This is a genomic window from Microbacter margulisiae (assembly GCF_014192515.1).
Lineage (GTDB): Bacteria > Bacteroidota > Bacteroidia > Bacteroidales > Paludibacteraceae > Microbacter > Microbacter margulisiae.
This window is the reverse complement of the sequence record NZ_JACHYB010000001.1, coordinates 692,058-807,400: the sequence shown is the minus strand read 5'-3', so window position 1 is coordinate 807,400 and position 115,343 is coordinate 692,058. Positions and strand designations below refer to the sequence as shown.

The following is a 115,343-nucleotide window of genomic DNA, read 5'->3' as shown; positions in this document are numbered from 1 at the left end:
CCTATTGGGCTTATTGGTTCTTATTGGAGTGGATCCTGCATACAGTCTTGGATTCCGCAGTATGTGTTTAAAGATACTGTTTTGCAACGTTTAGGAGATGATATTCTACCGATGATTTGGTCCCCAGTAGCTTTATCAGTTCTTTACAACGCTATGATAAATCCTATTGTAAATTACAAAATTGCTGGAAATATTTGGTATCAAGGAGAATCAAACACTGATCACCCACAATATTATGGATCACTTTTTAAAGCTTTGATTTTAAGTTGGCGCAAAAGCTTTCACAATGAATTCCCTTTTTATTTTATACAAATTGCTCCTTGGAGTGGCTATCAAGGTATTAATGGGGCATTACTTCGAGAACAGCAAGCTACGGCTTTATCCTTGCCGAAAACAGGTATGATTACCATTGGGGATTTAGTGGAGGATACAACCAATATCCATCCCAAGCTCAAACGTGCGGTTGCTGAACGATTATCAAATTTAGTGTTATCAGAGATGTACAATGCAGATTCATTACAAGCGTATCAACCTCATTTTAGCTTCATGAAAATTAAAAAAAACAAAGCTATACTTACTATTGCTTCTATTAGAAAGCTTACATTCAGAGGGCAAACCATTCACTGTTTTCAAATTGCCGGACAAGATAAGGTGTATTATTCTGCAGAAGCAGAAATACAGAAGGACGGCACAATTGTAGTAAGCGCCAGGCAAGTGAAGTGCCCAGTGGCAGTACGTTACTGTTTTACCAACGCTGCCATGCCTAATTTATTTGATATAAATGGATTACCGCTTGTTCCATTCAGGACAGATCATTGGTAAATATTTTTTATAGGGTTATTTATGTGTAACCATATATCTCTATTGTCTTTTCTACTGTTGCGTTATAGATGTGAATGATTTTCACTTCATTTGTACGGAACCTATACTTGAGGAATAATGTATATATACTCAACAACAATTTGTTATGTATGAGAGTGAGGTGTGTTTAAATGGTAATCTTGATGTTTGATGGTTAAGAATGAGAATTATAGCAAATAGTGATGCAGCAATACTGCATAGATTAATTGGACTACTCAAGATGGATGAAATGTATATGAGAAATACATACAAAAGAGAAAGAAGCCATATGTTAATTATAGGGTTTTGTCGGAGGATTTTCACCTTCAGTTTTAGCTTCATAACTATCTTATTATTGGTGGTTTTTCCTATTAATTGCATGTCACAACTACAATATAAGATTGATGCATCAAATGTTATGAGGGTACCTGAAATAGGACGTTTAAAAATGGGTAATTCAGGAACTAGAAAAGAAAGGATTCAGGTTAATAGCTTATATATGACTTGTGGAGGTAAACCTGTAATACCGGTAATGGGAGAAATCCATTTTTCGCGGCTTAAGCCGAATCAATGGGAAGATTGTATTCTTAAAATGAAAGCATGTGGGATCAATATAATCTCTACTTATCTTTTCTGGAATTATCACGAAGAAATAGAAGGTCAGTTTGACTGGAGACATGAAAAAAATATAAGAAAGTTTGTACAATTATGCCAGAAAGATAGTGTGAATGTTTTTTTACGTATAGGCCCGTGGTCACATGGAGAAGTTAGAAACGGTGGCACTCCAGATTGGATTCTCAGCAAAACATACTTAATAAACCGTTCCAATGATGTAGTATATCAACATTATGTGAAACAGTATTTTAGAGAAATTGCAAAACAGTTAAAGGGACTATATTATAAAGATGGTGGAAATATTATAGGGATTCAACTTGAGAATGAATATTGGTTTGAAAAAAGGGGAGAAGCTCATATTTTATGGTTGAAGAAAATTGTAAAAGAATTAGGCATGGATGTCCCTTTATATACAGTTACAGGGTGGGGTGGCGGGTCAGTGCCTCCCTTTGAAGTTATCCCAATGTGGGGAGGATATGCAGATGAACCGTGGTTAGAAAGTGTACATAAAGATGTATTGCCTTGGAACTTTAAGTTTGATTTTTTTCGTGACAATAAACATATTGGGAATAATCCGCTTAACCAAAAACAGTATATGAATTATGATAATTACCCTTATTTTACATGTGAAATGGGTGTTGGCGTCCAGAATACATATCATCGGCGACTAACTATTAATCCAATAGATGGATTAGGGATGGTTTTGGCTAAATTGGGGTCTGGTAGTAATTTAGTTGGTTACTATATGTTTGCAGGAGGAACAAATCCTCACGGTCTACTCCATTCAACTGAGGAAGAGCGACAAGAAACTGGAGGTTGGAGTCGTCTTCCTGTTAAGTCATATGATTTTCAAGCTGCTATTAAGGAGTCTGGAGAACTCTCTGATTCATACTTTCAAGTTAAAAAGATTAACTATTTTCTCAATGATTTTGGTGATAGATTAGCCCCAATGTTACCGGTAGTTTATCACAATACCCATGATAGTTTACAATTAGCTGTGCGTTCGAATAATACATCCGGGTTTCTTTTTGGAATTAATTATTGTCGATATGTACCTAAAAAGATTTTATTACATAGACAATTCTGTGTGAAGTTCTCAAACGAAACTCTTGTCTTTCCCTCAAAAGGGATTGATATTCCAGATAGTACTTTGTTCGTTTGGCCAATGAATTTCAGCATGGGTTCTATTATACTTAAATATGCTACCGCGCAGCTGCTTTGTGAAGATGGTAACTCTTATATATTCTTTCAGAATAATAAAATTCAACCTGAGTTTGCTTTTGATCATAGAACTATTCGAACTGTAACAACTTCTACCGGCGTTACGAGAAAAAAGGGAAATTTAATTGTGATTTCCAACCTTGTTCCGAGCAAGGATTGCGTCATTACGTTAAAAGCTAAGAATGGAGATGTGGAGCATATTATTGTGCTTAACGAGCGTGATGCAGAGCATGCTTGGTTATTCAAACGAGATGGTAGAACAGAATTCTATATTTCAAACGCAAGCCTTTATTTAAACGGAAATAATATATGGGCTCTTTCTACCCAAAGAGATGTTTCGTTATATCATTTACAGAAAGAGGTGTTTATCCACTCCAATATTTCATCTCAGAAACAAAATACGCATATTCAATTAACTACTCATTCATTGTTTGCTGATTCAAAGTGGTTACAATCAGGTGATTTTAAAAAAATACCTGATTATATGGAGCGTTATCATCGTTTTTTTTTCAAAGAGTTTAGCTTAAGTAATCCATCTTCTTTTCGTAAGGTGACATTATATATTTATCCTGAAACTTGTTGTCAATTAAATATTAATCGTAAATGGGTACAACAAAAAATAAGATCTAATCAAGTAAATGCTATTGACATAACAGGATACGTCACTAAAGGGGATAACATGCTTTTCCTTGCTTTCCCTTTTGTTGTAGGGAAGAAGGAGTTTGCAGCAAGGGTTATTGTAGAATATAGTAATGCGGATCGAGTAGATTTTTCGACAGATTTGTCATGGCTGACAACTGATATGTATACAATGCCGACCTCTTTTTCCGCATATAATCGTCCTGAACGTCCAACTATTGCTCCTTCTCCTATTTATGCCTCAAACTTAACTTGTCCGAATTTTAGAGAGTGGACATTAGCGATACCGCATGGCATTTTAGATAGTTTAAATGCATTTTATGTTCATATTAGATATATTGGCGATCGTGCTGAACTTTATAATGGTTACAGATTGGTCGCGGATGACTTTAATAACAACAAATCATGGCACATAGGGTTGCAGCGACTTAATCCTCCTCCGGAAGGCGACAATTTACGTTTGATAATCTATCCATTACGTCCATCTCAAAGAATATTTTTTGATATACCACCAAAGGTTAGTGATTATGGGAAGATGGAGATAAAAAATATTGAAATACAACGAGAACGTATTATACACATAACAGAATGAACAACATGAGATTTCTTATAGGATTGATTTTTGTGTTTTTTATACAGCAAGCATATCCTCATAATCTAAAGATTGAAGCCTTATTTAGCGATAACATGGTTTTACAGCAGCAAACTAAAGCTCCTATTTGGGGCTGGTGCCGAAATGGGCATAAAGTATTTATTACTACCTCTTGGGATCATCATACTTATGTTTCAATAAGTCAAAAAGATGGAAGATGGAGTGCTTTGATAAATACTCCTCATGCAGGAGGTCCCTTTCTCGTTCATGTGAGAAGTGGGGATGAAAATGTTGTTATTAAGAATGTATACATTGGAGAGGTTTGGCTGGTCAGTGGTCAGTCAAATATGAGTATGCCTTTAAAAGGATATTATTGTCAACCTGTTTTGGGTTCTAATGATGCTATCCTGAATTCCAATAATAAAAAGATTCACTTTGTTAATATTCCAACAATGGCGGCCTTTAAACCACAATCTAATGTCCGCAATGTTCAATGGCAAGTTGCTTCATCTGAGAATGCCGGTGATTGTAGTGCTGTTGGTTGGTTTTTTAGCGATAGATTACATAAATCATTAAATGTTCCTATTGGAATTATTAATGCTAGCTTTAGTGGTTCAAATGTAGAAGCGTGGATGACTCCAACAGCTTGCAGTGAATTTAGAGATATTAAAATCCCGATTTTTAGTGATAGTACTTCTTATGTCATTAATAATATTGCTACTGTATTATTTAATGGCATGATTTCTCCTATTGTGGGCTATGGTATTAAGGGATTAATTTGGTATCAGGGCGAATCTAATGTGTTCAATGTGCCTCGATATGCGCCTTCTGTAGTTGCTATGGTCAATGACTGGCGTAAATTATGGAAGGAAGGTAATTTCCCTTTTTATTTTGCACAAATAGCTCCGTATGATTATAAACAATGGAATTTTTTTACACCTCAATGGCCAGATATTTCTGCGTATTTACGCGAATCACAGGTAAAGATTCAGAAGCTAATTCCTAATAGTGGCATGGCTGTGCTTTTAGATATTGGAGATAGCTTATGTATTCATCCTTCTCATAAAAAAGAAGTAGGAAATCGTTTGGCGTTGTTAGCATTGGCAAAAACATATGGGAGACAAGGGTTTGAATTTCAGAGTCCAGAATATGATCATATGAATGTGATAGGGAATAAGGCTATTATATATTTTTCGAAAACATTTAATGGGCTTACTAGTTACGGAAAGAAGTTAACCCTATTTGAAATCGCAGGGGACAATAAAGTGTTTTATAAGGCTCATGCCTATATCAATACTGACAGCGGAACTGTTGTAGTTAGTTGTCCGTTAGTACCACATCCTATTGCAGTACGATATGCATTTAAAGATTATGTAAAAGCTGAATTATTTGGTACTGGAGGACTACCGGTTTCATCTTTTAGGACAGATGATTGGTAACTATGATTTTTAATTGACAAAATTAATATCAAATACAGTCTTTCCCAGTGTAACTATAAGCTTAAGGTATTGTAGCCGGAATTCTTTCATGCATTTATATGGAAATAATTTTAGCAAAGAGATAGTGAGGATAATTTCATTGAATTTATTGAAGCACGATATTAAACTATTATGAACTAAAATTTTGAATTATGATGAGAAATAAACTGCACAGCAAGATCATATTATTACTGTTGTTTTCTTTATTATGGATACAATATAGTACAAGTACAAATTATTATTTTGACTCACGGTGGGGGAAAAATGATAACTCTGGCATATCATCCACAAGTCCTTTGAGAAGCTTGTATATGATTAAAAGAATAGTTATTAAACCAGGTGATAGTATTTTATTAAAATCGGGTGATGTTTTTTTGGAACCTTTATGTATTTCAGCCAAAGGAGCTAACAATCAACCAATTGTGATAGGAAAATATGGAGGAGATAAAAAACCTTATTTAAAAGGAGATGGATCATATTTAGAAATGGTACATGTTTATAATTCTGAGAATATAGTAATCAGAGATTTAGAAATTTCAAACAAAGGGCTTAAACCTCGTCCTTATCTTTCTGGTTTATTAGTTGATCTTCATAATTATGGAAAAGCTAAAAATATTTTAATTACGAATTTGTATATTCACGATATCTATGGTTCTCTTTATAAAGGAGATGGATATAACAATAAAGAAGTAGGAGCCGGACAGGCTATAATGTTACAATCCGTAAGTGGAAATGGACCTGATTCTATTCCTTCGTGTTTTGATGGGTTAACAGTGAAAAATTGTTATATCAAAGATTCTCAACGTAATGGAATTATGATGTGGGGAAACTGGATTCGCAAGTATTGGTTTCCAAGCACCCATATAATAATAGAACACAATATTATAGATGGAGTACCCGGAGATGGCATTGTTCCTGTTGGATGTGAGGCGCCTTTGATTCAATATAATATTATAAAGAATTGTCCTAAAACATTACCTCCTACCGAGGCTTGTGATGGCATCTGGCCATGGTCTTGCGATAATGCAGTAATTCAGTATAATATTGTAAGTGATCAAAATTCCCAAGTAGATGGATATGGTTTTGATTCTGATTATAATTGCACTAATTCATTATTTCAATATAATCTAAGCTTTAACAATGCAGGAGGCTTTTTGTTATTGTGCAACTCAGGGGGATGGCCTCAAGAGTTTAGCATTGGGAATAGAGGTACTATTGTCAGCTATAACATTAGTATTAATGACGGCATTCGACAATATATAGTAAAAGGAATGTCTAAGTTTTTTTCTCCGATTATCCATATTACAGGGCCAACCGAAAATAGTAAAATTGAACATAATATCATTTATACAAAAAAGAAAAGACTTAATGATATGGATAAGAGAATTATATGTTCTGATAATTGGAGTGGTTATTCGGATAGTACATATTTTGAGAATAATTATATTTATGTAGAAGAGCCTACCAAGGCCTTTGATAAGAGCAAGGCTACAAATAATTTTTTTAAAGGAAATTTATTTGTTGGTCCTTTGTTAACCCCTAACATTGGATTTCAAGCTTATCACGGTAAGTTTGATAAAAAGATGTGGTACTCGCCTAAAGATCCTCATTGGAGAAATATGATAGAATTTGTTAAGAACATTTCTATTCCGATTAATGGAAAAATGAGGAAAGTTTTGGATATCATTGGGTACAATTAATTTTTTAACAGTTCACCGTTATAATGCGATTGTGATAGCATATAAAGTTGGAGGCTTGGTGTTTACAAGTAAGCATATCCGATTTGTTGATTTGTTAATGTAGAAGTTAAATTGAATTAAGAAGGAAAGGAGAAGTATGAATCAGTTATATATAATGATCATTGCTGTATTTTGTACGGTGGATGTAGTTGGGCAGCAGGCAGTTGCATTGATACCCCGTCCGGTTCAGGTGCAGGAGCTACAGGGCAGTTTTGAGTTAACGGGGTCGACAGCTATAGTAGCCGGGCGATCGGAGAAAGAGCTAGGGGAGTATTTAAGAGATAAGCTGCATTCCTCTACGGGTTATAACCTGAAGGTTCGGGCGGCAGAAGGAGAGACCAACCACATTGTTTTACAGATAGATCCGGGGCTTACCCTGCCTTCGGAAGGCTACCGGTTGACGGTAGGCAAGCAAGGAGCCACCATTACGGGCAAAGACCGCGGGGGAGTGTTTAATGGCATCCAGACGCTGTTGCAACTGTTGCCACCCCAGGTATATGCCGACACGCTGGCGCGGGGTATTGCCTGGAAGATGCCCAGTGTTACCATAACCGACTATCCCCGTTTCCGTTACCGCGGTATGATGCTGGATGTCTCCCGCCAGTTTTTTGATGTACCGGAGGTAGAGCAATATATCGACTGGCTGTCGATGCATAAGATCAACCGTTTCCACTGGCACCTGACAGATGACCAGGGCTGGCGCATCCAGATCAAACATTATCCGCGTCTGACCAGTGTAGGGGCATGGCGCGGGCCTAAGGAGCAGTTGCCTCCGGCATACGGTTCCGGAGATAAGCGCTATGGAGGATATTATACACAAAAACAGATCCGGGCAGTGGTCCGTTATGCCGCACAGCGCAATGTGGAAATCATTCCTGAGATTGATATTCCGGGGCACAGCCGTGCAGTAGCAGTGTCCTATCCCCAAATCCTGTGCAAGCCCGATACGGCCTTCCTAGAGAAAGGTTCACGCGCTACAGCTAACTGGGACTGGCGCGATCCCAACGTATGGTGTGTGGGAAACGAGCAAAACTATAAAATGCTAAAAGTGATCCTTAAGGAAGTCGCTTCCTTTTTCCCCTCCAAATACATCCATATCGGGGGAGACGAAGTCAATCCGTATTACTGGGATCACTGTACGCGGTGCCGGGCCTTGATGAAGAAGGAACACATGACCAACGCGATGGAACTGCAACACTATTTTATGCAACGGGTGGAAGGCATCCTGCACTCTCTGGGCAAAAGGATGGCCGGCTGGGATGAGATCATGGACGGAGGGAAGCTGGATAGCACTACGGCAGTGTATGCCTGGCGTTCGACGGCCAAGGCCTCGGAGGCAGCCATGAGCCATTACCCCACGGTATTGATGATGGGAAGCTATTTCTATTTTGATATGGCCCAATCGGTAAATGACCGGGGCCATGACTGGGCCGGCATTGTATCTCTAAAGAAGGTATACTCGTTTAATCCGTTGGAAAATAACCTGTTTCCCGATGCTTCGTTTCATTATGTAAAAGGCGTACAGGGGGCACTGTGGTCGGAACTATTGAACAAGCCACCCCGCTTTATGGAATACCAGTCCTATCCCCGTATCGCAGCGCTCGCAGAAATCGGGTGGACGCCCCAGGGCGAGAGGAATTGGGGAGATTTCTATACCCGCCTGACCCACACCCATTTTGAGCGGATGAAATACATGAATATCGCTTTCCGAGTACCCCCACCGGAAGTATGGTACCGCTCGGGTTATGTCACCGTTGTGCCACCCTATCCGGGGGCAGAGGTCCGCTATACAACCGATGGGAGTATCCCCACCGTAGCATCACCCATATACCGGGATTCCATTGCCACCCGTTTCCCGGATTCAGTACAATGCCGGACATTTTACAGCGCCTCGCTGGCCAGCATCCCACTCAAGCCCGTACGGGTGGCTGCCGGGGAATGGACGATGGAGCCAGCCACCGGTATGACCCAGCAAGCCTGGAATATCAATCCCGTCTTCGACCAGGCAGGCAGTTGGGATATTGCCTTTACCCCGGATACCCTGGACAACACCTTTTCGGTGAAACAGGTAGAATTGCTGGAGAATGGCATTACCATATCCTCAGCCCGTTTGGGAAATATTACGAAGGGGAGCTGGCGCTATCGCCTGGTTGTCCCGGCCTATGACGCCACGAAACAATATACGCTTCGGGCAGAGATGCAAAGCAGCAAAGCCTCAACAGGAAAGGTCAGCATGCAACGCCTGCCTTACCTGACCCCGGAAACAGGTATTATCGTCAATATGCCGCTGATGCAACACAATGCCCTGCCATTGACGGATTATGACTTCAGCACAACCGTTTCGTGCATGCCCAATGCCAGGGCAGGCGATAACCTGACCTTTGTATTTGCCTCGCCGCTGGTATGCAAAACCATCACCTCGGTCACAGGCATGCCGATGCTGGGCCTGTTCCCGATTCAGCACGGACACCTGGAACTGTCGTATGACGGGACACATTTTGAGTATGCTGTTCCTTATACGGATGGTACAGCATCCGTATCCCCGGCCCATGCGGTAAAAGCCGTGCGCATTGTCATAGACGCCCCGACGGACGCCCCGATGATGGTGATCCAGGATCTGCGGATTGAATAATGGGATGTATGCAGGAGTTGATTCTGCATATACCCCTATGCAAAAGCCGTCTCAAAAACAGATCTCACCCATTAGAAGAAACAGAAAAATATGATCGATGTACCCTTTATATATATAACCTAATCATAAAACAACAGCAATCATGAAACGCTATTTGAATATAACCGGGCTGCTTCTGGCATTATCCGCAGCACTCCCGGCAAACGCAACCAAAGCCGGAGAGTGGAACGTTCAAAAAGAAGAGATACGAAGCAACTGGCAGATACAATCCTCAGCAAAAGCCGGATCCGACGGGACAATGCTCTCGGGAGCGAATGCCACCACGAAAGGCTGGTATGCAGCTACCGTTCCCGGCAGTATCTTAGGCTCCCTGGTCAACGACGGCATCTACAAGGACATCTTCTATGGCCGTAACCTGGAGAAGATACCCGAGAGCCTCTTTAATGTTCCCTGGTGGTACAGGACAACCTTTACAGTTGGAACACCTTCCGCCGGCCAGGTCTACCGCCTTCGTTTCAATGGGATCAGCTACCGTGCCGATATATGGTTAAACGGGAAGAAGATTGCCTCTTCAGATACACTACAGGGAAGCTTCAGGCAATTTGTGCTGGAGGTCACCCCCTACATAAGGAAAGGCACCAATGTACTGGCACTGGAAGTCACCAGGGCAGGAGCAGGAGAATTAAGTGTCGGCTTTGTAGACTGGAACCCCGAACCGGCCGATCACAACATGGGCATATGGCGTGATGTGGAGTTACTGGGCAGCGGGCCTGTGAGCATAGCAGAACCCTTTGTGGAAACCCAGGTAGATACTGCGACCCTCGACCATGCAGCAATTACCATCAGCGCCCGGTTGCATAACCATAGCGGCCAGCGTATGTCAGGGGAACTCAGGGGCATGATCGGGAACACGGTCGCCTTTTCACAACAAGTCACCATTCCCCCTTACACAAGCAAGGAAATACGCTTTACGCCATCCCGGTTTCCACAACTGAAGATGGACCATCCGCGGCTATGGTGGGTACATACGCTGGGCAAGCCCAACCTGTACGACCTCCATTTGCAGTTCTATGCCGGCAAGGCACTCTCGGACAATAACTATCTCCGGTTTGGGATCCGGGAGGTATCCGATTATATCACGAAAGAAGGACACAGGGGATTCCGGCTGAACGGGAAGAAGATACTGGTCAAGGGAGGAGGCTGGACCGACCCGATGTTCCTGAATGCCACGCCAGCCTATGAATCAGCCGGCATCGACTATGCCGTCCACATGAACCTGAATGCCATCCGGATGGAAGGGTTCTGGGGTCATGACCAGCACATCTATGACCTGTGTGACGAAAAAGGTATCCTGATCATGGCAGGCTTCAGTTGCCAGTGGGAGTGGTCGAACCTCATGAAGACGAAAGACGATCAATACAGTGCCATCATCACCCCTGAACAAAACGACATCGCCGCCGGTTCGTGGCAGGATCAGGTCATCTGGCTGCGCAACCACCCGAGCATCTTCCTGTGGCTTTACGGGAGTGACAAATGGCCGCGTCCCACCCTGGAGAAGCGTTACTTAGATATTTTGAAGAAGTATGATCCGACACGGCCCTCGGTATCCTCGGCAGCCGAGCACACCAGTGTGTTGACAGGACCGTCAGCGGTGAAGATGCGCGGGCCGTATGACTACGTTCCCCCGATGTACTGGTATGCCGATACCACTCATGGAGGCGCTTTCGGGTTTAATACGGAGACAGGCCCCGGTCCGGAGATACCGGTGCTGGAGAGCCTGAAGAAGATGATCCCCAACGATTCGATCTGGCCTATCGGCAGCGCGTGGATGTACCATGCAGCACGCGGGGCTTTCCATAACCTGACAGCCTATAACCGCGCCATGGATAACCGGTTGGGTGCCCCCAAAGATTTGGAGGATTACCTGCGCAAAGCCCAATACCTCAATTATGAAGGCATGCGGGCGATGTATGAAGCCTTTGAAGCCAACCGTTTCAGGGCTACCGGCATTATCCAGTGGATGTACAATGCCTCATGGCCAAAACTATGGTGGCAACTCTACGATTACTACCTGATGCCCACCGGAGCCTTTTACGGAGCCCAAAGCGCCAACGAGCCACTGCACATATCCTATAATTACGGGAACAACAGTATTGATGCGATGAATAACACATCCGCCGTGGCCAATGGCCTTTCCGCAGAAGTCAGGGTATTTGATTTCGACATGAAACCAGTATTCCATCAAACCATATCCCTGCATTCCCTTCCTGCACAAGCAACGAAGCAAGTGGTTACTTTACCATCTGATCTCAATGTGAGCACCACCTGGTTCCTGGATTTGCGCCTCTATAACACAACACATCAATTGATCAGCACCAATTTTTATGTACTCTCCACCAGGCACGACGAGCTGGATGAAGCCAAAAGCAACTGGTATATCACACCCCAGTCGCAATATGCCGACCTTACGATGTTACAGCAATTACCCATGGTGACATTGGACAAACGTGTGAGTGTGACACAACAGGGAGGCAACACCCGGGTAACGGTAAAGCTGAAGAACCCCACGAAGCAGCTGGCCTTTATGGTCTATCTCGACCTGAAGGATAAAACCAGGGATGCCTCTGTGACGCCCGTCTTCTGGGGAGAGAACTACTTCACCCTGTTGCCTGGGGAAGAACGAACCATATCAGGGTATTGCCATAGTGCCGACCTGCACGGCGATGCGGCAGAAGTGACGGTAGGCGGGTGGAATGTAAAATGACCACCCATCCCTGCTGCTGTTTGTAAGATATAACATTAAAAAAACGATATCCGGAAATACAATATCCCATCATAGAACAAGACAATGAAAAACCAATCCCATCCCAGGAGGAACTATTATATCGTGTCGCTGATCCTGCTGACCTTTTTTGTGATCTCTTTCCTGACCAACATCATCGGGCCGCTGGTTCCCGACATTATCAAAGGCTTCCATCTGAACCTCACGCTGGTGGCCGTTCTGCCATTTGCTTTCTTTATTGCCTATGGCATTATCTCCATTCCGGCAGGCATCCTGGTTGAGAAATACAAGGAAAAGAAGATGATGGCAGCCGCGTTTACCATCTCATTTGTCGGGGCGCTGATGCTGGCGCTGTTTCCCAACTACCTAACGGCAGTAGTATCCCTGTTCCTTATCGGCTGCGGGATGGCGATGCTGCAGGTGGTCATTAACCCGCTGCTGCGCACCTCAGGCGGGGAAGAACACTACGCCTTCAATTCCGTTCTGGCACAACTCATCTTCGGGCTGGCCTCCTTTCTCAGCCCGTTGGTCTATTCCTGCCTGGTGACCGATCTTGACACCACGGGAGGCACTCATTCCCTTTTGGCCTCGCTGGTACCGCACAACCTGCCCTGGGTTTCGCTCTATTGGTTGTTTGTTGTTGTCAGCCTGGCAATGATTGCCATCATCCTGGTATCCCGGTTCCCGAAGGTCATCCTGAGCGATGAAGAAAAAGCTCCTGCGTTGCAGGTACACATCGCCCTTCTCAGGAAGCCCGTTGTCGTCCTGTTCTTTATCGGCATCTTCTGTTATGTTGGCACAGAACAGGGCGTGGCCAACTGGATTTCGCAGTTCCTCTATGCCTACCACCACTATGACCCACAGATTACAGGCGCCAGGGCGGTAGCCTATTTCTGGGGTTTTATGACAGCGGGAGGATTGCTGGGGCTTGGATTACTGAAGCTCATGGACAGCCGCAAGGTACTGGTAGGATTCACGGTGATGGCCATTGTATCGCTGAGCCTTGGATTGTTTGCAAAGGGAGGCATTGTGTTGGTAGCCTTTCCGCTGGTAGGTTTTTTTGCCTCGGTGATGTACCCGGTGATCTTCTCCCTGGCGCTGAACTCCCTGCAAGAGCATCATGGTGCCTTTTCCGGCATCCTGTTAACCGGAGTGATCGGAGGAGCCATCGTCCCGCTGGTCATTGGATGGCTTGGCGACCATGTAGGTTTGCGCACCGGTATGTATTTCCTGTACCTGACACTTGGTTATATCCTCAGTGTAGGCTTTTGGGCCAGGCCGATCATTGTGAACAAGACTATCCGGCATGGCCACAGGAGGGATCAAATCACTGAATGACAGAATAACAGATGAAACAGCACGAAGTTTGGAAGTTAAATGAAGTCCAGAAGATAAGGAAGAACCGGGAAAATCGGTAATCCGGTTAATCCAACGTTCCCATAACAGATTGACTTTAGACTTTAGACCTGTTGTTGCTCTTGGTTCTTGATTTCTGACTTTGGATGAGTACCAAAAACTAACATATAAACACATGAATACCCAACAAATCATCGGGATTGATCTGGGCGGCACCCAGGTACGGGCTGGCCTGGTGGAAGGACAAAGGATTACACATCTTGTCTCGGGACTTATCCCTGCCGGCGGTAATGAACAAGAAGTACTGGAGGCATTATACCTGCAGGTTGATGCCCTCATGCAGCCCACAACACGAGCCATTGGTATCGGGGTTCCCAGTGTGGTGGATGTGGAAGAAGGAATTGTGTATGACGTGCAGAACATCCCTTCCTGGAAAGAGGTGCATTTAAGGAGCATGATGGAAGAAAGATACCATATTCCGGTCTATGTGAATAACGACGCGAACTGTTTTGCCCTGGGAGAGAAGTACTTCGGGCAGGGTCGCGGTGTTCATTCGATGGTAGGTTTGACCATCGGTACCGGTCTTGGATCGGGGATCATAATCCATGATAAGCTCTATGAAGGCATTAATTGCGGGGCAGGAGAATTTGGCGAGGTGGCCTATCTGGATCACAATTATGAATATTTTGCCAGCGGACAGTTTTTCCGTAATTGTTACGACACGACGGGAGAGAAGGTATTCGGGCAGGCAGTAGCAGGAGATAAGGAAGCACTGGCCATTTTTGAATCCTTTGGGATACATCTGGGGAATGCGGTGAAGATGATCCTGTATGCCTATGATCCGGAATTGATTATCCTGGGAGGTTCAATCAGCCAATCCTACGAATTGTTTCAGGAATCCATGTGGAGAAGCATCCGGAGGTTTACCTATCAGAAGTCGTTGGAGAAGTTCAGGCTGGTGGTCTCGGAACTGGAATCATGCGGAGTCCTGGGAGCAGCCGCCCTCTATTATGACAAGCAACACTGATATGCCTGTCGGTTGATGATGAATGCTAGTGTTACGATGAATAAATGAAAAGATAGACTGAAGTATAAGCTTATATATCTTATTTGAAATTGTTATTATTAAATTACTAGTTATGTGTCAAAAAATAAAATTATACCGTATATCACTGATTCTGTTCTTACAGATGATATTGAACTCTGTTTGTGTTCAAGGACAGTATTCAGCTTCAATAGTGTTAAATGGGACCAATGTTAAAAGAGAAAAGATTCTTTTTGATAATAACTGGCTTTTTCATAAAGGGGGAGCACAGGGAGCGGAAGCAATGAAATTTGATGATACGCGATGGTGTAAGGTGGATTTACCTCATGATTGGAGTATAGAAAATTTACCTGGAACCAGTTCCCCCTTTAATCAAGATGCAATAAGCCAAGTAGGTGGTGGCTTTACAATAGGGGGTACTGGTTGGTATCGAAAAATATTTATAATGCCATTGTATCAAACGAAAAAAACAGTATTAATTGAATTTGATGGGGTTTACATGAATGCTGATGTTTGGCTAAATGGACAGCATTTAGGATTTCACCCTTATGGCTATACTAGTTTTTGGTATGATATTACTGATAAAATTAGATTTGGGAAGGAAAACGTATTGGCAGTTCAGGTAAAAAATGAAGGACAAAATAGTCGTTGGTATTCTGGGTCAGGTATATATCGTCATGTGTGGTTAACTATATTGAATCCAATACATGTTGCTCATTGGGGAGTGTCTGTTACAACACCACAGGTTAGTAAAAAAACTGCTGATATAAATGTTAAAACTATAGTGCAAAATAAAACTGATTCAGTCGCTAATATAAAATTAGTTACATGTTTATTGGATAACCATGGCAACAATGTAACAAAGATTATATCTGAACAAAAAATAGCATCAGATTCGAATTATCAGTTTAAGCAGTATGCAAATATTTCTTCTCCAAATTTGTGGTCAATTGATACCCCAAATTTATATGCAGCTATTACAAAGGTTTATTTGAATACGCAATTACAGGACAGTCTTAAAACCGTATTTGGAATTAGAACACTTTCCTACGATGCTGTAAAAGGATTCAGGCTGAATGGAGAAACAATAAAACTAAAAGGAGGAGCTGTCCATCAAGATAATGGTCCGTTAGGGGCTAAAGCATATGATAGGGCAGAGATCCGAAGGATAGAACTTTTAAAAGCCAGTGGGTTTAATGCTGTCAGATGTGCTCATAATCCTCCATCTCCAGCATTTTTGTCCGCGTGTGATAGTATTGGTTTAATGGTAATTGATGAAGCATTTGATATGTGGGAAAATGGTAAAAATCCATTTGATTATCATTTGTATTTTGATAAATGGTGGCATAGAGACATTAAAAGCATGATTCAACGGGATCGTAATCATCCATCAATTATTATGTGGAGTATTGGTAATGAAATTCCAGATATGGATAGTGCTAAAGTTGTAAATGTAGCTAGTAAATTATCCAAATACGTTCGTATGATGGATCAAAGCAGGGGTGTTACTGCTGCTGTTAATAGCGTAAATAAAAATAAAGATCCGTTTTTCTCAAATTTGGACGTTTGTGGTTATAATTATGCAAGGGATCAATATGAACCAGATCATTTACGGCATCCTAATCGGATTATTTTTGCCACAGAGTCATATTCTTTAGAAGCTTATGAGTATTGGATGGCGGTATTAGACCATCCTTGGGTAATTGGTGATTTTGTGTGGACTGCTTTTGATTATATAGGTGAAGCTAGTATTGGTTGGCGGGGATATCCTCAATCATGTGATTTTTATCCCTGGAACTTAGCATATTGTGGAGATATAGATATTTGTGGATGGAAACGGTCACAGTCATTCTATCGGGATGCTCTTTGGAAAAAGAATCAGTTATCGATATTTGTCAAGAATCCAGTGCCTTCATTTAAAGTAAATCCGAATCGGGCATTGTGGAGTAAATGGAATTGGCAAGATGTAATTGCAGATTGGAACTGGCAAGGATATAAGAATAAACCATTAAAAGTATATGTTTATTCTTCTTGTGACCAAGTGGAGCTATTTTTAAATGGCAAATCGTTGGGAAGGAAAAAAACCAATAGTTCTACAAAATATATGGCTATCTGGCAAGTCCCATATCAGCCAGGCACACTCAAAGCTATTGGATATTCAGAAACGAAGCCTGTCAATGTATCCATACTTAAAACGGCTAAGGCCCCCGCCTTAATAAAACTTTCTGCTGATAGGACGCAAATACATGCCGATAATCAAGATTTAAGTTATGTAACTGTTGAAATAACAGATGTTGACGGCGTTCGAGATCCTAAAGCTGAGAATTTGATAAAATTTCAAATTCAAGGACAAGGAACTATTGTGGGTGTAGGGAATGCGAATCCTGTGAGTACGGAAAGCTATCAACTTCCTCAAAGAAAAGCATGGAAGGGTCGTTGCCTGGTAATTGTTAAATCAACCAAACAGGCAGGAATTATCAAATTACAAGCTTTTTCTCGAGGACTGAAACCTGCTTCCATTATAATTCATTCTGTGAGATAGCGCTTCATGCTTGATTTCAATCTTTTATTGATGTTCTATTTTTGACGTATGGTTGTGGGTTAATTGATTTTTCTCAGGTATTAATTTGTAGGCAAAAAGGTGAATAAGCTACTGATCATAACAGGTTGGTAGCTTATTTTACGTTTCAGAATTTTTTCGAGATAAATCATATCATTTCTTCTGTATAGTTTACAGTGCAATTATTCAAAATGTTCTTATGAACTAATATCAGCAAGGGAAGGATGAGTATGGTTATTTGAAATTTTGTCAATCAAAAGAAGAGTCGAGAATGTTATATAACGCAAGAATTTAATTTATAACAGTATATATTTCGTTGTTTATCAATAAACTAAATTTAATGCGAACGGTAAATCTAGAATTTGAGTAAAATGTAATATTTAAGCAGATATTAATCATATAATTTATATATCTTTGCCTTCAAACATAAAATCCCAATGCTTTTTCATTCAGTATGAATGTACATATTTCTCTCTAAAGAGAAAGAGATTCTTTATTAATCTTCTAACGTTTGTAACCTTCAAAATCGTAATACAATGACAGAAAAGGAGGAATTGCAGTTACTTGCTAAAGGAAGTTCTTCAGCATTTGAGAGCTTGTATAATCGTTACAGTAGTAAATTATATAATTTTATGCTGAAAATGACACATGGTAATCGTTATATTACCGAAGAGTTAGTTCAGCGTACATTTGTTAAAATATGGGAACAACGGAACAAAATAGATCCGGACAAATCATTTCTTTCATTTTTATGTACAATAGCCAAAAACCTGCTTTTGAATGAATATGAACATGAAACTGTAAAGTATGTTTATACTGAATATATAAAAAAGAGTATTACAGAACAGCAATATGATAATACAACGGAAAAAGAGGTTGACCGGAAGATACTGGAGAGTCTTATTGACAAACTTATTGGAGAATTGCCTCCAAAACGAAAGGAAATTTTCATTTTGAGCCGTAAATATGGCATGTCAAATAAACGGATAGCCGAGAAAATGCATATTTCAGAAAGTACAATCGAAACACAACTAGCTAAAGCATTGATTTATATGAAAAACAACTTAAAACACTATATAAACTGTATTTTGATAATTTGATTTTTGATCCCCTGAAATGTCCTAATTACTTTTCTCTGAATAGCACAAAACTATATCTCAACTGTATAATAATGACAGATAAAATATATATGAATCAGGAAGAATATATTAAAATCTTTGAACGATATGTATCCGGCAATGCATCTGACGAGGAGATTGCTAGGCTAATCGAATGGATGAAAAATGATCCGTCACTTTCGAATTGGTTTGAAATGCAAATTGGAAATGCCTCCTCCGGAATTGACCCTGCAATACAATCTTGTATGCTCAGTGCTATCCAAAAAGAAATTGGGAAAAAGGATGTAAAATCTAAACACCCGTATGGAACAAAAATCAATTGGTTGTATAAAGTGGCCATCATACTATTACCTTTACTTTCTGCATTGGGCATGTATCTTTACATGTCAGGGAGAAGCGTCATAGATACAGATACTTCTCCATATATTGTTTCTGTTGATAAAGGACAAAAGGCAAGTGTAGTTTTGGCTGATGGAACGAAGGTCTGGCTAAATTCACAGTCTCAATTGGTGTGTGATCCTGGTTTTAATGTACAAAAGAGGGAGCTTCATCTAACCGGAGAGGCTTATTTTGAAGTTGCACATAATGCTGCTAAGCCTTTTATTGTAGAGTGCAACAATATTTCTGTAGAAGCGCTTGGAACAGAGTTTGTTGTCAAAGCCTATGATGATGATAAAACCGTATCGTCCGTGTTGATTAAAGGCAAAGTAAGTGTTGGAACACCGGAGGGAAAAGATGTGCTTATCCCGAATGAACGAATAGAATACAACAGGGTTACCCATAAAAGGACATTGGAAAATGTAACGAATGCGATTGACTTTGCAGATTGGCGTTATAATGAATTGAGAATTGAAAACGAATCGTTAGAAGAGATAGCCCAAACCCTTGAACGAAAATACAATATCGATCTGGTATTTGCGTCCGAAGCATTAAAACATCAGCATTATACTGGAACCCTTAATAATACCAGTTTAGAAAGCGTACTCAACTTGTTGGCATTAACTTCTCCATTAGAGTTCATGATGGAAAATCACGAAGTAGTGTTGTTTGAAAAAAACAAATAATTATCTACTCGTCTCTTTTTGTCAAGCAACAATCTGAAAATAAATCGGATTGTTGCTTTCTTTTTGACTCATGTGTTAAAATTCGAAGTAAGATAGTGGAATTTCATTTCTTGTCTGTATATATAATTGAGATGATACTTTTGAATGTTAATTTTAAATTTAACGCGTATGAGAACAAAAGAAAACAACACAAAAAAAAGGAGATGGAAAAGCAATGTCATGTGGTGCTTTTTTGTACTATTGACATTTTTCCCTCTTTTCCTGAATGCACAAATCAGCATCAATGTCAAACAGCAACCCTTGAAAGACATCATTAAGCTGATAGAAACGCAAAGTAAATATCGTTTTTTTTACAATGTAGACTTGAAAGGGTTGGATCAGTTATGTACAATAAACATAGATAACGGCTCGATTGAGCAAACCCTATCCTTGTTGTTGCCAAAATTAGGAATAGGTTATAAAATGGAGTCCAGTAATCTTATTGCCCTATTTCTAAAACAAAATGTAAAGGAATACACTGTACCGTCATCTCAAAAAGGTACGGAAAAAATTACAGGTAGAGTAGTTGACAATAAAGGCGAACCTCTTCCAGGGGTAACCGTTATTATTCAAGGGACATCGAAAGGAACGATTACAGATGCAGATGGAAATTACACACTGCAAAATGTTTCTCCCGGGCAAACGTTAGAATTTTCGTTTATTGGAATGCAAAACCAAGAAATGAAGATTGTAGAGAAAAAGTCTATTAATATAACATTAAGTGAATCAGCAACTTCTCTAAATGAAGTGTTGGTGATTGGATATGGAACGCTTAATAAAAAAGAAATTTCTAGTTCTATTACGCATCTAAGCGCAAAAAACTTGCCTACTATAGGTGGAAACAGTGCCCTTATGTCTTTACAAGGACAGGTTGCTGGTTTGTCAGTAACTAACACTGCAACTGCAGACCCTAATGCGACCCCCAGCTTGCAGTTAATGGGCGTATCTTCTCGTAATGCAGGATTAGGCCCACTATATGTAATAGATGGCGTTGTTGGAGGTGATATTAACAACTTGAATGAAGATGATATTCAATCCATTGATATATTAAAAAGTGGAGCTGCATCAGCGATATATGGTTCACAAGGAAGTAATGGGGTGATTCTTATTACTACAAAACATGGAGAAGGAGCTCCTCATCTTACGTATAACTCTTATTATACTTTAAATTATGTCAATGATAATATTTCTGTCCTCTCCAAAGATGATTTTTTGGCTAATAAAAGGGGTGTCGATTTTGGAGGTAGTACCAATTGGATGAAAGCTGTTACGAACTCTCCTGCCTTTTCAGAGAAGCAAACTTTACAGTTTTCTGGCGGGGGTAATAAAACTAATTATTGAAGTCATCTTGACTTTTTCTGTTTAGTAATTTTCTTAAGTAGTATCACGATAAAAGCGATAAGGTTAAAGCTTTGCCAACTGGAGCAAGTAACATCAAATCTGTTCAATAGAGATCTGAAACTATCCATCCATGCATTGGTTCTTTCTATGCAATAGCGTTGCTGATAGAGCAATTCATCGAAGAATATATCATCCGTATGTGCTGCGTTACGCCAGTTAATAGCGATGTTGGGTATTATTTCATGGGAAGAACAGAATTCTCTGAACTCCGCAGAGTCAAAACCTGCATCGGCATTAAGAAAAAGACCATCAACTCTTATATCGGAGTTATTCAGCGAATCAATAATGTCGGTAAAACGTTCTTTAATTTGATGTAAATCATTGTGATTCCCTTCTATCGGGTCTGATATGGCCAATGGGATACCTTGTCTGTCTGTAAGATAAAGAGCATTGGTAGTCTTCCTTTTCTTCCGACCCTGATAAGCAACCTGTTCTCCTCCACGTAATGCGGGGGTATGGCTGCCATCCAAATCAACACTGGACATGTCCAATGAGGCTCTGTATTTATTCAATAAACCAAACCAGATTTGTTGTAACACTCCTGATTTACACCATGTACGAAAATAACCGAAAACAGTCTTATAATGCAATACGACATTAGAAAATAAACTTTTAACGGGCAACATATGCCATTGACAACCTGTTTTTAATTTGTACAATATGCAGTTAACAATCTCGGCGATATCACACTTTGTCCTGAACCCTCTCTTGGGTACAGGGATGAATGGCACTATTTCTTTATTTATTGTATCTTTGTCGAGTACTAAGTACATGGGGAAGAGTGGTGTTTTATAGTTTTGCTTTTCATAAAACGGCTCTTCCCTTTTTTTAGTATTTAAAGCTTGTAAAAGTCAAGACGAATTCATTTTGCATCAGTTGATTACAAAACAGCTCACGGTATTGACTTAAGGTCATTTAAAAGAGAATACGGTGCCCGAGTCAATGTTAACCATACTTCATCTGATAATTTGTATACTGTAACATTCAATGTAGCACCTCGTCACGCATGGACAAATTTGGCAGATTATTCTAATTTCAATTATGCGTTGACAATGAATCCTACTCAACCAATTTATGATAAAACATCAGGTGGTTTTAATTATATTCAATCTAATTGGGGGGGAAATGGCAATAATCCGGTTGAAGCAGCAAAAACAATACTTGCTCAGCAAGGGATCAATTATCTTGATATAGATGGATCGTTAAAATTGAATATTTGCAAAAATCTATATACCAAGATCATTTTGAGTGATGTGTCTTCTGAATATCGTGGCTACAATTTTGTTCCTTCAACCAATACAACTGTTATTCATGGGAGTGGACGTAGTACTGCGTCTCAATCATTGGATCAGTATGATCAAGACAATTTAGAATGGTTTGGTAATTATACCCAAAGTATTGGTAAACATTCTTTCATATTGATGGGGGGCTATTCTTATGAACAAAATGTTGCTTCTGGATTTAATGCTGCTAATGAAGGATTTCCCTCGGATGTGTTAACATATAACAATTTGGGTTCTGGGAGCTATAACCTTGTTCAAGGCATCAATAATGTTGGGTCTTATAAAAATAGTTCTAAACTTATTTCTTTTTTTGGACGATTAAACTATGATTATGATCAGAAGTATTATGTTACGGCTAGCTTAAGGCGTGAGGGGTCAACAAAATTTGGTCTTAGCCATAAATGGGGAAGCTTCCCCGCGGCATCAATAGCTTGGCGCATAACTCAAGAAAAATTTATGCAAAGCTTTTCTTGGTTAAATGAATTGAAGTTAAGAGCAGATTATGGTATAACAGGGAATCAGGATTTTGGAGATTATCTTTCCCAAAATACTTATGGTGGTTTTGGTTATTATCCATATGATGGTGTAACTTACCAAGATTGGGGACCTACTCAAAATGCTAATTATGATCTTCATTGGGAAACAGCAATCAATTTTAATGCAGGGATTGACTTTGAAGTATTAAACAGCAAAATAACAGGTAGCGTTGATTATTTTAGGCGGACCAATAAAGATTTGTTAGGTTGGTATTCGGTTCCAAATCCTCCCAATCTAGTACAACAAACTTATGCTAATGTAGGTAGTATGAGAAATTCAGGGATTGAAGTACAATTGAATGCCAAAGCGATACAAAATACACAATTTAGATATAACATTTCATTTAATTGTGCTACGGACAATAATGTATTCTTATCTTTTTCCAATAATCTTTTCCAGGGACAAAATTATGTTGATGTTGTGAGTATGGCTGCACCGGGTAGTCCAGGGACAATACAGCGTTTACAGGCAGGGAAAAGAATCGGGAGTTTTTATATGCTAAAGTCTGCTGGCGTTGATAAAAATGGAGAATTATTAGTTTATAATAAAAATAACGAAGTTGTACCTGCAAGTAGCGCTACTTTTGATGATAGACGATTTGTGGGGAATGGATTACCAAAATTTACAGCAAATCTTGATAACCATTTTGATTATAAGCAATGGGGTTTGGATATTTTTTTACGCGGTGTTTTTGGATATAAAATATTTAATACTAATGCATTTTACATGGGGACGCCAGCTACACAATTAGGGGCGAACGTTCTAACTTGTGCGTATAATTCAAATAGTAAATATTCGAAACTTACCAATAATGCGTCTTATGGAATATTGTCAGATTATTTTCTTGAGCCAGGTGATTTTATAAAAATTGATCATGTGACTTTGGGATATACTGTCCCCATTAAGAATAAAGATGTTCATTCTATGAAAATATATGTTACCGCAAATAATCTGAAGACCTTTACAAAATTCACTGGTGGAGATCCTGAAAGTACAAATATTAATGGATTGTATCCTGGAGTGAATTCTTCCTTGTCATACTATCCATCCACGATGCAGTTGATGTTTGGATTAATAGTTAATTTTGAATAAATACAAAACATATTATTACAATGAAACCGTATAAATATAACATGAGATACTTTATTAGAAGTATATTATTCATTTTTCTGATGTTAATGTGGGGTTGCACAAATCTTAACGAACAAGTATATAGCACTATTACTGGTAGTAATTTCTTGCAAACACATCAAAATGTAATCCAGGATTTTATACGTTCGTTTGAACACTGTTACTGGTCTATCGCTGGAAATGAAACATATGAAATGGAAGAAGATTGCGCTGACCAGCTCATGACCCCCACCAGAGGAGGAGATTGGTATAATGGTGGTGAATTTGCCAGACTTCACTACCATACATGGACAGCTAACGATAATTTTACTAGTGATGCTTGGAATGCTTTTTATGAGGGGATTTGCCTTGCGACTAATTCTATGCAAGATTTACAGGGTATTCGAAATAATACACAGAAATTAGCGCAAGTTGATTTTACTCAAGCCCAAATAGATGAAATGATTGCGGAACTCAGAGTGATGAGAGCTTGGATGTATATTCGTGCATTAGATTTTTATAGAAACATAGTCCTTGTCCCATCTGTCCAAGGTGTGTCACAGGGTGAACCTCAAGTTTCTCCTCAAGTGGCGTTTGCTTATATTGAGTCAGAATTAAAAGAGGCGATACCTAATCTTTATACAAACGATCAATTAGGGGACAATGCTATTGGTCGTTGGACAAAAGGAGGTGCCGCTGCATTACTCGTCCGTCTGTACCTAAATTCAAAAGTTTGGACAGGGGTAGATAGGTTTGACTCTTGTGCGCAAGTATGCCAGGATATCATAGATGGCAAATATGGGACGTATGCTTTAGATTCTACATGGTATGGCCCATTTGATTACACAAATTCTACCTCGAAAGAAGTTATTTTTGGATTCCCTGGGTCTTATGGCCTTTCACATTGGCAATATGGAAGTGACATGTATTGGTGGATGTTGCCTTATCAAGCTCCGCGTTATTTTGGCTTTACAGATTGGGGAGATGCAAATCCAAAATATTCCCTACAGCCAGGAAGAGATGTAGATAGCGTAGAATATAGTTTTGCATTGGGAAAGCCTTTTATGAAATTTCAAAAATACCCAGATGATTATCGTTTACAGTTATATAAGAACTTAGGTGGAAGTAAAAGACAAGGGATGTTTCTATATGGATATCTTACTTACACTGATAGCAATGGACAATTGGATACAATTAAAGGCGATGGGGGCCCATATCCTCTTTATATTCGAGATCAATCAGGGTGGTTTTTAGGAGCAAAGCCTGGGACTAAAATTGCAGATAAAGAATCGGATATGCTTCATGCTGACGATAACTCTGGGATTTACCCCGTAAAGTATCCCTTTTATCCCAGTAGCGATCCCAATAAAATTTCTTCTGCCTATGCTGAAATAAGGCTGGCTGAAATTTATTATTCGCTTGCAGAATGTAAATATAGAGCTGGAGATAAGGCAGGGGCAGCTGTTTTGCTGAATGATGTTCGTAAAAGAGATTACCCTTCAGGATCACCTAGCTTATATAAGCCTGATGGGAGTCAATTAACTGATCAAGAAATGATAGATGAATGGGGACGTGAGTTTTTAGTAGAAGGTCGTAGACGTACAGATCTGATTCGTTGGGGTGTGTTTAATTCTGGTACATGGTGGGATAAACAACCGGATCCTGACAATCATACAGACATTTATCCTATAGGGGAGTCAGTGCTTAATGCATCTCGTCAGCTAAAACAGAATCCTGGATATTAATATTTATACCCATAGCTTGTTAGGTCATACAACCTAACAAGCTATTCTGTATAACTTCAGTATGAATAAAATTTGAAGAATTTTTTTGTACCTGAGAGATTGCAAGGTGATAATATAATTACAATAATAGTGGTGTATAAAAATAGAATCACAACGTAAGTATACAATGAATTCGTCTTGACTTTTACAAGCTTTAAATACTAAAAAAAGGGAAGAGCCGTTTTATGAAAAGCAAAACTATAAAACACCACTCTTCCCCATGTACTTAGTACTCGACAAAGATACAATAAATAAAGAAATAGTGCCATTCATCCCTGTACCCAAGAGAGGGTTCAGGACAAAGTGTGATATCGCCGAGATTGTTAACTGCATATTGTACAAATTAAAAACAGGTTGTCAATGGCATATGTTGCCCGTTAAAAGTTTATTTTCTAATGTCGTATTGCATTATAAGACTGTTTTCGGTTATTTTCGTACATGGTGTAAATCAGGAGTGTTACAACAAATCTGGTTTGGTTTATTGAATAAATACAGAGCCTCATTGGACATGTCCAGTGTTGATTTGGATGGCAGCCATACCCCCGCATTACGTGGAGGAGAACAGGTTGCTTATCAGGGTCGGAAGAAAAGGAAGACTACCAATGCTCTTTATCTTACAGACAGACAAGGTATCCCATTGGCCATATCAGACCCGATAGAAGGGAATCACAATGATTTACATCAAATTAAAGAACGTTTTACCGACATTATTGATTCGCTGAATAACTCCGATATAAGAGTTGATGGTCTTTTTCTTAATGCCGATGCAGGTTTTGACTCTGCGGAGTTCAGAGAATTCTGTTCTTCCCATGAAATAATACCCAACATCGCTATTAACTGGCGTAACGCAGCACATACGGATGATATATTCTTCGATGAATTGCTCTATCAGCAACGCTATTGCATAGAAAGAACCAATGCATGGATGGATAGTTTCAGATCTCTATTGAACAGATTTGATGTTACTTGCTCCAGTTGGCAAAGCTTTAACCTTATCGCTTTTATCGTGATACTACTTAAGAAAATTACTAAACAGAAAAAGTCAAGATGACTTCACTAAAATATACATAATTGAGATATTGAATTGACTCTTTATGTGGGAAACTTAATATGCTCAAAAATGGCAACAGCAATATCTGGAATAAAAGTACTCATCTTTTTCTACCCGATTGTTTTACTTGCGAGAATAATGTTGATAAATAGATATAAATGAGAAAGATACATTTTTTAATAATACTACTGGCACTCTGCTTTTCTGTTTCAGAAAATATTTTTGCGCAGTTAAAAGGAACTCCACAAACTCCATTTAAGAGACTTAATAATATTGTTATTGCGGGGAATGCAAGATTTGAAGTACTCAGCCCTACTCTTGTCCGAATGGAATATTCGGAAGGGGCCTATTTTATTAATCAACCGTCAGTGGTTGTCGTCAATAGACCTTCCAATACGACCAAAATGACCGTGAAGGAGGCAAATGGTCATTTGATCATATCTACTGATAATATTAAACTAAAGTATCTTTTAGGATCAGGAAAGTTTACAAAATATAATCTTAATGTTAAATGGATATATGGTAATAAACAAGGTGAGTGGATGCCAGGGGACTCAGATACATTAAACCTTGGTGGTCTTGGTTCTGCATTGGATCAGGCTAGTGTGAAATTGTTGCCAAGTTTTACTAAAGGTGTTTTAAGTAAAAGTGGTTATTTTTTATTGGATGATAGTCATAGTGCAATTTGGGATAAAAAAAAGCAGTGGATTGAACCCCGCTCTAAAAAGAATTTACAAGATTGGTATTTTTTTTCTTATGGAGATAATTATTCATATGCTCTTTTAGAATTTTCGAGGGTATGTGGTAAGATTCCTATGATTCCAAGGTATGTATTGGGCACTTGGATTACAGATTTGAATTATGAATATTTACCCTCATCAAAGTTAGTAACAGATTATCACTATACAGACGAAAATTTGCAACAAGAAATCGAAAAGTTTAGGCATGAAGGCTTACCTTTGGATGTTCTTGTTCTTGATTTTGGTTGGCATAAGTTTGGTTGGGAGGGTGGTTATGACTGGAGTCCTATATTTCCACATCCTAAATCATTTTTAAATTGGGCTCATAAGTATGGGTTACATATTGCTGTTAACGACCATCCTGGATATGGTAGCGATCAAAGCATTCTTTCATCGAAAGATAGTCAAGCCCCAAAAATAAGGCAGCTTTTACACATAAAAACTCCAGCTATTGGGTTTAATTTGACTAATAAGCTTCAAGCAAACATATTTATGAAAGTTTTGCATGCTCCTATTATGAAAGATGGAGTAGACTTTTGGTGGATAGATGGTGGAGGTAATTATAATTGGTGGCAAAATAAAAATAGATTCGCCTCGATGTCTGGAATTAATAGTCAATTGTGGACTAATAGGCTTTATTATGAATATACTCAAAAGTTTACAGGTAAAAGGAGCTTTATTATCAGTAGATACGGAGGATGGGGTAGTGAAAGATATCCTGCTTTTTTTACTGGCGATACACATTCTGAGTGGCCTGTTTTGGCTTATGAAGTTTCGTTTACCGCACGAGCGGGGAATGTGCTTATGCCTTATGTAACCCATGATATAGGTGGTTTTCTTGGTGGATTGATAGGTGCAAAAATGTATTGTAGGTGGTTACAATTTGGAGTTTTTAGTCCCATTATGCGTCTCCACTGTAGTACTGAAAATCCAGCCGATGGAAATTTGAGAATGCCTTGGGTGTATGGTAAGGTAGCAATTAAAGTTGCAAAAAAATTTCTTAACTTGAGAGAACAACTTATTCCTTATTTATATACTTATACAAGAATTGCATATGAAAAGGCCCTCCCAATTGTTAGGCCTCTGTATCTTACGTATCCAAATCTACCTGAAGCATACAAGCATTCCAATGAATATTTATTTGGAAATGATTTTTTAGTTGCTCCAATAACCGATTCCCTTAATGTTTCATCCATTTATTTTCCTCCTGGTAAATGGATTGATTATTTTACTGGAAAGACGTATATAGGAGGACAATCAATTTCTGATACATGTTCACTAACAACAATGCCTCTATTCGTCAAGGAAGGGGCGATAATACCTATGCAGCGGGCTATGTCGTATTCTGCTCAAAGAAAACTTGATACGCTGATGTTGGATATTTATGGCCCTCGAAATGGAAGGTTTAATTTATATGAAGACGATGGGATGTCTTTATCATATAAACACAATGCTTTTGCCTGGACTACAATTCGTTTTACAGGGAATGCTAAAAAAGGTTATAATATAATTATTGATCCTGCTAAAGGTGTATTCGAGGGACAGCTCCCCAAACGAGCCTATATAATCTCTGTACATGGCTTATCGAAACCTGTTCATGTTTCTTTGAATGGCAAGCTGCTCCCCAGTGTTCAATCTCCACAAGGAAATTGGACATGGAACAGCCAAGAGGCTATACTCTCAATTTCTGTTCCTATTGAAAATATCAGGAAATATGTAAATGTAAGCATTAAATAGCAGTAGATTTAATCTGATGCTTTCCATATAGTTAGTGAGATAACGTAATTTTCTAAATCTGACGTGTATGTTATTCTATGATAATGATTCGCAGGTATAAATTTTATATAATACTATCATAATATGAGCTATGAATCTTATTCAAGCTATGATAATCTGTTTTTTATATTTTCAAAAACAAAATAATTATATTGTATGAGTACTATTGTAAAAACAATATTTATATCACTAAGCTTGTTTTGTGATATCATTCTAATGAATGCTAAGGAGAATGTCCCGCTAGAAGATAATGATCGACCCACCATGATTGTTTCAGGGGCAGCCCGTTTTACACTTCTTACTTCCCATATTATTCGGATGGAATATGATTCCACACGGCGGTTTGTGAATGCTCCTTCTTTTGTTGTTATCCATCGAGATTTACCTGCGATCCCATATACCCAAATCAATCAGGGGCAATGGTTGATTATTAAGACGTCAACTATGGAGTTGAAATATAAGATTGGATCTGGGAAATTTAATCAAGAGAATCTTCAGATAACATATAAACAGGCTAACGGTTCTCCTATCCTTTGGCATCCAGGAATGGCAAACAATGAAAACCTTAAAGGGACTTTCCGAACTCTTGATGGTATGAATGGAGACACACACGAGGGCGACACTATTCCAACTCCATTTCAAAATGGACTTCTTTCACGCAATGGATGGTATCTATTGGATGATTCCAACAATTTTTTATTTGATAATAGCTCCTGGAAATGGGTAAAGAAGAGGAATAATCCTGAATTAGATTTGTATTTCATGGGTTATGGGACAAACTATAAAGCTATTTTGTATGATTTTACCAAAATAGCTGGGAAAATTCCCCTGCCTCCACGCTATGCTTTTGGATATTGGTGGTCTCGTTATTGGAACTACTCTGACGATGAGCTACGCACCTTAGTGGAAAAATTTAAGCAATATAATATACCGTTGGACGTGTTGATTATCGATATGGACTGGCACACGGCAGGATGGACAGGATATACATGGAACAAATCGCTTTTCCCTGATCCGGAGAAGTTTTTACAATGGTTAAAAGGGCAGCATCTAAAAACGGCATTAAATTTACACCCAGCGTCGGGTATTGCACCGACAGAAGCAAAGTATACTGAGTTTGCTAAAGCCATGAGCTTTGATACCACAGGGCATAAAAATATTCCTTTTGAGTGTGCCGATAAAAAATATATGTCCAATCTTTTTAATATCGTTCTCAATCCACTACGTAAAGAAGGCGTTGATTTTTGGTGGCTTGATTGGCAGCAATGGCCATATTCAAAAGAAATTGCAGGATTAAGTAATACATGGTGGCTGAATTATTGTTTTTTCACTGAAATGGAACAACAGACAAACTTACGGCCATTGTTGTACCATCGCTGGGGCGGATTAGGTAATCATCGCTATCAAATTGGATTTTCAGGAGATGTGGTTATTTCGTGGAAATCACTTGCCTTCCAACCTTATTTTACTGCCACGGCATCGAATGTCCTGTATGGTTATTGGAGTCATGATTTAGGAGGGCATTGGTTTGGAAATGTGCCTGATTCTTTGAAAAAAATAGATCCTGAAATGTATACCCGATGGATGCAATACGGTGTATTTAGTCCTATTTTCCGTACTCATTCGACCAAAGATCCTCGTTTAAACAGAGTAATCTGGAATTTTACCGGAGACTATTTTAATGCTTTGTACAATGCTATTCATTTACGATATGCTTTGGCACCTTATATATACACTATGTCACGCAAAGCATATGACACTGGGATTTCATTATGCCGTCCCATGTATTATGACTATCCTCAAAATAAAGAAGCTTATGCCCTCAAAGACGAATATATGTTTGGAGATAATATGCTCATTAAACCTGTTGTTACTCCGGCTATTAATGGCTTATCGACTGTAAAAGTTTGGCTTCCGGCAGGGAATGATTGGTATGAATGGAGTACAGGGACACTCTTTAAGGGAGGTCAGATCATTACCCGTAAATTTATGATAGATCAATATCCAGTGTATGTAAAAGCTGGTGCTATTATTCCGATGTATGATGACAAAGTTAAGAATTTGCAGGAAAACAGTAAAGACCTGATCGTGAAAGTATTTCCAGGAAGCAGTTTTAGTACCAGGCTCTATGAAGATGCAGGCAACAACAACGATTATCAGAAAGGAGCTTATACATTTACTAAAATTCAAACAGAGAAAGAGGGTAACAAGGTTTTACGAGTAACGATTTATCCACGAACCGGAGCTTTTTCTGGGATGATACACAATCGCAATATTGAGGTACAACTCTATGGCTCAGTAATTCCAGACTCTGTGGTATTGAATGGGAGACTACTCTCTTACAACACAGATAAGAAAAACGACACATGGAATTATTCCGGTCATGATTTGACGGTTCATATAAGGAGTAATGATGTGAGCTGTAATTCAAAAACTGAGTTTGAGATTTATTATCCTTCGAAACAAGTTGATATTAACGGAATGATTGGGGAGATGCATAGGTTGAAAAAAGCAGTTGCTTTTTTAAAAAATAGCGGTAGTCCCATTCCAGACATGTTGTCGGGTGTTAATCAAACAGATATCCGGATTGAGTATCATCCAACTCATTTTAATCGATTAATTCACGAGTTTGCCATGTATTATCCTCAAGTAGGAGACTTGATTAATCAAACAATTGTCAATCCTTCTATTGCAAAGCAATGTTCTTATTATTTGGTATATTGATAGATTAATGATAGTTGTTTTGTATTTTTATCTATGAAACGTTATTATTTACTTTGGATTTTGTTAGGGATTCTGTATCCGAATATGAAAGGGCAGGTACCGGCTAACAGTCCGCTGGGGAATGTGAAGAAGATCGAAGTATCGCATTCCACCTACACCTTTCTGACCACAAACGGCAGGGCACAAGTGACGGTTTATGCTCCGGGTGTCATCCGTATCCGGGTTGCACACCAGGCTTTTGCCCCGGACTTCAGTTATGCCGTTGAAGTGAAGCCCGAAGCCTGCCACGTTCAGGTGACAGACGCCAAAGGGCTCTACACCATTTCAACCGACTCGGTTACATTGCGTATTACCAAAGATCCGCTACGATTCACCTTCCTGACAAAAACAGGAGAAGTGATCAATGCCGATGATCCGGCTTTCGGCACTTCATGGCTCGGAGAAGAAGTCACCACATACAAGACCCTGCAACCGGGAGAACGTTTCATCGGGATGGGAGAACACGGAGGAAACCTCGATCGTGCAGGGACAGCCTGCGTGAATTACAACACGGATAATCCCGAATACGATGATGCCAGCGACAGGATGTACTCCACCATTCCTTTTTATATGGGATTGCACGATCACCTGGCCTATGGCATCTTTATGGACAATTCATCCCGCAGCCTCTTCAGTTTTGGCGCCGGTAGCAACCGTTTTGACTACTTCAGGGCCAGTTGCGGGGAGATGAATTACTATTTTATTTATCATTCTACCGTAAAAGGGATCATCGGTTCCTACACCTGGCTTACGGGACGCACTCCTATTCCCCCCATCTGGTCCTTAGGGTACCAGCAATGCCGCTGGTGTTATTTCCCTGAAGCCGACCTGCTCTCAACGGCTGCCAAGTTCAGGGAACGGCATATCCCCATCGACATGATCTATCTGGACATCAATTATATGGATCATTATAAGATTTTCACCTGGGATCCACACCGTTTCCCCGATCCGAAAGCCATGACGGGAAAATTGCAGAAGATGGGGATGCATCTGGCCGTGATCATCGATCCGGGGGTCAAGATTGCCAAGAACTATCCTGTTTACCAGCAGGGAGTGGATTCGTCCCTGTTTATCAAATACCCCGATGGAACCAATTATGCAGGACAGGTATGGCCGGGATGGTGTAACTTCCCTGATTTCACCATGCCAAAGACGCGTGCATGGTGGGGCAGATGGGTGAAGACCTATGCCGACGAAGGAGTAACCGGATTCTGGAACGACATGAACGAAATAGCGGTCTGGGGAAAGGAAGTGCCCGACTTGCTTAACCTGAACTGGGATGGATTACACACTACTTACCGGCAGGCAAAGAATGTATATGGATTCCAGATGGCACGAAGCACCTATGAAGGAGCAAAGAAATACATGGATGGCAAGCGTCCCTTTGTACTGAGCCGTTCAGGTTATTCGGGATTACAACGTTATACAGCGATCTGGACAGGAGACAACCAGGCCAAGGAAGACCATATGTTGTTGGGTGTCCGCCTCATCAACAGCCTGGGTTTATCAGGTGTTACTTTTGCAGGAATGGATGTGGGCGGATTCAGCGGCAATCCTACCCAGAGCCTCTACACCCGCTGGATGGAGATCGGGGCTTTCCTTCCGATGTACAGGGCTCATACCACGATCAACTCCAACCGGGAAGAACCCTGGGATTTCGGGGAGACATGTGAAGATATTGCCCGCCGTTATATCGGGTTCCGTTATCAGTTGCTCCCTTATATTTATGCTGGCTTTTATGAATCGTCACAGGACGGGATGCCGCTTAACCGGTCACTGGCCATTAACTATACGAACGATTCTACCATTTATGATCCCGAATTCCAGCAGGAATATCTTTTCGGGCCTTCCATCCTGGTGGCTCCCGTAAAAGGGACGGAATCCCTTTGCAGGGTCTATCTGCCGGAAGGGAACTGGTATGACCTTTTCAATGATAAACCTTATGCCGGCAAGCAAGTGATTGTGGCAAACTCGGAACTGAACCGTTTGCCGTTGTACGTGAAGGCAGGGAGCATCATTCCGATGCAGAAGCTGGTAGAATCGACAGCCGACAACAGTGGCGATACCCTGTTTATCAACCTCTATGAGGGACAACAACCGAATCAATACCGTTATTACGAGGATGACGGGACAACGTACAAATATGAATCGGGACATTATTACAAACGGTTGATCAGCTACGACCCACAACAGGCAATGCTTACCTTTGGCAAGAAGGAAGGGAGTTTTACCTCAAGGTTTCATGTCATCACATTGGTGCTGCATGGCTTCACACCGGAAGAGGTACAACATCTGACGGTCAACGGCGCTGCAAAAACAGTCACGCCGGAAGAGATACGCTTCTTTACAAGTCATTTTGCTTTTGCCGACTATGGGCCATTTGACACAAAGCATGTATTGAGCGTCTCCTTCCCTGACAATGATGATCAGATTCAAGTGAGTTGGTAAGTACAAAGACTCCTTAGGAATATTTTAATTTTTTGTTGAAGATAATTTGTAATATTTAGTAGAGATACATGCATATTGGTTGTTGTGTCTATTACGTTTTATAGAATCAAACAAATCATAAATACACTAGGATGAGAAGAATAGTATCAGGTTTACTGTTATTAACTACGCTTCATAGTTTTGCTCAAGATTTTTCTTGTGATAATCCGCTAGTAAAAGCAGCATATAAATTAGCGATAGAAACTGTTGATATTAATATTCGCAGAGGTATACTTGCTGCCGGGGCAGATTATGGAGGAGAATGGACTCGTGATATTGCGATTAACTCATGGAATGGAGTTAGTTTGTTGAGACCGGAAGTTGCAGAGCAATCGTTATGGCATGTGACAATCAAAAAAGATACTATTGGACATCAGTATTGGGACAAGATTATTTGGGTCATTGCTGCCTACAACCACTATTTAATTACTGGAGACAAGTCATTTTTGGCACAAGCGTATATTTGCTCAGCCAACACAATGAAATCTTTGGAGCAAAAAACTTTTGATCCTCATTATGGTTTATTTATGGGGCCATCCGTATTTAACGATGGCATTGCCGCTTACCCTAAGCCTATTTTTGACACATTGAACTTTTCCAGTGGAGTCCTTGATTATAAAAATTCAATGTATATGAAATGCTTAAGTACCAATTGTGTGTACTATGAAGCATATATAGACTTAAGCAAGATGAGCATTGTTTTACATAAAGATAAGGGAATCACTATCAACTATCAGCAAAAAGCTGATAGGATCAAAAGAAGTATACTGAAGTATTTATATAACAAAGACAGTGATTCTTTTTATTACCTGATTGATCAGAATGGGAACGCTCACAAGTATCAGGAAGCACTTGGAATTTCATTTGCTGTTATTTTTGGTGTCATTAATGGTAATGCCGCAAATCAGTTAATTCACCATGCGGTAGTATCCAAATACGGTATAACGTCTATTTATCCAGATTTTCCAAGGTATTCATCGGAGCATCCAGGGAGGCATAATAATTTGATTTGGCCAATGGTAAACGGTTTTTTTGCACAAGCATCTCTAGCTGTAGGAGACGGAACTTCGTTTACCAAGGAACTGTTTGGTCTGACCCATTTGGCACTGGACAAAGACAAAGGGGACTATGATTTCAGAGAAATTTATAATCCTTCCAATGGGCAACCCGACGGTGGATGGCAACCGAATGGATCATTACATCCTCATTATCATTGGGAATCATGTAAACTACAAACGTGGTCAGCAACGGCATATATATCGATGATTCTAAAAGGGCTGTTTGGATTAAGATTTGAAGAACATTCACTCGCCTTTGCTCCTTATTTACCATCTGAAATTCATTTTGTCGAAATGAAAAATCTCAAATATCGTCGTTCTGTCTTGAATATTTTGATTAAAGGTCAAGGGAATTCGATTAGACAATTTACAGTGGATGGTAAAAGACAGCGTAATTATTCTATTAGTTCAATAATACGGGGAACGCATGATATCGTTATTGAGATGGAATAAGAATAAAACCATAATGAGTTATTTAGTAAGTTTCGAAAACGAAGAACAGTAAACGAAGAACAAATCACTTTGTGTGAATCCGTTTTACGTGATAAGGGACCCCTAAAGCTCACACTGAAAGGAATTAATATTTCGTATAACAACTTAAGAAAAAGAGATATGAAACGAGCACGACACATAAAGCATGACACACAAAGAAATGTTTATGTGCGAGTTCCATCTGACCAATAAAAGAAAAATTATAAACAGATGAAATATGTCTTGCCTTACAAGCCTATGATGCGATGCTAAGATGCCTTGGGATATTCTGGACATATGAGAACACATTAAGGATGAAAAATTTCCAATAAAATATTTTTTTATCTAGCAAAAACAAGGAATTAACATGAAACAAAAAGACTTCAAAGCCATACAGATTTTGTTGGCACTTTTTTCGTGCATTATAATGCCTCCCTCACTTTCAGGACAACCAGTGTCGTTTCGTCCGCCGGCAGTCCCATTAGTGACGTTTGATCCTTATTTAAGCATTTGGTCTGAAGCAGACCATCTGACAGATAAAAATAAATGATTATCCGCAAAGCGACCTGTAGAAAAAGAGGCCAGAATTACGGTTGAGTTTGTAATAAAAAGTTCTCAATATATTTGTATAATTCATTGAAATACATTATATTTACAGCGTATTCAACAGTAAAAATACACGCTATGAATCTCTTGAATTTCATTCTAAATTTTCCCGATGAGGAATCCTGTATTGCGCATTTTAAGGCGCAACGGGATCAAATCGGTATTGTTTGTCCAAAATGCGGCAGCACAAAACATATTTGGCTTAAAAACAAGCTACGTTACGAGTGTACGCATTGTCATCATCGCCAGTCCATACGAAGGGGTACAGTATTAGAATTTTCTAAACTCCCTTTTCGTTACTGGTATGTTGCCATGCACCTTTTGACCAGTACCAAAAAATCTTTTTCGGCTTCCGAGTTGCAACGGCAACTGGGACATAAACGCTATCAACCCATTTGGGAAATGCACAAGAAATTGAGCGACATAATGGGTAAACGCGACAATGAATATCAGCTTTCGGGACAAATAGAACTTGACAATGCTTTTATTACCACTCTGATAAGTGATGACTGTAAGCAACAGAACTTAAAACGTGGTGCAGGCAGTCAGAATAAGTCTAAAGTCCTTGTAATGACAGAAAGCATTGTGGTTGAAAATCCAAAACCGGGTAAAAAGCCCAAAAAGATAAACCACATTAAAATGCAGGTAGTGCCTGATTTAAGAGCTGACACTGCCGTTGAAATTGTCAAAGAACAAATTGATTCAAAGGCGGAATTAACCACCGATGATTCAAAAACATTTTTTAAGCTACATCAAGCTGTGGAGTCTCAAAAGGCTCAGGTTATTGAACCAGAAGACCTTCAGAAGATACTTCCATGGGTTCATATCAGTATTGCAAACGTGAAACGTTTACTACTTGATATGCACCACCAGCTTAAAAAAGAGTATTTACAATATTATCTCAATGAGTTCTGCTATAAGTTCAACCGAAGATATTTCGGGGAAAAGATGTTCGATAGATTAGTGTTTGCCGCTGCAAATTACAATACCGATTTCAAATCCAGAATTTATAACAGGTCGCTTTGCGGATAATCATATAAAAATACTGTGCATTGGACCCATCACGAACAAGCGTTAGCGAGTTTGATTCGTATTGATGGTAGAACCTATCGACTGATGGGGGCTGAACCTAAAGACGTGCCAGCATTTCCTCAACGTTCATTGCAGGTGTTACCCACACGCAGTATTTATGAATTTGAAGATGCCGGGGTGCATGTTACCCTAACGTTTATGACGCCGGCCTTGCCGCATGATTTAAATGCATTCTCTCTTCCATTGAGCTATATAACATGGGATGTCCGATCTGTTGACGGTAAATCACATAAAGTATCTATTTATAGCAGTACCAGTTCCGAATTAGCAGTTAATACGCCTGCCGAGACAGTGAAGTGGGGGAAATTAAAAATGGGGACATTAACGGCTTTACGGGTTGGCACACAAGCGCAGCCTATTTTAGGTTCCTCCGGGGATGATCACCGCATTGATTGGGGATATGCTTATGCTGCTGCTTTGAGTTCAGAGTCAAAACCGGCGATTGGAGCAAATCAGACGTTACTTGAAGATTTTTCTCAAAAGGGGGATATTCCTTCTATCGTTGATGCCCGCATGCCAAGAGCGGTTGACGATAATACCCCTGTTCTTGCATTTGTTTTCCATCTTGGAGAAGTTGGGGCAAAAACAGTAGAGCGTCAGGTTATCGTTGCCTACGATGAGATTTATGCAATCAAATATTTTGGGACACCATTACGTCCTTATTGGCGTCGCAAAGGAGCCACTCCTTCTGTCTTGCTACAGACGGCATCAAAAGAATATCCTTCATTACGTAATCGTTGCGAAAAGTTTGATCATGAGTTAATGGCAGACATGACTAAAGAGGGAGGAGACCAATATGCCCAAATTTGTGCAGCAGCCTATCGGGAGTGTATTGCAGCTTGTGGATTAGCCGCTGATGCCAACGGACAACCTTTGTTTTTTACCAAAGAGAATACGAGCAACGGGGATATTGCTACTGTTGATGTGATATATCCTATGGATCCAATTTGGATATTTCTTAATCCTACTTTAGCAAAAGCAACCTTAGTCTCAGTGCTTGATTATGCGGCTTCCCCCCATTGGAAATTTCCTAACGCCCCTCACGATTTAGGGACATATCCAATCATTACTGGGCGGGATGACGGCGGAGAGGGTATGCCAGTTGAAGAGAGCGGGAATATGCTTCTGCTTTGTGATGCCATTGCCCATGCCGATGGTAATGCAAATTTTGTTACTCCCTGGTGGTCACAATTAACACAATGGGCAGATTACTTGAAAAACTACGGTTTGGATCCTGAAAATCAATTATGTACTGATGATTTTATGGGACATTTGGCGCACAATGCGAATCTATCTGTAAAAGCTATTCTTGCGCTTGCTGCTTATGGAGATCTTTGCAAAATGAGAGGCGATAATACTACGGCACAGGAATTTATGGCTTTAGCTAAAAATGATGCTGAGCACTGGATGAAAGTTGCTGCTGATGGGTATCATTACAAATTAGCTTTTGACAAACCCAATACCTGGAGTCAGAAATATAATCTTGTTTGGGATCAAATCCTTCATTTAAATATATTCCCCAGTTCCGTTGCACAAAAAGAAATAGCCTTTTATAAAACGGTCATGCAGCCTTATGGTCTCCCATTGGATTCCAGAACGCATTTAACAAAGGCAGACTGGTCCATATGGACAGCTACAATGGCGGATGATAAAGACTTCCGGTTTTTCATATCTCCAATTTACGATTATTTAGATCATACTACTGTCCGAGATCCGATAGCCGATTCTTATATGACGGATGACATCCATAGCGGGGGGATGCATGCTCGTCCTGTTGTTGGTGGCTTTTTTATTAAGATGTTAACAAATAGTGCTATGTGGCATAAATGGGCATCAGGCGATAAAATGAAAAATCTTAAATGGGCATTTACCTAAATTTCCATTCCCGCCTAAAGTAGTGTCGGTGGTTCCTACGCATTGTGATTGGAGCTATACCATTCATCAACCCTCTAAGAATTGGATGTCGCCATCTTTTCCTGTCACCACATGGCAGGGAGGTCAAGCTGGCTTTGGAACGTTAGAGGGAAGCCATACACAATGGGACACCAGCGACATATGGATTCGCCGTACTTTTACGATGCCCAATGGGAATTACAAAAACCTTCAGTTCTATGTGTTTCATGACGAAGATGTAGAGATTTATGTTAATGGTGTTTTTGCTGCGAAAGCAACCAGCTATAACACGACTTATGAGCCTTTAAAAATTAGTGCGGTTGCTCGGAAGTTATTAAAGTCAGGGGCAAAGATTACGTTAGCTGCTCATTGTCATCAAACAGGAGGGGGACAATTTCTTGATGTTGGGTTAGTGAATGTTGTTAATGAATAATCTTCTGTAATTCATAAAGGAAGACTGGCTGTTTATCTGTAAAAGAGTTAGGCTGTCTTTGTGGATTTAATGACAGGTATTTTTTTAGTTTGTGCTATTCTTTAGGATGTACCTTATAAAACGTTTTCTATGTATTTATCTTTGAGACAATTTATTGACCCTATGCCTAAAATCATTTTCTTAACGGGATTTGTGTTAGCTGCCAGTTTCGATATTAGTTCAAAATGTTGATGGGCAAATTGTTTCAAATATCGAGACATCTTGGGATCCCTTAACAAAAACGTGCTGGATGAGTTTTGATAATAATCCACAAGGCATACATGTTACTCTAAAGTGGTAATAAAATATTACGATTAATGAGCCCCTTTAAGGTTAAACCGTAAATGAATAAAATATAACAGACTAATGAAAAAGAGTTTGATTTTTGTAGTTGTTTTACTGGCATGGTTCAGTGGGGGCAAGGCGTCCTCCCAAGATTTAACCCAGTATGTCGATCCCTTTATCGGGACAGGAGCTCATGGGCATACGTTTCCCGGGCCATGCCTGCCACATGGGATGGTACAGGTGAGTCCCGATACAGGAGAAGACGGGTGGGACTGGTGTTCGGGATACCATGACAGCGACACGTCTCTGATGGGTTTTTCGCTCACCCATTTAAGCGGGACAGGTGCTGCCGATCTGGGCGACATTCTCTTTATGGCCTATACCGGAGGGTGGAAAACCGAACCCGGGAGTAAGGAACATCCCGGAGAAGGCTACCGCTCCATCTTCAGCCATCAGGACGAACAGGCCAGCGCAGGTTACTATTCAGTAATGCTAAAAAGCTATGGCATCAAAGCCGAACTGACGGCCACCGCACGCTGCGCGTTGCAACGCTACACCTATCCCAAGACGGGAGACCGGGATATGATTATTGACCTGGGACGGGGCATACAGAACAAAACGGTATCCTCTTCGATCCGTTTTGTAGGCGATGACGCAGTAGAAGGCTACCGGCAATCCACAGGCTGGGCCCACGACCGGTATGTCTATTTCTATGCCAAGTTCAACCAGCCGATAGAAAAGAAAGCCATAGACAATGACGGACAGATAGAAGAAGACAAGGCAGCAGGGACAGGGAAAATAGAAAAAGCCCTGATACGCTTTTCCGGTACCACAGGCCAACCCGTACTCGTGAAGGTATCCATCTCAGCCGTCAGCATCGCCAATGCCAAAGCCAACCTGGAATCGGGACTCCCCGGATGGGACTTTTCGGCCGTGAGAGCCTCGGCAGAAAAGAGCTGGAATAAGCTATTATCGAAGATAGAAGTAGAAGGAGGCAGCACAGCAGAGAAGCGCACGTTCTATACGGCCGTGTACCATTCGCTGCTGGCCCCGTACCTCTATAGCGATGTCAATGGGCAATATGTGGGCATGGACAGGAAAGTACACCAAGCCCAAGGCTTTAACTACTACACCGTTTTCTCCCTGTGGGACACCTTCCGGGCAGCCCACCCCCTCTATTCGCTGATAGAACCCAAGACCAACGACGATTTTGTCAAATCCATGCTGGCCATGTACAAGGAAGGCGGACGACTCCCGGTGTGGGAACTGGATTCCAACGAGACCTGGTGCATGATCGGGAACCACAGTATCCCGGTTATAGCAGAAGCCTGCCTGCACGGCCATCCCGATTTCAACATAGCAGAAGCCTACCAGGCGATGAAAGCCACTGTAGAGGATACCATCCGGGGCATGAAAGCCTACCATCAATACGGTTATGTCCCCGATAACGTAGAAAACAATTCCGTATCGATCACCGTAGAATACGCCTATGACGACTGGTGTGTGGCACAGGTAGCCAGGAAGCTGGGGAAGATGGCCGATTACAGGAAATACATGCAACGTGCAGAAAACTATAAGAATCTCTATAACCCAGCCACCCGTTTTTTGCAGGGGAAAGACACCCAAGGCCAATGGAGGGAACCCTTTAACCCGATCGACGTATCACGGTTAGGCAGTGATGACTTTACGGAAGGCAATTCATGGCAATACACCTTTTTTGCCCCGCAGGATGTAGACGGGTTAGTCCATCTGATCGGAGGGAAGAAAGCCTTTGCCCATAAATTAGATTCCCTTTTTGACCAACCCTCTATCAATAATAACCCGGGAGAACCCGATGTAAGCGGGATGATCGGCCAATATGCACAGGGGAATGAACCCAGCCATGAGATAGCCTATCTGTACGATTACGTTGGCGAACCCTACAAAACAGCAGACAGGGTCCGGGAGATCATGGATTCGCTGTACACCGACACACGGTCGGGGCTATGCGGGAATGACGACTGCGGGCAGATGTCAGCATGGTATGTCTTTGGAGCGATGGGCTTCTATCCGGTGAATCCGTCCAGTGGAGAATATGCGATTGGGAGTCCGGTGTTTTCGAAAATCACACTGCATACAGGAAGCGGACATCCCTTTGAGGTAGAGGCGAAGGATGTGAGCAAGGCCAATAAATACATTCAATCGGCGACGCTGAATGGGAAGGACTATCCCTACTCCTACATCACAAGGAAAACGATAGAGCAAGGCGGCAGGCTGATCTTCCGGATGGGCGACAAACCATCTTCATGGGCAACACAGCTGAAAGATTGTCCGGTGTCGAGAATAACATATTAAGAGAGTCTTACTATTATATTATCTATTGATGTTTTAATGTGTCAATTATGAAAAGAATAATATTATTAGTTGGTTTAATGTGCACAGCAGTTTTTTTGTACTGCCAGCAAAAAGCGCACCAAATGCATTCAAATGAGAAAGAGGTCTCGGACCTAAGTCAGTATGTGAATCCTTTTGTAGGGACTGAAGGAGACGGCAATACTTATCCGGGTGCGGTTGCTCCGTTTGGACTGGTACAGCTCAGTCCGGATACGAATATTAAAGACTGGGAGGCTGATGCTGGTTACAGATATAAAGACAGTACCCTATATGGATTCAGTATGACCCATTTTAGTGGTACCGGATGTCCAGATTTGGGAGACTTCCTTTTTGTTCCTTCAGTTGGGCATTTAAAATTTCGACCTGTAGTAACAAGTAAGCCTGATTCAGGCTATATAACTCCTTTTTCACACAGTCAGGAACAAGCATCTCCCGGATACTATTCTGTCTACTTGCCGCAATATAAAATCCAGGTGGAATTAACCGCAACAGAAAGAGCAGGAATGCTGAAATTTACGTTTCCAAAATCGGACAGCGCTAACGTTATGCTTGATTTGGCCCACGTTTTACAATGGAAAGTCATTTGGTCACATCTGCGAATAGAAAATAAACAATTGGTAACCGGATTCCATATGGTTCATGGATGGGCAAAAGAACGTTATCTTTACTTCGCTGCGAGATTCTCAGCACCTTTTGAACAATGTGGAATTATGAATGGCGGAAAACCTGTTTTCTATAACACGTATCGTTTTACAAGTAAATATGAAAGTTCAGGGACGGATATTCAGTTTTATGCTCGTTACCACACAGGTAACCAGCAGGTAATTATGGTGAAGGTAGGCATTTCAGCCGTCAGTGCCGCTAATGCTCTACAGAATCTGGATGCTGAGATACCCGGATGGGATTTCGATAAAGTAGTTGCTCAGACAAGAACTACATGGAATCAAGAGCTGCATAAAATGAGCATTGAAGGGAATAATGAGCAAAAGGAGACTTTTTATACCTCCCTATACCATGCATTTCTGTTACCCAGTGTTTATTCTGATGTGAACGGAGAATATCGGGGACTGGATCAAAATATACATACAGCAAAGGACTTTACGGATTATACTACCTTTTCACTTTGGGATACCTACCGTGCTTTAGACCCGTTGTTCAACCTGATACAGGCAAAGCGCACAGCTGATATGGTAAAGTCTATGCTGGCCCATTATGACCAGAGTGTCGACCATCTGTTACCAATTTGGTCTTTTTATAAAATGATTATCCGCAAAGCGACCTGTAGAAAAAGAGGCCAGAATTACGGTTGAGTTTGTAATAAAAAGTTCTCAATATATTTGTATAATTCATTGAAATACATTATATTTACAGCGTATTCAACAGTAAAAATACACGCTATGAATCTCTTGAATTTCATTCTAAATTTTCCCGATGAGGAATCCTGTATTGCGCATTTTAAGGCGCAACGGGATCAAATCGGTATTGTTTGTCCAAAATGCGGCAGCACAAAACATATTTGGCTTAAAAACAAGCTACGTTACGAGTGTACGCATTGTCATCATCGCCAGTCCATACGAAGGGGTACAGTATTAGAATTTTCTAAACTCCCTTTTCGTTACTGGTATGTTGCCATGCACCTTTTGACCAGTACCAAAAAATCTTTTTCGGCTTCCGAGTTGCAACGGCAACTGGGACATAAACGCTATCAACCCATTTGGGAAATGCACAAGAAATTGAGCGACATAATGGGTAAACGCGACAATGAATATCAGCTTTCGGGACAAATAGAACTTGACAATGCTTTTATTACCACTCTGATAAGTGATGACTGTAAGCAACAGAACTTAAAACGTGGTGCAGGCAGTCAGAATAAGTCTAAAGTCCTTGTAATGACAGAAAGCATTGTGGTTGAAAATCCAAAACCGGGTAAAAAGCCCAAAAAGATAAACCACATTAAAATGCAGGTAGTGCCTGATTTAAGAGCTGACACTGCCGTTGAAATTGTCAAAGAACAAATTGATTCAAAGGCGGAATTAACCACCGATGATTCAAAAACATTTTTTAAGCTACATCAAGCTGTGGAGTCTCAAAAGGCTCAGGTTATTGAACCAGAAGACCTTCAGAAGATACTTCCATGGGTTCATATCAGTATTGCAAACGTGAAACGTTTACTACTTGATATGCACCACCAGCTTAAAAAAGAGTATTTACAATATTATCTCAATGAGTTCTGCTATAAGTTCAACCGAAGATATTTCGGGGAAAAGATGTTCGATAGATTAGTGTTTGCCGCTGCAAATTACAATACCGATTTCAAATCCAGAATTTATAACAGGTCGCTTTGCGGATAATCATATTTTATAATAATGAAACCTGGTGTATGATTGGCTATCATGCAGTATCTGTTATTGCCGATGCTTACCTTAAAGGGATCCATAATTTCGATGTGGAAAAAGCTTATGAAGCGATGAAGGCAACCGCAATGAATCTGGATTACGATCATGTAGCTACATTTAACAGACTGGGTTATGTCCCAGATAATCTGGAAAATGAATCGGTATCCAAAACATTGGAATATGCCTATGATGACTATAGCATTGCACAGTTGGCCAAAGCTTTGGGGAAGGAAGCTGATTATAATTATTTTATTAATCGATCTATGTCATATAAGAATGTGTTTGATCCTTCAACAGGGTTTATGCGTGGGAAAGACGTTAACGGGACTTGGCGAGTCCCGTTTAGCCCCAATACCTATTCATATGATTTTACGGAAGCAAACAGTTGGCAATATACGTGGTATGTACCCCAAGATGTTCAGGAGTTAATTAATCTCGAAGGGGGTAGGAAGTGGTTTATCGCAAAACTGGATTCAGTGTTTATAACGCCAACCTCGTCGAAACAGAATGAGGATGAAGGAATAGTTGGTGCCATTGGGCAATACTGGCATGGAAATGAACCCGGTCAACAAATAGCCTATTTATTTGATTATGCTGGTGCACCATGGAAAACCCAGTATTGGGTCCATCAAATCATGCAAACGCAATATGGAAATAAGCCCAATTCTTTATGCGGGAATGATGATTGCGGGCAGATGTCAGCCTGGTATCTTTTCAATATATTAGGATTTTATCCTGTATGCCCTGTGAATGATCAATATGTGATCGGGAGCCCCTGTGCCGAAGAAGCTACTGTCAATCTTTCAAACGGTAACAAAATTGAAATGAGGGCAATCCATTATTCTGAAAAAAATATCTATATCCAGTCCATGACGCTGAATGGGGAAAAATGGGATAAAACCTATATTCCTTTCGATGCAATAAAGAATGGGGGTAAACTTGTTTATGTTATGGGACCGAAACCCAATATGAAATGGGGTATTGCTCCTCATAGTCAACCTTTTTCTATTTCTGTTAAAATACGCAATAGAGGTGATATAAATACATTATGAAGGATGGAGTTCCTATCCCTGATCCGTATAAATAATGTACTATTTAGATTGGTGTAGTTTATTTATTAACTGCCATTCTGTTTTTAGAGTGGCAGTTTTTTGCGTTACAAATCTCATTGCTTGTGTTTTGAATTTTTCTGTATAGTTTACACTGCAATTCTTTAAAAGATTTTTATGAACTAATTATCAGCAAAGGATGAGTATGGTTATTGGAGTTGGAGGTTTGTTGTCCTGAACAATACCTTCTTCCGAAATCATACTTTCAAAATTAGGTGGAAATAAATACGCCTGATTTTAATTATATGGATAAATGGAACTTTTATTGTAAATATATATCAATTAGTATTATGATTGCATTTAAAATAGTTCAAAATCATAGCATTACACCTATAAGAAAAGGGTATCTGAAAAATTTCAGATACCCTTTTCTTATAGGACAAAATTTAGTTTTACGTTAATTATTGTCGTGAATCTTATATATACCAACATTATCCATATCAAAGCTATCGATATATGAAACATGCTTATTGATTTCGGCTTCTGCAAAGTTTATGTAAATTTCGGCGGAACGCGCAAACATATCATCGCGTGATGAATCAATGATTAACAAATGGCTCATGATGAGATGTCCTGCCATTTCGACCAAACGGCGTGCCATAAAATCAATGAATTCATTGTTTTTGGAATCGACTACCGTATTAACCGATTTTTCATACTGTGCGGCCAATGATTTCAACCGGTTGCGTAGACCTTCGTACGAAGGAGCAATAGGCTGTGTTTCATATTGATGGATTTTTGCCAGATAAGCTCCGTTGGTAACAAAGCGGATGGCGGCAACTACCTGTAATTGTGACGTTCCTTCATAGATAGTCAGAATACGGGCATCACGGTAGATGCGTTCGCAGGCATAATCTTTCATAAACCCGGAACCACCATGAATCTGGATTGCATCATATGCGTTCTGGTTGGCAAATTCACTGGCGAACATTTTCACCATCGGTGTCATCATGTCTGCCATACGTTGATATTCTTTTGCGTCGGCACGTTCTTCTTTTGTCAGGGTGCGACCTTCGGCAATCATATTATACGCTTTATAAACATCAACGAAGCGGGTTGTTTCATAAAGTAAAGCCCGTGAAGCGTCGAGTTTGGCTTTCATCATAGAAAGCATTTCAAACACAGCTGGGAACTCGATGATAGCTTTCCCGAATTGCTGGCGTTCTTTGGCATAATCGAGCGCTACGTCGTAAGCAGACTGGGATACCCCGACTGATTGTGCTCCAACGCCCAGGCGGGCGCCATTCATCAGCGACATAACGTATTTGATCAGACCCATCTTCAACTCACCTACCAGTTTTGCCGGAGTGTTGCTGAAAACAAGTTCACAGGTGGGAGAGCCTTTGATGCCAAGTTTATTTTCGATGCGGCGAACCTTCACCGTGTTGTCAAACTGGTTATCAACTACGAAATAGGAGAGTCCGCGTGCATCGGTTGTTCCTTCTTCCGAGCGTGCCAGCACCAGCTTGATATGAGCGTCGCCATTGGTGATAAAGCGTTTAACACCGTTGAGCACCCAGATTTTCTTTTTGTCATCGTAGGTAGCCTTGAGCATTACGGCCTGCAGGTCGGAACCGGCATCGGGTTCTGTCAGGTCCATCGAGCAGGTAGCTCCCTGATTAATGCGGGGTAGGAACTCCTCGCGAACTTCCTCGGAGCCGAACTCGTGAATAGTTTCGGCACAGTCCTGCAATCCCCAGATATTGGCAAAACCTGCATCGGCACGTGATACGATCTCTCCGGTCATCACATAAGGAACCATGGGGAAGTTCAATCCGCCATATTGACGAGGCAATGAGATGCCATACACGCCAGCTTTGGTTAGGGCTTCATGGTTTTCCTGTGTCCCGCGGGCATACACCACGCGGTTATCGACTACCTGAGGGCCTTCGTGATCGACGCTTTCGGCATTTGGGGCAATGATATCACCACAAATCTCGCCGATAATTTCCATCACGTGGTTATAACTGTCGATAGCATCCTCGTAATCCTGAGGAGCATAATCAAATTGATCTTTTTCGCAGAAATTGCGTTCTTTCAAAGCCACAATTTTTTCCATCAACGGATGCGTTAGATGGAATTTCAATTCAGGTCTATCTAAATAATAATTTGCCATTGTTGGAAAGTTTGTAGATAGTAGACAGTAGATAGTAGTAAGTAGGACTACCAGTATTTTGACTGTTTACTGTTACTATGCTTGGTTATTTGTATTATTAATAATTCCGTTACAGTATGCATTTAATAATTTTGAAACAGAAGAAGCCGCCTGATAAAGTTCATCATGTTTTTGTTGGTCAATGTAGTGTAAGTCGTTCGAAAGAATAATATAATAAAGGTATTCATTTATAGAAACTTCAGAGGTATTATAAAATCGCAGTTTATCTTTTATCCCTGATCTTTTGTATCCTTCAGCAATATTTGCGGCAATAGATACAGAGGCTCTCTTAAATTGTGAGGTTAACCCAAATAACTCTTCTTTCGGAAATAGCAATGTTGTTGTATATATTTTAAGAACAAATTCATATGCTTGTTGCCAAACAACCAAATCTTCAAAATTATTTGTTTTCATTGTTGTAGCATTTGTGATTGATATCCTTCAGGGGAAGAAAATAGATGCCATAATTACTCATCCTATACAGTTTAATGCTGTTTTTACTATCTACTATCTACCACCTACTATCTACCTATCTACTTGCTATTCTGTTTATAATACCGTATCATTTTAGGGATGACATCTTCCACGTTGGCATTGATGGCATAGTCGGCAATGTGGTTGATTGGAGCATTCTTATCATTATTGATAGCAATGATAATGGAGCTTTCCTGCATGCCGGCAATATGTTGAATCTGTCCGGAGATGCCACAGGCAATATAAAGTTTCGGGCGAACGGTTACGCCTGTCTGTCCAACCTGCTGGTCGTGGTCTGCAAAACCAGCATCGACAGCTGCACGCGATGCTCCCACTTCGCCTCCCAGTACATCAGCCAGTTCGTAGAGCATTTTGAAGTTATCTTTTGACCCCATGCCATATCCCCCGCCAACGATGATATGGGCATTTTTGAGGTTACTTTTTGATTTCTCAATATGGCGGTTGATCACATCTATCAGAAAATCGCTTTCCTGAACATAAGCGGAAACGTCCAGTTTTTTGACTTTTCCTTTGTGATTGACATCGTAAATTTCTTTTTTCATCACGCCTTCCCGGACGGTAGCCATTTGCGGACGGCAATCGGGATTCACGATGGTAGCCACAATGTTACCACCGAAAGCCGGGCGGATTTGATATAACAGGTTGTGATACGATTTTCCTTCTTTCTTATCTTCGTGGTCACCAATTTCCAAGGCAGTACAATCAGCTGTCAAACCGCTGAAAAGTGCGGATGAGACACGCGGACCCAAATCACGGCCTATACTTGTTGCACCCATAAGAGCAATCTGAGGCTGTTCTTCTTTGAAGAGTTTTACTAAAACGGAAGTATGGGGCAGGGTGGTGTAGGGAGCCAGACGCGGATCGTCAGCTACAAACAAGGTGTCGACTCCGTAAGGGAAAACCTGCGTGCCGATTGTATCCAGCTTATGGCCAATGGCTACAGCATCCAGTTTGCATTGCAATGTATTTGCCAGCGAGCGTGCCTTGGTAAGTAATTCAAGGCTGACATCCGCTACGGTAGCTTCTTCGATTTCAAGATAGACTATTATATTGTTCATTTGTTTTTGTTTTAATAAATGAGTAAAAGCGGAAGATGAGAAAACAGAATTCAAGGTTTGATATTTCTTTGCTTTCTGATCTTCTTACATTCCTAACTCTATTTGGGTTATCCGATGGTGTGGTTAGCTATCAACTCCTTCATTAATTCGTCTATCTCGTTGTCGGTACCAACCAGTTGTTTGCTTTCTTTTGCCTGGAAAACAACATTTTCGATGGCCTTTACTTTTGTAGGCGAGCCTTTCAGTCCCAACCAGTTCATATCGGTTTTGATATCATTGACGCTCCATTCGGTAATGTTGAGATAAGGGCGTGCATTGAACATGAACATATAATCATCATCTCTTTCCTGTTTTTCTGTGATGGTTTTTGCATGATGATATTTCATGACCAGTTTGGCATGACGGGGACGACAGGGGGCAGCGCTACCATTAACCGTTACTAACAACGGTAATTTTCCTTTGACGGTTTCAACACCGTGATCCAGTCTGCGTTTTACGGTAATAACGCCATCCGTAACATCCGTAATTTCTTCGGCATAGGTGATTTGGGGCAATCCCAGTTTTTCGGCAACCTGAGGGCCAACCTGAGCGGTATCGCCATCAATAGCCTGACGGCCACACACAATGACATCAACCTGTGGGAGATTTCGTACGGCACAAGCCAAAGCGTAGGAAGTAGCCAACGTATCCGAACCAGCAAATGCGCGGTCGGTTAACAGAAAGCCTTCGTCGGCTCCACGATATAAACTTAATGATTATCCGCAAAGCGACCTGTAGAAAAAGAGGCCAGAATTACGGTTGAGTTTGTAATAAAAAGTTCTCAATATATTTGTATAATTCATTGAAATACATTATATTTACAGCGTATTCAACAGTAAAAATACACGCTATGAATCTCTTGAATTTCATTCTAAATTTTCCCGATGAGGAATCCTGTATTGCGCATTTTAAGGCGCAACGGGATCAAATCGGTATTGTTTGTCCAAAATGCGGCAGCACAAAACATATTTGGCTTAAAAACAAGCTACGTTACGAGTGTACGCATTGTCATCATCGCCAGTCCATACGAAGGGGTACAGTATTAGAATTTTCTAAACTCCCTTTTCGTTACTGGTATGTTGCCATGCACCTTTTGACCAGTACCAAAAAATCTTTTTCGGCTTCCGAGTTGCAACGGCAACTGGGACATAAACGCTATCAACCCATTTGGGAAATGCACAAGAAATTGAGCGACATAATGGGTAAACGCGACAATGAATATCAGCTTTCGGGACAAATAGAACTTGACAATGCTTTTATTACCACTCTGATAAGTGATGACTGTAAGCAACAGAACTTAAAACGTGGTGCAGGCAGTCAGAATAAGTCTAAAGTCCTTGTAATGACAGAAAGCATTGTGGTTGAAAATCCAAAACCGGGTAAAAAGCCCAAAAAGATAAACCACATTAAAATGCAGGTAGTGCCTGATTTAAGAGCTGACACTGCCGTTGAAATTGTCAAAGAACAAATTGATTCAAAGGCGGAATTAACCACCGATGATTCAAAAACATTTTTTAAGCTACATCAAGCTGTGGAGTCTCAAAAGGCTCAGGTTATTGAACCAGAAGACCTTCAGAAGATACTTCCATGGGTTCATATCAGTATTGCAAACGTGAAACGTTTACTACTTGATATGCACCACCAGCTTAAAAAAGAGTATTTACAATATTATCTCAATGAGTTCTGCTATAAGTTCAACCGAAGATATTTCGGGGAAAAGATGTTCGATAGATTAGTGTTTGCCGCTGCAAATTACAATACCGATTTCAAATCCAGAATTTATAACAGGTCGCTTTGCGGATAATCATATAAACTTTCACGGATAATTTCCGCTGCGCGACCCGGCCCCATGGTGATAATCGTCACGGTTGAACCCGGGAAACGATCTTTTAGCCGTAATGCTTGTTCCAAAGCATTTAAATCTTCAGGATTGTAAATGGCAGGCAAAGCCGCACGATTCACCGTCCCATCTGCTTTCATGGCATCTTTCCCTACATTGCGCGTGTCAGGTACTTGCTTTGCTAAGACTACAATTTTAAGACTCATTCGATTTGGTTTTGGTGTTTATTTTAATGATTTTCAACGTTCCATATAAGCAAATTGACCCTATGTTCCAATCTGCCGAATCATTGCTTTTGGGTTGCAAAAATAGCAAAACCCTTGCAAAACGAAAAGTATTTGTCCCGTTTTCTTGTTTGAAAGTGAAGAAAGTACGCTATTTTAGTTGGTGTCGCAGTTTAGATGCATTCGAAACAAAAAAATATGGACAGCGCGAATGCTTACAATAACGGTTGATATGATCACTATATTTGATTTATTATAAGAGTGTTAATGATGCTAAGCAATTATGTCTCTGTTTGATGTTTGCAGAGGGCTTCTTCTTGTATCTAATTCAAAATTTACGTTCTTTTATCAATTAGGAGAATAATGTAACGATTGACTTGACGTTGTTTTCAGCCTGCCTGGAAAATTGTATCTTTGCATCTTCAAAAATTATATTACGTATTTCCACCAACAGGATTATTGTGTTGGTTATAAACAGTGTTTTATACCTCTATATTAAGAATAAATTATGGCAGAATTAAAAGAGCTGACACCGCGTAGTGTGGACTATTCCCAGTGGTATCAGGATTTGGTTATTAAAGCTGATATGGCAGAGAATTCAGCTGTACGCGGTTGTATGGTTATCAAACCTTATGGGTATGCCATTTGGGAAAAGATGCAAGCCGAGCTCGACCGGATGTTTAAGGAGACAGGGCATCAGAACGCTTATTTCCCTCTTTTTATTCCAAAATCGTTTTTGAGCAAGGAAGCTGCGCATGTGGAAGGTTTTGCCAAAGAATGTGCAGTAGTGACCCACTACCGCCTGAAAGCCGATAGCGAAGGGAAAGGGGTAGTGGTAGACCCGGCTGCAAAACTGGAGGAAGAATTGATTGTGCGTCCCACTTCCGAAACTATCATTTGGAGCACATATAAAAACTGGATTCAGTCCTACCGCGACCTGCCTCTGCTGATCAACCAGTGGGCTAATGTAGTTCGCTGGGAAATGCGTACGCGATTATTTTTACGCACTGCTGAATTTTTATGGCAGGAAGGTCATACGGCACATGCAACGGAATCTGAAGCTTTAGCTGAAACTAAACAAATGCTTGAAGTATATGCTTCCTTTGCCGAAAATTTTATGGCAATGCCTGTCGTGAAAGGAGTGAAGTCACCAAACGAACGTTTCGCCGGTGCTGTCGAGACATTTTGCATTGAAGGTTTAATGCAGGATGGAAAAGCGTTGCAGGCAGGAACATCCCACTTCCTGGGACAGAATTTTGCCAAAGCATTTGATGTTACTTTTGCTACAAAAGAGGGAAACAGGGATTATGTCTGGGCTACTTCGTGGGGCGTTTCCACCCGTTTGATTGGTGCACTCATCATGTGCCACTCGGATGATAACGGTTTGGTATTGCCTCCGAAACTGGCGCCTTATCAAGTTGTCATCGTGCCGATTTATCGGAGTGAAGAACAGTTGGCTCAGATTGATGGCAAAGTAGCCGAAATTGTCAGAAAATTGCGTGCGTTGGGTGTAAGCGTCAAATATGACAACAACGATAATAAAAAACCAGGTTGGAAATTTGCCGAATATGAACTGAAAGGTGTGCCGGTTCGCCTGGCCTTGGGTGCACGTGATCTTGACAATGGTACCATTGAAATAGCACGGCGTGATACCTTAACCAAAGAAACCCGCTCCATTGAAAATATTGAAGCTTATGTTAAAGCATTATTGGATGAGATACAAGACAATATTTACCAAAAAGCATTCAATTTCAGAACATCTGTCACCCGTACCGTTGACAGCTACGAAGAATTCAAAGTGGAAATTGAAAAGGGAGGATTTTTATTGGCTCACTGGGATGGCACTCCTGAAACGGAGGAACTGATCAAAGCCGAGACCAAGGCCACCATTCGTTGCATTCCGCTTGAGGGAGATAAAACTCCGGGGAAATGTATGGTAACAGGAAAACCTTCAGCACAAAGAGTTTATTTTGCCAGAGCTTATTAAATCACTTTGGATTATTATCTAAAAAAGAACAGCAAGATTTCAATTTTTTGCTGTTCTTTTTTGTTATCCAATCAGAAGAGATTTCTCTCAAACTATCGTTTTTGATTACTGCTTTGCCTGTCAATCATCCATTGAGGATATTCTGGCATTAACTTACTGACTTCGTTCAGATCGTCGAGATCCTTTTCCGTGAGTTTAATTGATGCCGCTTTGAGATTGTCTGTTAGTTGGGTTTGGTTTTTTGCTCCAATAATCACCGAAGTAACTACCGGTTGATGTAACAACCAGGCTAAAGCAATTTGAGCTACGCTACTATTTTTTTCGTTTGCAATGCGTTGCATCACGTCAATAATGTCATATGCTTTCTCTTTATTGATTGGTGGAAAATCAAAATTAACGCGTCGTCCTTCTCCGGAGGAATTATTCCGGGTGTATTTGCCGCTTAAAAACCCTCCGGCCAAAGGACTCCATACCATCAGTCCCATATTTTGATCTTTCAATAATGGTACAATTTCGCGCTCAATATCCCGGCCAGCAATGGTATAATATGCCTGAAGCGAAATAAATTTGGATAGCTGTTCCTTTGCTGAAATTCCCAGCGCTTTCATAATTTGCCAGGCTGCCAGGTTGCTACAGCCGATGTATCGCGTTTTTCCGCTTTGTACCAGACTGTCTAATGCAGACAAGGTTTCTTCCATTGGTGTCTCGGGATCGAATCCATGGATCTGATATAAATCGATATAGTCAGTCTGAAGTCGTTCGAGACTTGTTTCCACCTGATGCAGAATGTGTTTTCGGCTTAACCCGCTCTGATTGGGAGCCTCGCTCATAGCCCCTCTTACTTTTGTAGCTATGACCAGTTCTTCGCGTCTTAAACCCAAATGGCGGATAGCCAGTCCAGTCATTTGTTCACTTAAGCCATAACTGTAAACGTTTGCTGTATCAATGAAGTTAATGCCAGCATCAATAGATTCTTTTACAAGTGCTTCCACTTCTTTTTGTGATAATGTGCCGATAGCTGTCCACATGCCCTGGCCACCGAAAGTCATGGTTCCAAGGCAAAGTTCGGATACTTTTAACCCTGTATTTCCTAATGATTTGTATTGCATAGATTTGAATTATTTGTAATGATTAGAACCCAAAGATACATTATCTTATGACTTTTTATTGCATGGAATTTCAAAAAACATAATAAAGAAAGATGATGGATTTACTGTAAAATGCTAATAATATGATATTTAATTGCTTTTTTCAAGAAGGTGATTTAAAACAAAACAAGCAGCCTTACGAAAGATTATACGTAACACTGCCTGATACAATTGATGTTTTGAAACTACGCTTCAAACATCATTTGGTATGGCCGTTCAATTAATGCTGCCAATTCGTTTATGCCAATATTACGGCTCCTTCTGAAAAATTCCCTTCCACCCAAAAAAACCACAATAGTGGGAACCGCAAAAATTCTGTTTTGGCCAGCAATTTCCGGACTTTTTTCCGTATCTGCATATACCATTTTCATTTTCGGAAACTGATCGTGGAGTAGCTGTGCTACTTTAGGTTTTAATACCTTGCAAACATTGCATTGCTCATGCGAAAAATATACCAGTAAGGCATCTTCCTTTTCAACCAATGATTCAAACTCTCCTAGCGTGTAGATTGTTTCGTACGAATGAGTCATTTTTTTCGATTTTTATTTAGACTGCAAAATTAGTTGAAAAATGAGAGTTTAAATTCTGATTTTTGCTTGTTGAAACAGGCAACAGGCAAAGAATTAGCTATCAATTTTTTATAGTTTCATCGTTTATACATACATATATGTAACAGTTCATCCAAATAAGATAACGTCAAGTAGTAAGAAAATAACAAACAATAAATTGGAAAGACCTGTAAAGATCAACATTTTATTGTATTGCTTTCCTGTCGTTTTACGTAATTTGAGAAAAAGAAAAAATCCTACCAGAACAATCAGATAGCTAAGTACGAACGATGATTCAGCCATCCATAGGAATGGAATTGCCAGAAGGTACAATAAAAGGTATTCGTATTCTCCAAATCGTTTTCCAAAACGTACAATCAGACTCTTCTTTCCGGCTTTGCGATCGTTATCAATATCCCGTAAGTTGTTTACTGTTAATATTGCCATTGAGATAGTGCCGTTAATCAATCCAAGCCAGATAGATGTTTCTGAAAATGTATCAGTTAACAAATAGGTTGTTCCGGCAGATGCAATTGGTCCAAAAAACAAGAGAACAAATAAATCAGCAATGCCTAAATAACTGAGTGAATAGGGAGTTGCCGTATATAACCATGCAAAAAAGAGTGCCAGAAGACCAATAATAATAATGGGTAATCCGCCAAGAGCAGCAAGATAGAAGCCAGCAAGAAGTGCAATAATAACATCCACACCAATGGCCAGTTTCATGGCTTTAGGAGTTACCGTACCTTCACTAATGGCACGTCTCGGCCCAAGACGATTTTCCTTGTCAGAACCTTTTTTATAATCGTAGTAATCGTTGATCAGATTTGATGCTATTTGAATGGCAATAGCAGCTATGAATACCACAACGACTGTTGATAATTCAAATGCATGTTCCTGCGCAGCTACTATACTTCCGACAAATACAGGTGCAGCTGCTGCCGAAAGGGTTCCAGGCCGTATAATATGGAACCATTTAATGAATTGCTTGATCATGTTGAAATACTAATCTATTCGTAGTGAGAAACCTAATGCTCGCTATTAAGTTGGCTTTGATTATAGTTTTGTCCCTTTGTAAATGGTTACGATTCCCAGTGTCAAAGGGCGAAACAACGTTTTAGAGAACCCTGCCTGTTGCATCATTTTTTCAAAATTTTTGCCGTATGGGAACTGCTTGACGCTTTCGGGTAGATAAGTATACGCCGTTTTATGTTTGGAAAATATTTTACCAATATGAGGTAACACATAGCAAAAATAGAGATCGAATATATGGCTCAAAACAGGATTGTTAGGACGTGAGAATTCAAGAATAACCAATTCTCCGTCAGGCTTCAGTACCCTGAACATCTCAGCAAGTCCTTTATCTGGATGTTCAAAATTGCGAATGCCAAATCCAATGGTCACTGCATCAAATGAATTGTCCGGGAAAGACAATGCTTCTCCGTTTTCTTGCTGCAGGATAATTTGTTCTGTGAGTTCTAATTCCTGGATTTTTTGTTTTCCAAATTCCAACATTCCTTCGGAAACATCGACTCCAATGACCTGAAATGGATTCCTGTATTTTACAAGAGCAATAGCCAAATCGGCTGTTCCAGTGGCAATATCGAGCATAACAGCTCCTTTTTTCTTGCTGATCAGTTGAATGGCTTTGCGTCGCCACCATATATCGATACCAAATGTGAGAAAATGATTCAAAAAATCGTATCTCCAAGCAATGTCGTCAAACATTTGACGAACTCCCTTTTTATTGACTGTTGTTGAGTCACTATTCATCGCGTACATGATTTGTTGTTATTCCGGCTTTGTTTATCCAGAACGTTTGGGTTGATTCTTCTGCAAAGATACCTATTTTCCTTTTGTTTTAGAAGTTTTGAAAAATGATTTGAAAGCGGTTACGCCTGCTCTCCAAAATAATTTGTACCTTTGTCGTCTATTTTAAGTTTTATTTATCTGAATTATTATGGCTCTTCAATGCGGCATTGTCGGCTTGCCAAATGTGGGAAAATCGACTTTATTTAACTGTTTGTCAAATGCAAAAGCACAATCGGCTAATTTCCCGTTTTGCACGATTGATCCCAATGTAGGCGTAATTTCTGTGCCTGATGAACGATTGATTAAATTGTCTGAAATAGATCATCCACAACGTGTCATTCCGGCTACGGTTGAGATTGTTGACATTGCAGGTTTGGTAAAAGGAGCCAGCAAAGGAGAAGGCCTTGGTAACAAATTTCTGGCCAATATACGTGAAACGGATGCAATTATTCATGTGCTACGCTGCTTTGATGATGATAATGTAGTCCATGTTGATGGTAGTGTCAATCCGGTACGGGATAAAGAGATTATTGATGCTGAATTGCAGCTAAAAGATCTTGAAACAGTCGAGAATCGGCTTAACAAGGTACAAAAACAAGCGCAAACCGGTGGTGATAAAATGGCTAAGAAGCTTGTAGATATACTATTGCAATATAAAGAAGTGCTTGAACAAGGCAAGCCAGCAAGAATTGTTAAACTGAACAACAAAGAGGAAGAGCAATTAGCGGCTGATTTGTTTCTGCTGACTAATAAGCCGGTATTGTATGTTTGTAATGTGGATGAAAATTCGGCTTTGAGTGGCAATCCGTATGTTGGACAAGTGAAAGAGGCAATTAAAGATGAAGGCGCCGATTTACTTTTATTGGCGGCAAAGACAGAGTCCGAGATTGCTGAACTGGAAGAGTATGAAGAACGCCAGCTGTTCTTGCAGGAAATCGGATTGGAGGAATCAGGCGTGGTGCGTTTGATTAAGGCAGCGTATCACTTATTAGATCTTCAAACTTATTTTACTACAGGAGCAGACGAATCCCGAGCGTGGACGTTTCACCGGGGACAAAAAGCGCCACAATGCGCAGGCATTATTCATACTGATTTTGAAAAAGGATTCATTCGTGCAGAAGTCATTAAATATGAAGATTATGTGCGTTTTGGATCTGAAACGGCTTGTCGGGAAGCCGGTAAAATTGCTATTGAAGGAAAGGAATATATTGTACAGGACGGTGATATACTACATTTTCGTTTTAATGTTTAATTCTATTCTTCCTTTCTGATGCTGTAATCAAGCTGTTTTCTTTTATTAGCCAATACATTAAGGTTGCTCAAAGGGCAACCTTTTTTGTTGCGTTTTATTTGTGTATGACCTAGTGTTTCTGTTTTGTTGCAGTGAATAAAGCAGAAATATGATTAAACAGATTTTATTATGAACAATAGTTCATTATATTTGCATCGTCAAATATCACCGAAAATAATTTCATTCTACAACTATATGCACTTATTTCATAACAATGAAAATCAACATGGTAGCATTCAGCACAAAGCAAAAATTGCAGATGCTATCATGGAAAAAATGAATCTCACTCCGGCAGATTCATTGATAGATGTGGGCTCCGGGGATGGTTATTATAGCTCGAAATTTGCGGAACATTGTGAAAAAGTTCTGGCAATAGAACTGTTTTCAGCCAGTTTTGACAGTGCTTTTTATAAAAATCCGAACATTACCACTTTGGATGTTGATGCCTGTAAATGGATTTTGAATGCTGATTTAAGAGCCTTTACGCATATTTTCTTTTCCAATTCATTTCATGATATTCAATGTCAGAATAAAATGCTTTTACTTTTTGCTCAACAGTTGCCTAATGGTGCTCATTTGAATCTCATAGAATTCAAACCCGATACTCCTTTTGGCCCTCCCAGACATATCCGATTTTCGAAGGAAGAGCTGAAATCAACGATTGAGGCATATGGCTTTAAGGAAGATGCTTATATAGACTTGAATACGCACTATTTTGTCTCATTAAAGCTTGTGAAATGAAGGTTGCCATAGCAAGCGGAAAAGGTGGAACAGGAAAAACGTTGTTATCAACCAATCTTGCCAGTTATTGGAGCAAACGTCAACCCGTTGTTCTGGCAGACGTGGATGTGGAAGAACCGAATGATGCATTGTTTCTGCCATTTTCCAGGTTGAACCAAGAAGATAAGTTCAAGTTTATTCCATCCTGGCATGCTGATGCATGTATATTATGCGGTCAATGCCAGGAGATTTGTAACTTTAATGCCATTGTGCAATTAGAGAATGAAATCATGGTGTTTGACGAACTGTGTCATAGTTGTTATGCGTGTTCCGAACTTTGCCCTACTCAGGCATTACCAATGATCCCACATAAAATAGGCGAATTAAAGCATTCACAAGAGGGGAATTTCTCCTTTGTCGAAAGTCGCCTTAGAGTTGGTGAAGAGCAAGCGGTTCCTCTTATTGCCCAAACACACCAGTATGTTGATGCTCATTTCTCACCACAGACAATTATGCTGTACGATTGTCCTCCGGGAACTTCGTGTCCAATGATCGAAGCAACCAAAGAAGCTGATTTTGTAATTTTAATTACCGAACCGACTCCTTTTGGTGAGCATGATGTAAAATTGGCTATGAAGGCCATGCAAAAAACGAGTAAGACTTACGGAGTTGTCATTAACCGTTCGGATGCGGGCGATGATCATTTACGACAATATTGCAAAAGAAATCATATTCCTGTTTTGGCAACTATTCCATTCGACCGGCAGATTGCAATTTTGTATGCGCAAGGGAAGCTTGTTTATGAAGAAATTCCTTCTGTCAGAGCTGCATTAGACCAAATCATTGAATTCATACAACGTTTATGACATATGGCTGAATGCCTGTCATTGATCAATATTATTTGCAAATGAAAGAAATCGTTGTTATTTCGGGGAAAGGAGGAACCGGCAAAACGTCAATTACGGCTTCTTTTGCCATGCTTGCCGGGAATGACGCTATCGTTGCCGATTGTGATGTAGATGCGGCTGATATGCATATGTTGCTGTCTCCTGAGATCAAACATAAAGAACCGTTTTATAGTGGACAATTGGCTGTCATTGATGCAGACTCCTGTATTCAGTGCGGGAAGTGTGCGGATATTTGCCGTTTCAATGCTATTCCCTATCAGGAGGGAATCTATAAGATTAATGCCATTGCATGCGAAGGATGTGGTTATTGCGCGAGAATCTGTCCAACAAGTGCGATTCATATGGAAGAACGAAAAGCTGGGCGATGGTTTATATCAAATACCAAAGCAAACAATACGATGATTCATGCCGATCTGGATATTGGAGCTGAAAACTCAGGAAAATTAGTGGCAAAAGTTAAGAATGAAGCCAAAAAGATAGCATTTAAGCAGAATGCACCCTATGTTATTGTAGATGGTTCTCCCGGGATTGGATGTCCTGTGCAATCTTCACTAACTGGAGCCAGTTATGTTGTTCTGGTTACCGAGCCTACTGTTTCAGGATTACACGATCTGGAACGCGTAGTGGAAGTTGTAAAGCGATTTAAGCTGAAATCAGGATGCATTATTAATAAGTCTGACTTAAATCATGCTATATATCAACAAATTATTGACTTTTTAGTACACAAAGATATACAACTTCTGACAAGTATTCCTTTTGATCCCATTTTTACAAATATGATGATTAAAGGAAAAACTGTGGTTGAAAATGGAGATTATGCTGTTGCAGAAAAAATTGAAGAAGCGTGGAATAAAATAAAGATATTCAATCAGATATAAACACTAAAATAAGCATAATGGGGCGGTATTTTTCAAGAATAACATAGCCCAATACCTTCTGAAAACAAATAAATATATCATATGAAAATTGCTTTTACAACTAAAGGAACAACATGGGAAGCGGTAATGGATGCCCGCTTTGGTCGGACAGAATTTATTGTGCTTTACGATGAACAGACAAACCAGCTAACGTATTTTGACAACAAAGTAGCCGAAAGTGAGGCTCACGGAGCTGGGGCAGCTACTGCAAAACAGCTTTTTGAACTCAGACCTGACGTTTTAATTACAGGAAACGGACCGGGCGGAAACGCTTCAGTCATTTTACAAAAATTACCTATGCAGATTTTTACAGGGGCTGGTGAAATGACTATGAAACAAGCTTTTGAAGCTTACAAGAATGGAGAACTAGCTTTGTTCAATTAAATCTTTATACATATGAAAGATTTTAATTATTGTAGCGAAGATATGCATGGTAACCGTCATAATCATCATGGAGAAGCAGATATCTATTGTGTTTGCCCGGTTTGTGGATATAGCGAACCTCATGTTCATGGCGTTCCTTGTATAACATTGAAGTGTCCCACCTGTCATGTAGCTTTAATGCGTGAAGATAAAGATGTGTCATTTAATCACGATGCACCAAATTATGCATTAATTCATTCTGAGCCATCAACGCCGAATATTTCACCGAAACCGTTTCCAAAAATACAACCTGAAAAGTGTACCGGATGTGGTACGTGTGTGAGTATTTGTCCTACGGATGCTATCAGGCTAATGCAAGGAAAAGCTTTTATCGAAGAAGCCTTGTGCCGTAATTGCAGAAAATGCGTACGAATGTGTCCTGAGAATGCCATTGTCTAATCTGAATCCAAGTAAAGAGAAAGGACGGATTGTTTGAAAAAAATCCGTCCTTTTTTTGTTTTCTACCCTTTTTGCTCTATTTTAGTAGTTCAAATAAATAACGGCCAGTTTCATTATTATTCGTTTCTTCCATGTAAAAGATATATTATGGATCAACCAATTACCATTTATTGCAAAAATACAAATTCCTATCATCAGGTTACTCCGGGCATTTCGCTGATGGAAATATTCCATTTACTGAAAGTAAACATGCCGTTTCAAGTAGTAGCTGCAAAAGTTAACAATAAAGTTCAAAGCCTTGATTTTGTTGTATATAAGCCTAAAGATATAGAATTTATAGATGTCAGTACTCCATCCGGAATGCGTGTTTATGTGCGGACTTTATCAATGGTGATGGCAAAGGCAGTCAATGATGTTTATGGTAATGCTACTCTTCATATAGAGCATCCCTTGGCTAAAGGCTACTTTGGTTGCATTTCCGTCAATGGTAAGTGTGTTGCAGTTGATTTGAATGTCATTAAAGACAGAATGAAAGAGATTATCTCACAAAATCTGCCGGTTATTTGCGAAGAGAAGCAGACAACAGAAGTCATTGAATTATTTCGTCAACGAGGGCAAATGGATAAGGTTGTGTTGTTGGAAACACTTGGATTTTTATATTCGCGATATTTCCGGATAGGTGATTTTGTAGATTATTATAGCAGTGTTTTATTACCAACTACAGGCGAGTTGACACTTTTTGACCTTGAAAAATATGAAGAAGGATTTTTATTACGTATTCCTAACCGTACGAACCCGTTAGTTTTGGAGGAATATGTGGATCAACCTGCTATGTTTCATGTATTCAAAGAATTTATATCGTGGAATAATTTAATGGGAATGCGTAATGTTGGTGATTTTAATCTGGCGTGTAAACAAAATAAGAGCTACACTTTAATTAATATCGCTGAAGCATTACATGAAAAGAAAGTGGCTAATATTGCTGATATGATTGTACACCGGAAGGAATCAGCCAAATTTGTGCTTATTTCCGGGCCTTCCTCGTCAGGTAAAACTACCTTTAGCAAACGATTATCAGTGCAACTGTTGGTAGCAGGTATAAAGCCTTTGGTCATTTCCCTTGATAATTATTTTGTTACGCGTGATAAGACACCTCGGGATGAAAATGGAGAACTCGATTATGAATCCATTGATGCTTTAGATGTTGACCTCCTTAATCAACATTTAACCAGTTTGTTGCAAGGAGAAGAAATTGAATTACCCACGTATAATTTTGAAGATGGGAAACGGTATTTCAAAGGTGAAAAAATGAAATTAAAATCTGATAATGTGCTTGTTATGGAAGGAATTCATGCTTTAAATCCGGCTTTAACTCCTGCCATACCTGATGCCAATAAATTTAAAATCTACGTTTCGGCCTTGACAACCATTTCGTTGGATAATCATAACTGGATATCTACGACCGATACCCGCCTGATTCGTCGTATAGTAAGAGATTTTCGTTATAGAAATTATAGTGCCCGCGAAACAATTGCGCGGTGGGATAGTGTAAGAAATGGAGAAGATAAATGGATATTTCCATTTCAGGAAAATGCCGATGTCATGTTTAATTCTGCCTTAATTTTTGAATTGGCTGTATTAAAAAAATATGTTGAACCTCTTTTGGCTGAAGTACCACAAAATTGCAGCGAATTCACAGAGGCGCACCGACTGGCAAAGTTTTTACGTTTTTTCTTGCCAATTCGCGATCGTGAAATACCACCAACGTCATTGTTAAGGGAGTTTGTTGGCGGAAGTAGTTTTCGATACTAATGATCATAGGCAAATTTGTTTTTAAATAGAATCATCTATAATTGCTATGCTTAAACAACAATTGAGTCAGAAACAGCAGCTTAAAATGTTGCCTCAACAATTGATGTTAGTAAAGTTGCTTGAGGTGACTACGGCTGAATTAGATGAACGGATTACACAGGAATTAGAAAGCAATCCGGCTTTGGAAGAAGTGCCTCCTGAAGAAGGCGGGCAAGATGATCAGGGAACGGATATGCCAGACAATTCACAAGACGAAGCGTTTGATTTGGAAGATTATGCAGCAGATGACGATATTCCAGATTATAAATTAAAAATTAACAACTACTCTAAGGATGATCGTCGGGAAGATATCCCGTTTTCGGCAGATATGACATTTTTTGAGTATTTGCAAAATCAGGTTGGATTGCGCTCATTATCGCAAAAAATGACTGACCTGGTACTATATGTCATTGGAAATATTGATGAAGATGGCTATTTGCGACGGACTACTGAAGAAATGTGTGATGATTTGCTTTTTCAAAATGGACAGCAGGTTTCAACAAAAGAATTAGAAGAGGCTATTGATATTATCCACACTTTAGATCCAGCTGGTGTTGGTGCGCGCTCATTACAGGAAAATTTATTAATTCAACTGGAGCGAAAAGAAGAATCACAGTCCGTGCAACTAGCTCAAAACATTGTTGGAAATCATTTTGATGATTTAACCCACAAAAATTATGATCATATTTTGTCCGATTTAAATGTTGATCAGCATATATTAAGAGAAGCTTTTCAGGAAATTCTCAGACTCAATCCCAAGCCAGGCGGGGCATGGAGCACATTGCTTGACAAGAATAAAGAGGTTGTGATTCCGGATTTCATTGTTGAAAATGATAATGGACATTTAATCGTCTCATTAAATGATAGAAATCATCATGCGTTGCGGGTAAGTCCTGATTTTGAATATATGCATAAACAATTGGCATCTAAAAAAGATCATTCCAGAAAAAGCAAAGACGCTATTTTTTATGTGAAACAACAAATAGATTCAGCAGAATCGTTTATTGATTCGTTGCATCGCCGTAATGATACTTTACTGTCAACGATGAAAGCAATAGTTGAACTGCAAAAGCCGTTTTTTATGGAGGGTGATGAATCGCTGTTACGCCCATTAATTTTGAAAGATATTGCAGAAGTAACCGGACTTGATGTGTCTACCATTTCTCGAGTCAGCAATAGCAAGTATGTGCAGACGGAGTTTGGCATTTATCCGTTGAAGTTTTTCTTTTTTCAAATGGTGCAAACTGATTCTGGAGAAGAATTATCGACACACGCCATTAAGATGGCTCTACAGAATGCTATTGATAATGAAGATAAAAAAAATCCGTTGACTGACGACCAATTAGCTGTTTTATTAGCGGAACAGGGATTTGATATTGCACGCCGTACTGTTGCAAAGTATCGGGCCCAAATGAACATACCTGTTTCACAAATGCGAAGAGAGTTGTAATTGAAATTATATTCGAGCAAAAGGCATATCTAAAATTATTTTTCAGTAGCATATTAGGCTAATATCAAATCAACATTCTGTTATATAGTATTTTATTTAAGCGTTAATCATAAAAGTCAGAGTGATTATTTTGAAAAATATGATGGTATATTTGTGTTTATTATTGTTGACTCCGAAAAAGGAAGTGCATTTATTTTGAAATAGGGAAGGCTGAACCCTATGGTAGAACATTGAGGAAAATGGAAAAATACGTATCTTTGGCGCCTAAATTTATTACCTGCTATGTTGTACAAATTTCTTATTTTATCAGACGAAGTGGACAATTTTGTTCGTGAAATTACGATTGACTCCAGTGCCACCTTTTTAGCTCTGCATGAGGCCATTCTGGATTCCGTGCATTTTGAAAAAGACCAGATTACTTCGTTTTTTTTATGTAATGACGACTGGGAGAAACAACAGGAAATCACTCTTATTGAAATGGAAACGGATTCGGAAACTGATAATTTGGTTATGGAAAACACCGTTTTGGAAGATTACGTGACAGAAGAGAAACAAAAAATGATCTATGTATTCGATATGCTTTCAGAGCGTTGTTTCTATATGACTTTGAAGGAGATGATTCCACGCCAATATAGTGATGAAGTTGTATGTTCGCTTTCAGAAGGCAACCCTCCAAAACAAATTGAAACAGTAGAAATAGAATCTCCAAAGAAATCAAGTCCAGAAATAGATGAACAATTTTACGGCGACGAAGATTACGACATGGATGAGCTCGATGAAGAGGGATTTGGTGATATAGATTTTCAGGAAGACTCGTCAATTTAACTCCTATTTTATGTCTTCTGCCATCAGATAATTATTAAAGATAAAGGCTGTTTCATTACGACGCAGCCTTTTAAAATTTAAAACGATAGATGGCCGGTTTATTGTTTGGGAGTGCTGTCTCAGGTTGATTAATGAATGGAATGCGTTTGTCGTATAAATCGTTATCAAATAGATATTTGAGGGTTAAAATTCTCCAAAAATGAATTTAGACGTAATTAACCGGTATAGTGGCGCTTGTAAAAAACATAGATATTGGATATTATTTCATAAAAGAATTTCATTGTATCCGTTTTTTTCTTTTATCTTTGCACCCATATCATTAAGTTTAGAGAGTTTTACTTTCATTTAAACGAGCATGTTCGCTAAATAGTAACCGAAATAACGATTTACATGCAAACGTTGTTTCACACTAAATCAAAACCTTTTCGCATGAAAAAAATCATGATTTTTATGGGTATTGCTATGGGGCTTTTGGCAGGCTGTAAGCCAGCTCCCAAAGCAGTTTTGACGTCGGGGATTGACTTGGCTAATCTGGATACTACAGCCAGTCCCGTGAACGATTTTTATCAATATGCATGCGGCGGCTGGATTAAAAGACATCCGCTTTCTCCAGAGTATGCTCGTTTTGGTACTTTTGACCAGTTAGCTGAAGATAATCAGGCACGATTAAAAGATCTGGTGACTGAATTGGCAAATAAACAAAACGCGCCGGGTTCTATACCTGATAAAATTGCAACACTCTACAAATTGGGTATGGATAGTGTGAAATTACAACAACAAGGTACAGCTCCATTAAAACCTTGGCTGGAAGAGATTGCCCAATTGAACACCAAGCCAGAATTACAAAAAGAACTGGTTACTTTGCAGAAATATGGCATAATGCCTTTCTTCTCATTGGATGCCGAGGCTGATAATTCCAATAGCAAAATGACTATTGCTTTTTTAAATCAGGATGGACTGGGCATTGGCGACCGTGATTATTATCTGCAGAATGATCCCCATATGAAGGACATTCGTACAAAATATGTTGATTTGATGACCCGTTTGTTTGCTCTTTCGGGATATGCTGACATGGTACATCAACCTGCTGCGAAACTGGCTTCAGAAGTCATGAATCTTGAAACCCAACTGGCCAAGATATCATGGGATCGTGTTACCCTGCGTGATCCGCATAAGAATTTCAATAAAATGGATATCAAACAATTGGTGGCTTTAGCTCCTGATTTTGGTTTTCAAAATTATTTTCAAGAAGTTGGCGTACCTCAGGTTAAAGAGCTCAACGTTGGGCAACCGACTTTCTTCAAAGCCGCTGATGGAATTTTCAAAAATTCATCCCCTGATGTTGTGAAAGCATACTTTGCATGGAATCTTATCAACAGTGCATCTCCTTATTTAAGCGATGCTTTTGCAAATGCAAGCTTTGATTTTTACGGCAAAGCACTTTCTGGTCGTCAGGAAATGCGTCCAAGATGGAAGCGTGTTATCTCTTCCGTTGATGGAGCAATGGGTGAAGCTTTAGGAGAAATGTATGTAGCAAAATATTTTCCACCTGCTGCAAAAGAACGAATGGTTCAGTTGGTTAAAAATTTACAAAATGCATTTGCAGAACGTATCCGCGAAGCAGCATGGATGTCTCAGGCTACCAAAGATACGGCTATTGCAAAATTATATGCTATTCATATCAAAATCGGATATCCTGACAAATGGCGGGATTATTCTGGATTACAAATCTTGAACGACAGTTATTTTGCTGATGTCATGCGGTCTCGTCAATTCGAAATGAATTACATTATCAACAAAATTGACAAACCAACTGACGTAAACGAATGGCAAATGACTCCGCAAACTGTCAATGCATATTACAATCCGACAACAAACGAGATTTGTTTCCCTGCTGCAATTCTGCAACCTCCATTTTTTCAACAAAATGCTGATGATGCTGCGAATTATGGAGCTATCGGTGTTGTAATCGGACATGAAATGACTCACGGGTTTGATGATCAAGGTCGTCAATATGATAAATTTGGTAATTTGAAAAACTGGTGGACGCCTCAGGATGCTAAGAATTTTGTCTCCAGAGCTGATGTACTTTCAAAATGGTTCAGTAGCATTCAGGTTGCTCCGAATACCTATGGAAACGGAGCATTTACTTTGGGCGAAAATCTTGCTGATAATGGTGGTTTACACATTTCATTCCTGGCAATGGAAAATGCACTGAAAGCAGGAAAAATCAACCCAAATAAAATGGATGGCTTTACTCCACAACAACGTTTCTTCCTGGCTTATGCCACCGTATGGGCCGGCAATATTCGTCCGGAAGAGATTATCCGCAGAACAAAAGAAGATCCTCATTCTTTGGGTAAATGGCGTGTAGACGGAGCCCTGCCAAATATTGAAGCATTCATTAAAGCATTCAATATAAAAGCGGGAGATAGAATGTATTTGCCTGAAGATAAGCAAGCTCACATCTGGTAAAAACCAGTTGAACAAATAAGTATAAATTACAACCCCTCTGATTTATTTTGGAGGGGTTTGCTTTTTAGGTTGACAGAAAAAACGGTATATTTGTAAGAGTTCACACAAAGTTTGATCAATACATGGAACAAATTGATACTGCCAGAGAAAGGATGAACCACTTCGGAAGATCCGGGACTCCTTTCTTTTTTATGATCGACTTTTTGCAGCAACATCCAGTGGTATTATCATTCGAAGAAATATACACAGAGGAAATTTTATTTCAAACTCCTATTGCTAATTTTTTGTCTGATAATGATCAAAACGATGAACTACCAATACAACATATCGATATCTTTCCACGGCCTTTGGATGAATATCGGCAACAGTTTGACAGAGTGATCAGTGAAATAAAAAAAGGGAATAGCTTCCTGATGAACCTGACTGATCAAACTCCCATAAAGTTGAATACTGACCTGCGAACTGTTTTCCACCATGCAAAGGCAAAATACAAACTCTGGTATCGTGATCAGTTTGTTTGCTTTTCTCCAGAAACGTTTGTGACCATTTCTGAAGGAACGATACGCACATACCCCATGAAAGGCACTATTAACGCTTCGACACCTGCTGCCAAAGAGCAATTGCTGAATAGCATTAAAGAAAAGGCTGAACATTACACAATTGTTGATTTGTTGCGGAACGATCTTAGTATGGTGGCCGAAAGGGTAGCAGTAACAAAGCTGCGATATATAGAGGAGATAGCGATGAACTGGGGGACCTTGTTACAAGCCAGCACTGAAATTGAAGGAACCTTACCTTTTGATTATCAATCCAGATTAGGGAATATTATTTTTACGATGTTACCTGCAGGGTCAGTGACAGGCGCTCCCAAAAAGAAAACGGTTCAAATTCTTTGTGATACAGAACAATATGCACGAGGGTATTATACGGGCGTTTTTGGCGTTTTTGACGGGTATTCACTCGATAGCGCTGTCATGATACGATTTATTGAAAAAACGGCGACCGGATACGTCTATAAAAGCGGAGGAGGCATTACAGCCTTAAGTAACTGTCTTGACGAATATAATGAATTAGTAGAAAAAATATATGTACCGATTTATTGAAACCCTCAGAATTGAACACCGTCAGCTAATTAGACCGGAATGGCACGAAAGACGTCTGAATGACACTCGGTATCACTTTTTTGATAAGGTGCAAGATATTGATTTGTCCCGAGCAATTCAGATACCGCAAACATTGACAGAAGCAACTTATAAATGCCGTGTTGTATATTCATCCGATATTGAAGCTGTAACTTTCGAACCTTATCATGCAAGAGATATCCGTTCATTGCAAGTAGTGTATGATGATAAAATTGATTACGCATTTAAGTATTACGACCGTTCGGCCTTCAACGACTATTTGAACCATTCATCCTCTGATGACATCTTGATTGTAAAACAAGGATGTGTGACAGATACTTCTTTTTCAAATATTGTTTTTTATGACGGAAAAGATTGGATTACACCATCCTATTATTTATTAAACGGGATACAGCGGCAATATTTGTTACAGCAAGGAATTATCATCGAAAGAAAAATAAAGCTTGGAGATCTGAGTTCTTTTTATTGTGCGAAACTGATTAATGCCATGCTCCCTTTTGAATCTTCGCGAGCTATTGATGTGGCTTTGATTTATTCGTAACCACTTAATGTCCGAAAATATGTTTTGCACGGCATTTCCGTATTGGCATAAAAAGAATAAGTTGTTTTGTAATGATTGTCGATAAAAAGCGCTAGACTAGTGTTTTTTTTTATGAATCGAATTAATCGTATGGTTTCTATAATCGAAAACAAATTGATTAATTCGGTTTTCTATTATTCTTATTATCAATATAATATATAATGGAATAAATAATTCAGAAAAAAAATATTTCGATTGTGTTCTATTTTTCGGAAAACTATTGTAACATTGTAGCCTAAAAAATAAAATAATTCAAGCGACATAAGATAGCCTATAACATCAACTTTCTAGAATATGGACACAAAAATTTACACCTTTGACGAAGCCTTTCAAGCATCATTGGCTTATTTTCAGGGAGACGAACTTGCGGCCCGAGTTTGGATCAATAAGTATGCATTGAAAGATTCATTTGGAAATATCTTCGAGAGCACCCCCGAGGATATGCATCATCGGATTGCATCTGAAATTGCACGCATTGAACAAAACTATCCAAATGCTCTTACCGAAAATCAGATCTTCGAGTTATTACGCAATTTTCGTTACATTATTCCCCAGGGAAGCCCAATGACTGGTATTGGTAACACATATCAGGTTGCTTCGTTGTCAAACTGTTTTGTTATTGGTATTGATGGACAATCTGATTCATACGGCGCTATTATAAAACTGGATGAAGAACAGGTGCAATTAATGAAACGTCGTGGTGGAGTAGGGCATGATCTGTCGCAGATTAGACCGAAAGGCTCACCTGTCAAAAATTCGGCATTAACATCCACAGGAATTGTTCCTTTTATGGAACGTTATTCCAATTCGACCCGTGAAGTGGCACAAGATGGTAGGCGAGGTGCATTAATGTTAAGTGTTTCGATTAAGCATCCTGATTCTCAAGATTTCATTGATGCTAAATTAGAACAGGGTAAAGTTACAGGTGCCAATGTCTCGGTTAAGATAGACGATGAATTTATGCAGGCAGCTATTGAACACAAGAGCTACAAACAACAGTTTCCAATTCAATCAGATCAGCCTCAATACGTAAAAGAAATCGATGCAGAATTCTTATGGAAAAAAATCATCCACAATGCATGGCAATCGGCTGAACCGGGGGTATTGTTTTGGGATACCATTATCCGTGAATCTATTCCAGATTGTTATGCTGATTTAGGTTTCAAAACCGTCTCAACAAATCCATGTGGGGAAATTCCACTTTGCCCATATGATAGTTGCAGATTGTTAGCTGTTAATCTCTATTCATACGTTGTGAATCCTTTTACTAAAGATGCTTATTTTGATTTTGATCTTTTTGCCCAGCATGTAATGTATGCTCAACGAATTATGGATGACATTATTGATTTGGAGATGGAAAAAATCAATCAGATTCTACATAAGATTGATTCCGATCCTGAAAATGAAGCTATTAAGCTGGCAGAACGTCATTTATGGGAAAAGATCAGAGATAAAACCTTGTTAGGTCGCAGAACAGGGGTAGGAACTACAGCAGAAGGTGATATGCTGGCCGCATTGGGATTGATTTATGGCACAGATGCTGCAAATGAATTTTCCGAAAAAGTACATAAAGTAACCGCTTTGTCTGCTTATCGTTCTTCTGTAAAGCTTGCACAAGAACGAGGTGCTTTTGAAATATATAATGCCAAACGAGAAAAAGATAATCCGTTTATCATCCGAATTAAAGATGCTGATCCTGACCTATATGCTCAGATGGTAAAATTTGGGCGTCGAAATATTGCTTGCTTAACGATTGCTCCAACAGGTACAACTAGCATGATGTCGCAAACTACGTCGGGTATTGAACCTGCATTTTCATGTGTTTACAGTCGTCGTAGAAAAGTAAATCCGAATGATGCCGATGTACATGTTGATTTTATTGATGAAGTTGGAGACGCATGGGAAGAATACATTGTGTTTCACCATAAATTCGTCACTTGGATGGAAGCCAATGGCTATAATCCTGCCAAGCACTATTCTAAAGCAGAGTTGGATGAAATGATTAGTAAATCACCATATTATAAGGCAACTTCAGCGGATGTTGATTGGTTGAAGAAAGTTCAAATGCAGGGACGAATTCAGAAATGGGTTGACCATTCCATTAGCGTTACCATTAATTTGCCAGCGGATGTGTCGGAAGAACTAGTTGGGCAACTATATGTAGAAGCTTGGAAATCAGGATGTAAAGGATGCACGGTTTATCGCGAAGGTTCTCGGTCAGGCGTCTTGGTCACAGCAAGTCAGGAAAAAATTGAAGAAGCACAAAGTGAGAAAGACGAAAAAGATCAATCCTGCTTCTGTTATAATAACGTCATTGAGCGACCGAAAGAATTACCATGCGATGTGGTTCGTTTTCAAAATAACAAAGAAAAATGGATTGCTTTTGTAGGATTGGTTAACGGACGACCTTATGAAATCTTTACCGGATTAGCCGATGATGACGACGGAATTGTATTGCCGAAACAAATAGTGGAAGGTAAAATTATCAAAAACAAAAATGAGGACGGACGCAGCCGGTATGATTTTCAGTTTACTAACAAACGCGGATACAAAACTACCATTGAAGGGCTTTCATATAAATTTGATCCTGAATATTGGAATTATGCTAAACTTATTTCTGGAGTATTGCGTTATGGAATGCCTATAGATCAAGTACTTAAACTCGTTTCTGGATTACAGTTGAATAGCGAATCTATTAATACATGGAAAAATGGGGTAGAGCGTGCTTTGAAAAAATATATTCCAGACGGTATGACTGCTGAAGGAAAAAAATGCCCAAGTTGTGGCCAGGAAACCTTAATATATCAGGAAGGTTGTTTAACTTGCCAATCTTGTGGGTATTCACGCTGCGGATAAACCTTTCAAATCTGTTTTCTTTATGATAAAGGTTGTTTCATGATAGGTGGAACGACCTTTTTTATATTGAATATTAGACTATTAAATTATATTCCATCGAACGAAAGAAAAAATTGCAGAAATATTTCTTTATTTCTTTGCCATACAAAGGGATTTTCCTAATTTTGCCACGTGTTTATTTCTAATCAAAAAAACGTCAACACGCAAAATATCAGCGTTTTAAATATACACGTTGTCATTCAGTTGTTCTTTTAATTTTAATTCCTCATATCAATAAACATCAATTTAAATCTGTTATGAAGTTATTTGTCATTAACTCATCCATCGGAAGAAAGCTCATAATGAGTATATCCGGGTTGTTTTTGTTTCTTTTCCTAACGCTTCACTGCTTCCTGAACATGTTTTTATTAGGAGGTCCGTCTGCTTATACAGCTGTGAACGATATTATGGAACTTCCTATTGTTACCGTCATGGTACCTATTTTAGCAGCTGGATTCGTTATCCACATTTTGTATGCCTTATGGTTATCATGGCAGAACTATCGCGCAAGAGGCGAAGTTAGATATGCATCAGGAAAAAAGAGTGAAACAACTTCATGGGCAGCTCGCAATATGCTTATTTTGGGAGTTATCGTATTATTGTTTATTTTGCTGCATTTAACCCAGTTTTGGGCAAAGATGCAGTTACAGGCATTTCTGGGTGGGGCTAATCAGGTGCATGCTGATGAATCGTATGCCTTGGTAGCTACATTATTCCGTCAACCGATTTTTAGTATTCTCTATATAATATGGTATTGGGTTCTGTGGTTTCATTTGACTCATGGCTTCTGGAGTTCATTCCAAACCTTGGGTATTGACAACAAAAAATGGCAACCTCGCTTGCAAGTTATTGGGATTATTTATGCTACTATCCTGACTCTTTGCTTTACATCAATAAATCTTTATTTCTTATTTGGATTTGGAGCGTAATTTACTGTTTTATAAAATAATAAACTAATTAAATATGACACAGATCAATTCCAAAATTCCACAAGGACCTTTAGCTCAAAAGTGGAGTAATTATAAAGCCTCACAAAAATTAGTGAATCCTGCCAACAAACGTCGTTTAGATATTATTGTTGTTGGAACAGGTTTGGCCGGAGCTTCGGCAGCAGCTTCATTAGGTGAACTTGGTTTCAATGTTTTAAATTTTTGTATTCAGGATTCTCCACGCCGTGCACATTCCATTGCAGCTCAAGGTGGTATAAATGCCGCAAAGAATTATCCCAATGATGGAGATTCTGTATATCGGCTGTTTTACGATACCATCAAAGGAGGTGATTACAGAGCCCGTGAAGCCAACGTATATCGATTAGCAGAAGTATCAAACAGCATTATTGACCAATGCGTTGCCCAAGGTGTTCCTTTTGCCCGTGAATATGGTGGATATCTGGATAATCGGTCTTTTGGTGGAGCGCAGGTGTCAAGAACCTTTTATGCTAAAGGTCAAACTGGACAGCAGTTATTATTAGGGGCTTACTCTGCATTAAGTCGGCAAGTCAGCAAAGGATCTGTAAAGCTTTATACCCGTTACGAAATGATGGATGTTGTAATTATTAACGGCAAAGCCCGTGGCATTATTGCACGTAATTTACGGACCGGCAAGCTGGAAAGATTTTTTGGACATGCTGTAGTCATTGCAACCGGTGGTTATGGAAATACCTTCTTTCTATCAACCAATGCGATGGGTTCCAATGGCTCTGCAGCTATGCAGTGCTATCGAAAGGGAGCTTATTTTGCTAATCCCTGTTATGCACAAATTCACCCTACCTGCATTCCGGTTCACGGTGAGTTTCAATCGAAATTGACCCTGATGTCAGAATCATTACGCAACGACGGCCGCATCTGGGTTCCGAAGAAAAAAGAAGACGTTGATGCTATTCGTGCTGGTAAATTAAAGCCAACTCAAATACCTGAAGATAATAGAGATTATTATTTGGAACGTCGTTATCCTGCTTTCGGGAATCTTGTTCCACGTGATGTTGCTTCCCGTGCAGCTAAAGAACGCTGCGATGCCGGTTTTGGTGTGGGTGCTACCGGACTAGCCGTTTATCTTGATTTTTCCGAGGCTATTAATCGTTTAGGTCGTGATGTTGTTGAAGCACGTTATGGCAACTTATTCCAAATGTATTATAAGATCGTAGATGAAGATCCATATGAAACGCCAATGATGATTTATCCGGCAATTCACTATACAATGGGTGGCATCTGGGTTGATTACGAATGCATGACGAGCATTGAAGGGTTGTTTTCCATTGGCGAAGCTAATTTTTCTGATCACGGGGCAAACCGCTTGGGAGCTTCTGCATTAATGCAAGGTTTGGCCGATGGTTATTTTGTTTTGCCTTATACAATACAAAATTATTTAGCGGATGAAATACGTACTCCACGTATGAGTACTGAATTGCCAGAGTTTGCTGAAGCTGAAGGTTCAGTACAAGCTAAAATTCAAAAAATCATGGCAATCAAGGGAAATCGTTCGGTTGATTCCATTCATAAACAGTTGGGATTGATTATGTGGGATTTCGTTGGAATGAGCCGCACCAAAGAAAGTTTACAAGAAGCATTAGATGATATTCAAAAAGTAAAACATGAGTTTTGGACGAATGTTTACATTCCAGGCGAGAGCGAAGATCTAAATGTAGAGTTAGAAAAAGCGTTAAGAGTTGCTGATTTTATTGAAATTGGAGAACTGATGGCACGTGATGCTTTGCATCGCGAAGAATCATGTGGTGGCCACTTTAGAGCAGAATATCAGACTGCTGAAGGTGAAGCGTTACGTGATGATGAACATTTTTCATATGTTGGTTGCTGGAAATATGAAGGTGAAGATAAGGCTCCTTCCTTACTAAAGGAACCACTTGTTTATGAGACAGTTCATATGCAACAACGAAACTACAAGTAAATCTATCAGTTAAAACAAGCTTGACAAAAAGCGATCAAATCGAATAAAATTATGGAAAAAACGATTAATATCACTCTGAAAGTATGGCGTCAGAAAGGCCCTCAAAGCAAGGGTGGATTTGAAACATATCAATTAAATAATATATCAATAGATAGTTCTTTTCTTGAAATGCTTGATGTATTGAATGAAAAGTTGATTTCGGAAAAGAAAGAACCTGTTGTTTTTGATCATGATTGTCGCGAAGGTATTTGTGGAATGTGTTCGTTATATATCAACGGACATCCTCACGGACCTGATGAAGATGTAACAACGTGTCAACTTCATATGCGAAAATTTAAAGATGGAGAAACCATTATTATTGAGCCTTGGCGTTCGAAAGGATTTCCGGTTATCAAAGACTTAATGGTCGACCGGAGTGCTTTTGACAAGATTATTCAGGCAGGCGGCTTTGTTTCGGTTTCAACCGGAGGTGTTCCTGATGGCAATGCAATTCCAATTTCAAAAGACAAAGCAGACGAGGCAATGGATGCAGCATCCTGTATAGGTTGTGGTGCGTGTGTTGCTGCATGTAAAAATGGTTCAGCTATGCTTTTCGTTTCCGCAAAAGTGAGTCAATTAGCGCTTTTGCCTCAAGGAAAAGTGGAAGCAGCACGACGTGCTAAAGCCATGGTAGCCAAAATGGACGAATTGGGCTTTGGAAACTGTACCAACACAGGAGCTTGTGAATCAGAATGTCCTAAGAGTGTATCTATTGCACATATTGCTCGTTTAAACCGTGAATTCCTTAAAGCAAAACTCAAAGACTAATTTATTAATTCATAATGCATTAATGCACCTGCCTCGTAATGCTTTTAAATAAAAGCTTTTACGGGGCAGTTTTGTACAATATCTTTTGTTCGTTTAATATACGTTTTCCGTGGAAAATTGATATCTTTACACTTCGATTTGATTTCAGGAAAACATGTAATTAAAGTTTTGAGAAACAAATCTATTCATCTGATTAAAAACTTGCGTAAACATGAAAATAGATGTATTGCTAGGGCTTCAATGGGGCGATGAAGGGAAAGGAAAGGTTGTTGATGTATTAACTCCAAAATATGACGTTGTAGCTCGTTTTCAGGGGGGGCCTAATGCAGGACATACACTAGAATTTGAAGGTGAAAAATATGTCTTGCGATCTATTCCATCCGGAATTTTTCAAGGGAATAAAATTAATATTATTGGTAATGGGGTTGTACTGGATCCTGCTTTATTTAAGGCCGAAGTGGAAGCGTTGGAAAAATCAGGGCATAAACTTACTGATCGCTTACTAATTTCTAAAAAAGCACATCTTATTTTGCCGACTCATCGTTTACTCGATGCTGCTTATGAAGCTTCAAAAGGTAGTAATAAAATCGGAACTACAGGGAAAGGTATTGGCCCTACATATACGGATAAAATCAGTCGTAACGGGTTAAGGGTAGGGGACTTGCTCCATAATTTTGACCAAACATATGCCACAGCCGTCGCCCGCCATAAATCAATTTTAGCTCAATATAACTATCCCATTGATGATTTGGTACGTTTGGAAAAAGAATGGTTTGATGGAGTTAAGAAACTCATGGAATTCCAATTAATTGATAGTGAACATGTTATAAATAAATATATTGATCATAAGAAATCTATTTTAGCTGAAGGGGCTCAGGGTACTATGCTCGATATTGATTTTGGTTCATATCCTTTTGTTACCTCTTCGAATACAATCTCAGCAGGCGTTTGTACGGGGTTAGGAATCGCACCGAACAAGATTGGCGATGTATTCGGAATATTTAAAGCTTATTGTACACGTGTAGGAAGCGGTCCTTTCCCTACAGAATTAGATGATGAAATTGGACAAAAAATGAGGGATTTAGGCTATGAATACGGTTCAGTGACTGGTCGTCCGCGTCGTTGTGGGTGGCTTGATTTAGTAGCATTGAAATATGCCATTATGATTAATGGCGTTACTCAGCTAATTATGATGAAGAGTGACGTCTTGGATAATTTTGATACCATCAAGATTTGCGTAGGATATAAAATAGGGAACGATGAAATTAATTATTTTCCCTTTGAAACAGATACTAAAATAGAACCAATTTATGCAGAATTACCAGGTTGGAAATGTTCAATGTCCTCCATGAAGCATCAGAATGAATTTCCAGAGGAATTTAATGCATATATTCATTTTATTGAAAATGAGCTTAAAACTCCTATTACTATAGTATCTGTTGGAGCTGATCGGGAACAAACTATATTTCTGCCAAAAAAATAAAAAAATACAATAAGATCTAACGAACAATTAATCAATTGAGTTCAGTTGCTCTTTGTAAAGAGGTAAAATTTCTTTTACACGTTTAAATGTCTGGTTTATAGATTCATAGCTTTCTCCACCAGCAGCATTAATATGTCCACCGCCGTGGAAATAGTTCGAAGCAATCAGATTAACAGGAAAAGAACCTCTCGAACGAAATGATAGTTTAACATGAGTTGTGTTTTCCTTAATGAGAATAGAACACACAACACCCTTTATACTCAATGGAAGATTCACGAACCCTTCTGTATCTCCTTCCTGATAGTTATAATGCTCTAATTCATCAGCAGTTAACGTGATAATAGCTGTTTTGTATTCATCAAGAACTTCCATTTTTGCTGTTAAAGCGTAACCCATTAGCCGCAACCGATCTGCTGAATAAGTATTATATATATTATTATAAATCTGATCTTTATCGATTCCTTTTGTTAAGAGCTCGGATATGATAAAATAAATTTCAGGATTATTGGAATTGAAAGTAAACGCTCCTGTATCTGTCATCATACCAGTGTAAATACTTGTAGCACAGCAGTTATTCATTGTTTCAGAAAACCCCATCCTGTATATCAGGCGAAAAACTATTTCTGAAGTTGAGCTGATATGAGGATAGGAAATAATAATATTTGCAATATTGAGATCAGGATTTCGATGATGATCGATTAAAATTTTGTCTCCCGTAAATTTCTCTATGATTTCTTGAAGCGCTCCAATTCGGGATAAAGTATTGAAATCAGTCATGATAATTAAATCAGCGACTGATATTAATTGATTTATTTTTTCTTCCTGCACTTCATAAATGAAAATATCTGTAGCTGCAGGCATCCAATTAAAAAATGAAGCAAATTTATTTGGAACAACAATAGATGCCTTTTTGTTTAGAGAAGATAAAAAATGATAGACTCCTAAAGCAGAACCCATCGCATCGCCATCTGGACTAATATGGGTAATAATAATTATATTATTTGCATTTTCAATATATTGTCTTGTGTCGGTGATTAGTGATTCAGCGATAATTTTTGAAAGCATTGAATTTGATTATTGCAATTATAGTTGAATAGTTGATTTGTTATTCCTATAATTAATATTATGATAAATAGAATATCTTGCTAAGCCCTCAAACACCATTTTAAAGAGTATATAAAAAATGGTCAGCAACGTCTTTTGCTTTTTCTTCCCCGCTTATAAGTTGTACCAGATATAAACCAAAAGCTACAGCATATGCAGGCCCTTTTGCTGTAACAATATTAGAATCTTTTACAATTGAGTTTGGAGAAATCTTGGCACCACGTAAATCTTTTTCAAATCCTGGGAAACAAATTGCATTCCGATTCTGCAAAATATCTAATTTTCCCAAAACAGTTGGCGCTGCACAAATAGCTGCTAAAAATTTATTGTTTTGATTATGTTGTAAAAGCAAATTGGCCAAGCCCTTATGTTCAGCTAAATTCAATGATCCTGGCATTCCACCGGGCAAGATCAATAGGTTTGCTTCTGTAAAATCCACTTCTTCAAATAAAGCATCCGCCCAGAGAGATATAGCATGAGATCCCGTTACTAGATTATGACCTGTGACTGATACTGTAGTCACATCAATAGAAGCACGACGTAGTAAATCAACAATTGTAATGGCTTCTGTTTCTTCGAATCCTTCGGCAAGAAAAATAAAATTAGTTGACATAACTAATTGATTTTTAAATATTTATTTAAGAATAAAATGATAAATAATAGTACCTATAGCATCATGATTGCCTTTAGAAAATTTGCTTTTGCGTGCAGCTTCCAAAGCAGCATTCCTTAATGTTTGGTTTGTCGTGGTTGACGCACCGATATACGCGTTAGATACATTCCCATTTTGATCGACCATAACATGTACTGTAACGACACCTTCATCATTACTCTGATAAGATGGGCTCGGGATATACAATGGAGATCTCCCTGATACTGAAACACTTACTCCGTTTCCACCTATAACACCAAGGGGATTACCCTGAACAGCATTACCTTGTCCACTACCTCCTCCATGACCTTGATCAGTTCCAAAAACACTACCTAATTTTCTGGCTCTATTAATAGCCTGTTTTTCAGATTCTTGTTTAGCCAGTTGGGCTTTTTGAAATGCTTCCTCTGCCAACTTTTGATCATTCTTTTTCTCTATGTTTTCTTTCTGTGAAATTTCAGTTTTTATTTTTTTCTTTTTTGTTTCTGGCATTGACACAGGCGAATTTTCAACCTGAGTTAGTACATTTTGATGGGTTGATACTGAGGATGCTTGTTTTTCTGATTTTGTAGGAATAGCACTCATATCCGGAGAAGGAACAGAAACCCCCACTCCATCATTTGCATCTCCTAAATTAATATAAATTGGTTCGCTGTATGAACTTTGAGTAAAAGGTAATTTTACAAGCAGAAAGAGCAAAAAAACCACAATGGCAAATGCAGTTGTTCCAATTATTCCATAAAACTTTGACTTCTTCATAAACAAGGATTTACAACCTGCCTTCTGAATAAAATATTACAGACAACAGTTGACTTAAATCACACATCCTACTCTTTCTGTGTTGCTAATATCATTTTTACATGAAGCTTACGTCCAATATCAAGAATAGTAACCAAATCTTGCAGTTGAATTGAACGGTCAGCACGCAAAATAATGGTTGCATCAGCTGTATTTGCGACCATTTGTTGAATAGCCGGTTGTATTTGATCAAGAGTTATTGGCTTATCATTCAGATAGTAATGTAAATCTGAGGTAATAGATAAGTTTATAGTTTGTTTCGACATCTGTTGAATATTTGCAGATGCTTTTGGCAACATCAACTGGATAACTGAAGGGTTCACCAATGTGGAAACAATCAGAAAAAAGAGCAGCAGAAAAAACATGATGTCATTGAGCGACGAAGTGTAAACTTCAGGCTGCAATTCTCGCTTTCGTTTGATGATCATCTTTGAAATATTTTAATAATCCCATCGCTTATTTTTTTCTAAGCATGTTCAAAAACTGATTGCTTTGTCTTTCCATGCTAGAAATAATGCGATCCATTCTTCCGTTTAAGATATGATAAGCCGAAAAAGCAATAATTCCAACTAACAGCCCTGCTGCTGAAGAAATCATTTTTTGGTATAATCCCCCAGATATGGTTCCGATACTAATATTGTCAGTCAGAGATATGCTGTAAAAAATTTTGATTACACCAAATATGGTTCCTAAGAAACCGAACATAGGAGCTACAGAGGAAATGATGGCAAGATAATTCATCCCTTTGCTTAATTCATCTACTTGTTGACGAGCTTCAGCTTCCATGGAATCTTTAATATCGAGAACAGAATTTCCTAAATTCTTTAATCCACAAGATAATACTTCTCCTATAGGCATATCACTCATTTCACATATAGAAAGAGCTTTATCAATACTTCCTTCTTTAAGCATCGGAGCAATTTTATCCACCAGGTTTTTCGTTTTCGAAGCCTTATGGATTTCGATCGAACGAACAATAATTACATATACAGCTACTAATAACAAAAAGGCAATCGGAGCTAGTATCCAACCTCCTTTTAAGACAATATCATACATAGTTTCACTCTGGTTTGTAACAACTGGAGTGTTGGCCGGTAATTGAGGGGCAACCACCTGCAAGATCAGCATCAAGTTCATATTTTAATAATTTATTTTCAGCAGAAGCTATATTAATACTTTATTTAAAATAACGCCATAATAATCAAACAATCAGTGACTTATATTTTTGTATTGCTGTCTCTAATCCCAAATATAACGCATCGCTGATCAACGCATGGCCAATAGAAACTTCAGCAAGCCAGGGAATATTTTTTGCCATAAAATTGAGATTTTCCAAATTTAGATCATGGCCTGCATTGACACCTAAACCAACAGAACGAGCAATTTGAGCAGCTTCCAGAAAAGGAGCAAGAGCTTTTTCTGGTGATGATGGATACATATTGGCGTATGGTTCGGTATAAAGCTCTACCCGATCTGTCTCAGTAAAAGCAGCATTTCGAATATTTTCCAAGTTAGTATCTACAAAAATAGAAACTCGAATATTGTGCGCTTGAAATTCCCCTACTATTTCTTTCAAAAAACCAGCATAACGAATCGTATCCCAGCCAGCATTCGAAGTGATAGCTTCGGGTGGATCTGGCACCAATGTTACCTGATCCGGTTTGATCTTACACACTAAATCGATGAATTTTGGAGAAGGGTATCCCTCTATGTTGAACTCAGTTGTTATTAGTGGACGAAGTGCATATACATCATCATAACGAATATGTCGTTCGTCTGGACGCGGATGTACTGTAATACCATCAGCTCCAAATAACTGACAATCCTGAGCCACTTTTAATACATTGGGGACATTACCTCCGCGTGCATTACGTAAAGTTGCTACCTTGTTGATATTAACGCTTAATTTTATCATTAAATTATTTTCTTTATTTGTGGGTTTGAGTTGCATTTCGCATCTTTGCAAAAGCATTCAACTAAGCAACAAAGTTAATCAAAAAGCCCCACTATCCAAGGATATATGCCCTTAAAAAGCATAAGAAAACAGAGATGCTTATTGTTTTGTCTTACTGATTATTAATTGTGAAATGAAAATACTTATTTTTGGTAACACTTTTCGTCCTGAAGCTGCTTTATCAGCTCTTCGTCTGGCAACTTTTTTACAGGATAAGCATGTCGATATTTGGATAGAAAAGGGATTTTATGACTTTCTAAACCTTCAAAATCATGCATTCCCATTGGTTTATCAATCTTTTGAAAAAGTTCCCGAACTAGCTGATTTTGCATTAAGTATTGGTGGAGATGGGACTTTTCTTAATACGGCCATGCATATTGGATCATCCAAGATCCCTATTTTGGGAATTAATACGGGACGGTTAGGCTTTTTAGCAGATGTTGCGGATAATGAACTGGAAATAGTTTTAGATCAGATTATTAATAATGAATATTTTATTGAAGAAAGAACAGTGTTGGAATTGCAAACAACTCATCAAGATTGGAATCCATCATCTTTTGCATTAAACGAGATTGCATTATTAAAACAGGATAGTTCTTCCATGATCGCCATTCAGGTTAAAGTCAACGGTGAAGAATTGAATACCTACCGCGCTGATGGCCTAATCATTGCAACTCCTACTGGATCAACTGCCTACTCAATGAGCGTCGGAGGCCCCATTGTCGTACCACAGGCAAACAATTTCATACTGGCACCAGTTGCTTCGCATTCTTTAAACATTCGTCCTTTAATCATTCCAGATAACTGGGAACTTGAAGTGCAGGTCAAAAGCAGAACTAATAGTTTTTTGGTCGCATTAGACGGGCGATCATCGGTGTTTGATCAACCTGAAATCTTACATATCCGCAAAGCAGGTTATTCGATCCGGGTTGTAAAGCAAGCCCACCACACATTTTTTAATACTTTAAAAAACAAATTAATGTGGGGAGTTGATAAACGAACAGAAAAATCTTTTAATGCATAAGAGATGGAGAAAAAGGATTTGAAAATTGTATTCATGGGAACGCCAGATTTTGCAGTTGCAAGCTTACGTTTACTTGTTGAGAACCAATATAACGTTGTTGCTGTAATCACAGCACCAGATAAACCAGCAGGAAGAGGTCAGAAAGTTCAAATATCAGCAGTCAAGCAATATGCTTTACAACAAAATCTCCCTATTCTTCAGCCTGAAAAATTAAAGAACCATGATTTTTTGCAAACACTGTCTAGATTTAAGCCGGATTTACAAATTGTAGTAGCTTTCAGAATGTTGCCTGAAGCTGTATGGAGTCTTCCCCTTTTGGGAACTTTCAATTTACATGCTTCTCTCCTACCGGACTATCGAGGTGCAGCACCGATTAATTGGGCTATTATCAATGGAGAAACAGAAACAGGCGTCACAACATTCTTTCTTTCCCATGAGATTGATACTGGTGAAATTATATTACAAAAAAGGATTCCTATATATGATCATGATTCTGCCGGTGACCTACATGATCGCTTAATGGCGGAAGGTTCAACGTTAGTACTTGAAACAGTGAACCTTGTACTTTCAGAACAGCCCATTCAGACTCTAAAACAAATTGAAAATGCAGTGGTGAAATCTGCCCCAAAACTATTCACCGAAACATGTAAAATAAACTGGAGCAAATCGGTTGATCAGCTTTTCAACTTTATTCGAGGATTGTCTCCCTACCCTGCTGCATGGTCAGAATTGATTTTATCCGATACAAAAATCTCTTCTCTAAAAATTTTTGAAACTGAAAAGGAAATTACACAACATCAATTGCCGTTTGGATCTATCATCACAGATCATAAAAAAATCATGAAAGTTGCTGTAAATAATGGATTTATTGTCATCAAACAGCTTCAGCTAGCAGGAAAAAAAAGAATGATAACCGAAGATTTTCTCCGTGGATACCAAGTAAGTGACAATGCAAAAATGATTTAATAGTCAAAGGATTACCTTGTCATGAATAGCATCAGAAATTAACTGCATTTCCTCAGATGTAAACGATAATTTTGGCTTGGCAAAATTGATGTCATTTGCTGTATTCAAAGGCACCAGATGAATGTGGGCATGAGGGACATCCAAGCCTATCACAGCTAATCCTACACGCTGGCAAGGTATAACCTGCATAATAGCAGCTGCAACTTTTTTAGCAAAGAGAATATAGTCCTGCAGCATTTTGTCGTCAAGGTCAAAAATATAGTCCCGTTCGAGCTTTGGAACAACCAAAGTATGTCCTTTGGCTAGGGGATTTATATCTAGAAAAGCAAAAAATTGCTCGTTTTCGGCTACTTTATAACAGGGAATTTCGCCGGCAATGATACGCGAAAAAATAGATGCCATAATCGAAGTCTTTAAAGAGTAATGTCGATAATTTCAAACTGAATAATTCCAGAAGGGACTCTCACTTCAACAGAGTCTCCTACTTTTTTGCCTAATAGCCCTTGGGCAATGGGTGTTGTTATGGATAATTTTCCTTGTTTCAGATTTGCTTCTGATTCAGATACCAGCATATAGGTCATCTCCTGTCCATTACTTTTGTTTTTGATTTTGACTTTGTTCAAAATCTGCACTGCATCAGTGTTTAATGATTTTTCATCAAGAAAACGCGCACTTGCCACCAATTCTTTTAGTTTGGCAATCTTCATTTCCAATAACCCCTGCGCTTCTTTTGCGGCATCGTATTCTGCATTTTCAGAAAGATCTCCTTTATCCCGAGCTTCTGCTATTTGTCTAGAAATGGCAGGTCTTTGGACATTTTCCAACTGATTCAGTTCTTCCAATAATTTCTTATAGCCCTCTTGGGTCATATACGATGTAGCCATGATATTTTGTTTATTTAAATGTAAAACAAAAAGAATTCCGACCTAAGCCGGAACTCTTTTTATGTGTTGTTATACGTATTCAGTTCTAGGGTTACAAAAGTAATGAATTCTCAACGATAATCCAAAACTTTTTTCAAATATCTGAGAAAAAATTGTATGCTTAGCTGTTAATTGCAAAAGCATTACGAATGGGATCTATGTAATCGAGTTTTTCCCAAGTGAACAATTCTACTTCAATTTCCATAGGAGCTGAATAACGTGATGTAAAGTTCTTTTTGATAGTTTGCGGCATCCTCCCCATATGTCCATAAGATGCTGATTCTGAATAAATAGGATTACGTAATTTTAATCGTTCTTCAATAGCTTTTGGACGAAGGTCAAAAAGTTTCCCCAGTTTTTCGGCTATTTCTTCATCAGAAAAGGGAACTTTCGATTTTCCATAGGTGTTTACATACAAATTTATGGGTTTAGCCACCCCAATAGCATATGAAACTTGAACCAGCATCTCGTCAGCAACTCCTGCTGCTACAGCATTTTTAGCAATATGCCGTGCGGCATAAGCTCCGGAACGGTCAACTTTCGAGGGATCTTTTCCTGAAAATGCTCCTCCTCCGTGTGCCCCTTTCCCGCCATATGTGTCAACAATGATTTTTCGCCCGGTTAGACCAGTATCTCCGTGTGGCCCTCCAATCACGAATTTTCCAGTAGGATTAACATGCAGAATATATGTATCATCCATTAATTTCGCAATCATGGGGTTTTTATTTACAACGCGTGGAATCAATATATTGTGTACATCTCTTTTAATTTGCGAGACCATTTCTGCATCTACTTCAGCTTGGCTTTTAGCATCATCTTTCAAAATAAATTCATCATGCTGTGTTGAGACTACAATCGTGTGAATACGTTCTGGCATTCCTTGTTCGTTATATTCAACGGTGACTTGGGATTTTGCATCAGGACGTAAATAAGTCATCTCCTTCCCCTCCTTCCTGATCTCTGCCAGCTCTATCAGTAGTTGGTGTGCAAAATCTAAAGAAACAGGCATGAAATTATCTGTTTCATTGGTAGCATATCCAAACATCATTCCCTGATCCCCAGCTCCCTGTTCCATTGGATCTTCACGTTCCACACCACGGTTGATGTCATCGGATTGTTCGTGAATAGCCGACAGAATACCGCAAGCATCTCCATCAAATTTATATTCGCTTTTAGTATAGCCTATTTTGTTGATTACCCCCCGTGTAACATCCTGAACATCAATATATGCATTGGATTTTACTTCGCCAGCAATTACTACCTGACCTGTAGTGACTAATGTTTCGCAGGCTACTTTTGAATTGGGATCGAATGCTAGGAAAGCATCTAAAATAGCATCCGAAATTTGATCGGCCACCTTGTCAGGGTGTCCTTCTGAAACGGATTCAGAAGTAAATAAATAATTAGTTGATTTCATTGTTATTATATTTATTATAAAAAACATCTTCTCCTTTCTATTTCTCTCTCGGAAACAGAAAGATCAAAAAGTGGATGAAAAATTTACTTGAGGATGAAAAATGAAGATTGTTGGCTTTACGCTGTAAGAATGGCATTACCAACACGTTTTTAGCATTTTTTCCAGTGGTTGCAAGCAAGCAAATCTATCCACATTTGATGTTGCAAAGATAATGTTTTCCCAGAAATGATGAACCTTGCCTATGTGCAAAAAAACAAAAAAGCCATCTTGAAAGAGATGGCTTTCATTGTAAATTCATTTAATATCAGAATCTAATTCCAAGGGTCATTACAAAGTTATTTGTTTTTGTAGTAAACGAAGCCGGATGTACCATGTTGTCTGGACTGTAGATCCATGAGTCATTATAGGGATAGAAACTTTCATGTTGGTTCATAAGCACATAGGCCACATCAATACTCCAATTGTTAGATGCATAGCCCAATCCTGCTGCATAATTTTGAGTATTACCCTGAAGGAAGTATTGAGGATCAGTACGCACCGTATTATAAGGCAAATTCCTCACTGCATTGCTTTTAGTTGCTGGTGTAATGTAGTTATATCCCAAACGTACGGCCAGATTTTTGTTAATACGATATTCTCCTCCTATTTTATAAGTACTTACGCCTTGCATCATATTGCTGATATCTTGATTCTCTGTATTGAAAGCAAAAGCATCGTTGTTTTGATCACGTAGTTTCATCGTCGAATAATCGGCATATTCATAATCAAAACTGATAAGACCTTTTTGTCCGATAATCCCTGAAGCTCCTACAGTTATCACAGATGGAGTCTGAAGTTTATATTTACTGTAGCCACCATCAGAAGGTGTGTAAGTCGTGCCTGTATATTGGGCGTTGTAATACAGGTCAGCGTAGTAATTATCTGTCATAGTATAAAACATTGGCGAGTGATAGGCAATACCTAACCGTAAAAAGTTTGTGGGACGTACTATGGCTCCTACTTTGACATCAATACCTGATCCAGAAGTATAAATCTGATTTTGTAAATTCATGTTTCCACCACCACCAAAAGCTTCTACATAGTTACTATTCAAGGTGTAACTCAATTCCTGAAATCCAACCGAAGCTCCCAAGTAGACGAAATTATTCAAATTAACGCCATAACTCAGATTGTATTGATCTACATAACCTGATTCACTGAAAGCATATTGAGGTTTAACATGTTCATTGTTGCCAAGCAATGAACTCCATTGATTAGCAGTACTGGCGGATGTATTCGGATTGATTAAGTATCCTTGATAAGCTAATTCAGAAATCCAGGGTACATTAGTATTGTTATAAGGATCATTATTATTAGCCGTTGTAAGGTCACTTTCTGGAATTCCATTGGTGTAACCTGCCATATAATCGGTTATTGAGGAGTATTGATTTGTACCGTTCATAATTCCAGAACGATTGAACGATTTGATTCGTTCATACGAAACGCCAAAGGCGGAACTGAATTTAGGATTGTTGCCATTGAAAGCAGTTACCATTGAAACATTGTTGAAATGAGCGGTAAAATTATTATCACTGCCAGACTGACCATTCCACAACGAAGAGGTAGTATTGTCCTGCAAATTTAAGGTAGCAGATAATTCAGAACTCCGGTAAACCCCTAAACCCGCAGGATTCAGCGTGATGGAAGAAGGGTCTCCTCCCAATGAGGTAAAAGCGCCACCCATACTCATGTATCGGGCTGTCCCTTTTAAAGGATATTGAGATGCTTTCAACGCATCAAAACCATCTTGTGAAAAAACGGTTGTGGAAAATAACAATAATGACACTATTGAAATTAACGTCGTTTTCATAAAGTTGCACATTTAGTTGTTGTTATTGATAGCGAGCAAACATAACATCTGCTCGCCTATTTAAGCCATTCGTTTTAGATAATCACACACAGTGAAGAACCTCGTTAACGACGACCCCCACGAAAGCCACCACCGCCTCCGCCGCCGCTAAACGAACGTCCACCTCCGCCACCTTCATTAAATGAACGAGTTTCGTTATATACAGGACGCTCTACCTGTTGTTGCTGATATACTCGTTGTTCCTGTACCGGAGTAGAACGTTGATATCTGTAGTTATTGCTTTCAACATTTTGAACCCGATTATTCATAATCACTACCCGTCGGGTTGTAACGCTATTGTTAGGTTGAATATAATTCCTATTTTGATATTGAACAGCCGCGCGCGTAGTTGGCACATTGTACCCACTTTGACGAAGCACATTGGTCCAGAATACTCTGTTTTGAGCTGTTCCACGTACATTCACAGGATTAATAGCTCCAGTCCCGCTTACTTGTCTGACACCAGCGACAGCTGTAGTCTGACGTGTTGCCGCTACTACTCTAGAACCTGTGTTCGAAAGGGTTGCGCGTGCCCCCGGAGTTGCCGTTAATGCTGTTCCACCACCTCCGGACATAGCCCGTGAACCAATGCCAGTGCTATATAATTGAGCTCCGCTTAATGTTCCCATACGGGCTGCGCGACGACTGTTCTCAGAATAGTTGTAAGGAATTGAATGACGATATGCCCAAGGATAATTTCCTCCATAATAGTAAGGATAACCACCCCATGCACCATAATAATATGGGTAATTCCAAGAGAATCCTAGACCAAAACCAAAGCCGGGATCCCACATGTCCCATGTATCCCAATAATCACCGTACCAACTTCCCCAATAGTATGGATTGTAAGCATATCCGAAAGGATAGAACGAATTGTACCAGAAAGGTTGCCCCCACCAACCAGCATAATACGGTGAACCTCCCCAAACATTAATGTTCCAATTAACATTATCAACAGGATAAGTTGATCCATCACTGTACTGAAGCCAAAGGTTCGGCTTTGTCGTTGGTTGAATAAGCAGGGATTTTCCTGTTACTAATGTTGTATCGTTAGGTAATGTGTCAGGACGATTGGCATAATCTCCCGAATAATAAACCGTATCGCCTGCTGCATTACGAACTACAACTGCTTGTTGATTACCCACATTTGATGTTTCGATCTGATACTCCTGATTATTTTGTGTTGTTTGTGTGGGTTGCTGAACTTGCTTTTTTGCCTCATTTGCTGCTGCTTTTGGATTGTAGATATCATCGTAAAAGCTTTGGCTGAAAAGGGAAACTGGTAACAACATCAAAATAGATAAGATTCCTAATTTCGTTTTCATGATTGTTGTCTCCTTTATTTTTAGTTTATAATTCCTGTTTTTATCATTTAGACTGTCAATGAAGGGTACCGTTTAATTGGATAACGCTTTTTCTCGCTAAAAAGTATATTAAAACCAACTTTATTGGCTAAGTTTGCATACTAAATTAACCTCACAAAGATAGCTGAAAAAGAAAGCCATTTATTCCCGATTCTTTGGAATTTAACGAAAAATATATCATAGATTATGGATTACATCGAACTAACGATACAAATTAACAATTCAAGAGGTTTTGAACAGGATACGGTTGCTTATGAGCTGGGTGAACTCGGGTTCGAGAGCTTTGAATATAATGAAGACGGATTAAAAGCGTATTGCGTTGCATCTCTGTTCGACGAAAAACAAATCAAAGAATGGAAAGAATCGCACCGGGACGATATACCAATCGACTATTCATATGCTCTGATCAAAGAGAAAAACTGGAATGAAATATGGGAAAAAAACTATTTTTCACCCATCGTAATTGGAAATGAATGCGTCATACACAGCTCATTTCACCATGATATTCCCACAGCAAAATACGACATCCTGATCGATCCCAAAATGTCATTTGGGACAGGACACCATGAGACTACAATTTTGATGATTCAAACCATTCTGAAACTTGATCTTGTTGGCAAATCACTGCTTGATATGGGTTGTGGAACCGGCATTCTGGCTATATTGGCATCGATGCGCGGTGCGTCTCCAGTCACGGCAATTGATATTGATGAATGGGCTTATACCAATTCGCTGGAAAACTTTCGGCTTAACGGCTTCTCCGACATTGAAATGAATCAGGGAGGCGCCGAACTTTTATCAGGTCGCAAGTTTGACATCATTTTGGCCAATATTAATCGAAATATTCTGCTAGCCGATATTCATCACTATTCTGCTTGTCTTACTCAAGGTGATCTGTTGGTGATGAGCGGTTTTTACGATACGGATAGACCTGCTATCGACGAAGAAGCGCAAGAAAACAATCTTATTTTGCTTGGTTTTGAAGAAAAAAACAAATGGGTGGCAACACTCTACCAGAAAAAATAAAACCATTTATATTGTATGAAAACATTTACGAATGTCAAAGATTTGGGGAATTTGAAAGCTGCCGTGTCTGAAGCTTTTGTAGTGAAACAACACCGTTACGACTACAAATATTTAGGAGAAAACCGAACTTTGCTGATGGTATTTTTCAATTCGAGCCTTCGTACGCGACTCAGCACGCAAAAAGCCGGTATGAACCTCGGCATGAATACCATTGTGCTCGATATAAATCAGGGGGCATGGAAACTGGAAACCGAACGTGGTGTTATTATGGATGGTGACAAAACCGAACATTTACTTGAAGCAATCCCCGTTATGGGTTGCTACGCTGATATTATTGCGGTTCGTTCGTTTGCTCGTTTTGAAAATAAGGAGTTTGATTACAGCGAAACTATTCTGAACCAGTTTATCCAATATTCGGAAAAACCCGTCATCAGCATGGAAGCTGCGACAGGCCATCCGCTACAGGCTTTTGCCGATCTGATTACCATAGAAGAATATAAAAAAACACAACGTCCAAAAGTGGTATTAACTTGGGCTCCACACCCTAAAGCGTTACCTCAGGCAGTTCCAAATTCATTTGCCGATTTTATGAATGAGGCTGATGTGAATTTTGTTATCACGCATCCGGAAGGATATGAATTGGATGAGAAATTTATACGGGGAGCTCATGTGGAATATGATCAGGACAAGGCATTACAAGGCGCTGACTTTGTATACGCAAAAAACTGGGCCGCTTATACTGATCCAAATTATGGTAAAGTGTTGAGAAAAGATATGTCGTGGACCATTAGTAAAAAGAAAATGGCACTCACAAACAATGCCTTTTTTATGCATTGCCTTCCTGTACGCAGGAATATGATCGTAACGGATGATGTAATCGAAAGCCCTCAATCCATTGTAATTCCCGAAGCCGCCAACCGTGAAATATCCGCCCAGGTGGTGTTAAAACGAATTCTTGAAGCGTTATAAGATTTAAAACCACGAATGTATTCGGCTAAAGGCATTTGTTTGTACTCGGGGTTTTTATATACGTGTCATCTGGTGTCAATAATGCTTTTATACATACGGATTTTTCTGTATATTGCTGTTTATCAAATGAATTTATCGAAAATCAATAATCATTTCATAAAATTCTTTGATAAATTAACCGTCTATTTATATCTTTGTGGCTTCCAAATGGATTGTCTTAGAAGGCAATTCGGGGGATAATTGAAGCTACATAATTAATTCAATAGTCGAGATACAGGACGAAATTAATTTCAACATGGCAGATACTAGAACCAAACTGACAGTAGTAAAAGTTGGTGGAAAAATTGTAGAAGAAGAAAGCTCGTTAAAGCAACTTTTAGAAAATTTTGCTACCATCGAGGGACATAAAGTACTGGTACATGGTGGAGGTCGCTCAGCAACTGCTATTGCCACCAAACTAGGCATCGAAAGCGTTATGGTGAATGGCAGGCGCGTCACGGATGCCGAAACATTGAAAGTGGTAGCAATGGTGTACGGCGGGCTGGTGAACAAAACCATTGTGGCAAAATTACAGGCAATGGATATCAATGCGCTGGGCCTGACAGGTGCTGACATGAATTATATGGTCTCCAATAAGCGACCGGTTGGTGAAGTTGATTACGGTTTTGTTGGCGATGTAAAAGCAGTAGATGCCCGATTATTGGCAGATTTGATTCAAAAAGACATTGTCCCCGTATTGGCTCCTCTGACACATGACAAAAAAGGTAATTTATTAAATACCAATGCAGATACTATTGCCGGGGAAGCCGCCAAAGCTCTTGCCCGTTATTTTGAGGTGACGCTGGTTTATTGCTTCGAGAAGAGAGGTGTACTTCGGGATGAGCATGACGATGAGAGTGTTATTCCTAAGATAAACAAACAACTATTTACCAAGTATGTAGCTGACGGTGTAATTCAAGGAGGAATGCTTCCAAAGCTTGAAAACGCTTTCGAAGCAATTGATGCAGGTGTGAAACAGGTAATTATAACAAAAGCCGATGCAATTGATGGTAAATCAGGGACACTCGTTGTATAATTTTCTATCTGCTTCTTGCTTTTAGTAACTCTTCCAGTTTCAGGAGTTCGTCACGGTATTGAGCTGCTTCGATAAACTCTAGTTTACGGGCGGCTTGTTGCATTGACTTTCGCGTGTTGTCAATCGCTTTTTGCAATGCGGGCAGGCTCATATATTGTACAACAGGATCAGCGGCAACAGACATGGTAGTGGGTTCTGTATAAGCCTTCCCTGCTCTTTTTTCAACGGCTTGTTGTGCCAGAATAGAAGTATGCCCTTTCCGGATAGGTTGTGGGATAATGCCATAGTTTGCATTATACGCTAACTGTTTCTCACGTCTTCGGGTTGTCTCATCAATAGTACGCTGCATGCTTTCGGTAATCTTATCGGCATACATAATTACTTTTCCGTTCAAATTTCGGGCGGCACGTCCGGCGGTCTGTGTTAAGGAGCGATGTGACCGTAAAAATCCTTCTTTATCGGCATCCAGTATGGCTACCAGCGATACTTCGGGAAGATCCAGCCCTTCACGCAGCAGATTGACTCCTATCAGCACATCAAACAGTCCGCTGCGTAAATCATCCATCAGTTTTACACGCTCCAGCGTATCGACATCGGAATGAATATAGTTGCATCGGATTCCATTTCTTGTCAAATAACTCGTTAACTCTTCAGCCATGCGTTTGGTTAAAGTCGTTACCAAGATTCGTTCATCATGTTCTGTACGTTGTGCTATTTCCTCCATCAAATCATCAATCTGGTTCAGGCTGGGACGTACATCAATGATAGGATCCAGCAATCCCGTAGGTCTAACAACTTGCTCTATAATGATTCCTTCCGATTTCTCCAATTCATAATCTGCTGGAGTAGCGCTGACGAAAATGACCTGATTAATTAACTCTTCAAATTCATTATATTGCAACGGGCGATTGTCCTTTGCCGCAGGCAAGCGAAATCCGTATTCTACCAGATTTTGTTTCCGGGATGCATCACCCCCGTACATTGCCCTGATTTGAGGAATGGTTACATGGCTTTCATCAATCACCATCAGGTAATCTTTGGGGAAGTAATCGAGCAAACAGAAGGGTCTGCTTCCTGGTTCCCTGCCATCAAAATAACGCGAGTAATTTTCTATTCCAGAACAATATCCCAATTCGCGAATCATTTCCAGATCGTATGTCACTCTTTCCTGAATTCTTTTAGCTTCAATTGGTTTCCCGACCGATTCGAAAAAGGTGATTTGTTTCATTAAATCATCCTCAATTTGATGAATGGCCTTATTTATTCGTTCTTTAGTAGTGACAAAGATGTTTGCCGGATAGACATCGTAAGAATCAAACATGGACAATGTATGCCCGTTTATAGGATCAAAGGTTTCAATCTCATCAATCTCATCACCCCAGAAGACAATACGTAATGCCACATCAGAATATGCCAGAAATATATCAACAGTCTCCCCTTTTACACGAAAATTTCCGCGGTTGAATTCTATTTCATTACGTGAATACAAGCTCTCAACCAATGAACGTAGAAAGCTGTTACGTACGAGGGGTTGCCCTTTTTCAACATGAATAGTATTGCTGTAAAAATCATCAGGATTTCCAATTCCGTAGAGGCAGGAAACAGACGATACCACGATAACATCCTTACGCCCTGAAAGTAATGATGATGTGGTTGAAAGCCTTAGTTTTTCAATCTCCTGATTGATGGAAAGATCTTTTTCTATGTAAGTATCTGTTACTGGCAGGTAAGCTTCTGGCTGATAATAATCGTAGTATGAAACAAAGTATTCTACGGCATTGTTCGGAAAGAATGTTTTAAACTCGCTGTAGAGTTGTGCGGCTAATGTCTTGTTGTGACTTAACACTAACGTGGGACGGTTAATCTCTTTTACTACGTTAGCAATAGTAAATGTCTTTCCCGATCCCGTAACGCCAAGTAATGTTTGAAATTTGACATCATTCCTGACGCCATCCGTAAGTTGATGAATAGCCTCTGGTTGATCTCCAGTAGGTTGATATGTCGATATAATTTCAAAATTCATTCCAAAATTCTCTCAAAACATCGCTATTTTTTCTGTAAACTTTTTATTCTCCGAAAAACAATTGATTCCATTGATTATAAAGATCTTCCACACCCGAGAAGATTGCATTTGCACCTGCTTTAACAAGCACTTCGTTTTCCAAAATGCCAGTATTAACAGCTAAAGTATAAATTCCTGCATCACTTGCTGATGCAATACCGAGAGGAGCATTTTCTACAACAACAGCTTCCCAGGGTTTGACATGGGCTTTCTCCAATGCCATCAGATAGGGCTCCGGGTGTGGTTTCCCTTTTTTCACATCAAAAGCAGTAACCATACGTTCCCGTTCAAAAATTTGTGGAAAATAGACTTCCAACCGGTCTAGCAAACTGGGTTGTCCAGAACCAGTGACCAGCACAATCTGTACATAATGTGCTTTTATCTTTTCTAAAAGCGGTAATGCAAATGGCATAACACGCACCGCCTCAATTTGTTCAAAAATACGACTTTTTGTGCTGTATATCAATGTTTTTTCTTCTTCTGTGGCTAAGCGACCCTTTTCAGATTGAAACACATCATCAATGGTTCCGTTACCGGTACGACCTTCTTGCATATAAGCCTGATACGAGGTGAAGGGTACTTCAACGCTTTCGAAGGCTTTTACCCATGCTTCTGCGTGTGCCGGCATAGAGTCAAATAGAACTCCGTCCATATCGAAAAATGCAGCCTTTAGGTTGAATACTGGATATCTTCTTTGTTTTATAAAATCATTTATTTTTTGTCTATACATTTGATAATTAAATAGTAATATATTATTTATAAAGTAATAGTTTCATTTCTGTGATCCTTCCATATCCAACAACCGACGCACATTAAAATAGAATCCCTTGATACCCGAAGGATTACTGGCAACGCGTATATAGTCATATTGTAAAGCAACAAGAGATTGGTTTACAGGGAATAGCCCTAACATATAGATAATTTCGTACTCATCTCCTTCTTCAATCACGTGCCACGCGCTTGGGATAGTTCGGCCATTCCCTGTTGACATAATGGTCTGGATAATTTTTTTTGATTTATAACTCCAAAGATTTGCAGTTGAATCTTTTCCTAACACATGATAAGCATACGCTATCCGGTTAATCCAATGTAGATCAAAAGGAAACTGCGCTACCAATTGTCCTGCATACAAAATAATAGTATCGCAGTCAGCAGGAGTCAGAATGTCTTTATCAGCATAACGGGCTAAAATGGCATCCTGAGGCGGATTGCCATACGGTTTGTAAGCTTTTTGATAAGTAAACCCATAATACAACATTTTATAATCGCTTATTGTCAATGTAGTATCATTGTTTACATAACGTTTGAATAGTGTAGGATAATAGTAAGGTGATGCAGGATTTTGCGTTGTTGATTTGATCAATGAATAGTTTGGAGCCACCAAAGGAAGAACTTGGGCATTAATTCCTGATATTGAGGCAATAAATAGAATTGCAAGTAGTATCTTTTTCATATATTGTTTATTACGCTTGTTGTTTAAATTTACTATTTGAGTTTACAGGTACCAGTTCTACTGCGTTTCGCACTTTTCCGGAAAATCGATGTACAAGACGGATAAGCCATATTAAGCATATGGCCAGAAAGATACGGGGTAACGTTATCCATAAAACCGGAACTCCAATGGACACAAACAACAATGTATCTTCCAGTAATGAATGATTAACAGCAATATGATAATTAAGCATTTCTATTTCTCTATCTGTTACGGCCCCCGATTCTACTTCTTCAAACATTACTGCGGATCCATATCCTAACCCAAGTGATTGGGCTATAAACCATAGAAATGAAACATTAGAAGATAAACCAAAAATTTGCATTAGCGGAGCGAATAATTTCGATACATAATCTAATAATTTGTATTCGCGTAATATGTTTTGGAGAATAATCAAACTGTTTACAATTAAAACAACCTTAATTATCAAAACTATAGATGTTTTTATCCATAATGCTAACACATCTTGCACGGAATGTAAGGATATCTCATGCTGAGCAGCATGAGCTCCCCCGATATGTACAGGTAAAAATATATTCAGTAGCATTGCAGCCAAAAAACTGGTGCTAACACGTAAACAAAATATCTTCCATATAGGAGAACCTGTTTTCCGTAACACAGCTAATTCTACAATCAGGCTGTGTGTAATCAGGCACATTATTGCCAGAATTGTGATCTCCCTCATGCCAAGCGGAAGTGTGGCTATGACAGCCAAAACAGAATATATAGGTAGAAATAGGCTTGTAATGAACACAATGGAAGCAATGCCAGGTAATCCAATCCAATGAAATACAGGAGACGCATAATACGCAAACCAGTTAATCACACCCCAGTATTGCAGAAACCCCACTAATAATGCTACTGGCAGCATCAGTTTAAGCAGCCAAATGGTTGTCTTTATTGCTTTTGGCACTCCTTCTTTAACACACTTCCATAAACGATTTATGTTTTTTTGTTTCTGCATAGATGCTATATCATGCTTATTTATTGACAATTGACATTAGCAATGTAAAGTCATGCTCAAAGTTTGGGGTAAAGCTTCCTGTTCCGCAATTTTGTCTGATCTCTTCTAATGACCAGAATCGTCCGGTTTCGATTTCTTCTGGATCGAAGGCAAAAGAACCATCATAAACCGTGTAAAACATATTCACTAGTTCTTTTTCTACAGCCGATTGCCAAATATAACGGGTTATGGCAATCGGCTCATAGGCAGTGATGCCAATTTCTTCATACGTTTCCCGTTTCAAAGCATCATCTACTGTTTCTCCATAACTGATATGACCACCGACAGAAGTGTCCCATTTCCCGGGTTGTGTGTCTTTCGTTAATGTCCTTTTTTGCAGGAAAAGCTCACCTGCGCTATTCATAACATGTAAATGAACAACCGGATGCAACCAGAATGTGCCACCATGGCATTCACTCCGTGTTGCTTTTCCGATTACATTACCTTGTTCATCTACTAGCGGAAAAAGCTCTTCCATGGGGTTTGATTGAAATTTAGCACAAAGGTACGACAAAATCCTCCAGAAAGGGGATTGTCATTAGGGCTTTTAAATGCCCTTTAATAGTCGTTACAAGAGGTATAACTCAATTATTTGCAATATTTTTATCCGAATTTATACCCCGAAATAGCAACATCCATCAAAATTTCCGAATAATCATGTTGTCCGGCATCGTTACCGGCAGCTCCAGCTATGAGAAAAAGAGGAACCAAATGTTCGCTTCGTGGATGACATTCCCTTGCTCCGGGTGCCTGATGCCAGTGGATTAAGGCATTATTACGTTCGATCGAATCTTGTAACATTACAGTTCCGGTAAGCCAATCATCAAACTTTTTTGAAACTGCTGTTATATCATTATTTCCAGACATAAATCCCCGCATATTGTGGTAGCTCATTCCCGAACCAATGATCAATACTCCTTCTGAGCGTAATGGCTCAAGTGCTTTCCCCATTTCAATATGTTGTTGTGGATCAAGTCCATGCATCAATGATAGTTGTATTACCGGAATTTGTGCTTTCGGGAATGCCACCATAAGTGGCACAAACGCGCCATGATCATAACCTCTTTCTGTATCCCGTTGTGTAGCGAATCCATTGTTCCTTAAAAGTTCATCTACACGAACTTCCAACGTAGGATTACCTGAAGCAGACCATTTCAAGTGATAAGTAGATGGTGGAAATCCATAATAATCATAATAAAGTCTTGGATTTTTTTCACAATAAATGGTAGGTACGGTTTCTTCCCAATGGGCAGAAACCACGAGAATATTTTTTATATTTTTTTTGTATGTTTTCCCCAGATTGGCAAGGTATACACGCAACTTTTCATAACCAGCAGGATCGCCAGATTCATCTCCCATAGCATGCCATGGACCACCCCCGTGAGGAATATAAAATACAGGTAATTTTTCTATAGGGATCATTATTTTGTATTATAGAGTTTCACTCCAGGGTTTAATGAAAAACCCGGCTATCTTGCCTTGATAATTCATTACAACCCTGATTTCTAAAAAATTATTTGTTCCAAAGGTTCCTTTGAAACGATATATGGTTAAATGAGAGTTGTTGTCAACCCATGTCTGCACGTAGCTAAACGACTTAAATGCTCCAAATGCAGACGTTAACTGATCATAGACAGTTTTTTGTTTTGAGGCTGACAGCGCATTACTCATAGCATCAGTAGCAGTATTATCTGAAAAAGCATAATATCCACCAGCGGCCTGTTCTGCAAAATAATCTGCAACAAATTTCTTTACAAATTGGAGTTGCTGGTGATTTATCTTAGCGTCGTCGAGTTGTTTAAACTCTTGGCTGTATACTCCTGTACTCAATAATAAGCACAGGAAAATGAGAAATGTTTTCATCGCTTTGAAAGTATTAAAATTACAAACTATATGAGATTCTCTATTAATGGTTGTCATTTTGTAGATTGCTGTAATATTCTTCTATAATTTTTTGTGCTTTTATTTTGTCATGACTTGAAATCATCACCCGGGTCTGTTCTGCTCTTGTGGGCATAAAAGCATATGTACTGAATACCGAATTGATAAGATATGATTCAATTTCAATATCATGTAGCATACTAACAACCAGTTGACATTCCCATAGTGTACCAGAGAAGATCTCAATTGCTAATTCGTTACTATCATCCATAACACGGAATTATTGTGTTTATAAACTATAAACCAGCTATAAGAAATTTCCAAGTTTTCTGATTATAGGTGTTTGCAGTACAATGGCATTTTCAGGGCACATCTCCTGGCAACAGTAACAACGAATGCATTTCTTGTAATCATATACTGGCGCTTTTGTTCGGTCGTTATGGTCCCAGTAAACAGCTTTCCCTTCAACAGGACAACTATTGACACATGTTCCACATTGGGTACATTTCTCCGTAAGAATCACTGGCTTCGGTATCAGTCGATTATTAACAAAAAGAAGGACGGAGTTTTTCTTGGCTGGCTTCACAGGGGTTCGATCGACTACAAAATCAGGGCATACAAAACTTTTCAAATCGTCACCCACCAACTCTATTTCCTCCTGAAGATAGGTTCCACTTCCAGCTTGGTATCCCATAATAGTTGTGGGTACATACGCTGGATTCAGGTTGATAAGCCTGCAGGCAGTTGCATCGAGTGCCACCGGATCAGTAGAGAATAGTAGCACATTCATTGGCCGGGGCGTTCCTCCTCTTGGCCCGTTTCCTTCCATGGCTATAATGCCATCCATGATATAAAGACGCGGTTTGATATAATTATTCAAATCCACTAACATTCGGGCAAAATCGATGGCATTAGGAAGCTTTACATGAAATTCGCTTTTTCGCATTCCTACCACAGTGCCAAATTGATTTTTAATACTGCCTGTAAATCGTTCCAAAGCATGAGTCTTCATTTTGGGTAAACTGATAAGACCATCTGCATCCAGAACTCCGTTGGCTATAAAAAATTTCTTATTTTGCTTACCTTGCTCAAAGAAAATCTCCCGGCCTTCTTTGAACTCAGCCAGATCAATAAGCAGATCTTCTGCTACATCAGCAATGCCAGCTTTTTTAGCTGCCGCATGAGGAGATCCGTGCCCAGGGGAGTCACCGTATTGGATGATTACGCCCTCGTTTGCAAATGTTTCTGCTACTGCTTTAAATACGGAAGGATGTGTAGTAACACATTTTTCAGGCGTATCTCCTACCAAAAGATTTACTTTAAGTACAATTTTTTCTCCTGTTTTTACAAAGCATTTAGCGCCACCAATCAGTTGAATACCTCTTGAAACCGCCATCTTAACTTCCTCTATATCATATGAATCACAACGGACTAAGGCTACTCTACTCTTCATTTTGTTTTTGATTTCGTTGAAGGATTGAACACAAAGATAATCATTCTCCTTCTGTTCCTGTACAAGCTACTGGAGAAAATGATTCGTCTGGCAGAAGGATGTCAAACTTGAATTTAGAAAAAACTCTTGTGCATAGTGTAATTGGGTGGCGTATAGATTAGCTGTAAAAAGAAATAACCGCGTTGTTTTCACAAACAAGCGCGGTCCTTTTAGAATTAATGCACCATGCTCATCTTTGACAATATGTCGCCTCTTTTGGTATATTCAAAGCAACTGTCAAGGATGAATGAAAAATCATAGTTGCAAAAGTAAAATATTAATGCTTTGTTGAAACTTTCTGTTGTGCTAAAAAACTGGAAATAATTTCAATAATATATCCTTTCTATGGTTTGATACTGTATTAAACTATACAATAAGCCTACTTCCGTAGTAACACTTTCATGAATTCCATGCTTTCCAACATACCATAAGAACCTTGATTTACACTAAATTCATCATATTGTTGTACCGCATCTGGATTTTCATCAGGACGATAAATGATAAAAGGCACAGGTGTGGCTGTGTGGGTACGCAACTGACACGGAGTTGGATGATCTGGCAATATTGCAATGGTAACAGCTTCGTTCCATCGTGACACTTCTTCAAAAATAGGCTTTACTACCCTATTATCTAGATATTCAATAGTTTTTATTTTCAAAGCAACATCTCCTTCATGCCCAGCCTCGTCGCTGGCTTCTATATGTAGATAAACAAAATCACCTGATCGTAAGGCCTCAATAGCAGCCTGAGCTTTCCCTTCGTAGTTGGTGTTGTAAAGTCCTGTGGCACCTTCTACTTCAATTGGATGAAGTCCTGCATATACTCCGATCCCTTTAATCAAATCAACGGCAGAAATCACCCAACCACTTTTAATACCGTATAATTGGCTAAGGGTCTGCATATCGGGGCGATAACCGGGTGACCACAACCAGATACTATTGGCCGGATCTTTTCCTACTGCTTTGCGTTTCAGGTTTATAGGATGGTTTTCGAGTAATGACTGAGACTGCAATGTCAGTTCATTTAATAATTTGGCAGTAGACGCAGCTTCATCAGATAGAGATTGAATCATTACGTCAGCAAAAAGTGTTCCGGGGACATCATGAGGAGGAGTACATTGTAACATTTTGTTTCCTCCTTTCATTTTAAACAAATGCCGGTAGGAAACACCAGGAAAGAAACGGAAAGTTTCTGTAGCCAGTTTTTCATTGAGAAATGCAATGAGCTCAGCCGCTTCTTCATTTGAAATATGTCCGGCGGAGTGATTTTTAATTCGTTTGTTTTCAATGCATATCAAATTACATCGCATTGCCATTTCTCCATTTTCAATGGGAATGCCCATGCTTGCTGCTTCTAATGAGCCACGGCCTTCAAAAACTTTTGGTACATCATAGCCTAACACCGCCATATTCGCAATTTCGCTTCCCGGTGTGAACCCCTTAGGAATAGTATTAACCATCCCACAGTTTCCGATTGTGGCAAGATGATCAATTACCGGTTTATGTGCTACCTGTAATGGCGTTTTATTTCCAAGTTCCTTAATGGGCTCATCGGCCATGCCATCACCCAGTATAATGATATACTTCATACGATAACAAGTTGTTTTATTAAGCGATATATTACTCGCATGTTGGTTTGATTACATATTGTATATCATTGACATGCTTGTTTTATAAAACGCCATTTGGGTTTAAAAATGATAGTAAAATGTTTGTTTTTATGGAAATACGTCACAAAACCGAACTTTTCCATGCTTTTTGCAAAGATACGACGATCATTGCGTAAAAACCAACGGCAAAAATCTCTTTTTGAAGACAAAATCTCTTTATGCTACTGAAAAAGGAATGATTTATAAAAACCGCTTTGAGATATTTTTTTGTAATATGCAAAAATGCGTAACTTTGAAAAATTTCATTGTTATTGCACGTCTCTATGAAAGAAGCATTATTACAATATGCATGGCAACACAAATTGTTTTATCACAATGATTTGTGTACTACTAACGGATGCCCACTTGAAGTGATTGATACAGGACGGCTCAATAGTGATGCAGGTCCTGACTTTTTCAATGCTAAAGTTAAAATTGAAGATACGCTTTGGGCTGGGAATGTCGAAGTACATCTTCGTTCATCCGACTGGTTTAGACATCATCATGATCAGGATAATCGCTACCAATCTGTTATTTTACATGTTGTGACCGATTGTGACGCTGTAATAAAACGGCCTGACGGAGAAGAAATTCCCCAACTTATACTTCCTTTGTTTATAGATCTGGAAGAAAAATATGCACTTTTGTTGCAACAAAAACCTTTTGTAGCATGTAGTCATATGATTGACAAGGTCCATCCTGTTTTGTTGCATGGGTGGTTAAACGCGCTAATGATTGAACGTCTTGAACAAAAATCATCTCAAATCGAAGATATCCTACAATATACCGGCTATGATTGGGAGGAAAGCTTTTATATCCTTTTGACGCGTAATTTTGGATTGCATCTTAATGGAGATTCTTTTGAACAATTAGCCAAATCGTTGCCTCATAATATTCTGGGAAAACATAAAAATAATCTTTTGCAGATTGAGGCACTATTATTCGGACAATCCGGCTTGTTGGACATCCTGCCGGAAATACCTGGAGATGACGCATATATGAAAGATTTACAACGAGAATCTCTCTTTCTACGCAAAAAATATGCTTTGAAACCCCTTGATGGACACCTCTGGAACATGCTCCGTTTACGTCCTGTTAATTTTCCTACCGTACGAATTGCACAACTCGCAGCATTGATTCATCAATCTTCAAAATTATTCTCAAAACTACTTGAAAATCAAAAAATAAACTATATTAGTTCTTTGTTTTGTTGCGAACCTTCCAACTATTGGCAAACCCATTATTCATTCTGCCACACTTCACGGGCGTCAAAAAAACCATTAGGAGACAAAACAATATCTTTGTTGATTATAAACACCGTAATACCCTTTCTTTTTCTTTATGGCAAACATAAAGACAATTTATGTTTACAGGAGAATGCCTTAGAGCTTTTAGAAAAAATACCTGCAGAGCGGAATCATATTCTTGACGGATGGAAAGCGTTGAATATTAAAGTTGTTTCATCGTTTGATTCTCAGGCACTTATTCAATTAAAAATGAACTATTGCGATTTAAAAAAGTGCCTTCAATGTCGAATAGGTCATGTAGTGCTTACAAATGACAGGAATTATCTTCAGGAATAAAGGTAAAAAATACACGTGCGTATTAAACCTTTTTGCAAAGCGAATGTCTTATTTACAAAAGTCACATTTTGCTTTAGTATAAATTTAATCTCAGGTTTTCTTGAAGAGTATGAAGAAACATTTATTCTTTGCCGTGTTTTGTATGTTTGCAGGCATATCCGCAGCACAAACATTCAGTGTCAAGGGACACGTAAATGATACCCGACATCGTTCATTACCGGGAGCAACAGTTTATTTGTGGCCTGCTAATCATTCTGACCAAAGAGTAGGAAATGTTACCGCAAACGATGGATCATTTACGGTAAACGTACCCTATCTTGGACCTTATGTTATGCAGGTATCGTATGTGGGTTTTAACACAACAACCCAGAATGTAAAAATTACTCAGAACGGGCAAGATGTAGGCATTATCATTTTACATGAAAAAACAGTGGCGCTTAATGAGGTAGTGGCTGTTGGCCGTGAAACACGTGCTATTCAGGTGTCCGATACATTAAAATATAATGCTGATGCTTTCAAAACATTGCAAGGATCTGATGCAGAGACTCTGATTTCCAAGATGCCGGGTATTGTGGTTGATAATTCTGGGACTATTCAGGCTCAGGGCGAAACCGTACAACAGGTTTTGGTAGATGGGAAACCGTTCTTTAACGGAGACCCAACGCTGGCGTTAAAAAATCTGCCTGCTGAGATTGTAAAGAATATTGAAGTATTTGACAAAAAAAGTGATCAAGCTGAATTTACAGGATTTGATGATGGGAATTCGATTAAAACCATCAATGTCGTTACTCGTCGTGGAATGCAAACCGGTATTTTTGGAAAAATTATTGATGGTGCAGGTGAAGATCATAGTCACGATATTGATTATCAAAGTTCAGCGTCAGTAAATGTATTCAATGGTAATCGGCGTATCACATTATTAGGTATGTCCAACAACATCAATCAACAAAATTTTTCGGACGAAGATTTAGGTGGAGTTATGGGTGGTGGAGGATTTCGCGGTTTTCGTGGTGGTAGTTTTGGTGGTGGTATGATAGGTTCTCAAGGGGGACTCACGAGAACTAATGCAGGTGGATTCAACTATTCAGATAATTGGGGTAAAAAGATGACCATAACAACCGGATATTTCTTCAACATGACTAATAATTTACAGGACCAATCGGTTGCCCGTACATATTTCGACGCTGCCGATGTTGGGCGGATTTATAACGAAGAAGATCATACTGATGCTACAAATTACAATCATCGGTTTAATATGAGGCTGGATTACAGACCTGATGAAAGTAACTGGTTTACGTTTACTCCATCACTGCTTTTTCAACGGAATATAAACAGTAGTACAACCTTCGGACAAACTTTCTTAAACGGAGTTCTTAATAATCAAACCTCAAACAAAAGCAATAATGTAACAGATGCAAGCAATATATCACTGTCGTTGCTGTATCGTCACCGCTTCAGTAAACCAGGAAGAACCATATCTGCCTATGTGAATTATGGCTCAAATACCAATCATCAGGATGGATATTATGAGGCACATAGCTTTTTTAATACCCAAGCCGACACAACCAATACCTATCAAACCTTGCTCAATAATTCCAATGGATACAATTGGGGAAGTAGTTTGATTTACACTGAACCAATGAGTAAGCACGGCATGATTCAATTGTCATATAGAATAAATTATAATAGACGTGACATCGATCAAAGGGCATATCAATATTTTACACAGCAGTTGGATACGTCTCTATCAAATGTGTATAACAGCGATTATTTGACACAAAGTGGCGGATTAGGGTATCGTTACCGTAATATCAATGGATTAATGTTGATGGCGAATCTGAATTTACAACATGCCACCTTAATGGGTGATGAGACATTCCCGTTGCCTCAGAATACTCATTTTTCGTATACAAGCCTGTTGCCTATGGTAATGCTTAACTATAAAGTAAGCTCGATTAGCTCAATTCATTTCATGTTACGTTCGTCTACTTCGGCTCCTTCTGTGCAGCAATTAGAAAACGTAATAAACAACACGAATCCATTGATGGTCACTGGCGGAAATCCGAACCTGAGTCAACAAACATCTAACCGGGCTTTATTTCGTTATACTCTCACCCCTAAAACTGGACAGACATTCATTCTTATGTTAAGCGCTGGAAATACAATGAATTATATTGGAAATTCAACTTTTATTGCACAGCGTGATTCTGTGCTTCCTGGAGGTATTGTTCTGAACAAGGGAGCACAGTATAGTTATCCGGTCAATCTTTCCGGCAATTGGAATGCAAGCTCCTTGGTTACTTTTGGGTTTCCTGTTGATTTTCTTAAAAGTAATTTGAATCTCTCCACAATGTTTACTTACAATCGTCTACCTGCCATTTATAACGGAGTTTCAGAAATAACCAAGAATTATGTAATAACACCCAAAGCAATTTTGGGTAGCAACATAAGTGATAAAGTTGACTTTACCTTAAGCTATGGGGCTTCGTTTAATATGGCACGTAACCAAATGTTTTCCAACCAAAACAGTACATACCTGAACCAAATAGCCCAGTTCAAATTTGACTGGATTCTATGGGAAGGATTTACACTCGAAAATGTATTGACCTATCAGGGAAATTCAGGAATGAGTCATGGATATAATCAAAATTACTTTTTGTGGAATGCAGCTGTTGGAAAAAAAATCTTTAAGAATCAGCGAGGAGAAATTAAGTTGCAAGCCTATGATTTGCTCCATCAAAACAAATCTCTGTCACAAAATGTGTATGACACATATTATGAAGACGTATCGACAAATGTTATGAAACCCTATATGATGCTCACGTTTACCTATGACTTACGAAACTTTAAAGGAGCTCAATATCAAAAGGAGCAACAAGATCGTAAGCGCCATTGGGAAGGAATGCCAGGTGGACATCCTCCTGGAGGTATGATGGGTCCTGAAGGTGGCTATCCCCATCCTCCAATGTAGTCATCAGTTTGATTAAAGCTAATAGGTATTGAAAGAGAGAATCTCCGAAAGAGATTTTCTCTTTTTTGTTCGATGGGATTGCGTAGAGTAGCCAAGTAAAATAACCATCAATACTCGTTTTGAATTCGGGATGTGTAGTATATCTTTAATTTTTTGCTCATTAAACCAACCAATGACACATGATCCCAATCCTTCGTCAGTTGCTGCCAAAATGATGTGTGCAGCAAGAATACCTAAATCAAGATGTGGGTAATGCTTATGTTGCGACCAGCTTCCGAATGACGAAAGCAGATTGGCTTTTTCTTCTACAATAACCAACTGAACAGGCGCTTTTTTTGTAAAATGATTGATTCCTACAATTTTATTGGAAGCTGCATCAGCAATAGCGTACCTTATTTCTGGTTTATCTACAACGATAATTTTCCATGGTTGTGCATTACATGCTGAAGGAGACAAACGGGCTGCTTCATAAATCCGCTCCAGTTTTTCCTGTTCTACCGGACGGGTATCATAATCTCTATCGCTCTGGCGTTCAGCTACAAGATCCAAAAACCGTTTCATAAACAATTATTTATACATAACTTTAAATACCAATTTTCGTACCAACGCCTTGTCTCCAAATTGAATATTAGTCAAATGAACCTGACTGGGAAAAAAAACAAAGAAATATTCGGGAGTAGCTACATAATAAGGAAAAATGGGTAACGTATAATTGCCTGCATCTTTTTTGGAGTTATAAGGAACTACATCTTTAGCATCAGCCAGTTTTCCACTTCCCATTAATTCTCTTCCTGAAACAACATATTGAAAATCAATATATTTTCTATGAGCTTCAAGATGCTGAACCCCAGGATCACGAGTAGTATACTCTTGAACATTTACAAAAACTTTATCACTCAGAACTTTTACTCCAAGTGGTAGTTTTGATAAATCGTTGTGAATCAAAAAATTACACACAGTTTTCCATCGGTTAGGATGTTGTTTGATGTGATGGTAAAGCATTGAAATATCAACAGAAGGAGCTGGTAATGCATGAAATCCGGCAATAACGAAATAATGTAGTACCCAGTCATAGTCTTGTTTCTCCGATGTTGACTGACAATGTACCGTCGATTGCTGAGCGACACCATTGCACCATGCTACAAGCATGAATGTTGCTATAAGTATTATACGCATATGATTATTTTAAAAGAAAGAGCATAGATGCTTAAGGTGTAATTGTCTGTCATTAGTTTATGTGTACAGTATTCTGTTGTTATACTCCGATTCCTTCGTAGTGAAAGCCTGCATCTATAACTTCTTTCTTGTCATAAATGTTTCTTCCATCCAAGACAATCGGTTTTTTCATAAGCTTTTTAATAATCTGCCAATTTGGCATTCTGAATTCCTTCCATTCAGTTACTAACATTAATGTATCTGTATCATTTACAGTGTCATAAATATCTTTTGAAAAATATATTTGCTGTTGTTGCCGTTCTGTTAATTCCCTGGTAAGAACTTCTTTTGCATTTGACATAGCAATAGGATCAAAAATCTTGATATGACAGCCCGCTTCGACTAGTTGGCGAATTAATATCAAAGAAGGAGCTTCGCGCATATCGTCAGTGTTAGGCTTGAATGCTAAACCCCAGATAGCCACTGTTTTATTTTCTATATTTGTACCTTCAAATATAGCAGCAAACTTTTTGAATAATATCGATTTTTGTTGTTCGTTGACAGCATCAACAGACTCCAGAATATTCATCGAACACCCCTGTTTATGAGCAGTTCTAATGAGGGCTCTAACATCTTTTGGAAAGCAAGAGCCTCCATAGCCGATTCCTGAATAAAGAAATTTAGTACCGATACGACTATCACTGCTAATACCTTTCCGCACCATATTGACATCCGCTCCCACTCGTTCACATAGATTTGCTATTTCATTCATGAAACTAATACGTGTTGCCAACATTGCATTGGCAGCATATTTTGTCATTTCTGCAGAAGGAATATCCATGAAAATAACTCGGAAATTGTTTAATAAAAAAGGTCTGTAAAGTTGCGTCATCAGTTTCTTGGCTTGTTCTGATTCGATGCCAACCACTACTCTGTCCGGGCTCATAAAGTCGTTGAGAGCATCACCTTCTTTTAAAAATTCGGGATTTGAAGCGACATCAAACGGAATTTCTATTTCTCTTCTGTCCAGTTCTTCCTGAATGATAGCTTTTACAGTTTGCGCCGTTCCTACAGGTACCGTACTTTTAGTAACTACTAAAGCATAATGAGATAAGTGTTGTCCAATAGTTCGTGCAACCTCATACACATAATGCATATCTGCACTTCCATCTTCACCCGGAGGAGTACCAACGGCATTGAAAATAACTTCTACAGAATCCAGCACGGAAAGTAAGGAGGTTGTAAAATGTAACCGATTAGCTTTCATGTTTCTGCTAACCATATCGTCAAGTCCTGGCTCAAAAATAGGAATAATGCCCTTCTTGAGTTGTTCGATTTTTGTTTCGTCTACATCAACACACGTTACTTGTACTCCCATTTCGGCAAAACACGCTCCTGTAACAAGACCAACATATCCGGTTCCAATAATTGCAATATTCATAATTAAAATTTTATGCTATGCTTATTCATCATAATAATAATCTTTGTTGTACTCTTGTCCGGCTATTCTTTTTCCATAATAACCATAACCATAACGGTGATAACCATCATGATAGCCATATCCAGACTTAGAGGTATCCAAATCATTTAATACTAGTCCTATGTGCGTAATTCCATCTGTTTTTAGCTGACGAATTACTGTCTTAAAAAATTTCTTATTCGTTTTTTTACTTCTTACGACATAAATAACGGCATCAGTGAGCGTCATTAGAGGATATGCATCAGAAACAATACCAACAGGACTTGTATCAAGAATGACGTACTGGTAGGTTTCCTTTAGATGCTTAATAATATCAACTAATTTATGTGAGCGAATAAGTTCTCCTGGATTCGGAGGAACACTACCAGCCAATAATAGGTCAAAATTAAAGTGATTGTCAACTGGATGAATAATAGCATCTTCTAATGAAACTTCTCCTAATAATACATTCGTAACACCAATTTTGTTTTCAAGTCCAAGAAATGAAGCTAAAGATGGCTTTCTAAGATCTAATCCAACTAGAATGGTTTTTTCGTGACTCATTGCACAAATTGAAGCATAATTCAGGCTAAAATGGCTTTTCCCATCTCCTGACTCTGTCGAGGTAACGACAATGCAGGCCGTATCATTTTTTTGAGCAACAAAATTAATACGTGTTCGAATAATACGATATGACTCTGCAACAGATGATTTTGGATGATGTAAAACACATATTCCTTCATTGTGCACTACATGTGGAATATTACCCAGATATGGATATTTTGTTATTTTTTCTATGTCCCGTTTATCCAATATTTTTACCTTTAGAAATTCTTTTAATATAATAATGAGAAATGGAAGTAGTAAGCCCAAAATAAGAGCCATCATTCGCGTATGAGACTTTTCGCTACTATTTGTAACAGAAATCATTCTTGCTCGCTCCAATATGGAGTTATCTGGTACATTTGATGCTTGTTGAATTTCTGCTTCTGCACGTTTCTGTAACAAATAAGTATAATACGTATCATTCATGGCATACTTTCTTTGGAAGCTGTTCATGCGGTTCTCAATCTCAGGAAGAGATTCCAAACGTGAAGCTGCATTTTGTGATTGCTTTTTCAAATCTTCTTTTTCTATATTAAATGCAGTCTGCACATTTTTCAAGGCATCGTCCAACGCGAGACGGATACGTTGGAGTTCTTCTGAATATTTCTGATAAAATGGATTTTGCGGAGATGTTTGACTAAGATTAATTTGAGCCGTATTAAACTGATTTAATAATTCTACTAAAACAGGGTCAACGACACCTAAACTCGACGGAGTCATGATTTGGTTTTTGTTCAGGTTGCGTTTAATGTAACTTTCAAGATACTGAAGATATGACTCTTTTAACTGTAATTCCAATTGCTGATCTTCACTCGTTGTAATATGCCCCATTAATGAAGATGTATAATTTGTAACATCAAATACCTGAGTGGTTTTGCGATAATTCTGCAATTGATCCTCAGAATGGTGTAAAGAATCAGATATTTGACTTAACTGACTATCTATAAAGGTAATGGTACGGTTTGCTTCTTCATTTTTTCTCTGTAGATTGTCTATCAAAAACTGGTCACACAAGGCATTTAAAAAATCAATATCGCGTTGATAGACTGCCCCTGTCATGGAGACAGATAATACAGTCGAATTTGTGGTAACAAAGTTTAATGAAATCCTGGAAGAAAAATAATCTGCAAGATAATCGTTTGATAGAAAGGCAAAATGCAGAAATGAGTGATCATAAAAATTACCTGTTTTATTTACTACAATAGTAAAATATGGCGTTTTTAGTAATTCACCATACTTACCAGTAAGCTCAATATAGCCTAATTGGTTATCTTTTTCATGTGTAATTCTGTAAGATACTCCATCTATATCATGAAAATCAAACTGTAAGCCATAAACATTATCTGCAATTTGATCGTATATAATATTAATTGGAGCATAACCATATAAATCATTTACCTTAAATCGTCCTTGAGTATAATAATCGACTGTAAAATTGAGTTTTGCTAATGTTTTTTGTATTAATTCATTTGATGTGAATATAATCATCTGATTGTCAATGTTATTGTAGGCTCTGTTTAAATTAAATCCTTGCATCACTGTTTGTGAGTTGGACGAAGGTTGTCCTGAACCTAATAAAATTTGAGCACTAACCTGATAAATAGGCTTCCATGTTCGGTTCACCAATGTCGCAATACCAAGCGTTATAATAAGAGAAATCACAAACAAATACCAGTGATGCAAAATCTTGAAGATCCACTCCATGATATCAAATGACGACTCTTCGTTATCATCCATATTTTGAAAATTGGATGATGCTATTGGGGGTTGGTAAGGAGGCGTTGTTGGTGTTTCCATAAGAAATAAAGAAAAAACAGTTGTTAATTAACGCTTTATGTTCAAGACCAATAACAAGAATGATACAGATGTTGTTATGATGCCAATAAAGCTACTAAACGAATTAACCTGGAAAAAACTCGTTGGAGCTGTGCTAACATAAATGATATCATTTGGATAGACATAATAAAACGGAGAATCAACTATAGATCGACTTCGAATATCAAAATTTTTAATCACAACACCCTTTGCTGTTTGCCTGATAATACGAATATTCGCTCTGTTGCCATTCTGGGTGACGTCTCCAGACAACGCTAATGCCTCGAATATGTTTAGTTTATCTTTATAAATAGCATACCTGCCATGACCAGCTTCCCCAAGAACATAAAAATAGTCATTACTTAAGGCTAACATTACTTTTGCATTGGGATCCAGCTTTTGTATATGTTTTTCAACAACTTGCCGAGCTGCTTCTATTGTGAGTCCTCCTATTTTCAAATGTGACATAAAAGGAAAATCAACCGTGCTGTCAGCATATATGCGATAACTATTTGTTCCACCTGCTGAATTATTGGCTCCATTAGAAGCAAAGAGTGCATTCACGTTGTCTTTAATAGATAAGACTCGTAAACTAACTTCATCATTAGGCTGTAATACATAAGATGTATATTCTCCTTTTGGATATTGAGGCAAATTAGATCTGGTTTGTAAATATGCTGTGGTATAATTATTTACACATGAAACAAGAGAAAAAGCAGCAATAATAAATACTGCTATCTTCAATAATCTGACATTTATCGTAATATATTTATTTTTTAACATAATGATAAATGCTAAGGAATATCAGGACAAAAGACACTGACATTGTTATAGAGCTTAGCAATCCGGACCATGATGTAATTCCGAAAAATTGCATAGACATTGGTTGAATATATAAAATATCATTAGGTTGAACATAATAATATTCTGATCCAATGATTGACTTTCCTCGTATATCGAATGTTTTGATAACTGTACCTGTTGGTGTTTGTCTTAAAATACGAATTTTTGAACGATCAGCCATTGAATTCAGATCACCTGATATAGCTAATGCCTCAAAAATAGTGAGCTTACTCTTAAATAAAGGATATCGCCCCGTGCCTCCGGCTCCAATGACTGTAAAATAATTGTTTGCTAGCGATACTCTGAAATAACAATTTCCTAATGACGCTGTTGCTTTTTCCTCAAGCAACGTTTTAACTTCACGGGTTGTCTTTCCTCCAGCATGAATTTTACCTACATAAGGAAACGTCAGGGAGCCCAAACTATCAATTCGGTAAGTAAATAAATCAGAATTTCCATTGTCTCCTCCTTGAGATTGATTTTGTTGGAATAATTTACTTACATCTGGATTCAAAGAAAGTACCTGAATATACAAACGATCACCAGGTTGTAATCGATAGTCATGATACTTCGCCGTATCAGCATAATTAGGAATCCCCGGACCGCTATTTTGTAAATAGTTGATTTCCCGGTATGTAATACACGAAGACATTGATATTATTTCTGAAATGATTAGAATCAGCGAAAGCACAGCATGGGACAACCTTCTTACATTCAGACTTTTTAATCGTAAATCCATAACAGATGCTTTATTCCGTTCAGAAAGAAACTAAGAATATTATCTCACAAAAATAGCAATTAAATTGCATTAACCTAGTATTGTAATTTTATTTTTCGGATCTCACCATTGAATTGGCGTTTCACCATGCTCTGCTAAATATGCGTTTGCACGACTGAAATGATGATTGCCAAAAAAACCACGATGAGCAGATAAAGGAGATGGATGTGGTGATTGTAAAATCAGATGTTTTGTAGGAGAAATGATAGCTCCTTTATGTTGGGCATAGGCACCCCATAGCATAAAAACAAGGTGCTCTTTTTCTGTAGCAAGCAATTCAATTATTTGATCGGTAAATCTCTCCCACCCTTTGTTTTGATGCGAACCTGCCTGATGTGCATTTACTGTTAATGTTGCGTTTAATAATAAGACTCCTTGTACAGCCCAGCGTTCCAGATTACCGGATGAAGGCATCGGAATCTGCAAATCGTCTTCTATTTCTTTGAAAATATTAATGAGAGAAGGTGGAAAGGAAACTCCATCCATGACAGAAAAACATAAACCATGTGCTTGATTAGGTTCATGATAGGGATCCTGCCCAATTATTATAACCTTTACCTTATCAAAAGGACATAAATCAAATGCATTAAAAATCTTTTTTGCCGGAGGATA

At 39.0% G+C, this 115,343-nt stretch carries 89 protein-coding genes and 2 pseudogenes (2 of these 91 cut by a window edge); 53 read left to right on the top strand and 38 right to left on the bottom strand.

The window, feature by feature from the left end; genetic code table 11:
- From FHX64_RS03410 to FHX64_RS14280, 12 genes are all read left to right on the top strand, one after another.
- Positions 1-822: the 3' portion of a sialate O-acetylesterase gene (locus tag FHX64_RS03410; RefSeq protein ID WP_183412428.1), read on the top strand. 570 nt of this gene lie to the left of the window's left edge; only the last 822 of its 1,392 coding nucleotides appear in the window; its start codon lies off the left edge, out of view; it ends in the stop codon at positions 820-822.
- A 397-nt stretch (positions 823-1,219) separates the two neighbouring features.
- Entirely contained in the window at positions 1,220-3,907 is a 2,688-nt protein-coding gene (locus FHX64_RS03405) for a beta-galactosidase (RefSeq protein WP_246392290.1), read from the top strand.
- Between the two features lie 5 nt (positions 3,908-3,912).
- Positions 3,913-5,346: a sialate O-acetylesterase gene (locus FHX64_RS03400; protein WP_183412427.1), complete on the top strand. Its 1,434-nt coding sequence runs from the start codon at positions 3,913-3,915 to the stop codon at positions 5,344-5,346.
- A gap of 191 nt (positions 5,347-5,537) precedes the next feature.
- Entirely contained in the window at positions 5,538-7,085 is a 1,548-nt protein-coding gene (locus tag FHX64_RS03395) for a right-handed parallel beta-helix repeat-containing protein (RefSeq protein WP_183412426.1), read from the top strand.
- Between the two features lie 154 nt (positions 7,086-7,239).
- Positions 7,240-9,756: a beta-N-acetylhexosaminidase gene (locus tag FHX64_RS03390; protein WP_183412425.1), complete on the top strand. Its 2,517-nt coding sequence runs from the start codon at positions 7,240-7,242 to the stop codon at positions 9,754-9,756.
- A 142-nt stretch (positions 9,757-9,898) separates the two neighbouring features.
- Positions 9,899-12,520, top strand: coding sequence for a glycoside hydrolase family 2 protein (locus FHX64_RS03385; RefSeq protein ID WP_183412424.1), 2,622 nt, complete (start codon positions 9,899-9,901; stop codon positions 12,518-12,520).
- 84 nt (positions 12,521-12,604) lie between these two features.
- Positions 12,605-13,876, top strand: a complete 1,272-nt coding sequence (locus FHX64_RS03380; RefSeq protein ID WP_183412423.1) for an MFS transporter — start codon at positions 12,605-12,607, stop codon at positions 13,874-13,876.
- A gap of 193 nt (positions 13,877-14,069) precedes the next feature.
- Positions 14,070-14,921 carry an ROK family protein gene (locus FHX64_RS03375; RefSeq protein ID WP_183412422.1) on the top strand — a complete coding sequence of 284 codons (852 nt, stop codon included), beginning with the start codon at positions 14,070-14,072 and terminating at the stop codon, positions 14,919-14,921.
- Positions 14,922-15,033: 112 nt separating this feature from the next.
- Entirely contained in the window at positions 15,034-17,481 is a 2,448-nt protein-coding gene (locus tag FHX64_RS03370) for a glycoside hydrolase family 2 TIM barrel-domain containing protein (RefSeq protein WP_221202136.1), read from the top strand.
- A gap of 554 nt (positions 17,482-18,035) precedes the next feature.
- Positions 18,036-18,599 (top strand): RNA polymerase sigma-70 factor, encoded by a 564-nt coding sequence (locus tag FHX64_RS03365; RefSeq protein WP_183412421.1) that lies wholly within the window; start codon positions 18,036-18,038, stop codon positions 18,597-18,599.
- Positions 18,600-18,670: 71 nt separating this feature from the next.
- Entirely contained in the window at positions 18,671-19,681 is a 1,011-nt protein-coding gene (locus FHX64_RS03360) for a FecR family protein (RefSeq protein ID WP_183412420.1), read from the top strand.
- Between the two features lie 168 nt (positions 19,682-19,849).
- Positions 19,850-21,061 carry a carboxypeptidase-like regulatory domain-containing protein gene (locus FHX64_RS14280; protein ID WP_183412419.1) on the top strand — a complete coding sequence of 404 codons (1,212 nt, stop codon included), beginning with the start codon at positions 19,850-19,852 and terminating at the stop codon, positions 21,059-21,061.
- A gap of 2 nt (positions 21,062-21,063) precedes the next feature.
- On the opposite strand, the gene FHX64_RS03350 is transcribed toward FHX64_RS14280, so the two are convergent.
- Entirely contained in the window at positions 21,064-21,894 is an 831-nt protein-coding gene (locus tag FHX64_RS03350; RefSeq protein ID WP_183411862.1) for an IS5 family transposase, read from the bottom strand.
- A 195-nt stretch (positions 21,895-22,089) separates the two neighbouring features.
- On the opposite strand from FHX64_RS03350, the gene FHX64_RS03345 reads away from it, so the two are divergent.
- The 15 genes from FHX64_RS03345 (at position 22,090) to FHX64_RS03275 (ending at position 46,350) form a co-directional block, all read left to right on the top strand.
- The gene (locus FHX64_RS03345) at positions 22,090-24,033 is read left to right on the top strand and encodes a TonB-dependent receptor domain-containing protein (RefSeq protein ID WP_343053486.1); all 1,944 of its coding nucleotides are present in this window, start codon (positions 22,090-22,092) and stop codon (positions 24,031-24,033) included.
- A 20-nt stretch (positions 24,034-24,053) separates the two neighbouring features.
- Positions 24,054-25,796, top strand: coding sequence for a RagB/SusD family nutrient uptake outer membrane protein (locus FHX64_RS03340; RefSeq protein WP_183412418.1), 1,743 nt, complete (start codon positions 24,054-24,056; stop codon positions 25,794-25,796).
- Positions 25,797-26,055: 259 nt separating this feature from the next.
- Complete coding sequence (locus FHX64_RS03335; RefSeq protein WP_183411862.1) at positions 26,056-26,886, top strand: IS5 family transposase; 831 nt, start codon at positions 26,056-26,058, stop codon at positions 26,884-26,886.
- Positions 26,887-27,044: 158 nt separating this feature from the next.
- Positions 27,045-29,363 carry a glycoside hydrolase family 31 protein gene (locus FHX64_RS03330; RefSeq protein ID WP_183412417.1) on the top strand — a complete coding sequence of 773 codons (2,319 nt, stop codon included), beginning with the start codon at positions 27,045-27,047 and terminating at the stop codon, positions 29,361-29,363.
- A gap of 195 nt (positions 29,364-29,558) precedes the next feature.
- Positions 29,559-32,126, top strand: a complete 2,568-nt coding sequence (locus FHX64_RS03325; RefSeq protein WP_183412416.1) for a glycoside hydrolase family 31 protein — start codon at positions 29,559-29,561, stop codon at positions 32,124-32,126.
- Positions 32,127-32,159: 33 nt separating this feature from the next.
- Positions 32,160-34,613, top strand: a complete 2,454-nt coding sequence (locus tag FHX64_RS03320) for a glycoside hydrolase family 31 protein (RefSeq protein WP_183412415.1) — start codon at positions 32,160-32,162, stop codon at positions 34,611-34,613.
- 131 nt (positions 34,614-34,744) lie between these two features.
- Positions 34,745-36,163 (top strand): MGH1-like glycoside hydrolase domain-containing protein, encoded by a 1,419-nt coding sequence (locus FHX64_RS03315; RefSeq protein ID WP_183412414.1) that lies wholly within the window; start codon positions 34,745-34,747, stop codon positions 36,161-36,163.
- 385 nt (positions 36,164-36,548) lie between these two features.
- Positions 36,549-36,731 carry a DUF4964 domain-containing protein gene (locus FHX64_RS03310; RefSeq protein ID WP_221202134.1) on the top strand — a complete coding sequence of 61 codons (183 nt, stop codon included), beginning with the start codon at positions 36,549-36,551 and terminating at the stop codon, positions 36,729-36,731.
- Between the two features lie 134 nt (positions 36,732-36,865).
- Entirely contained in the window at positions 36,866-37,819 is a 954-nt protein-coding gene (locus FHX64_RS03305) for an IS1595 family transposase (protein WP_183411871.1), read from the top strand.
- Positions 37,820-37,834: 15 nt separating this feature from the next.
- Complete coding sequence (locus tag FHX64_RS03300; protein WP_183412413.1) at positions 37,835-39,754, top strand: glutaminase domain-containing protein; 1,920 nt, start codon at positions 37,835-37,837, stop codon at positions 39,752-39,754.
- A gap of 28 nt (positions 39,755-39,782) precedes the next feature.
- The gene (locus tag FHX64_RS03295) at positions 39,783-40,205 is read left to right on the top strand and encodes a hypothetical protein (protein WP_221202133.1); all 423 of its coding nucleotides are present in this window, start codon (positions 39,783-39,785) and stop codon (positions 40,203-40,205) included.
- A gap of 405 nt (positions 40,206-40,610) precedes the next feature.
- The gene (locus tag FHX64_RS03290) at positions 40,611-42,863 is read left to right on the top strand and encodes a GH92 family glycosyl hydrolase (RefSeq protein ID WP_183412411.1); all 2,253 of its coding nucleotides are present in this window, start codon (positions 40,611-40,613) and stop codon (positions 42,861-42,863) included.
- 47 nt (positions 42,864-42,910) lie between these two features.
- Positions 42,911-44,212, top strand: a complete 1,302-nt coding sequence (locus FHX64_RS03285) for a GH92 family glycosyl hydrolase (protein WP_183412410.1) — start codon at positions 42,911-42,913, stop codon at positions 44,210-44,212.
- Between the two features lie 87 nt (positions 44,213-44,299).
- Positions 44,300-45,253, top strand: coding sequence for an IS1595 family transposase (locus FHX64_RS03280; RefSeq protein ID WP_183411871.1), 954 nt, complete (start codon positions 44,300-44,302; stop codon positions 45,251-45,253).
- Positions 45,244-46,350, top strand: a complete 1,107-nt coding sequence (locus tag FHX64_RS03275) for a GH92 family glycosyl hydrolase (protein ID WP_281370784.1) — start codon at positions 45,244-45,246, stop codon at positions 46,348-46,350. Before FHX64_RS03280 ends, FHX64_RS03275 begins: the two co-directional genes overlap by 10 nt.
- A gap of 454 nt (positions 46,351-46,804) precedes the next feature.
- On the opposite strand, the gene FHX64_RS03270 is transcribed toward FHX64_RS03275, so the two are convergent.
- From FHX64_RS03270 to FHX64_RS03255, 4 genes and pseudogenes are all read right to left on the bottom strand, one after another.
- Positions 46,805-48,523, bottom strand: coding sequence for an acyl-CoA dehydrogenase family protein (locus FHX64_RS03270; RefSeq protein WP_183412408.1), 1,719 nt, complete (start codon positions 48,521-48,523; stop codon positions 46,805-46,807).
- Positions 48,524-48,598: 75 nt separating this feature from the next.
- Entirely contained in the window at positions 48,599-48,976 is a 378-nt protein-coding gene (locus FHX64_RS03265; RefSeq protein WP_183412407.1) for a four helix bundle protein, read from the bottom strand.
- A 119-nt stretch (positions 48,977-49,095) separates the two neighbouring features.
- A complete protein-coding gene (locus tag FHX64_RS03260; protein ID WP_183412406.1) occupies positions 49,096-50,115 on the bottom strand; it encodes an electron transfer flavoprotein subunit alpha/FixB family protein in 1,020 nt (339 codons plus the stop codon).
- 107 nt (positions 50,116-50,222) lie between these two features.
- Positions 50,223-50,861, bottom strand: a pseudogene (locus FHX64_RS03255) (electron transfer flavoprotein subunit beta/FixA family protein); the annotation flags it as partial.
- Between the two features lie 143 nt (positions 50,862-51,004).
- Here FHX64_RS03255 and FHX64_RS03250 point away from each other — a divergent pair.
- The gene (locus tag FHX64_RS03250) at positions 51,005-51,958 is read left to right on the top strand and encodes an IS1595 family transposase (RefSeq protein ID WP_183411871.1); all 954 of its coding nucleotides are present in this window, start codon (positions 51,005-51,007) and stop codon (positions 51,956-51,958) included.
- A gap of 2 nt (positions 51,959-51,960) precedes the next feature.
- Here the strand turns inward: FHX64_RS03250 and FHX64_RS03245 are convergent.
- Positions 51,961-52,200 (bottom strand): annotated as a pseudogene (locus FHX64_RS03245) (adenine nucleotide alpha hydrolase family protein); the annotation flags it as partial.
- 523 nt (positions 52,201-52,723) lie between these two features.
- Here FHX64_RS03245 and proS point away from each other — a divergent pair.
- Positions 52,724-54,205, top strand: coding sequence for a proline--tRNA ligase (gene proS / locus FHX64_RS03240; RefSeq protein ID WP_183413510.1), 1,482 nt, complete (start codon positions 52,724-52,726; stop codon positions 54,203-54,205).
- 92 nt (positions 54,206-54,297) lie between these two features.
- Here proS and FHX64_RS03235 read toward each other — a convergent pair whose 3' ends face one another.
- The 4 genes from FHX64_RS03235 to ubiE all read right to left on the bottom strand — a co-directional run bounded on the left by FHX64_RS03235 (position 54,298) and on the right by ubiE (position 57,674).
- Complete coding sequence (locus FHX64_RS03235) at positions 54,298-55,314, bottom strand: aldo/keto reductase (protein WP_183412405.1); 1,017 nt, start codon at positions 55,312-55,314, stop codon at positions 54,298-54,300.
- 224 nt (positions 55,315-55,538) lie between these two features.
- Complete coding sequence (locus FHX64_RS03230; RefSeq protein WP_183412404.1) at positions 55,539-55,883, bottom strand: thioredoxin family protein; 345 nt, start codon at positions 55,881-55,883, stop codon at positions 55,539-55,541.
- 147 nt (positions 55,884-56,030) lie between these two features.
- On the bottom strand, positions 56,031-56,897 hold the full coding sequence (gene menA, locus FHX64_RS03225; RefSeq protein WP_183412403.1) for a 1,4-dihydroxy-2-naphthoate octaprenyltransferase: 867 nt from the start codon (positions 56,895-56,897) through the stop codon (positions 56,031-56,033).
- 60 nt (positions 56,898-56,957) lie between these two features.
- Positions 56,958-57,674 (bottom strand): bifunctional demethylmenaquinone methyltransferase/2-methoxy-6-polyprenyl-1,4-benzoquinol methylase UbiE, encoded by a 717-nt coding sequence (gene ubiE, locus FHX64_RS03220; protein ID WP_221202131.1) that lies wholly within the window; start codon positions 57,672-57,674, stop codon positions 56,958-56,960.
- Positions 57,675-57,861: 187 nt separating this feature from the next.
- On the opposite strand from ubiE, the gene ychF reads away from it, so the two are divergent.
- The 17 genes from ychF to FHX64_RS03135 all read left to right on the top strand — a co-directional run bounded on the left by ychF (position 57,862) and on the right by FHX64_RS03135 (position 78,783).
- On the top strand, positions 57,862-58,965 hold the full coding sequence (gene ychF, locus FHX64_RS03215) for a redox-regulated ATPase YchF (protein ID WP_183412401.1): 1,104 nt from the start codon (positions 57,862-57,864) through the stop codon (positions 58,963-58,965).
- 234 nt (positions 58,966-59,199) lie between these two features.
- Positions 59,200-59,745 carry an rRNA adenine N-6-methyltransferase family protein gene (locus tag FHX64_RS03210; RefSeq protein WP_183412400.1) on the top strand — a complete coding sequence of 182 codons (546 nt, stop codon included), beginning with the start codon at positions 59,200-59,202 and terminating at the stop codon, positions 59,743-59,745.
- On the top strand, positions 59,742-60,590 hold the full coding sequence (locus tag FHX64_RS03205) for a nucleotide-binding protein (RefSeq protein WP_183412399.1): 849 nt from the start codon (positions 59,742-59,744) through the stop codon (positions 60,588-60,590). The genes FHX64_RS03210 and FHX64_RS03205 overlap by 4 nt, the downstream gene beginning before the upstream one ends.
- 41 nt (positions 60,591-60,631) lie before the next feature.
- The gene (locus tag FHX64_RS03200) at positions 60,632-61,510 is read left to right on the top strand and encodes an ATP-binding protein (RefSeq protein WP_183412398.1); all 879 of its coding nucleotides are present in this window, start codon (positions 60,632-60,634) and stop codon (positions 61,508-61,510) included.
- 81 nt (positions 61,511-61,591) lie between these two features.
- Entirely contained in the window at positions 61,592-61,933 is a 342-nt protein-coding gene (locus tag FHX64_RS03195; protein ID WP_183412397.1) for a NifB/NifX family molybdenum-iron cluster-binding protein, read from the top strand.
- 12 nt (positions 61,934-61,945) lie between these two features.
- On the top strand, positions 61,946-62,371 hold the full coding sequence (locus tag FHX64_RS14240; RefSeq protein WP_221202130.1) for a 4Fe-4S binding protein: 426 nt from the start codon (positions 61,946-61,948) through the stop codon (positions 62,369-62,371).
- Positions 62,372-62,518: 147 nt separating this feature from the next.
- On the top strand, positions 62,519-64,183 hold the full coding sequence (locus FHX64_RS03185; RefSeq protein WP_183412396.1) for a nucleoside kinase: 1,665 nt from the start codon (positions 62,519-62,521) through the stop codon (positions 64,181-64,183).
- A 46-nt stretch (positions 64,184-64,229) separates the two neighbouring features.
- Entirely contained in the window at positions 64,230-65,672 is a 1,443-nt protein-coding gene (gene rpoN / locus FHX64_RS03180) for an RNA polymerase factor sigma-54 (RefSeq protein WP_183412395.1), read from the top strand.
- Positions 65,673-65,954: 282 nt separating this feature from the next.
- Complete coding sequence (locus tag FHX64_RS03175) at positions 65,955-66,497, top strand: IS1096 element passenger TnpR family protein (RefSeq protein ID WP_183412394.1); 543 nt, start codon at positions 65,955-65,957, stop codon at positions 66,495-66,497.
- 429 nt (positions 66,498-66,926) lie between these two features.
- Positions 66,927-68,972, top strand: coding sequence for a M13 family metallopeptidase (locus FHX64_RS03170; protein WP_183412393.1), 2,046 nt, complete (start codon positions 66,927-66,929; stop codon positions 68,970-68,972).
- A 122-nt stretch (positions 68,973-69,094) separates the two neighbouring features.
- On the top strand, positions 69,095-70,075 hold the full coding sequence (locus tag FHX64_RS03165) for an aminodeoxychorismate synthase component I (protein ID WP_183412392.1): 981 nt from the start codon (positions 69,095-69,097) through the stop codon (positions 70,073-70,075).
- Positions 70,059-70,655, top strand: coding sequence for an aminotransferase class IV (locus FHX64_RS03160; protein WP_183412391.1), 597 nt, complete (start codon positions 70,059-70,061; stop codon positions 70,653-70,655). Before FHX64_RS03165 ends, FHX64_RS03160 begins: the two co-directional genes overlap by 17 nt.
- 333 nt (positions 70,656-70,988) lie before the next feature.
- Entirely contained in the window at positions 70,989-73,550 is a 2,562-nt protein-coding gene (locus FHX64_RS03155) for an adenosylcobalamin-dependent ribonucleoside-diphosphate reductase (protein WP_183412390.1), read from the top strand.
- Between the two features lie 296 nt (positions 73,551-73,846).
- Positions 73,847-74,518 carry a succinate dehydrogenase cytochrome b subunit gene (locus FHX64_RS03150; RefSeq protein WP_183412389.1) on the top strand — a complete coding sequence of 224 codons (672 nt, stop codon included), beginning with the start codon at positions 73,847-73,849 and terminating at the stop codon, positions 74,516-74,518.
- Between the two features lie 34 nt (positions 74,519-74,552).
- Positions 74,553-76,493: a fumarate reductase/succinate dehydrogenase flavoprotein subunit gene (locus FHX64_RS03145; RefSeq protein WP_183412388.1), complete on the top strand. Its 1,941-nt coding sequence runs from the start codon at positions 74,553-74,555 to the stop codon at positions 76,491-76,493.
- Positions 76,494-76,544: 51 nt separating this feature from the next.
- A complete protein-coding gene (locus tag FHX64_RS03140; protein WP_183412387.1) occupies positions 76,545-77,300 on the top strand; it encodes a succinate dehydrogenase/fumarate reductase iron-sulfur subunit in 756 nt (251 codons plus the stop codon).
- 211 nt (positions 77,301-77,511) lie between these two features.
- Positions 77,512-78,783: an adenylosuccinate synthase gene (locus FHX64_RS03135; RefSeq protein WP_183412386.1), complete on the top strand. Its 1,272-nt coding sequence runs from the start codon at positions 77,512-77,514 to the stop codon at positions 78,781-78,783.
- A 27-nt stretch (positions 78,784-78,810) separates the two neighbouring features.
- Here FHX64_RS03135 and FHX64_RS03130 read toward each other — a convergent pair whose 3' ends face one another.
- The 6 genes from FHX64_RS03130 to FHX64_RS03105 form a co-directional block, all read right to left on the bottom strand.
- Positions 78,811-79,848, bottom strand: coding sequence for a DHH family phosphoesterase (locus FHX64_RS03130; protein WP_183412385.1), 1,038 nt, complete (start codon positions 79,846-79,848; stop codon positions 78,811-78,813).
- A 100-nt stretch (positions 79,849-79,948) separates the two neighbouring features.
- On the bottom strand, positions 79,949-80,500 hold the full coding sequence (locus FHX64_RS03125; protein ID WP_183412384.1) for a DJ-1 family glyoxalase III: 552 nt from the start codon (positions 80,498-80,500) through the stop codon (positions 79,949-79,951).
- Positions 80,501-80,521: 21 nt separating this feature from the next.
- Entirely contained in the window at positions 80,522-81,298 is a 777-nt protein-coding gene (locus tag FHX64_RS03120; protein ID WP_183412383.1) for an energy transducer TonB, read from the bottom strand.
- A gap of 68 nt (positions 81,299-81,366) precedes the next feature.
- Positions 81,367-81,765: an ExbD/TolR family protein gene (locus FHX64_RS03115; protein WP_183412382.1), complete on the bottom strand. Its 399-nt coding sequence runs from the start codon at positions 81,763-81,765 to the stop codon at positions 81,367-81,369.
- A 28-nt stretch (positions 81,766-81,793) separates the two neighbouring features.
- Entirely contained in the window at positions 81,794-82,474 is a 681-nt protein-coding gene (locus FHX64_RS03110; protein ID WP_183412381.1) for a MotA/TolQ/ExbB proton channel family protein, read from the bottom strand.
- A 64-nt stretch (positions 82,475-82,538) separates the two neighbouring features.
- On the bottom strand, positions 82,539-83,252 hold the full coding sequence (locus tag FHX64_RS03105; protein ID WP_183412380.1) for a pyridoxine 5'-phosphate synthase: 714 nt from the start codon (positions 83,250-83,252) through the stop codon (positions 82,539-82,541).
- Positions 83,253-83,424: 172 nt separating this feature from the next.
- On the opposite strand from FHX64_RS03105, the gene FHX64_RS03100 reads away from it, so the two are divergent.
- Together FHX64_RS03100 and fmt are read left to right on the top strand one after the other, a co-directional pair.
- Positions 83,425-84,315 carry an NAD kinase gene (locus FHX64_RS03100; protein WP_183412379.1) on the top strand — a complete coding sequence of 297 codons (891 nt, stop codon included), beginning with the start codon at positions 83,425-83,427 and terminating at the stop codon, positions 84,313-84,315.
- Between the two features lie 3 nt (positions 84,316-84,318).
- The gene (fmt, locus tag FHX64_RS03095; protein ID WP_183412378.1) at positions 84,319-85,281 is read left to right on the top strand and encodes a methionyl-tRNA formyltransferase; all 963 of its coding nucleotides are present in this window, start codon (positions 84,319-84,321) and stop codon (positions 85,279-85,281) included.
- 3 nt (positions 85,282-85,284) lie between these two features.
- On the opposite strand, the gene FHX64_RS03090 is transcribed toward fmt, so the two are convergent.
- From FHX64_RS03090 to FHX64_RS03070, 5 genes are all read right to left on the bottom strand, one after another.
- Entirely contained in the window at positions 85,285-85,683 is a 399-nt protein-coding gene (locus FHX64_RS03090) for an HIT family protein (protein WP_183412377.1), read from the bottom strand.
- An 11-nt stretch (positions 85,684-85,694) separates the two neighbouring features.
- Complete coding sequence (greA, locus tag FHX64_RS03085; protein ID WP_183412376.1) at positions 85,695-86,165, bottom strand: transcription elongation factor GreA; 471 nt, start codon at positions 86,163-86,165, stop codon at positions 85,695-85,697.
- Between the two features lie 160 nt (positions 86,166-86,325).
- The gene (gene metK, locus FHX64_RS03080; RefSeq protein ID WP_183412375.1) at positions 86,326-87,621 is read right to left on the bottom strand and encodes a methionine adenosyltransferase; all 1,296 of its coding nucleotides are present in this window, start codon (positions 87,619-87,621) and stop codon (positions 86,326-86,328) included.
- 304 nt (positions 87,622-87,925) lie between these two features.
- Positions 87,926-89,470 (bottom strand): OmpP1/FadL family transporter, encoded by a 1,545-nt coding sequence (locus FHX64_RS03075; protein WP_183412374.1) that lies wholly within the window; start codon positions 89,468-89,470, stop codon positions 87,926-87,928.
- A gap of 104 nt (positions 89,471-89,574) precedes the next feature.
- A complete protein-coding gene (locus FHX64_RS03070) occupies positions 89,575-90,834 on the bottom strand; it encodes a hypothetical protein (protein ID WP_183412373.1) in 1,260 nt (419 codons plus the stop codon).
- 225 nt (positions 90,835-91,059) lie between these two features.
- Between FHX64_RS03070 and prmA the strand changes: the two genes are divergently transcribed.
- The 3 genes from prmA (at position 91,060) to argB (ending at position 93,943) form a co-directional block, all read left to right on the top strand.
- Positions 91,060-91,899, top strand: coding sequence for a 50S ribosomal protein L11 methyltransferase (prmA, locus tag FHX64_RS03065; RefSeq protein ID WP_183412372.1), 840 nt, complete (start codon positions 91,060-91,062; stop codon positions 91,897-91,899).
- Positions 91,900-91,914: 15 nt separating this feature from the next.
- Positions 91,915-92,868, top strand: coding sequence for an N-acetylornithine carbamoyltransferase (locus FHX64_RS03060; RefSeq protein WP_183412371.1), 954 nt, complete (start codon positions 91,915-91,917; stop codon positions 92,866-92,868).
- Between the two features lie 295 nt (positions 92,869-93,163).
- Positions 93,164-93,943, top strand: a complete 780-nt coding sequence (argB, locus tag FHX64_RS03055; RefSeq protein ID WP_183412370.1) for an acetylglutamate kinase — start codon at positions 93,164-93,166, stop codon at positions 93,941-93,943.
- Between the two features lie 4 nt (positions 93,944-93,947).
- Here the strand turns inward: argB and uvrB are convergent, their stop codons facing one another.
- The 10 genes from uvrB to FHX64_RS03005 all read right to left on the bottom strand — a co-directional run bounded on the left by uvrB (position 93,948) and on the right by FHX64_RS03005 (position 103,461).
- Positions 93,948-95,966, bottom strand: a complete 2,019-nt coding sequence (gene uvrB / locus FHX64_RS03050) for an excinuclease ABC subunit UvrB (protein ID WP_183412369.1) — start codon at positions 95,964-95,966, stop codon at positions 93,948-93,950.
- 43 nt (positions 95,967-96,009) lie between these two features.
- The gene (locus FHX64_RS03045; protein ID WP_183412368.1) at positions 96,010-96,735 is read right to left on the bottom strand and encodes an inorganic diphosphatase; all 726 of its coding nucleotides are present in this window, start codon (positions 96,733-96,735) and stop codon (positions 96,010-96,012) included.
- Between the two features lie 42 nt (positions 96,736-96,777).
- Entirely contained in the window at positions 96,778-97,458 is a 681-nt protein-coding gene (locus tag FHX64_RS03040; protein WP_183412367.1) for a DUF4919 domain-containing protein, read from the bottom strand.
- Between the two features lie 10 nt (positions 97,459-97,468).
- Positions 97,469-98,461 (bottom strand): nucleoside recognition domain-containing protein, encoded by a 993-nt coding sequence (locus tag FHX64_RS03035; protein ID WP_183412366.1) that lies wholly within the window; start codon positions 98,459-98,461, stop codon positions 97,469-97,471.
- Positions 98,462-98,477: 16 nt separating this feature from the next.
- A complete protein-coding gene (locus tag FHX64_RS03030; protein WP_183412365.1) occupies positions 98,478-98,978 on the bottom strand; it encodes an NUDIX hydrolase in 501 nt (166 codons plus the stop codon).
- A 125-nt stretch (positions 98,979-99,103) separates the two neighbouring features.
- The gene (locus tag FHX64_RS03025) at positions 99,104-99,922 is read right to left on the bottom strand and encodes a DODA-type extradiol aromatic ring-opening family dioxygenase (protein ID WP_183412364.1); all 819 of its coding nucleotides are present in this window, start codon (positions 99,920-99,922) and stop codon (positions 99,104-99,106) included.
- Between the two features lie 9 nt (positions 99,923-99,931).
- Entirely contained in the window at positions 99,932-100,363 is a 432-nt protein-coding gene (locus FHX64_RS03020; RefSeq protein WP_183412363.1) for a DUF3887 domain-containing protein, read from the bottom strand.
- A gap of 43 nt (positions 100,364-100,406) precedes the next feature.
- The gene (locus FHX64_RS03015; protein ID WP_183412362.1) at positions 100,407-100,652 is read right to left on the bottom strand and encodes a putative signal transducing protein; all 246 of its coding nucleotides are present in this window, start codon (positions 100,650-100,652) and stop codon (positions 100,407-100,409) included.
- 36 nt (positions 100,653-100,688) lie between these two features.
- A complete protein-coding gene (locus tag FHX64_RS03010) occupies positions 100,689-101,834 on the bottom strand; it encodes a DUF362 domain-containing protein (RefSeq protein WP_183412361.1) in 1,146 nt (381 codons plus the stop codon).
- A gap of 418 nt (positions 101,835-102,252) precedes the next feature.
- Complete coding sequence (locus FHX64_RS03005) at positions 102,253-103,461, bottom strand: cofactor-independent phosphoglycerate mutase (protein ID WP_183412360.1); 1,209 nt, start codon at positions 103,459-103,461, stop codon at positions 102,253-102,255.
- 344 nt (positions 103,462-103,805) lie between these two features.
- Between FHX64_RS03005 and FHX64_RS03000 the strand changes: the two genes are divergently transcribed.
- Together FHX64_RS03000 and FHX64_RS02995 are read left to right on the top strand one after the other, a co-directional pair.
- A complete protein-coding gene (locus tag FHX64_RS03000) occupies positions 103,806-105,104 on the top strand; it encodes a DUF2851 family protein (protein ID WP_183412359.1) in 1,299 nt (432 codons plus the stop codon).
- A 109-nt stretch (positions 105,105-105,213) separates the two neighbouring features.
- Complete coding sequence (locus FHX64_RS02995; protein WP_183412358.1) at positions 105,214-108,075, top strand: TonB-dependent receptor; 2,862 nt, start codon at positions 105,214-105,216, stop codon at positions 108,073-108,075.
- 18 nt (positions 108,076-108,093) lie between these two features.
- Here FHX64_RS02995 and FHX64_RS02990 read toward each other — a convergent pair whose 3' ends face one another.
- From FHX64_RS02990 to ung, 7 genes are all read right to left on the bottom strand, one after another.
- Positions 108,094-108,636: a nitroreductase family protein gene (locus FHX64_RS02990; RefSeq protein ID WP_183412357.1), complete on the bottom strand. Its 543-nt coding sequence runs from the start codon at positions 108,634-108,636 to the stop codon at positions 108,094-108,096.
- A gap of 6 nt (positions 108,637-108,642) precedes the next feature.
- Positions 108,643-109,251 (bottom strand): NanQ anomerase/TabA/YiaL family protein, encoded by a 609-nt coding sequence (locus FHX64_RS02985; protein ID WP_183412356.1) that lies wholly within the window; start codon positions 109,249-109,251, stop codon positions 108,643-108,645.
- A 79-nt stretch (positions 109,252-109,330) separates the two neighbouring features.
- Positions 109,331-110,671, bottom strand: a complete 1,341-nt coding sequence (locus tag FHX64_RS02980; protein ID WP_183412355.1) for a UDP-glucose dehydrogenase family protein — start codon at positions 110,669-110,671, stop codon at positions 109,331-109,333.
- A 21-nt stretch (positions 110,672-110,692) separates the two neighbouring features.
- Positions 110,693-113,092: a GumC family protein gene (locus tag FHX64_RS02975; protein ID WP_183412354.1), complete on the bottom strand. Its 2,400-nt coding sequence runs from the start codon at positions 113,090-113,092 to the stop codon at positions 110,693-110,695.
- 27 nt (positions 113,093-113,119) lie between these two features.
- Positions 113,120-113,893, bottom strand: coding sequence for a polysaccharide biosynthesis/export family protein (locus tag FHX64_RS02970; RefSeq protein ID WP_183412353.1), 774 nt, complete (start codon positions 113,891-113,893; stop codon positions 113,120-113,122).
- Complete coding sequence (locus FHX64_RS02965; protein ID WP_183412352.1) at positions 113,880-114,692, bottom strand: polysaccharide biosynthesis/export family protein; 813 nt, start codon at positions 114,690-114,692, stop codon at positions 113,880-113,882. Before FHX64_RS02965 ends, FHX64_RS02970 begins: the two co-directional genes overlap by 14 nt.
- A gap of 102 nt (positions 114,693-114,794) precedes the next feature.
- Positions 114,795-115,343, bottom strand: the 3' portion of a protein-coding gene (ung, locus tag FHX64_RS02960) for a uracil-DNA glycosylase (RefSeq protein WP_183412351.1). Its footprint extends 114 nt past the window's final position; only the last 549 of its 663 coding nucleotides appear in the window; its start codon lies off the right edge, out of view — the gene reads right to left on this strand; the stop codon is at positions 114,795-114,797.

Coding starts and splice junctions, on each gene's coding strand:
- FHX64_RS03405 (WP_246392290.1), top strand. CDS start 1,220: ATGTCACAACTACAATATAAGATTGATGCATCAAATGTTATGAGGGTA.
- FHX64_RS03400 (WP_183412427.1), top strand. CDS start 3,913: ATGAGATTTCTTATAGGATTGATTTTTGTGTTTTTTATACAGCAAGCA.
- FHX64_RS03395 (WP_183412426.1), top strand. CDS start 5,538: ATGATGAGAAATAAACTGCACAGCAAGATCATATTATTACTGTTGTTT.
- FHX64_RS03390 (WP_183412425.1), top strand. CDS start 7,240: ATGATCATTGCTGTATTTTGTACGGTGGATGTAGTTGGGCAGCAGGCA.
- FHX64_RS03385 (WP_183412424.1), top strand. CDS start 9,899: ATGAAACGCTATTTGAATATAACCGGGCTGCTTCTGGCATTATCCGCA.
- FHX64_RS03380 (WP_183412423.1), top strand. CDS start 12,605: ATGAAAAACCAATCCCATCCCAGGAGGAACTATTATATCGTGTCGCTG.
- FHX64_RS03375 (WP_183412422.1), top strand. CDS start 14,070: ATGAATACCCAACAAATCATCGGGATTGATCTGGGCGGCACCCAGGTA.
- FHX64_RS03370 (WP_221202136.1), top strand. CDS start 15,034: ATGTGTCAAAAAATAAAATTATACCGTATATCACTGATTCTGTTCTTA.
- FHX64_RS03365 (WP_183412421.1), top strand. CDS start 18,036: ATGACAGAAAAGGAGGAATTGCAGTTACTTGCTAAAGGAAGTTCTTCA.
- FHX64_RS03360 (WP_183412420.1), top strand. CDS start 18,671: ATGACAGATAAAATATATATGAATCAGGAAGAATATATTAAAATCTTT.
- FHX64_RS14280 (WP_183412419.1), top strand. CDS start 19,850: ATGAGAACAAAAGAAAACAACACAAAAAAAAGGAGATGGAAAAGCAAT.
- FHX64_RS03350 (WP_183411862.1), bottom strand. CDS start 21,894: ATGTACTTAGTACTCGACAAAGATACAATAAATAAAGAAATAGTGCCA.
- FHX64_RS03340 (WP_183412418.1), top strand. CDS start 24,054: ATGAAACCGTATAAATATAACATGAGATACTTTATTAGAAGTATATTA.
- FHX64_RS03335 (WP_183411862.1), top strand. CDS start 26,056: ATGTACTTAGTACTCGACAAAGATACAATAAATAAAGAAATAGTGCCA.
- FHX64_RS03330 (WP_183412417.1), top strand. CDS start 27,045: ATGAGAAAGATACATTTTTTAATAATACTACTGGCACTCTGCTTTTCT.
- FHX64_RS03325 (WP_183412416.1), top strand. CDS start 29,559: ATGAGTACTATTGTAAAAACAATATTTATATCACTAAGCTTGTTTTGT.
- FHX64_RS03320 (WP_183412415.1), top strand. CDS start 32,160: ATGAAACGTTATTATTTACTTTGGATTTTGTTAGGGATTCTGTATCCG.
- FHX64_RS03315 (WP_183412414.1), top strand. CDS start 34,745: ATGAGAAGAATAGTATCAGGTTTACTGTTATTAACTACGCTTCATAGT.
- FHX64_RS03310 (WP_221202134.1), top strand. CDS start 36,549: ATGAAACAAAAAGACTTCAAAGCCATACAGATTTTGTTGGCACTTTTT.
- FHX64_RS03305 (WP_183411871.1), top strand. CDS start 36,866: ATGAATCTCTTGAATTTCATTCTAAATTTTCCCGATGAGGAATCCTGT.
- FHX64_RS03290 (WP_183412411.1), top strand. CDS start 40,611: ATGAAAAAGAGTTTGATTTTTGTAGTTGTTTTACTGGCATGGTTCAGT.
- FHX64_RS03285 (WP_183412410.1), top strand. CDS start 42,911: ATGAAAAGAATAATATTATTAGTTGGTTTAATGTGCACAGCAGTTTTT.
- FHX64_RS03280 (WP_183411871.1), top strand. CDS start 44,300: ATGAATCTCTTGAATTTCATTCTAAATTTTCCCGATGAGGAATCCTGT.
- FHX64_RS03270 (WP_183412408.1), bottom strand. CDS start 48,523: ATGGCAAATTATTATTTAGATAGACCTGAATTGAAATTCCATCTAACG.
- FHX64_RS03265 (WP_183412407.1), bottom strand. CDS start 48,976: ATGAAAACAAATAATTTTGAAGATTTGGTTGTTTGGCAACAAGCATAT.
- FHX64_RS03260 (WP_183412406.1), bottom strand. CDS start 50,115: ATGAACAATATAATAGTCTATCTTGAAATCGAAGAAGCTACCGTAGCG.
- FHX64_RS03250 (WP_183411871.1), top strand. CDS start 51,005: ATGAATCTCTTGAATTTCATTCTAAATTTTCCCGATGAGGAATCCTGT.
- FHX64_RS03235 (WP_183412405.1), bottom strand. CDS start 55,314: ATGCAATACAAATCATTAGGAAATACAGGGTTAAAAGTATCCGAACTT.
- FHX64_RS03230 (WP_183412404.1), bottom strand. CDS start 55,883: ATGACTCATTCGTACGAAACAATCTACACGCTAGGAGAGTTTGAATCA.
- menA (WP_183412403.1), bottom strand. CDS start 56,897: ATGATCAAGCAATTCATTAAATGGTTCCATATTATACGGCCTGGAACC.
- ubiE (WP_221202131.1), bottom strand. CDS start 57,674: ATGAATAGTGACTCAACAACAGTCAATAAAAAGGGAGTTCGTCAAATG.
- ychF (WP_183412401.1), top strand. CDS start 57,862: ATGGCTCTTCAATGCGGCATTGTCGGCTTGCCAAATGTGGGAAAATCG.
- FHX64_RS03210 (WP_183412400.1), top strand. CDS start 59,200: ATGCACTTATTTCATAACAATGAAAATCAACATGGTAGCATTCAGCAC.
- FHX64_RS03205 (WP_183412399.1), top strand. CDS start 59,742: ATGAAGGTTGCCATAGCAAGCGGAAAAGGTGGAACAGGAAAAACGTTG.
- FHX64_RS03200 (WP_183412398.1), top strand. CDS start 60,632: ATGAAAGAAATCGTTGTTATTTCGGGGAAAGGAGGAACCGGCAAAACG.
- FHX64_RS03195 (WP_183412397.1), top strand. CDS start 61,592: ATGAAAATTGCTTTTACAACTAAAGGAACAACATGGGAAGCGGTAATG.
- FHX64_RS14240 (WP_221202130.1), top strand. CDS start 61,946: ATGAAAGATTTTAATTATTGTAGCGAAGATATGCATGGTAACCGTCAT.
- FHX64_RS03185 (WP_183412396.1), top strand. CDS start 62,519: ATGGATCAACCAATTACCATTTATTGCAAAAATACAAATTCCTATCAT.
- rpoN (WP_183412395.1), top strand. CDS start 64,230: ATGCTTAAACAACAATTGAGTCAGAAACAGCAGCTTAAAATGTTGCCT.
- FHX64_RS03175 (WP_183412394.1), top strand. CDS start 65,955: ATGTTGTACAAATTTCTTATTTTATCAGACGAAGTGGACAATTTTGTT.
- FHX64_RS03170 (WP_183412393.1), top strand. CDS start 66,927: ATGAAAAAAATCATGATTTTTATGGGTATTGCTATGGGGCTTTTGGCA.
- FHX64_RS03165 (WP_183412392.1), top strand. CDS start 69,095: ATGGAACAAATTGATACTGCCAGAGAAAGGATGAACCACTTCGGAAGA.
- FHX64_RS03160 (WP_183412391.1), top strand. CDS start 70,059: ATGTACCGATTTATTGAAACCCTCAGAATTGAACACCGTCAGCTAATT.
- FHX64_RS03155 (WP_183412390.1), top strand. CDS start 70,989: ATGGACACAAAAATTTACACCTTTGACGAAGCCTTTCAAGCATCATTG.
- FHX64_RS03150 (WP_183412389.1), top strand. CDS start 73,847: ATGAAGTTATTTGTCATTAACTCATCCATCGGAAGAAAGCTCATAATG.
- FHX64_RS03145 (WP_183412388.1), top strand. CDS start 74,553: ATGACACAGATCAATTCCAAAATTCCACAAGGACCTTTAGCTCAAAAG.
- FHX64_RS03140 (WP_183412387.1), top strand. CDS start 76,545: ATGGAAAAAACGATTAATATCACTCTGAAAGTATGGCGTCAGAAAGGC.
- FHX64_RS03135 (WP_183412386.1), top strand. CDS start 77,512: ATGAAAATAGATGTATTGCTAGGGCTTCAATGGGGCGATGAAGGGAAA.
- FHX64_RS03130 (WP_183412385.1), bottom strand. CDS start 79,848: ATGCTTTCAAAAATTATCGCTGAATCACTAATCACCGACACAAGACAA.
- FHX64_RS03125 (WP_183412384.1), bottom strand. CDS start 80,500: ATGTCAACTAATTTTATTTTTCTTGCCGAAGGATTCGAAGAAACAGAA.
- FHX64_RS03120 (WP_183412383.1), bottom strand. CDS start 81,298: ATGAAGAAGTCAAAGTTTTATGGAATAATTGGAACAACTGCATTTGCC.
- FHX64_RS03115 (WP_183412382.1), bottom strand. CDS start 81,765: ATGATCATCAAACGAAAGCGAGAATTGCAGCCTGAAGTTTACACTTCG.
- FHX64_RS03110 (WP_183412381.1), bottom strand. CDS start 82,474: ATGAACTTGATGCTGATCTTGCAGGTGGTTGCCCCTCAATTACCGGCC.
- FHX64_RS03105 (WP_183412380.1), bottom strand. CDS start 83,252: ATGATAAAATTAAGCGTTAATATCAACAAGGTAGCAACTTTACGTAAT.
- FHX64_RS03100 (WP_183412379.1), top strand. CDS start 83,425: ATGAAAATACTTATTTTTGGTAACACTTTTCGTCCTGAAGCTGCTTTA.
- fmt (WP_183412378.1), top strand. CDS start 84,319: ATGGAGAAAAAGGATTTGAAAATTGTATTCATGGGAACGCCAGATTTT.
- FHX64_RS03090 (WP_183412377.1), bottom strand. CDS start 85,683: ATGGCATCTATTTTTTCGCGTATCATTGCCGGCGAAATTCCCTGTTAT.
- greA (WP_183412376.1), bottom strand. CDS start 86,165: ATGGCTACATCGTATATGACCCAAGAGGGCTATAAGAAATTATTGGAA.
- metK (WP_183412375.1), bottom strand. CDS start 87,621: ATGAAATCAACTAATTATTTATTTACTTCTGAATCCGTTTCAGAAGGA.
- FHX64_RS03075 (WP_183412374.1), bottom strand. CDS start 89,470: ATGAAAACGACGTTAATTTCAATAGTGTCATTATTGTTATTTTCCACA.
- FHX64_RS03070 (WP_183412373.1), bottom strand. CDS start 90,834: ATGAAAACGAAATTAGGAATCTTATCTATTTTGATGTTGTTACCAGTT.
- prmA (WP_183412372.1), top strand. CDS start 91,060: ATGGATTACATCGAACTAACGATACAAATTAACAATTCAAGAGGTTTT.
- FHX64_RS03060 (WP_183412371.1), top strand. CDS start 91,915: ATGAAAACATTTACGAATGTCAAAGATTTGGGGAATTTGAAAGCTGCC.
- argB (WP_183412370.1), top strand. CDS start 93,164: ATGGCAGATACTAGAACCAAACTGACAGTAGTAAAAGTTGGTGGAAAA.
- uvrB (WP_183412369.1), bottom strand. CDS start 95,966: ATGAATTTTGAAATTATATCGACATATCAACCTACTGGAGATCAACCA.
- FHX64_RS03045 (WP_183412368.1), bottom strand. CDS start 96,735: ATGTATAGACAAAAAATAAATGATTTTATAAAACAAAGAAGATATCCA.
- FHX64_RS03040 (WP_183412367.1), bottom strand. CDS start 97,458: ATGAAAAAGATACTACTTGCAATTCTATTTATTGCCTCAATATCAGGA.
- FHX64_RS03035 (WP_183412366.1), bottom strand. CDS start 98,461: ATGCAGAAACAAAAAAACATAAATCGTTTATGGAAGTGTGTTAAAGAA.
- FHX64_RS03030 (WP_183412365.1), bottom strand. CDS start 98,978: ATGGAAGAGCTTTTTCCGCTAGTAGATGAACAAGGTAATGTAATCGGA.
- FHX64_RS03025 (WP_183412364.1), bottom strand. CDS start 99,922: ATGATCCCTATAGAAAAATTACCTGTATTTTATATTCCTCACGGGGGT.
- FHX64_RS03020 (WP_183412363.1), bottom strand. CDS start 100,363: ATGAAAACATTTCTCATTTTCCTGTGCTTATTATTGAGTACAGGAGTA.
- FHX64_RS03015 (WP_183412362.1), bottom strand. CDS start 100,652: ATGGATGATAGTAACGAATTAGCAATTGAGATCTTCTCTGGTACACTA.
- FHX64_RS03010 (WP_183412361.1), bottom strand. CDS start 101,834: ATGAAGAGTAGAGTAGCCTTAGTCCGTTGTGATTCATATGATATAGAG.
- FHX64_RS03005 (WP_183412360.1), bottom strand. CDS start 103,461: ATGAAGTATATCATTATACTGGGTGATGGCATGGCCGATGAGCCCATT.
- FHX64_RS03000 (WP_183412359.1), top strand. CDS start 103,806: ATGAAAGAAGCATTATTACAATATGCATGGCAACACAAATTGTTTTAT.
- FHX64_RS02995 (WP_183412358.1), top strand. CDS start 105,214: ATGAAGAAACATTTATTCTTTGCCGTGTTTTGTATGTTTGCAGGCATA.
- FHX64_RS02990 (WP_183412357.1), bottom strand. CDS start 108,636: ATGAAACGGTTTTTGGATCTTGTAGCTGAACGCCAGAGCGATAGAGAT.
- FHX64_RS02985 (WP_183412356.1), bottom strand. CDS start 109,251: ATGCGTATAATACTTATAGCAACATTCATGCTTGTAGCATGGTGCAAT.
- FHX64_RS02980 (WP_183412355.1), bottom strand. CDS start 110,671: ATGAATATTGCAATTATTGGAACCGGATATGTTGGTCTTGTTACAGGA.
- FHX64_RS02975 (WP_183412354.1), bottom strand. CDS start 113,092: ATGGAAACACCAACAACGCCTCCTTACCAACCCCCAATAGCATCATCC.
- FHX64_RS02970 (WP_183412353.1), bottom strand. CDS start 113,893: ATGTTAAAAAATAAATATATTACGATAAATGTCAGATTATTGAAGATA.
- FHX64_RS02965 (WP_183412352.1), bottom strand. CDS start 114,692: ATGGATTTACGATTAAAAAGTCTGAATGTAAGAAGGTTGTCCCATGCT.